The organism is uncultured Limimaricola sp., assembly GCF_964022235.1.
Classification (GTDB): Bacteria; Pseudomonadota; Alphaproteobacteria; order Rhodobacterales; family Rhodobacteraceae; genus Limimaricola.
The window spans coordinates 329,364-442,496 of the sequence record NZ_CAXHZL010000001.1; the positions used below are offsets into that span (position 1 = coordinate 329,364).

The window sequence follows — 113,133 nt, forward strand, 5'->3', positions numbered from 1 at the left end:
GAGATGGCGGGCCACCCGCAGGCGGTGCGCGAGTTGCTGCACGCGGTCTGGACGCCGGCGCGTGCCGCGGCCCTTGCCGACGCTGCGATCTACGAGGGCTTGCTGAACGCCGACGGGTTCGAGGGGCCGCTGGAGCCTTGGGACTGGCGCTACTACGCCGAGGCCCGCCGTCGCGCCGAGCATGAGATCGACGACGGGACGCTCAAGCCCTACCTGCAACTCGACCGGATGATCGAGGCGGCCTTTTCGGTGGCGAACCGCCTGTTCGGCATCGAGGCGCGCGAGATCGAGGCACCGGGCTACCATCCCGACGCGCGAACATTCGAGATCACGCGGGGCGGCGCGCATCTCGCCGTTTTCGTTGGTGACTGGTTTGCCCGGCCCTCCAAGCGGTCGGGCGCGTGGTGCACCACGATGCGCGATCAGCACCGCATGGGCGGGCAGGATGTGCGCCCGCTGGTGCTCAACGTGTGCAACTTTGCCAAGCCCGATGCGGGAGAGGCGGCACTCTTGTCCTTCGACGACGCGCGCACGCTGTTTCACGAGTTCGGCCATGCGCTGCACCAGATGCTGTCGGACGTGACATATGAGAGCATTTCGGGCACCTCGGTGGCGCGCGACTTCGTGGAACTGCCGAGCCAGCTTTTCGAGCATTGGCTCGAAGTGCCGGAGGTGCTGCGCGAGTTCGCCACCCACGCCGAGACGGGCGAGCCGATGCCGGAGGCGCTGATGGAGAAGATGCTGGCCGCCGCGAACTTCGATCAGGGCTTTGCCACGGTCGAGCAGACCGCCTCGGCCATCGTCGATCTCGAGTTTCACTGTGGTATGGCTCCTGGCGACCCGATGCAGCAACAGACCGAGGTGCTGGAGGCAATCGGCATGCCGCGCGCTATCGCCATGCGGCATGCGACGCCGCATTTCGCGCATGTCTTTTCCGGCGACGGCTATGCGGCGGGCTACTACAGCTACCTGTGGTCCGAGATGATGGACGCCGACGCCTTCGAGGCGTTTCGCGAGACGGGCGATGCCTTCGATCCCGAGACCGCGCGTCGGTTCGAGGCCCACGTGCTTTCGCGCGGCGGCTCGGAGGAGGCGGGGGTACTCTACGAGCGGTTTCGCGGCTCGACGCCCGATGTCGCGGCGCTGCTCAGAGGGCGAGGTCTCGCCGCCTGAGCAGTCCTGACGGCATGAGGCGTGCTCAGGTCGCTTTGCGATGCGCCTCGGCGGCCTCGGAAATATGGTGCATCTCGTCGGCAAGCGCGCCTTCGATGGAGAGACCCTCGCCCGGAACGGCGCCGGGGTCCTCCTCGTCGCCGCTCATGTGGCTGCGGTCGCGAATATACTCGCGCAGCGCGTCGCCGGCCGGTCCATCGAGCGCGGAGACGAGATGGGCCAGCACCTTGCGCTGGGCCAGAAGACGCCCTTCGAGGGTTTCGACTGTAACGGACATGGGGGGCCTCCTGATCGGGTTCGGTTACAGAGCCAACGTCGCGGACGACCCGCGCGTTCCGGTGTCGCGTTTCAGACCGGGTCCTTGTGGATGATCACGTCGGCGCGCGGGTAGCGATTAAGGATCGCGCGCTTGAGCGCGGCACCGATGTCATGGGCCTGTGTCAGGCTCTGCGCCCCGTCGAGTTCAATGTGCAGGTTCACGAAGACCCGGCCCCCCGAGCGGCGGGTCCGCAGGTCGTGGTGGCCATGCACGCCGGGAAAATCGCGCGCGATTGCCTCGATCCCGGCTACGGTTTCGGCGTCGACCGCACGGTCCATCAGCGCGTCCCAGGCATCGCGCCCGATCCGCAGAGCGCCGCGCGCCATCAAGAGCGCGGCCCCGATGGCGACCACCGGGTCGATCCAGCCCAGTCCGAAGCGCTGAGAGGCCCAGAGCGCGCCGATGGCCCCGATGGCTGGGATCAGGTCGCCCAGATAATGCAGCGAATCGGCGGCCACCACGCGGTTGCCGGTGGCGCGCGCGACGTGGCGCTGCCAGGCGACCAGCGCGAGGGTGAGCACGATCGACAGCCCCATCACCGCGATGCCCGCACCTTCGGACATCGGCGCCGCCGGGGCGGGGTGGGCGAGCCGCTGTGCGCCCGCTCCACCGATCAGCGCCGCTGACGCGAGGATGAACAGGCATTGCCCGAGAGCCGCGAGATCCTCGGCGGCGCTGTGGCCAAAGGCGTGGTCGTCATCGGCGGGCCGCGCGGCATAGGTGATAGCCGCGAGCGCGCCCAGCGACATCGCAAGATCGAGTGCCGAATCCGCCAAGGTGGCGGCCACCGACAGCGCGCCGGTCTGGAATAGAGCCCAGAGCTTGGCCGCGATCAGGATCAGCGCCACGGAAACGGACGCGACCCCGGCCGAAAGGTTCAGCCGGTCGTCGATGTCGCGCGATGTCATGGGGTTAGTCCCGCGTCTCGTCGGGGGCCACGCCCCAAAGCAGCGACTTCGGCGCCCAGCCCTTGTAGCCCCCGGCGCTCAGCTCGCACCAGTCGGGTTCGCAATCGCCCAAGCGCGCCACCACACCGGCCTCGACCTGGGCCACGACCGTGGCACTCTCCTGTGGCTTGGCACGCAGCGGCAGCACTTCGGCGTCGACGATCACCGTGCGCACGCCAGACAGCATCGCGTAATGCATCCAGCCACCCACGCCTTCGCGGTCGGTGACGCGGCGCCAATGGCCGTATTCGGCGGTGACTTGAAGCGGCATGTCGCGGCGCAAAAACACCCAGTCGATGCGGTGCGACAGTGACGGCCCGCGCCGCACGTTGCCCCGGTCGGTCGACAGCGACACGAAGCGCGGCAACGGCAGGTTGGTCTCGGGGCCACGGGTGGGGCCCTCGGGCGGGGCGATCTTCTGCCGGGGGGCGTCTGGGGCGGTGGCCTCTGGAGGGGCAAGGGCAGGGGCGACCGCGTCCGGCGCGGCGGCCACGGCGCCGAGGTTCTCAGGGCGGGGTTTAGGGCGCCCGTCGCGGTCCTGCGCTTGCGCAGGCAGCGCCATGACAGCCACCAGAAGCGCCGCGATTGGTCCGAAATTCATCATTCGAGCTGTGTCCGTCCGGTCTCGATGCCATGCCCACGATGTGCGCAAGAGGCGCGTTCTTGCGTCGCGCGCCCGGTCCCGGCACTCTGTCACGATGCCGAGGCGGGGAAAAGCGCAAGGGAGATCGGAATGGCGGAGAAACGCCTTCGTGTGATCGCGACGCGACGCCTGCCCGCGCCCGTGGAGGCGCGGCTGGCGGCACTGTTCGACTTCACCCCCGGCCCGGCCGAAGCGCCGCTTTCGGGCGAGGCGCTCGATGCCGCTCTAGAAACGGCGGAGGTGCTCATCACCACCCTGTCGGACCGGATCGATGCGGATCGACTGGGCCAAGCCGGGGCCGGGTTGCGGCTGCTGGCTAATTTCGGCGCGGGCGTCGATCATCTGGATGTCGCGATGGCCGCGCGGCGCGGCATCGCGGTGACCAACACGCCCGACGTGGCAACCGAGGATACGGCGGATGTGACCATGGTGCTGATCCTGTCGGTCACGCGCCGCCTGCCCGAGGCCTTTGCGCTTTTGCAGTCGGGGGAATGGGGCGGTTGGTCGCCGGACCTGCTGCTCGGCGGGCGCATCGCCGGGCGCAAGCTGGGGATTCTCGGAATGGGCCGGATTGGTCAGGCGGTGGCGCGGCGCGCGGCGGCGTTCGGCATGGAGATCGGCTATAACAACCGCAACCGGCTTTCCAAGGAAGTCGAGGCGAGCTTGAGCGCGCGGTGGTGGCCCAGCCTCGACCAGATGGTCGCGCAATGCGACGTGCTGTCGATCAATTGCCCGCACACGCCCGCGACCTATCACCTGATCAACGCCCGTCGCATCGCGCTGATGAAGCCCGGTGCCGTCGTGGTGAACACCTCGCGCGGTGAGGTGATCGACGAGAACGCGCTGACACGGGCGTTGCGCGCGGGCGAGATCGGCGGCGCGGGGCTCGATGTGTTCGAAAAGCGGCGCGAGATCAATCCGCGGCTGAGGGCGTTGCCCAACGTCGTACTGCTGCCGCACATGGGCTCGGCCACGGTCGAGGGGCGGGTGGCGATGGGCGAGCGGGTGATCGCCAACATCGAGGCTCTGGCCAATGGCACCGAGCCTCCCGATCTCGTGACTCCACGGAACGCCTGAAGTCGCGGGTTCGCTGGAACCTGTACGACAGGAGCCGCGTTGCGAGCGCAACTGGGACAAGTCGGATACGTGTTCACATGCGCAACTGGGCCATCGCATTCTTCGCGCTCGCACTGCTGTCGGGCTTCGCCTGCCTCGGCGCCAATACGCATGAGGATCTGAGCGGCGCCCGCTTTCTGATGGTGCTCTTCGGTGTGCTCGGCGCCTATGCCGCGACGACCCACCAGCTGCGGTCTCGCGGCGCGTCTAATGGACGTCGGCGGCCCGTCGACAACGGGCCGCTCAACATCTGATCAGTTCGAGATGCGCCGGGCGAGGCGCTGGCCCGGCAGATCGGCACCAAGAACCTGCACGCGTGCATCTCGCGCAAATCCTGCGATCAACTCGCGGTAATAGCCACCGGCCGAATTGGCGACAGCGCCCACAAGCGTGCCGGTACGGCTCTCCGCGGCCTCACCTGCGAGAACCTGGATCGTGTAGCTGGCCCGCAATGTGCCCGCCGGATCGACAACCCGCACCGCACCCGAAAGCCTCGATTGATCACGGCCCAGCGCCGTGGACGTGCCGCCCGCAAGGTTGAGCCGCGACACCTCGACCATCATCTTCCACTTGCCGCCACGGCCCAACCGGTCGGCGAATTCGCGGCTGAGTGCGGCGTCGAGGTCGGGCGCGATGCGGCTGGTGTAGTCGCGCGCGGCCCCGCTCTCGAAGCCCGCCCCTTCCGCGGTCACCACGATGTCGGCAAGCTGCATCTCACCGCGCGCGGCGCGCGACAGTGGGTTCGGATCGGGCGTGCCGCAGGCGGCAAGCAGCCCCGCGAGGCCGAAGGCGATCAGGTGGCGGCGGTTGAACATGTCTGCTCCCTCAAGACGTTGCCTCAGCGGTATATCTCGTCCTCGGTCGGAAAGGCGCGTGACTTCACGTCCTCGGCATAGCGTTTCACCGAATCTTCGATCATCGGGCCGAGCTGGCCGTAGACCTTCACGAATTTCGGGGTCCAGGGGTTCAGGCCCAGCATGTCCTCGAGCACGAGGATCTGGCCGTCACATTCGGCGCTGGCACCGATGCCGATGGTGGGGATGTCCACCGCCTTGGTGATCTTCGCGGCCAACGGTTCGACCATGCCCTCGAGCACCACGGCGAAGGCGCCCGCTTTGGCCACGGCGCGGGCATCCTCGAGATGCGCCTCCCAAGTGTCCTCATCGCGGCCTTGGGTCTTGAAGCCGCCCATGACGTGGCTCGATTGCGGGGTCAGACCGATATGCGCCATCACCGGGATGCCGCGTTCGACCAGAAAGCGGATCGTCTCGGCCATGCGCGCGCCGCCCTCCAGCTTGACCGCGCCGCACTGGGTCTCCTTCATCACCTTGGCGGCGTTGCGAAAGGCCATGGCGGGGCTTTCCTCATAGCTGCCAAAGGGCATGTCGACGACGACCAGCGCCCGCTTGGTGCCGCGCACCACGGCGCGGCCGTGCATGATCATCAATTCGAGCGACACGCCGACCGTGCTCTCCATGCCGTGCATCACCATGCCGAGGCTGTCGCCCACGAGGATGAAATCGGCGTAGCGGTCGACGATGGCGGCGGTGTGCGCGTGATACGAGGTCAGCGACACGATCGGCTCGCCGCCCTTGCGGCGCGCGATCTGCGGAACGGTGACGCGGCGGACCGTCTCGGTTTGGCTGCTCATGGGGTGATCTCCCTTTGATCGATCAACAGGACCTCGCCGAACTGGGCCGAGATCATGATGGCTATGGGCTCCGACAGCGGCGCGTCGGGCGTTTGGCGCAACGGTGCGAGGCTTTGGGGTGCGACGATGTCGAGCCCGGTAAGCCGCGCACGCGGCTCGTCGGCGATGGTTGCGCGGATCGCGTCCTCGATCGCCGAGGCGCTGCCGCCTTCCGTCGCGACCCGCTCGGCACGGTCGAGCGCGCGGTTGAGACAGAGCGCGGCGATGCGGTCCTCGGGCGTCAGCCGCACATTGCGCGACGACATGGCAAGCCCGTCAGCCTCGCGCAGCGTCGGCACACCTTGAATGTCGATGTTCATGTGCAGATCGCGCGCCATGCGGCGGATCACCTGAAGCTGCTGGTAATCCTTTTCGCCGAAATAGGCAGCGTCGGGGCGGGTGATGTTGAACAGCTTGGTGACCACGGTGGCGACGCCCCGGAAGTGCCCGGGCCTGAGCGCGCCGTGCAGCCGGACCGCGAGATCTCGCGTCTCGACAATGGTTTCGTCGCCTTCGGGGTAGATTTCGTCGGCGCGCGGGATCAGCACCGCATCGCAACCCGCCGCCTCCAGCATCGCGAGATCGGCCTCTTCGGTGCGCGGGTAGGTCTCGAGGTCTTTGGGGTCGCCGAACTGGGTCGGGTTCACGAAAATGGTCGCCACGACGCGGCCATGGTCGCGCCTCGCGGCGGCGATCAGGCTCATGTGGCCCGCGTGCAGCGCGCCCATCGTGGTCACCAGCCCGACACTGTGGCCTGTCGCGCGAAAGCCTGCGACCGCGTCGCGGATGGCAGCGATGGAGCGGCAGACGTACATGGTTGTCCTCCCAGACCTTGGCCGTCTTTTACGGGGGCGGAGAGGGCCTTACAACAGGCCGCGCTCAGCCGGTGGGTGGCCAGGATTTGGGGAAGGTCGCGGGCAGGGTGCCTTCGAGAAGTTCGGCGTAGCTTCCGATGGAATGGCCTTCCTCCACGTCGCCCACCGGCGGGCTGAGCCAGTGGACGCTGCCGATATGGCGAAAGCCGAAGAAACGCGGCGGCAGGTGGCACAGCGTGTCGTCGGTCCGGCAGATGTTGAGTACGAAGCCCTCGCGACCGAAATGCGCGCGGCCCAGATAGGGGCGCGGGCTACCGAAAGAGAGGCTCGGGACACCGAGCGAAGCGCCGACGATCTGCGCCGAGGCCGCCCCCAGCGAATGACCGATGATGAAGGCGGGCTTTTGCGGCTTGGCAAAGGCGTAGACGATCTGTGCGTGTTCGAGAAAACCCGCATGCCATAGCGCGCCGCTGTCGCCCGGTGCCATGCGAAACCCATGCGCGTCGGGGGCGCGGTCGTGGATCAGATCGAAGTTGAACTCGAACCAGTCCGAGAATTCGTTGGTGCCCGCGATATAGAGGATGCCGCGTTTCAGCATCGCGGCCTGTACGCCGCGCAGATCGATGGTCTCGACAACGTCCGGCCCGTCGAGGCCGCCACCCATACGTTCGATAATCCGCGCCGCCTCGGCGACATCCAGCGTCTTCATGGCGTGCCCTCCCGACGAAAGCGCAGAAGATACGCCCATTGGAGGCCAAGCCACGTCGTCCTGTCCAGAGATTCCGGGGCTGCGCCGCACCGCTTGTCGCATTCGGCGCGCGAGAGGTCGCCGGGCTTCGCACCCTTGCGCGGATTCGCGCGATGGTGCGCAAAGGCCAGCCCGGAGACCGCGCGATGAAGACCCATGTGAAAGCCCTTGTCGTCGGCGGTGGCGCCGTTGGCACCTCGATTGCCTATCACTTGGCCAAGGCCGGGTGGGACGATGTCATGCTGCTCGAACGCGACGAGCTGACCTCGGGTTCGACATGGCATGCCGCCGGGTTGCTGCCCTATTTCAACATGTCCTACGCCACCACATGGATCCACGATCACTCGATCAAGCTCTACAAGACGTTGGAGCAGGAGACCGGGCTCGATGCGGGCTTTTTCGTCGTCGGCAACCTGCGCATGGCGCAGTCCAAGGCGCGCATGGACGAATACATGCTCTATGCCGCGACCGCCGAGACGGTGGGTGTGCCGTTTGAGTGGATGACGCCGGCGCAGATCAAGGAGCGCTGGCCGTTGGTGCGAACCGAGGATCTCGAAGGCGCGATCTTCCATCCGACCGATGGCTACATAAACCCCGCCGATGTCACCATGGCGATGGCCAAGGGCGCGCGGCAGAGGGGCGTCACGATCGAGCGGCGCTGGCAGGTCGACGGTTATGAATGGACCGGGTCGGAGTGGCGCGTCACTGTCACCAAGATGGTCGAAAAGGGCGGCAACCTCGTGGCCTCGGACGAGAGCCAAGTCATCACCGCCGAGCATGTCGTCACCGCCACCGGCAACCACGCGCAGCGCACGGCGCGGCTTCTGGGCATCAAGATCCCCGCGATCCCAGTTGAACACCAGTTCATTGTCACCGAGCCCGACCCGGCGCTGGTCGAATGGCGCAAGAGCAACGAGCAGCACCCCGTTCTGCGCGATGCTGACGCCAAGTGGTACGTGCGCGAGGAGCGCGGCGGCTGGATCCTCGGACCTTACGAACGCGGGGCCCCCGCGCGCTTCCCCTACGGCGTGCCCGACAGTTTCCGTGCCGACCTGTTCCCGCTCGATCTCGACCGGATCGAAGAGGAATACATGTCGATGATCCACCGCATTCCCTCCTCGGAGGAGGTGGGGCTGAAGGACGATTTCAACGGCCCGATCTGCTACACCCCCGACGGCAACCCGCTGATCGGTCCGGCGCCGGGCCTGCGCAACATGTGGCTTGCCGAAGGCTTCTCCTTCGGCATCACCGCCGCCGGCGGGGCGGGGCATTACCTCGCGCAGTTGATGGTCGAGGGCGAGGCCGAGATCGACATGGCGAGCCTTGACCCCAAGCGGTTCGGCCCTTGGATGACCACCGATTATGCCGTGGCCAAGAACGAGGAGGCCTACGAACACGTCTATATCCTGCACCACCCCGACGAGGAGCGTCCGGCGGCACGGCCCCTGCGCACCTCGCCCGCCTATGACCGGCAAAAGGAAAAGGGCGCGCAGTTCGGCGTGGTGAACGGTTGGGAGCGTCCGAATTATTACGGCCCCGTCGGCGCGCCCGAGAGCTTCGATCATGACAGCCGCTCGTTCCGGCGCGGCGGCTGGTGGGAATACGCCGCCGCCGAGGCCAAGGCGATCCGCGAGGGCGTGGGCCTTATCGATGCCACCGCGTTTACCAAGCACATGGTCAGCGGGCCGGGTGCGGCCGCCTTCCTCGATTGGTTCACCACCAACAAGCTGCCCAAGGTGGGCCGCATCAATCTCACCTACGCGCTGACCGATGCCGGCACCACGCGCACCGAATACACCATCGTGCGGTTGGCCGAGGACCGGTTCTACCTCGTCTCGGCGGGCGTTTGGAGCGCCTATGACGGTGACTTCCTGAGAAAGGCCGTCGAGGACAAGGAGCCCGAGTTCGGTCGGATCGATGTGCAGGACGTCACCACCCAATGGGGCGTCTTCGCCATCGCGGGGCCGCGATCGCGCGAGGTGCTGAACCGGCAAGTGCGCGATGCCGAGCCGGAGACAGTGCTGTCGAACAAGCGCTTCCCGTGGCTGTCGTGCCGCGAGATCGAGCTGGGCATGGTGCCGGTGCGGGCGCTGCGCGTGGCATATACCGGCGAGCTGGGCTGGGAGCTGCATCACCCGATCGAAATGCAGAACCACCTTTGGGACAAGCTCATGGAGGCGGGGGCGCCTTCCGGGATGACGCTCGTTGGCGCGCGCGCCCAGAACTGGCTTAGGCAGGAAAAATCCTACCGCGCCTTCGGCACCGAGCTGGGTCGCGACGCGACACCATTGGAGGCCGGACTGGACCGCTTCGTGGATCTGTCGAAGGACTTCCACGGCAAGGTGGCGATGGAAGGGATCGGCCTCCGCTCCAAGTGCGTCACGCTTCTCATCGACGGGCCGGCGGACGCCGATCCCTGGGGCCGTGAGGCGCTCTATGCGGGCGGGGAAAAGGTCGGGCGGTTGACGTCGGGCGGCTGGTCGGCCGCCTTCGGCAAATCCATCGGCATGGGCTATGTGCGCCCCGATTTCGCTGCGCCGGGCACCAAGCTCAAGGTCCGGATGTTCCGCGAGCTTTGGGATGCCGAGGTGACCGAGGACAGTCCTTATGATCCCACGAACGCGACGATCAGAGCGGATGGCTGAAAGAGGGCGATCCCTCGGGGAGAGCGAAGGGAAAGCAGCAGAATATCTCGGATTGGATGCCGTAAAAGGCTGGCGCTCACGCGCATGTGATACTACCTATGATATGCTTGCATCCTGAGAACTCTTCTCATGAGTGAATTCGGAAATGCATAATGCCTCGTATTATCACGCCTCATAATGTTTCACGGAACTTGCCATGACCGATATTAACCCGACCACTGCGGCTACCCCCCAGAAAGACGCCTATTTTGAAACCAAGATCGTCTATGGTCTGTTTCTCGGCGGACTCGTTTTCGGGCCGCTGGCCCTCGGCGCGCTGATCTACGCCTATGTCGCTCGCAAGGAGGGCCAGCCGGGCGCGACGCATTTGAGTTTCGTCATCCGGAGCTGCTGGTTCGGGATTGCTGGGATGGTGCTGGGGATGTTCACGGCGCTTTTCCTGATCGGCTTCGCAATTGTCGGCGTGACTTGGATCTGGCTCGTCGTGCGCGGTATTTCCGGCATTCGTACTGCGTTCGAAGGTCGCGAGCTGTCCGACTCAAAGTCGCTCGGTTTCATCGCGAAGTAACCCCGATCGCCTAGGTCTCCTGAATAAGATGGGGCTGGCCGCATGACGGCCAGCCCCATTGTCTTTTGATGGTGACCAAGAGGCCCCCGACCGCGTCTACTGCGGGATGTCGCCCTTGAGGCCTTCGACATAGAAGTTCATGCCAGCGAGCGTGCCGTCGTCGGCCACTTCGCCTTCGGCGAGCCAGTCCGAGCCGTCCTGCTTCTTGAGCGGGCCGGTGAAGGGGTGCGTTTCGCCTGCGGCAATCGCGTCCTTGAGCGCCAGCGCGGCCTCCTTCACCTCGGCGGGCACCGCATCGGTGATTTCGCCGATCTCGACCATGCCGCTGTCAATGCCGTCCCAGGTGTCCGTCGACTCCCAAGTGCCGTCGATCACCGCGCCGACGCGGTCGACGTAATATTGGTTCCAGTTGTCGATGATCGAGCTGACGCGGGGTTTCGGCGCGTAGTCGAGCATGTCCGAGGCCTGGCCGAAGGTGATGACATCGCCCGCCTCTTGTGCGGCGGCCTGCGGCGCGGTGGAATCGGTGTGCTGCAGGATCACGTCGGCGCCCGCGTCGATCAGCGCCTTGGCGGCCTCGGCTTCCTTGGCCGGGTCGAACCAAGTGTAGGCCCAGACCACACGGAATTCGACCTCGGGGTTCACCTTCTTGGCCTGAATATAGGCGGCGTTGATGCCGCGGATCACCTCGGGGATCGGGTAGGAGCCGATGTAGCCGATGATGTTGCTCTCGGTCATTTCGCCGGCGATCAGGCCCTGCACCGCGCGGCCCTCATAGAAGCGGGCGGAGTAGGTCGAGACGTTGTCGGCGCGCTGGTAGCCGGTGGCGTGCTCGAACTTCACATCCGGGAACTTCGCGGCGACGTTCATCGTCGCTTCCATGAAGCCGAAGGACGTCGTGAAGATCATGTCCGCGCCCTGCAGCGCCATCTGGGTCAGCACGCGCTCGGCGTCGGGGCCTTCGGGAACGCTCTCGACATAGACCGTCTCGACCTTGTCGCCGTATTCCTCCTCGACGGCGAGGCGGCCCTGGTCGTGCTGGTAGGTCCAGCCGAGATCGCCCACCGGCCCGACATAGATGAAGCCCACCTTGGTCTTGTCATCTTGCGCCATCGCCCCGGTGGCGATGACTGCAGCGGCGGTGGCACCGAGAAGCACTGTCTTGAAGGTCATGTCGTTGTTCCCTGTTGGTGGAATCTTCCGCCTCAGCTCGAGGCGTGGAAGGGGCGGCCGAGCGAGCCGGGCGCACGGCCCGCTCGCAGGATGACGAGAACGAGGATGGTTGCCAGATAGGGCGCCATCTGCAAATATTCGATCGGGATCTGCACGCCGCCCGAGGCCTGCAACGCCAGCTGCAGGGCCGTGGCGCCGCCGAAGAGCCACGCGCCGAGCACCAGTCGTCCCGGTCGCCAGCTTGCGAAGACCACGATCGCGAGCGCGATCCAGCCCGCGCCCGCCGTCATGCCTTCGGTCCACTGCGGCACGCGCACAAGGCTGAGATAGGCGCCGCCCAGACCGGCGCAGGCACCGCCGAAGGCGATCGCCGCGAGGCGTACGCGCACGACCTTGTAGCCCAAAGCATGCGCGGCTTCGTGGTTTTCGCCCACGGCGCGCAGCACCCGGCCCATGCGGGTACGATTGAGAAACAGCCAGACGCCCAGCACGACGGCCAGCGCGATGTAGACCATCGCGTCGTGGCGAAACAGCACTGGGCCGAGGAACGGGATGTCACGCAGCAGCGGGATATAGAGGTCCGGCACCGCCGGGCCCTTCACGCCGATGTAACCCTGACCCAGCACCGCCGAGAGGCCGAGGCCGAACAGCGTCAGCGCGAGGCCCGTGGCCACTTGGTTCGACAGGAAAAGCTGTGTGAGGACGCCGAAGACCATCGACAGGAGCGCGCCGCCCAAGGCCGCGCCGGCAAAGCCGAGCCATGGCGAGCCAGTCATGGTGGCCACGACGAAGCCGCAGACGGCGCCCGTGATCATCATCCCCTCTACCCCGAGGTTCAGCACGCCGGCGCGTTCGACCACCAGCTCGCCGATGGCGGCGAGAAGGATCGGGGTGGAGACGATGATGATCGCCGAGAGCAGCAGGATCGGATCGATGTTGCTCATGCCAGCGCCCTCCGGCCGAAACGGACGCTGAAGTTGGTCAGCACATCGACCGCGAGCAGGAAGAACAGCAGCATGCCCTGAAACATCTGGATCGCGGCAAGTGGCAGGTTCATCTGCAGCTGCGCCAGCTCTCCGCCGATGTAGGTCAGCGCCATCAACAGCCCCGCGAGCAGGATGCCGATCGGGTTCAGCCGCCCGAGGAAGGCCACGATGATCGCGGTGAAGCCGTAGCCCACGTTGAAGTCGATGCCGAGTCGGCCCGCGGGTCCTGCGACCTCGAACATGCCCGCAAGCCCCGCGAGCGCGCCAGAGATGCCCATGCAGACCACCACGAGCCAGCCTGGATTTACGCCGCCGAAGACGGCAGCACGCGGGCTTTGCCCGGCGAGGCGCACCCGGAACCCGAGCTGGTGGCGGGTCATCACCACCTGTCCGACGATCACGGCAATGAGCGCCAGCGCCACGCCCCAGTGCAGGCCGGTGCCGGGCACGAGGTCGAGGTTGGCCGCCGACGGGTATTGTGACAGGTTGCGCGATCCCGGAAAGCCCCGGCCCTCGGGGTTGCGCAACAGGCCCAGAGCCATGGAGGCAAGCAGTGCCTCGGCGACATAGACCAGCATGAGGGAGACCAGCACCTCGTTGGTGCCGAAGCGTACGCGCAGGAGGGCCGGGATCATCGCCCAGAGCATGCCGCCCAGCGCGCCCGCGAGGATCATCGCGGGAAAGACGAGCCATGTCTCGGCGGGATAAAAGGCAAGGCCGGTGGCAGCGGCGCAGATCGCGCCGAGGATGTATTGCCCCTCGGCCCCGATGTTCCAGATCCCGGCGCGAAAGCCCAAGGAGAGGCCTATGGCGATGAGGATCAGCGGCCCGGCCTTCACAAGAAGCTGCGGACGCGAGTAGGAGGCGAAATCACCGAAGAGCGGATCCCAGAAAATCGTGCGGATCGCCTCGAAGGGGTCCTTTCCCATGAGAGCGAACATCAGCCCGCCCGCGATCATGGTCAGCGCCACGGCGACGAAGGGTGTGGCCAGTGTCCAGGCACGCGACGGCTCGGGGCGGCGCTCAAGCCGGATCATGCGGCCTGCTTCCGGGCGCGCGGGCCCTGCGACTTTACTCCAGAAATACTCAAGATCCCTCAGCCTTCCCCATGCGCAGGCGCGAGGTCATGCGCGCCCCCCAGCATCATTCCGATCTCGTCGATCCCCAGCCCTTCGGCGGGACGCGGTGCGCTCAAAGCGCCGCCGTTGAGCGCCGCGAAGCGGTCCGAGATCTCCATCAGCTCGTCGAGGTCCTGGCTGATAACGATCAGCGCGGCCCCGGCTTCGGCCAGATCCAGCAATGCCTGCCGGATCGTCGCGGCGGCGGCGGCATCGACGCCCCATGTCGGTTGGTTCACGACCAGCACCTCGGGGCGCTGCAGGATTTCGCGTCCGATGACGAATTTCTGCAGGTTGCCGCCCGACAGCGCGCGGGCTGCGGTGCCGGGACCGGGCGTGCGCACGTCGAACCGCTCGATTACCCTTTCGGCAAAGCCGCGCGCACGGCCCCAGCGCAGGAAACCGTGACGCACGAGGCCTTCGCGCGGGCCCGCGGTCAGCAGCGCGTTTTCGGTCAGGCTCATATCCGGGGCCGCGGCATGGCCCATACGCTCTTCGGGGGCGCAAAGAAGACCCATGTGGCGGCGCGCGTTGACGCCTTCGCGCCCGATCTCACGGCCCTTGAAGCGGATCATGCCGGGCGCGGTCGCCATCTCGCCTGACAGCGCCATGGCCAATTCGTCCTGACCGTTGCCCGCGACACCGCCGATGCCCAGCACCTCGCCCGCGCGCAACTCCAAGTCGATGTGCTTGAGGGCCGTGCCGAAGGCGCGGGGAGCGGGAGCCGAAAGGCCAGAGAGTTGAAGCACCACCTCACCGGTCCGCCCCCCCGCGCGCGACGGCGTAGCGAGCGTCGCGCCGACCATCTGCTCTGCCATGTCGCGCGCAGCCGTGGTCTTGGGATCGCATGTGCCGACGACGCGTCCATGGCGCAGGATCGTGGCGCTGTCGCAGATCGTGCGGATTTCTTCGAGCTTGTGGCTGATATAGAGGATCGACACCCCTTCGGCGCGCAGCTTGCGCAGGGTCTCGAACAGGATGTTCACCTCCTGGGGGGTGAGCACCGAGGTCGGCTCGTCCATGATCAGCAGGCGCGGTTCCTGCAGCAGGCAGCGCACGATCTCGACGCGCTGGCGCTCGCCTGCCGAGAGGTCGCCGACGATGCGGTCGGGGTCGAGCGGCAAGCCGTAGGACTGGCTGACTTCGCGGATCTGCTCGGCGAGACGCCCTAGCGCGGGTGGTGTCTCCATGCCGAGCGCCACGTTCTCGGCCACGCTCATCGCGTCGAAGAGCGAGAAATGCTGGAACACCATGGCGACGCCTGCGGAACGCGCGGCGCGCGGTTCGGCAGGGGCGAAGAGCTGACCCTTGAAACGCATGTGTCCTGCGTCGGGCTGCACGAGGCCGTAGATCGTCTTGACCAGCGTCGACTTGCCGGCACCGTTTTCGCCCAAGAGCGCGTGCACCTCGCCGCGAGCGATGTCGAAGGAGACCTCCGAATTGGCCACAACGCCGGGATAGGCCTTGGTCAGGCCGGACAGCTCCAGAAGCGGCGTGGTCATACGGCCCGGTCCCTCGTCATCTTCTCGTTCCCGCCTTTCAGTAGCGCGGCGGCGACGCCGACGGCAATGGCCTGCGGGTCGCGGCCCAAGGAGGTGTCGCCTATCGGACAGGCGATGCGCGAAATCAAGGCGTTGGAATGACCCAGCGCCGAGAGCCGCGACCGGAAACGGGCCCATTTCGTGGCCGAACCGATGAGGCCGCAACTGGCAAAGCCATGGCTGAGGGCGGCATGACAGAGGGCGAGGTCGAGGTCGTGGTCGCGCGTCAGGATCAGGTGATCGGCCTCTTGCGGCGCGCGCGGCATCAGGGCAGCGGGGGCTGCGGCCGGGATCACGATGACGCCTTCGGGAATATCGGTCGGAAAGCAGTCGGGCGCGAGGTCGATCCAAGTGATGGCGCGCCCCGGCATCGGGGCCATGACCGAGACGATCGCCCGGCCGACATGTCCGGCACCCCAGACCCAGAGCGGGCGGCGTTCGGGCGGGGCCGCCTCGATGAGCCAGCCGTCGATCAGGGTCGGGGCCGCACCGGGGCGCATTGCGCCCAGCTTGCGCGCGACCGATACCGGCATGTCACCGGCGGGGCCGAGCGGGCGAGCGCGGGGCAGGGTGTCCGGCAGGGAGGCGTCATCGAAGCGCTCCCACACCAGCGTCACCGCCCCGCCGCAGCATTGGCGCAGCGTGGGGCCGAGCGGCAGGCGGCGCTGGGCCGTGGGTCGTCCTGCTGCCAACATGTCGCGCGCCGAGAGCACGGCCTCGTGTTCGAGCGCGCCGCCGCCGATGGTGCCGGATTGGCCGCTGCTCCAGACCAGCATCGCGGTGCCGGGATCGCGCGGTGCCGACCCGGCGGTCGCCGCGACCAGCACCCGCACCACCGGGCCATGCGCAGCGATGGTGGCGGCGAGTGCCGGGCGATCGAAGCTCATCCGCGCGCCCTCCGGCAGGCGGCGAGCACGCGTTCGGCCGTCGCGGGGGCGTCGAGGTTCGGATAGACGGGGCCGCAGGCCGAGGCCGCATGGCTCAGCGCGAGGAAGGCCGAAATCCCGAGCATGAAGGGTGGCTCGCCCACCGCCTTGGAGCGGTAGACGGTCTGGGCGGGGTTCGGCACGTCCCACAGGTCCACATGAAACAGGTCGGGCCGGTCCGAGCAGGCGGGGATCTTGTAGGTCGAGGGCGCATGTGTCCTGAGCGCGCCCTTGTCGTCCCATACAAGCTCCTCGGTGGTGAGCCAGCCCGCGCCCTGCACATAGCCGCCCTCGATCTGCCCCTTGTCGAGCGCGGGGTTCAGCGACTGGCCCGCATCGTGCAAGATGTCGGTGCGCAGGATGCGGTTTTCACCTGTGAGCGTGTCGATCACCACCTCGGTCACGGCGGCGCCGTGGGCAAAGTAGAAGAACGGACGCCCCTGTCCCTTGATACGGTCCCATTTCAGATCCGGCGTCTTGTAAAAGCCGGTGGCCGAGAGGCTGACCCGCGCCTCGTAGGCAAGCTTCACAGCCTGCTCGAAGCGGAGCACTTCACCACCGACATGCACCTCGTCGTTCTCGAAGCGGACCTCGGAAGCAGCGCATTGGTGCAGCCCGGCGAGGAAGTCGGCGATGCGGTCGCGGATCGTGTCGCAGGCGTTCTGCGCGGCCATGCCGTTCAGGTCCGAGCCCGAGGAGGCGGCGGTGGCCGAGGTGTTGGGCACCTTGTGGGTGTCGGTCGCGGTGATCCGTACCCTCTCGATCCCGACGCCAAAACGCGAAGCCGCGACCTGTGCCACCTTGCGAAACAGGCCCTGTCCCATCTCGGTGCCGCCGTGGTTCAGGTGGATCGAGCCATCCTGATAGACATGCACCAGCGCGCCTGCCTGATTGAGATGGGTCAGCGTGAAGGAGATGCCGAACTTGACCGGCGAGAAGCCGATGCCGCGCTTGAGGATCGGGTTTTCGGCGTTCCACGCGGCGATGGCCTCGCGGCGTGCGCGATAGTCCGAGGTCTCCAGCAGCCGTTCGGTCATCTCGTGCAGGATGAAGTCGGTGACCTCCATGCCATAGGGCGTGGTGTTGCTGCCGCTTTCCGGTTCGGCGTTGCCAGTGGGCAGCTGCGCCTGCGCACCGCGCGAGGCAAGGTCGGTGTCGTTCTCGGCGGGCAGCGAGGGGGTGGGGTCGTCGTGGTGCTGCGCCTGTTTGTTCAACTCGGACGCGGCGCGGTAGTAGTTGCGGCGGCGCAACTCAATCGGGTCGAGGCCCAGGCAATGCGCCACCTCGTCCATCACCCGCTCGATCCCGAGCACGCCCTGCGGCCCGCCGAACCCGCGATAGGCGGTGGCGGACTGGTGGTTGGTCTTGAGCCGGTGCGAGGTGATGCGCACGGCCTCCAGCAGATAGGCATTGTCGGCGTGCAGCATCGCCCGGTCGGCCACCGGCAGCGACAGATCGAGCGACCAGCCGCAGCGGGTGTAGTGAGTGAAGTCGAGACCCAGCACCCGGCCCCGGTCGTCAAAACCAACCTCGTAATCGACGCGGAAGTCATGCCGCTTGCCGGTGATGGTCATGTCGTCGTCGCGATCGTAGCGCATCCGGCAGGCGCGGCCGGTCTTTTGCGCGACAATGGCGCAGGCCACGGCGAGCGCGTTGCCCTGACTTTCCTTGCCGCCGAAGCCGCCGCCCATGCGGCGGCACTCGACCTTGACCGCCGACATCGGCAGGCCGAGCGCATCGGCCACCTTGTGCTGGATCTCGGTCGGGTGCTGGGTCGAGGAGTGGATCGTGACCCCGTCCTCCTGCGGCTGGGCCATCGCGGCCATGCCTTCGAGGTAGAAGTGCTCCTGGCCGCCCATCTCGATCCGGCCCCTGAGCTTGCGCGGGGCCTTGGCGATGGCGGCCTCGGCGTCGCCCTTGGACCAGACGCGCGGCCCATCCTCGAAGCGCGCATTCGCGGCAAGCGCCTGCTCGACGGTGAGGATCGGTGTTTCTTCGTCGTATTCGACCTCTGCCAGCCTTGCGGCCTTGCGTGCAGCAAGGTGGCTGTCGGCGGCGACGAGGAACAGCTGCTGGCCGATGTAATGCACCGTGCCGTCCGACAGCAGCGGCTCGTCATGCGCGCTTGGCGAGCAATCGGCGGGACGGTCGAGGTCGTCCGCCGTCAGCACCAGGGCGACGCGGGGGGCGGCGCGGACCTTGTCGAGGTTCATCGACACGACGCGCCCACGCGCGATGCGCGACAGGCCGAAGGCGAGGTGCAGCGCATGGGCCGGGGCCGGAATGTCGTCGATGTAGCGGGCTTGGCCCGTCACATGCAGGACGGCGCTGTCATGGGGGAGGGGAAGGCCGACGCTCATGCCCGCACCTCCAACACGCTGGTTTTCTGGCCTGATACTTCTGCAAAGTAGCGCCGCGCGAGGCCCTGTGCGGCCTCAAGCCGATACTGCGCCGAAGCGCGCATGTCCGACAGCGGGGTGAAGTCCTCGGCCAGCGTGGGCAGCGCCGCCTCGACGCTCTCCATGTTCCATGGCTTGCCGGTGAGCGCAGCCTCGAAGGCGGAAGCGCGCTTGGGCGTCGCGGCCATGCCGCCGAAGCCGGTGCGCGCACTCGTGACGGTGCCGTCCTTTACGGTCACGTCGAAAGCGGCGCAGACGGCGGAGATGTCCTGATCGAAGCGCTTGGAGATCTTGTAGACGCGGAAGGTTTCGCGCCCCTCGGGCAGGCTCACCGCCTCGACGAACTCGCTCGCCTGCCGGTCCTGCTTGCCATAGTCGATGAAGAAATCCTCAAGCGGCAGCTCGCGGCGCGCGTCGCCCCGTCGCAGGTGGATCGTGGCGCCCAGCGCGATCAGCGCCGGCGCGTTGTCGCCGATGGGCGAGCCATTGGCGAGACTGCCGCCGATGGTTGCGGCATTGCGCACCTGTACCGAACCATAGCGGCGCACCATCTCGGCATAGGAGGGGTAGGGCGCATCAAGTGTCTCAAGAACCCGCGTCATGGTAACGCCCGCACCAAAGCGGATGCGGCCATCTTCGCGCTCGATGGTCTGCAGATCGGCGCAGCGGTTGAGAAAGGCTGTCTCGGGCAAGGCGCGCAGGCCCTTGGTGACCCAGAGCGCGACATCCGTGGCCCCGGCGATCAGCGTGGCGTCGGGATGGTCGAGATACCACGCGGCCAGCTCGTCCGCGTTCTCGGGAATGAAGCCCGGTGCCTCAGTCAGAGTCTTGCCCGTGCCACGGCCCGCCTCCGGCTCGTAGGGCGCACGACCGCCTGCGGGTGCTGCGGCGGCATCGGCGCGCGCGGTCGCATCACCGGCCGATCCGGTCGCGATGAGGGCTTCGAGCTTGGCGCGGTCGTTCTCGATCCATGCGGGCAGGGGAGTGCCCTCGGCGGCACGGGCGGCGCGGATGATCGGCGCGTAGCCAGTGCAACGGCACAGGTTGCCCGCAAGCTGGTCGTCGTGATCGGTGCGGCCTTGTGCATGGGCGGCGGCCATCGACATCACGAAGCCCGGTGTGCAGAAACCGCACTGGCTGCCGTGATGATCCACCATGGCCTGTTGCACGGGGTGCAGCGCACCGGCCTCTGCCAGCCCCTCGACCGTGCGCACGGCGCGCCCCGCGAGTTGCGGCAGGAACAGGATGCAGGCGTTGAGCGCGCGCAGGCCGCCTTCGGGATCGGTGACGATCACCGTGCAGGCCCCGCAGTCGCCTTCGTTGCAGCCTTCCTTGGTGCCGGTCAGGCCCCGTTGTTCACGCAGGTAATCGAGCAGGCTGCGCGTCGGCGCTCCGCCTGAACGTACCGTCTCTCCGTTGAGAAGAAACGCGATATCGGTCATCGCAAGATCCGCCGCCTTACCGGATAGGTCATGAGCCGATGCGCCCGGTCGATGCGGCGTAGACCGGGCGGCCCTTGTGTCAAACCTCATGAAAGCCGATGCCATGCGCGTTTGGCAAGCCTCACGTGCCTGTCGTTGCGGCACAACCTCGGCCGCGCGGGCGAATTTGCAGCAACTTGCCCGCAAAACGAGAGGAGACACCTTGGGTTGCCCGTTCCGGCGGCGCGGTGGGGATTGGCTGGCAAGCCCATGCGTGGGCCGGGCATCACAATCGCGGGCCTTGACGGAGCGGCAGTTCGTCGCCCGCTTTCCGTGCCCGTCCAGCGCGCGTAGAACCAGCCTATGGCCAATCCTAGATTCATCCATCTGCGCGTCCATACCGAGCATTCGCTGCTCGAAGGGGCGATTCCCGTGAAGAAGCTGCCCGGTCTCGCCGCTAAGGCCGAGATGCCGGCAGTGGCGATCACCGACACCAACAACATGTTCGCCGCGCTCGAATTTTCCGAAACGGCGGCGAAGTCGGGAATCCAGCCGATCGTCGGCTGTCAGGTCGATCTGTGCTATCTGCCGCCAGAGCCGGGCAAGCGGCCCGAGCTGCCCGCGCCCATCGTGCTGTTGGCGCAGACCGAAGCTGGCTACATGAATCTTATGAAGCTGAACTCGTGTCTCTATCTCAAGAGCGATGGGCAGCTTCCGCAGGTCTCGATCGAGGAGATCGAGGCACTGTCAGGCGGGCTGATCTGCCTGACCGGCGGCCCCGACGGCCCCGTCGGGCGGTTGTTGCGGCAGGGCCAGCGGCCAAAAGCCGAGGTGCTGATGGAGCGGCTGAAGGCGGCCTTCCCGGATCGGCTCTATGTGGAACTGCAGCGCCATCCAGGCGAGGACGGTCTTCCCGAGGCCGAGAAGCTGAGCGAGCGCGGCCATGTCGAGATGGCCTATGCGATGGAGCTGCCGCTGGTCGCGACCAATGACGTCTATTTCCCCAAGCCCGAGATTTACGAGGCGCATGACGCGCTGATCTGCATCGCGCAGGGTGCCTATGTCGACCAGCAGGAGCCGCGCCGTCGCCTGACCGCGCAGCACTACTTCAAGAGCCCACAGGAAATGGCGACGCTGTTCGCCGACCTGCCCGAGGCGCTGGAGAACACGGTCGAGATCGCCCGCCGCTGCGCCTTCAAGACCTACAAGCGCGCGCCGATCCTGCCCAAGTTCGCCGATGACGAGGTGGTGGAACTCCGCCGGCAGGCGCAACAAGGGCTGAAGGACCGCCTCGCCGTCATTCCGCATGCGGTGAGTGTCGAGGAGTACGAGGCGCGGCTCGAATTCGAGCTCGGCATCATCGAGGGCATGGGCTTTCCCGGTTATTTCCTGATCGTCGCCGACTTCATCAAATGGGCCAAGGACCATGACATTCCCGTCGGTCCGGGTCGGGGCTCGGGCGCGGGCTCTCTGGTGGCCTACGCGCTCACCATCACCGATCTCGATCCTTTGCGCTACAGCCTGCTGTTCGAGCGATTTCTCAACCCCGAGCGGGTTTCGATGCCCGACTTCGACATCGACTTCTGCATGGATCGCCGCGAGGAGGTGATCCGTTATGTGCAGGAGAAGTATGGCCGTGAGAAGGTGGGCCAGATCATCACCTTCGGCGCGCTCTTGTCCAAGGCCGCGGTGCGCGACGTGGGCCGGGTGCTGCAGATGCCCTACGGTCAGGTCGACCGGCTGTCGAAGATGATCCCCGTGGAGGGGGTAAAGCCGGTCTCGATCGAAAAGGCGCTGGCCGACGAGCCGCGGCTGCGCGAGGAGGCGAGGAACGAGGAGGTGGTGAACCGCCTGCTGACCTATGCGCAGCAGGTCGAGGGGCTGTATCGCAACGCCTCGACCCACGCCGCCGGCGTGGTGATCGGCGACCGGCCGCTCGACGCGCTGGTGCCGCTCTACCGCGATCCGCGCTCCGACATGCCCGCAACCCAGTTCAACATGAAGTGGGTCGAGCAGGCGGGTCTGGTGAAGTTCGACTTTCTCGGTCTCAAGACGCTCACGGTCATCCAGAACGCGATGGACCTGATCCTGAAATCGGGCCGGCCGTTGCACGTGGCCGAGGACGGGACCGAACTGTACCAGCCGCCCGAGGGCGCCGAGAACCAGATCAACCTGATCCCGCTCGACGACGAGAAGACCTACAAGCTCTATGCCCGCGCCAAGACGGTCGCGGTGTTTCAGGTGGAATCCTCGGGCATGATGGATGCGCTCAAGCGCATGAAGCCCACCTGCATCGAGGACATCGTGGCGCTGGTGGCGTTGTATCGTCCGGGCCCGATGGAGAACATTCCCACCTATTGCGAGGTGAAGAACGGCACGCGCGAGCTGGAGTCGGTGCATCCCAGCATTGACCACATCCTCGCCGAGACCCAAGGCATCATCGTCTATCAGGAACAGGTGATGCAGATCGCGCAGGTCATGGCGGGCTATTCGCTCGGCGGCGCCGACCTGCTGCGCCGCGCCATGGGCAAGAAGATCGCCGAGGAGATGGCCAAGGAGCGGCCCAAGTTCGTGACCGGTGCCACCGGCAATGGCGTCGACAAGAAGAAGGCGATGGAGGTCTTCGACCTTCTCGAGAAGTTCGCCAACTACGGCTTCAACAAGTCGCACGCCGCCGCCTATGCCGTGGTGAGCTACCAGACCGCGTGGCTCAAGGCGAACCACCCGGTCGAGTTCATGGCGGGCGTCATGAACTGCGATATCCACCTCACCGACAAGCTCGCGATCTATTTTCAGGAGGTCCGAAAGGGGCTGTCGCTGGAATGGACGCCGCCCTGCGTCAACCGCTCACAGGCCACATTCGACGTGAAGGACGGCAAGCTCGTCTACGCGCTTGGCGCGCTCAAGAACGTCGGTGTCGAAGCGATGAGGCTGATCGTCGAAGGGCGCGGCGAAAAGCAATTTGCCACGCTCTACGATCTCGCACGGCGCGTGGATCTCAAAAGAGTGGGCAAACGCCCATTGGAGATGCTGGCCCGAGCCGGGGCCTTCGACGCGCTCGATCGCAACCGCCGTCGGGTGTTCTCGGGCCTCGATGCGCTGGTGGCCTATTCGGCCGCGATCCACGAGCAGAAGGCCTCCGCGCAAGTGTCGCTCTTTGGCGAGGCGGGCGAGGATCTGCCCGAGCCGCGCCTGCCGCAGGTGACCGACTGGCTTCCGGCCGAGCGTCTGGCCGAAGAGTTCAAGGCGGTCGGCTTCTACCTTTCGGGCCACCCGCTCGACGACTACCTCGCGCCATTGAAGCGCAAGGGCGTGATGACGCTCGACGAGGTATTGGAGCAGGCGGGCGCGCGCGGTGCCTTTGTCGGCAAGATGGCGGGCACCGTCGCGGGGCGGCAGGAGCGCAAGTCGGCGCGCGGCAACCGTTTTGCCTTCGTGCAGCTCTCGGACCCGACGGGGCAGTTCGAGGTGACGATGTTCTCGGACACGCTGGAGGTCGCGCGCGAGCATCTGGAGACAGGTAGCCAGGTCGTGGTGCAGGTCGAGGCGACGATGGAGAGCGATCAGCTCAAGCTCTTGGGGCGTTCGGTCGTGCCGATCGAAGGGGTGGTCGCGGATGCGGGCGGCTCCGGCTTGCGCGTGTTCCTCGATGCGCCCGACGCGATCACGCTTCTGGCCAACGTGCTCGAACGGGCAGGGCGCGAGGTGCCGAAAGGCCAGCGGATCGCTCGCGGGCCGATCAGCATCTGCCTGATGGGCGACGGGCTGCCCGGCGAGGTCGAGATCGACTGCGGTGCCGACTGGCCGGTGACGCCGCAGATCAAGGGAGCGCTGCGCTCGCTGCCCGGCGTGATCGAGGTCGAAGAGGTCTGAGCGCCGCACCGCTCGGCGCGATGGACGAAGAGGGATCGCGTGCTAGAACCGGGCAAGGCCCCAACAGGAGACCGCCCATGCGCCCCGTCCTCGCCCTTTGCGCTCTGATTGCCCTCGCGGCCTGCGAGGCCGGTCCCGGCGGTGGTGGCAGCGCCAGCGTGTCGGGCCCCGCGCCCGACAGCCGCGAGATCGCGCTGGGGGCCTCGCTGCCCTTCGGCGAGGTCGCCACGGTCTGTGGCCTGTCTAAAAAGGCGCTGGGCACGCCGGTCGCCACCGAGTCGGGCTTTACCCTCTACGACACCGCCGCCACTTCGACCGGTCAGCGCACGCAGTATGTCACCGGCTTCGATGATGGTTGCGCGCGACAGTTCACCGCAGCGCTGGCGCTGTTCGGCGACATTGGTACGCATGAGACGCTGGCTTACGGCTCGGGTGTTTTGCACGACACGGTGGGGGCCGCCTATGAGGAGGTGAAGGGCCAGATCTGTGGCGTGCCCAACGGCCAGCCCTGCGGCAGTGCCGCGCCGAAACTGGCGCGCAATACGACCTTTCTCACTGCCTATGCCGCCTTCGGCGCAAGCGGGCGGCATGCCGACATGCTGCTGCATGACGGGCGGGCTCTGGCGATGGGGGTCGAGGGCTGAGCCGTCAGTAATGCGGCGGGCGCTGGTCGGTCAGGGTGACGCTGCCTTCGGCGTCGGCCTCGGCCCGCTCGGTCAGCCGCATCACCTGACGTGTCAGCACCGCGATCTCGCGTTCCTGCCGCGTCACCACGTCCGACAGGTCGTCGACGGCGCGGATCAGGTGGCTCAGCTTCTCTTCGATGTCGATCTGGTCGGTCATGCCCCCTGAAAACGCCGATCCGGCGCGCGGTGCAAGCCCCAATCGCCATGCGTACGGATGCGTCGGAGCGCGCCCGGAGGTTGCCCCCGTGAGCCGCCCGCGCTAAGCCCGCGCGCGACTCCGCTCCTCGAAAGGACGACCATCCATGGCCAAGGACAAGATCCGCCGCCCCCGCGCCGAAACGCCGAAGGGGTTCCGCGACTATTTCGGCGCCGAGGTCACCGCGCGCGCCGCGATGCTGCGCCGGATCGCCGAGGTCTATCATGCCTATGGCTTCGATGCGCTTGAGACCAGCGGCGTCGAGACGGTCGAGGCGCTGGGCAAGTTCCTGCCCGACGTGGACCGCCCCAACGAGGGTGTCTTTGCGTGGCAGGAAGACACCGAGACCGACAAGCCCGGCGATTGGTTGGCGCTGCGCTATGACCTGACCGCGCCCTTGGCGCGGGTCTATGCGCAGCACCGCAACGATCTCCCCACGCCATACCGCCGCTATGCGATGGGCCCGGTCTGGCGCAACGAGAAGCCCGGCCCCGGCCGGTTCCGGCAGTTCTACCAGTGCGACGCCGACACCGTGGGCGCGCCCTCCGTCGCCGCCGACGCCGAAATCTGCGCCATGCTCGCGGACACACTGGAAGCGGTCGGCATTTTGCGCGGCGATTACATCGTGCGTGTCAACAACCGCAAGGTTCTGAACGGCGTGATGGAAGTGGCGGGCGTGCTCGACCCCTCCGACCCCGAGAAGTTCACGACCGAGCGTGGCATCGTGCTGCGCGCCATCGACAAGCTCGACCGGCTGGGCACCGACGGCGTGCGTATGCTGCTGGGCGAGGGCCGCAAGGACGACAGCGGCGACTATACCCAAGGTGCGGGCCTCGGTGCCGACCAGGCCGAGGTGGTCATGGGCTTCATGGAGGCGCGCCGCGACACCGCCGAAGCAACGTTGGCACGGCTGCGAGAGCTGGTCGGCACATCGCAGATCGGTGCCGAGGGCGTGGACGAGCTGGAGACCATCGCGGGGCTTTTGGCCGCGCAGAGCATGGGGCCCGACCGCGTGGTCATCGACCCCTCGGTGGTACGAGGCCTTGGCTACTACACCGGACCGGTGTTCGAGGCGGAACTCACATTCGAGATCCTCGACGAGAAGGGTCGTCCGCGTCAGTTCGGCTCGGTCGCGGGCGGCGGGCGCTACGACGATCTGGTCAAGCGCTTTACCGGGCAGGCCGTGCCCGCCACCGGCGTGTCGATCGGCGTCGACCGTTTGCTCGCCGCGCTGGCCGCCAAAGGGCGCGGGGCCGAAGAGGCGCAAGGCCCGGTGGTTGTCACCGTCATGGACCGCGACCGCATGGCCGACTATCAGGAGATGGCTTCCGAGCTGCGTGCCGCTGGGATCCGCGCCGAGGTTTATCTCGGCAACCCCAAGAACTTTGGCAACCAGATGAAATACGCCGACCGGCGCGGTAGCCCGGTCGCGGTGATCGAGGGTGGCGACGAGAAGGAGCGCGGCGTCGTGCAGATCAAGGACCTGATCCTCGGCGCGCAGATCGCGCAAAACGCGACGCTTGAGGAGTGGAAGGATCGCCCCTCCCAGATCGAAGTGCCACGTGCCGAGCTGGCCACGCGGGTGAAGGCGATGATCGAAGGCCAATCGTCATGATGCCCGGTCCCATGGGCGCCCCCGCTCGCGCCGAGGCCGCGCGGCTCTCGGCGATCTTCGAGGCCACCGGTGCGCAGCCGGTCGACACCTCGATCCTGCAGCCCGCCGACGTGCTGCTCGACCTTTACGGCGAGGACATCCGCGCGCGCGCCTATGTCACTGCCGACCCGCTGCGCGGCGAGATGATGCTGCGCCCGGACTTCACCGTGCCGGTCGTGCGCGCGCATATGGACGAGGGCGGCGATCCCGCCCGCTACTGCTACGCAGGCGAGGTGTTCCGGCGGCAGGAGACCGATCCGGCGCGGCCGATCGAGTTCCTGCAGGCGGGGTTCGAGATCTTTGGCGGCGATCCGGCGCAGGCCGATGCCGAAGTCTTTGCCACCATCGCGGAGGCGCTGACCGGCTTGGAACTGCGGCCCTCGACCGGCGACATCGGCATCCTGATGGCCGCCGTGCGGGGGCTGAAGACCTCCGACGCGCGCAAGGGCGCGCTTTTGCGTCATGTCTGGCGGCCCCGCCGCTTCCGCGCGCTGCTTGACCGCTACGGCGCACGTACGCCGCTGCCTGCGCATCGCAAGGCGCTTCTGGCTGCCGCGGATCCGTTCGAGAGTGCGGGTCCGGTATTGGGCCGCCGCACGCGTGAGGAGGTCGAGGCGCGCATCGTCACGCTGCGCGAGGAGGCCGAGACGCGACCCATCTCCGAAGAGGAGATGGAGCTGATCGACATGATCCTCGACCTGCGCGAGACCGCGCCCAACGTGCTGTCGAGCCTGCGCGACATCGCCGTCGACATGCCAGCCATCGGCGACGCGGTGACCGGCCTGACCCGTCGGCTCGACGCGATGTCGGCGCGCGGCGTCGACGTGGACGCGCTGCCCTTCGAGGGCAGCTTCGGTCGCACCACGCTCGAGTATTATGACGGCTTCGTCTTCGGCTTCCAATCGCCCACGCGCGCAGACCTGCCGCCCGTGGCGACCGGTGGGCGTTATGATGCGCTGACCCGGCAGCTTGGACAGGGGCGCGCCGTGCCCGCCGTCGGCGGGGTGATCCGCCCCGAGCTCGTGGTGCAGATCAGGGAGGGCCGGGCATGACGATCCGTCTCGGCGTGCCGTCCAAGGGACGGCTCATGGAAAAGACCTTCGACTGGTTCGGCGCGCGTGGCCTCACGCTGCGCAAGAACGGCAACGACCGCGAATACGCGGGCGTGGTCGAGGGCATCGAGGGTGTCGAGCTGGCGCTGCTCTCCGCCGGAGAGATCCCGCGCGAGCTGGCCGCTGGCCGGCTGCATCTGGGCGTCACCGGATCGGACCTCGTGCGCGAAAAGGTCGCGGGCTGGGACCTGCGCCTGCGCGAGTTGGCGCATATGGGTTTCGGCGGTGCCGATCTGGTGATCGCGGTGCCGCAATCCTGGGTCGATGTCGACACGCTCGACGATCTCGACGCCGTGGCCGCCGCGTTTCGGCGCCAGCACGGCTTTCGGCTGCGCATCGCCACCAAGTACCACCGCTTGACGCGTGAGTTCCTGCGCGAGCAGGGCGTGGCCGACTATCAGCTCGTCGACAGTCAGGGCGCGACCGAGGGCGTGGTGCGCAACGAGACCGCCGAGGCGATTGCGGACATCACCTCGACCGGCGAGACACTGCGCGCCAACGGGCTCAAGATCCTGTCGGACGGGATGATCCATTCGAGCCAGGCGACGCTGTTCCGGTCGAGCACGGCCGACTGGTCGGATCGTCACCGCGCCACGCTCGACGCGCTCGAGGACAAACTCGGTCTCTAAAGAACGCCGATCTCGGCCAATGCGGCCTGCAGCGCGGGTGGCAGCGGCTCTTCGGCCTCGCGCCCCGGCGCGAGGTCGCGCGGCGCATCCTCGGGCTTGAGATAGCGCCAGCCTTGGAATGCCCGCTTGGGCGTCGCCGCGACGCGCTTGAGATCGGGGTCGCAGACGATGGCGCAGCGGCGGATGCCGTCGCCTCGATCCACCTCGTCAAAGCGGATCACACGCTGACGGCACAGGATCACCCCCTTGATCACCCAGTAGATCGATCCCTCGTCTAGCACCTCCTCGGTACGCTTGGGCCACATGCGGGTGACGTGGCGCGGCAACCCGTCCGAGGTCTGGCCCCGTCGGTCGGCCTGCCAAGCCGCGAGATCGGAGACATCTTCGGTTCCGACCGAAAGTTTGATGAGGTGCAAGGGCATGAACGGGACTTAGGAGGCGAAGCAGGGGGCCGCAAGTCGCGATTTCGTGTTGTGACAAAACCGCAATTTCTTGTGGATAAGGCTGTGTCAAACACAATCTGTAGCTTGAGACGTGCTATAATCCCCTATATCCACGGTGACCGTCGGGACCTGAGTCCCTCAAGAATTTCCAATACGTTTCAAGCCGAAGGACCGCCCTCATGACCCGTTTTTCCGCGCCCATCGCCGAGCAGATCTGGGACATGAAGTATCGCTTCAAGGAAAGCGACGGCACGCCGATCGACGGCTCGGTCGAAGACAGCTGGCGCCGCATCGCCCGTGCGCTGGCGGCCCCCGAGAAGGACCCCGCGCTCTGGGAGGGCAAGTTCTACGGCGCGCTCGAGGATTTCCGCTACCTGCCCGCGGGCCGGATCACCGCCGGTGCCGGCACCGCGCGCTCGGTGACGCTGTTCAACTGCTTCGTCATGGGCACCGTGCCCGATTCGATGTCGGGCATCTTCGACATGCTGAAGGAAGCGGCCCTGACCATGCAGCAGGGCGGCGGCATCGGCTATGACTTCTCGACCATCCGGCCGCGCGGCGCCGAGGTGAAGGGTGTGGCCGCCGATGCTTCGGGTCCGCTGTCGTTCATGGATGTGTGGGACGCGATGTGCCGCACCATTATGTCGGCAGGCTCGCGCCGCGGCGCGATGATGGCGACGATGCGCTGCGACCACCCGGACGTCGAGGCCTTCATCACCGCCAAGTCCGACCCGGCCCGCCTGCGCATGTTCAACATGTCGGTGCTGGTCACCGACCCGTTCATGGAAGCGGTGAAGTCCGACGGCGCGTGGGATCTCGTCTTCAAGGACCGCGTCTACAAGACCGTGCAGGCGCGCGACCTGTGGAACGCGATCATGAAGTCGACCTATGAGCAGGCCGAGCCCGGCGTGATCTTCATCGACCGCATCAACCAGATGAACAACCTTGGCTATTGCGAGAGCATTTCCGCCACCAATCCCTGCGGAGAGCAGCCGCTGCCGCCCTATGGCGCCTGCCTGCTCGGCTCGATCAACATGGCAAAGCTGGTCCGGAACGCGTTCGAGGACGGCGCGAAGCTCGACGAGGCCGAGCTGGACGATCTCGTCGCCATGGCCGTGCGGATGATGGACAACGTCGTCGACGCCTCCAACTTCCCGCTGCCCGCGCAGGCCGAAGAGGCCCGCAACAAGCGCCGCATCGGCCTTGGCGTCACCGGTCTTGCCGATGCGCTCCTTATGGTCGGGCTGCGCTATGGCTCGGACGAGGCGGCGGCGCAGACCGAGGCCTGGATGAAGCGCATCGCGCGCGCCGCCTACCTCGCGAGCGTGGAGCTGGCGAAGGAGAAGGGCGCCTTCCCGCTGTTCGATGCCAAGAAGTACCTTGCCACCGGCAACATGATGCAGATGGACAAGGACGTGCGTGACGCGATCGCCAAGCACGGCATCCGCAACGCGCTTTTGACCTCGATCGCGCCCACCGGCACCATCTCGCTCTATGCGGGCAACGTGTCCTCGGGGATCGAGCCGGTGTTTGCCTATGCCTACACCCGCAAGGTGCTTCAGAAAGATGGCTCGCGCACCGAGGAAGAGGTCGTGGATTACGCCGTGCAGGCTTGGCGCGAGAAGTTCGGCGACCGCGAGTTGCCCGACTACTTCGTGAACGCCCAGACTCTGGCCCCGATGGACCACGTGAAGATGCAGGCCGCGGCGCAGAAGTGGATCGACAGCTCGATCTCCAAGACGATCAACTGCCCCGAGGACATCTCCTTCGAGGCGTTCAAGGACGTCTACATGGAAGCCTATGAGACAGGCTGCAAGGGCTGTACCACCTACCGCCCCAATGACATCACCGGCTCGGTGCTGTCGGTCTCCGAGCCTGCCAAGGCACCCGAGGCGAAATCCGCGCCGGCCGAACCCACCGGCGGCGAGGTGATCTACATGTCCGAGCCGCTCGACCGGCCCGCCGAGCTGGAGGGGGCCACCTACAAGCTGAAGTGGCCGGACTCGGAGCACGCGATCTACATCACCGTCAACGATCTCGTCGTCGGCGGCCATCGTCGGCCCTTCGAGGTGTTCATCAACTCCAAGAACATGGAGCATTTCGCCTGGACCGTGGCGCTGACCCGGATGGTTTCGGCGGTGTTCCGGCGCGGCGGCGACGTGTCCTTCGTGGTGGAAGAACTCAAGGCCGTGTTCGACCCGCGCGGCGGCGCCTGGATCAAGGGCAAGTATGTGCCTTCGATCCTCGCGGCGATCGGCGGCGTGATCGAAAAGCACATGATCTCCACGGGCTTCCTTGCCGGTGAGGGTCAGGGCCTCAAGGAGGATCCACAGCAGCAGGTCGTCAACCTCGACGGCCCCCGCGGCAAGTCCTGCCCCTCTTGCGGCGGCTATGAGCTGCGCATGGTCGAAGGCTGCATGACCTGCGGAAGCTGCGGTCACTCTAAGTGTGGGTGATGTAGGTGGGCTCATTGCCAGAAAGGCATATGAGTGCGAATTGAAGGCATAAGCCTGCGAGTTGCACGTTAAGCGCTTTCTTCGATGACCCCGGCAGACAAGCCGGGGTCATTCTCGTTTGGGCCACTGGCACAGAAAGTGACGTTCGAGGGTCGGCCATAGGAAGAGGTTCTCGTGCTCAGTGTCTCCGTCGGAGAACCTCAGCTGCTGTAGGCCGAAGGTCGGCGACAGCAGTTCCTGCCATGACCATCCCGCTTCCAAGGATAGGCAGCGCAGTGGAGCGAACGTTTTCTGGAAGGACGATCTCGCCGCGACCACCATCCAATCGGATCGAGAACTTCAACGCCCGCTTCCGCAACGAGCTGCTTGATGGAGAAGTTTTCTACTCAATGTGCGAGGCGCAGATCCTGATCGAGCGGTGGCAAAGGCGCTACAACACGGTCCGGCCTCACAGCTCAATGAGCCAACGCCCACCAGCGCCGGAAAGCATCGTGCCAGTCGCCCGGAGGCCGACCATACACTAGCAATTAACTGGGAGCGCTCAGTTGGGGCAGCTTATTAGCCATCATAAGTTTGGTCATCGGGCACATCCCTCGCTTCAGGTCGGCTTCTACAATCCGACCCTACCGAGAAACCAGATGGCCGCCCCCGCTACACCACGCCTTGGGACACGGCCTCGGGGGCGGTGTCCAAACCATCTCGGGATCAAGCCAGATTGTCAGAGAGCCGCGCTTCTGCAGCGTGGCATGACAGGCGGGCCAGTTTGTCGTGCGATAGCGGGAGGATGCAGGCTTCATATGCCGCACATCCAAGTGGCTGATCCTCCATGAGAACCGTCAGACGCAGAGCTTTGAAACAACGCTTACTCGGCCGCAAAACTCTCCTTGCCAACGAAGACGTCTTGCGCGGCGGCTCGGGTGTCGGCCAGCAGGCGGCTCGCCTTTTCGCCGTTGACCGGCCGACCAAGGTGGAAGCCCTGCGCGACGTCGCAGCCAAGTTGCATCAACCGCGTGATCTGCTCGGAGGTCTCGACCCCTTCGCCCACCGCGCCGACCGACAGCTCGCGCGCCATGTTTGTCACCGCCTGCGCCACGGCCCAAGCCTTGTGGTCGGTCTGCGACACGTTGATGAAGCTGCGGTCGATCTTGATCTGGTCGAGCTCGAAGTCGCGCAGGTGCGTGAAGGAAGAATAGCCGGTTCCGAAATCGTCCATCGCGATCTTCACACCCATCGCGCGCAGCGCGATCAGGTTGCGCGCCAGATGCGCACCGTCGCGCACCAGCGCCGTCTCGGTCAGCTCGAGCGTCAGTCGGGTGGCGGCCAGCCCGTGCCGTTCCAGCGCAGAGCGCACCACATCGACGATCGAGGGAAGACGCATTTGTACCGGCGAGACGTTGATCGCGATATGGATGTCTTCGGACCATTCCGAGAGCTGGCGACAGGCTTCCTCGATCACCCATTCGCCGATCTGGACGATCATGCCGTTCTCTTCGCACAGCGGGATGAAATCGGCGGGGGAGACGAGGCCGCGCACCGGGTGGCGCCAGCGGATCAGCGCTTCGAAGCCCAGAATGGAGCGGTCCGACAGGCGGAAGATCGGCTGGTAGTCGAGCTCGAACTCGTCGCACTTGAGCGCCTGCGCCAGATCGCTCTCGGTCTGACGGCGTTCAAGGGCCTGCTCCATCATGCCTTCCTCGTAGAACTGCACGCGATTGCGGCCGAGATTCTTGGCTCGGTAGAGGCCCAGATCGGCACGCTGCAGCGCCTCGGAGGCGCCGATGCCGTCGCCGGTCAGGCTGGCACCGATGCTGCAGCCAATGGTGATGGTATGGCCGTCCACGTCATAGGGCGCACCGATGCTCTCGATGATGCGACGCCCGGTCTCCAGTGCTTCGACCTCGCCCGCGCCGTTGAGCACGGCCACAAGCTCGTCGCCGCCCAGACGAAACACCGTGGCCGAGGAACCGGCCGCGTCGAGAAGGCGGCGCGCGACCTGCACCAGCAGGCCGTCGCCCACAGGATGGCCCAGCGTGTCATTGACGACCTTGAAGTGGTCGAGATCGATCATCAGCAGCGCCCGCTGGTGCCGATCGGGGCTGAGCGTGGCCATGTGGTCGCGAAAGCTGCGGCGGTTGGGCAGGCCAGTCAGCGCGTCGTGAAAGGCCATATGCGCGATCTTGGCCTGCGCGGCCCGGTGTTCGGTAAAGTCGTCGAAGGTGATCACCACCTCGCCGCTGGGCACCTTGCGGCTCGAGATGCACAGCACCTTGCCGTTGGCGAACTCCTCTTCGTCGCGCAACATGTCGCTCTTGCACAGGCGTTTGAGGTGGGTTTCGATCGTGGCGGCGAGACGCTCGCTTTCCCAGCTGCGCTGGCGTCCGATGACCGACATCAGTTGATCGAGCGTGTCGCCCGCGCCGATCTCGGCCTCGTCGATGTCGAACAGCTCATAGCTGCGCTGGTTGATCGCGGTGATCACGTGGTCGGTGTCGATCATGACCAGCGCGTTGGACATGTTCTGCAGCGCTGCGAGGAAGGAGGCTTCCTTGCGCTCGATCGCCTGCTGCGCCGTCATCAGGCGGCGTCGGTTCACCATCGCCGTCATCGCCGCATAGCACAGCGCCAAGGCGGTGAGGCCGGTAAAGATCGACAGGAGCTGACGATCCATTCCGAAAGCGCCTTGGCCGATGACGTTGACCGAGAGGCCCGACATGGCGGTGAAGTGCAGCAGGCAAACGCCGAGTACCAGGCCCGTGCCACGCAGCAGACGGGCGCGTTGGCTCACACCCTTGACCGCCATCGCCGGCGCGAAGAACGCAACGCCCAGCAGGATCGCCAGAAGCGTCGTGCCGGATTGGTGATGCATGGGGCTTTGCATGGCCATCATGCCGGTGAAATGCATGGCACCCACACCGGCCCCGGCCAGAGCGCCCATCGCGGCGCGCGACCAACGCTGCTGAAGCAGGCAGGCCGCCGACAGGGGCAGGCCCACGAACAGGATGCTGACCGCCGCTGAAAGCGCGGTGATGCCGGGCTCATAGCTCACCGACGCGCCGGGGCGGTAGCCGACCATCGCAATGAAATGCGTGGTCCAGACGCCCAGACCCGCCACGACGGCGACCCAGGTCAGCGGCACGAACCGGGCCCGGCCTTCGAGCAGGGCGGCATTGCGCATCAGTATGACCAGCGTCACCGCCATCGCCGAGCAGACGATGGCCGCCATCAATACGAATTCGGCCTGAGTGTGCAAAAGCCCCTGCACGAGCGACATGAACATTTTCTTAACCCCCGTCTATTTCGTCTTTGATTGACGGGGGAGTTCGACCGAATGATGGCGTAATTGGTGCTTTCGTCGCAGTCCAACAGGCAATCGGAATATGTGAAATCGCCGCTCCGGTCAGGGTGACCGGAGCGGCGATTTTGACTGGCATGGAGACGGGGGCTGGCCTCGAGAGCCAGTACTCAGGTCATTTCGCGAAAGCCATGGTTGCCTTGGGAGCCGAAGCTCCCCGGCCCGGAGGACAGGACGCCCCGGATGTCGTTGACCTCCTGCGGGCTGAGCGGCATCGAGAACCGCACGCCGGTGTAGCGATCGTTCGACCAGATGACCTGAGCGGAGATGCGTCGAAACGCGTGACACAGGATGATCCGGGTGTCGCTCTGCGCCGCCGGCAGGCCCTTGATCCGGGCCCCGGAGGGGCTGATGTCGACGAGGCGCACGCGGCTGACCGCTCCGTTCTGCTCGACGCGGCATTCGCTGTCCGCGGGATAACGCATGTTGCGGTAACGCATGGCGGGGTACTCGTTGTGATTCCAATTTTGCGGGGATCCGCACCCGGCATATTCGGCTGCATCCGCTTCGTGGAACACAGGCCTGCGGAAAATTCCCTAGACTGTTGCACAAATTCGTAAATTTTCAGGTGGAAAACATGGCAATGCGATCAAGATTTTGGCAATTGATCGGCGTCGAACGGACCCCGCGACATCGGTCGGCTTTGGGGGGCCTAGGGGTCTGACTGTCCTGAAGCACGCCGCCGCCGAACGGCGTCCCGGACGCATTTGGGGGCAATCGGCGACGCTACCGATGCGACCGAACGGATCAGGCTTCGCATCGAATGGTCAGGGGCCGGCCATTGCAAGACAGTTTCGAAATGTGGTGCCTCTAGAAAAAGATCCATGCGGAACATGGGGTTGGCGCGCTACCCAAGGCTCGGTGCGAGGCGGCTTTTGCCAATGTATCCTCATACACCCCGCACCCTAACGTCGAGTAAATCCCGAACGAGTTTTCTTGCCGCATGGGAGTCCTGCCCGTTTACTCGCCCCCATTGGGAGGGCCGCGCATGGTCCGAGAATGTCAACGGAGAACCGAGGCATGAGCGAACAGACCCTGCTGGCGTGGTGGAGCTTCAACAATAGCGACAACGACGGCGACCTGCTGAACCTGACCAATGATGATGAAAACGCGCGGTCACAGTTCGGTTTCATGCTGGACAACAACCGCTTCGATGACGGGTTCTACGATCCCGCCGGGCCGATGTCCGGCATCACCCCGCAGCTTCCGGGCATCGAGGCGCTGTTTCCGGTGGCGAGCGCGGGCGCAGGGGCGCTGATCGGCGCACCCGATCCCGGTGACCACGACGTGCCCGATGCGAGCACCTATGGTGCCCATCTCGATCTGACCGGCCTTGCGGGCGACAACTTCGCCACCTCCAGTTCGAACAACTGGGGCTCGTTCGGCGGCACCGATTTGAACCGGCCCGATGGCACTTTTGGCGGCGGGTCCCTGACCGTCACGGGCAGCGGCAACAACGACGCCTATTTCGACATCCGGGCCGATCTCACCGACTGGAGCAATGTCGACATCACTTGGGCCAATCGCGGCACGAGCACGGGCTTTGACAGCCGGATCGTCTCGGTTTCGACCGACGGCGGCGTAACCTTCACCGAAATCTTCACCGACAGCGGCGATCTGACAAGCACTTGGACCACTGAGACAGCGGATGCGGGTACCCTGCTCGACGGGGCGTCGGATGCGATCATCCGCTTTACACTCGACGGGGCGACCTCGACCTCGGGCAACAACCGCTTCGACAACATCCAGCTTACCGGCACGACCATCGGCACGCCGCCACCGACCGAACCCGAGCCCGAGGCGGCAGAACTGGTGCTGATCTCGACCATTCAGGGCACCCCCGACACCCAAGTCGTCAACCGCTTCGGCGACGCGGGCTCCTCACCGCTCGATGGCGAAGAGGTTCGGATCGAAGGCATCGTCACCGCGACCTTCCCCGATCTTCACGGCTTCTTTGTGCAGGAGGAGGCCGCCGACAGCGACGGCGATCTACGCTCCTCCGAAGGCATTTTCGTCTATGCGCCCGGCGGCTTTACCGTGGCCGAGGGTTATACGGTCTCCGTCACGGGCACTGTCGGCGAGAACTATGGCATGACCCAGATCAGCGCCGAGGGCCGCGGGGCCACCATCGAGATCATCGACGCAGGCAACGGCTTGGGCCTCATCGACGTGCCGGTCCTCAACCGCGCGGACTATGGCGGCAACGAGGATCTGACCGCGCTCGAGCAGTTCGAAGGCATGAAGATCAGCTTCGAGCAGGATATGGTCGTCTCGGAGTATTTCGAGCTGGCGCGCTATGGGCAGGTCACGCTCTACGAAGGCGCGCGGCCCTACCAGTACACCCAGCTCAACGCACCCGATGCGGCGGGCTACGAGGCCTACCTCGAGGATCTGGCAACCCGGCGCATCATCCTCGACGACGGCAACAACACCCAGAACGCCGCGACGCCGGATGGAAAGATCTTCTACCCGCAGCCCGACGGGTTCTCGACCGGCACCCAAGGCGAGGATTTCTTTCGCGGCGGCGATGTGATCACCGACCTCACTGGAGTGCTGCATTGGTCCTATGCAGGTCAATCCGGCACCGACGCCTGGCGCCTTCGCCCGACCGACGCCGATCCGGCGGAATTCACACTCGTCAACGAGCGGACCGACGCGCCCGAGGATGTGGGCGGATCGCTCAAGGCCGCGTCGTTCAACGTGCTGAACTACTTCACCACGCTCGACGATGGATCGAGCACGACGGCCACCGGCCTGAGCCCGCGCGGAGCCAACAGCACGGCCGAGCTGGAGCGACAGACCGACAAGATCGTCGATGCCTTGGCCAAGCTCGACGCACAGGTGGTGGGTCTGCTCGAGATCGAGAACGACGATGGCGCGGCTACCGCGGTTTTGGTGGAGGCGCTCAACGCCCGGGTCGGAGCCGATACCTATGCCTATGTCGACACCGGCCTGATCGGCACCGATGCGATCAAGGTGGCGTTGATCTACGATCAGACCAAGGTCCGACCTGTGGGCGATTACGCGATCCTCGACGAATCCGTCGACGCGCGGTTCCGCGACGGGGCGAACCGGCCCGCACTGGCGCAGACCTTCGAGGAGATCGAGACCACCGGCACCTTTACCGCCGCCGTCAACCATCTGAAGTCCAAGGGATCGATTTTCGAAGGCGATGCTTCCAACGGGGATGGCTCTGGCAACAATGACCAGATCCGCACCGATGCGGCCGCCGCCCTCGTCGATTGGCTCGCCAGCGATCCGACCGCATCGGGCGATGCCGACCAGCTGATCCTAGGCGATCTGAACTCCTATGCCATGGAGGACCCGATCACGGCGATCCGGCAGGGCGCCGACGACACCGCCGGCACCGCCGACGACTTCGTGGATCTGCTGGCGGCCCATGCGGGCGACGCGGCCTACAGCTATCTCTTCGACGGGCAGCTCGGTACGCTCGATTATGCGCTGGCCAACACCGGCCTCGCCTTGCAGGTCACCGGAGCGACGGCCTGGCACATCAACGCCGACGAGGTGCCGCTGTTCGACTACAACGACGATGTGCGCGATCCGGGCGAGCGCAGCTTCGAGGAGGAGCCATCGGGCAACGATCTCTACGAGCCCAACGCCTACCGCGCCTCGGACCACGACCCGATTCTGGTCGGGCTCGACCTCGCACCGACCTTCAACATCGTGGCGGGTGGCAGCGACAAGAACGACAGGCTGTCGGGCGGGGATGGGCGCGATCTGATCGCCAGCGGGGCAGGGCGGCTCGACAAGGTGACGGGGGGCGCGGGCGCGGACCGCTTCGTCTTCGGGGCCGAGACCTCGAACGGCGTGCGCGAGCGCGAGATGATCATGGATTACGAGGTCGGTCTCGACGTAATCGACCTTGGCGGCGCACGGATCGCCGGTGCGCGAGAGGCGGGCAACCATCTCAAGATCGTGCTGGCAGGCGACGAGGACGAGATCTTCGTAAAGTTCGTGGATGACCTTGCCGACATCACCTTCATCAACGAAGGAGACATGGCTTTCGTGTGATCAATTGCATTTGGGGTGGTCGCCGAATGGGCGCCGCCCCGAATGTTTTAGGATGCCCCAGGCGGCGCGGCGTCCATGTCGGTAGAACGCATAGGCCTGTGGGCCAGTGGGATTGCATTGAACAACGCCACAAGCAGCGCCGCCGACATGGCATCCACGCCATCAACAGAGCTGCAGATATGATTATCTATTGGGGGTGCTTGGTAGCGGAGGAGGGACTTGAACCCCCGACACGCGGATTATGATTCCGCTGCTCTAACCAACTGAGCTACTCCGCCTGAAGCGAGGCCGGAAGTATGACAGCGGCGCGGGGGCGTCAAGTCGAAAACCACGGAAAATATCACGGTCACGAACCGAGGCGCGTGGCGGTGAGTTGTCCGGGTAGTGCGGCCATGCTTCAGTGCCGTGTCCCGCTTCCGCCAAAGGCCCGTCCACCCCATGTCCGACCCCCTGACCGAAACAGACCCGATCGCGCGACCGCTTCCTGTGGTCTGGCTCTTGGGCAAGACAGGGGCTGGAAAATCTTCGCTGGTGCGGGCGCTGACCGGGCTCGATGAGATCGAACTGGGGTCGGGCTTTGCGCCAAGCACCCGCAACGCGGACGTGTTCGATTTCCCTCAGGACCAACCCTTGATGCGGTTTCTCGACACGCGGGGCTTGGGCGAGGCCGGCTATGACGCCGCCGAGGATCTGGCGCAGTGCGAGGCGCGCAGTCACGCGATCCTCGCGCTCGCGCGGCTCGATGATCCGGCGCAGTCGGATCTCGAGGCCGCGCTGCGCGAGGTGCGGCGCCGCAAGCCGGGCATCCGGGTCATCGTGCTGCACACGGCGGCGGGCGAGGTGCCCGATGAGCAGGCCCGGTTCCGTGCTCGTGCCGCCACGCAGGCCCGGCTGGAGACCGCAGCAGGTGGTGAACTGCCGGGGCTGGTGCTGTCGCTTGGGCCAGACGAGACCGAGGGCCTCGAAGCTCTGTGTGACCTGTTGGGCGAAACCATGCCCGAGGTGGCACTGCTTTTGGGTCGGGTCTCAGCCGGGGAGCAGAGCGACGGCTTTGCGGCGGTGCGCGGCGAGGTGCTGCGCTTTGCCGGGGCGGCGGCGGCGACCGATCTCGCGCCGCTCTTGGGCGTGGTCACAGTACCGGGGCTGCAGGCGGCGATGCTGCACTCGCTGGCGCGCCACCACGGCGTCGATTGGAGCGGTGCGCGCGCGGCCGAGTTCGCCGCCGCACTCGGGCTTGGCGCGGCGCTGCGATTTGGCGCGAGCTACGCGCTGCGTCAGGCGTTCAAGCTGGTGCCGGTTGCGGGTCAGACGCTGGGGGCTGCCGCTGCCGGCGCGGCGAGCTTTGCCGCGACCTATGCGCTGGGCCGGGCCGCGCATCGCTGGCTCGCAGCGGAAGCGTCGGGCGATCCGGTACCGGAAGCGGAGTTGCGTGCGATCTACCGCGAGGCGCTGAGCCGGGCGGGGCGGCGACGGTGAAGCGCCGCCCACTCGCCCGGATGCGCGGTGCGCTGCTGCGTTGGGATCGGTTGCTGATCGCGGTGTCGCTGGCGCTGCCGTTTCTCGTGCCATTCCTGCTTGGGTTCCTTTGGCTGACCGAGCACGATTGGTTGCTGCCGTATCTTGGCGTCTCCATCGCCATTGCGGCGCTGGCCTTCGGCATGCGCTGGTTTGCACGAAGGCGTCCCGGCGGAGGCGAGGCACCGTCAATGCTGATGGGCGAGATGAAGGTCGAATCCGACCCGGTCTGGTCCGACACGGAGCGCACCGCCTTCCGCGCCGCCCGTGACCGGATCGAGCGCGAGACCACCGAGCCGGTAGCCTGGGCCGAACTGCCGGACCTTGCGCTGTCGGTGATCGACGACATCGCCAAGGGCATGGGGCAGGAGGACCGCAAGGCGCTCGATTTCACGTTGCCCGAGGCGCTCTTGCTGACCGAGCGGGCCGCCTCGCGCTACCGCGACCACCTGCGCCGCCATGTGCCATTCTCGGACCGGATCTCGCTGCACACGATCCACTGGATTTGGAAACATCGCGGCCGGGCCCAGCTGGCGATGGACGCGGCCTTTGCCGGGCACCGGGTGCTGCGCTTCGCGCTCAACCCTGCCAAAGGCGTGCTGCGCGAGGTGGAGTGGCTGATGGCGGGCGGCAACTCGTCCTACCTCGGCACGCAGATGATGGGGGTGCTGCAAGCGGTGCTGCTCGAGGAGGTGGCCCATGCCGCCGTGGAGCTTTACTCGGGACGGCTCAGGTTCTCGGATGCAGAGCTGTTGCAGTTTCAGCTCGACGAAACTCGCGCCGACAAGGCCCGGCTGGCACAGCCCGACGCGCCGCTGCGCGTGCTGGTGCTGGGGCAGGTCAGCGCGGGCAAGTCGACCCTGATCAACGCGCTTCTGGGAGAGGATCGTACCGAGACCGACATGGCGGCCACCACCGAAGGCGTCATGGCCTATGAGGCGGCGATAGACGGCACCGATTGCTTGCTGCTCGACACGCAGGGCATCGACGGTGCGGCGGCCCGGCAGCGGATGCTGCTCGACGAGATGACGCAAAGCGACATGGTATTGTGGGTTCTGCGCGCCAACCGTCCCGGCCGCGCGGCGGATGTCGCGCTCCATGAGGCGTTCGAGGCATGGTTCACCGAGCACCCCGACAGGCGACGGCCTCCCGTGTTGCCGGTGGCGACGGCTGTGGACCGGCTGGCCCCCGACTGGCCATACCCCGAGCACCAGATGCCCCGCGAGGTGCGTGACCGTATCGGTGAGGCGATGGATGCCATCGCGCAGGACATGGGGGGGCTGCGCCCGCGCCCGGTGAGCGCGCTCGAGCCTGACTGGAACCTCGACGCGGTGCGCAGCGCCCTGTCGGGTGCGGTGAGTGAAGGGCTACTGGTGCAGCGCAACCGTCTGCGTCTGGCGGCGGCGCGTCACGCGCGCTCCGGCGACGCGCAGATCGTGCGGTCGGGTCGCGGGCTATGGCAGGGGGCAAAGCTGATCGGCGGCAAGCTTCTGGGTCGCTGGGGCGGAAACGAGAACGCCCGGCCAGAGGCCGGGCGTGGAGAAGAGGCGAAACCGGTGCCTCCGAAGGCGTCGGGCGATCACTCGCCGTAGGGTACCCAGATATTCTTGATCTGCGTGGCGCGGTGCAGGAAGCCGCGGCCCTGGCCCTCCTTGGCCAGCCAGTCGCGCGCAGCCCCGTCCTCGACCCAGGATTGCTTGAGGTTGCCCGCCGAGGCCTCCTCGATCATCCGGCCGCCGTCCTTGGTGCCGAAGTACCAGATGCCTGCCACGTCGTCGTGCTCGGCCAGCGTCTTGGCCATCGCGTCACGCTCGCCCGCGATGATGTTGACGACCCCGCCCGGCAGGTCCGAGGTGTCGAACACCTGATAGAGATCGGTCGCGGCCAGCGGATGGGTCTGGCTGGGGATCGCCACGACCGCGTTGCCCATCGCAATCGCGGGCAGCACGAGGCTGACGAAGCCCAAGAGCGGCTGCGCGGTCGGACAGGCGATGCCCAAGACGCCCAAGGGCTCGTGCATGGCGAGCGTGACATGCGCGCTCTTGGTCTGGTGCACCGCCCCGTCGAACTTGTCGGCCTGCGCCGCATACCAAAAGCAGCGGCGGATCGCGGTGTCGACCTCGGCCTGTGCCGCCGATTTGCCCGCGCCAAAGGAGACGAGGCGCTCGGCGAACTCAGCCCCCCGCGCCGAGAGGTTTTCGGCCACGTAGTAGAGCACCTGCGCGCGGTTGTGGCCCGTGGCCTTGCCCCAGCCCTTGGCCTTGTGCGCCGCCTCGACCGCGTTTCGGATGTCCTTGCGGTTGCCCAGACCGGCAAGGCCCACCGGGCCGTTCGCGCCTGAGACCGTGTAGGAGTAGCCCGAGTCGGGCCGTGCCTGCTTGCCGCCGATGTAGAACTTGGCGGTGCGGTCGATGCGCGCGGCGCTGCCAGGGGCGGCTTCGCCCGGCTGGCCCACGAGGGCCGTCGGGGCGGCTTCGGGTTTGCGGGCCTTGGGCTTGGGATGGGTGAGATAGGCCATCATGCCCTCGCGCCCGCCCTCGCGGCCAAAGCCGCTTTCGCGGTAGCCGCCGAAGCCTGCACCTGCGTCGAAGACGTTGGTGCAGTTGATCCAGACCACGCCCGCCTGCACCTGCGCCGCGATGTCGAGGCAGAGGTTGACGTTCTCGGACCAGATCGAGGCGGCAAGGCCGTAGCGGGTGTTGTTGGCCAGCGCCACCGCGTCCTCGGGCGTGCGGAAGGTGGTCACGGTCGCGACGGGCCCGAAGATCTCCTCGGTCGCCAGCGTCGAGGCGGGCTCGACCTTCATCGCGATGGTCGGCGGAAAGAAGCAGCCCTCGGGCGCGGTGCCCTGCACCAGCTCGGCTCCCTCGGCCACGCCCTTCTCGACGAGGCCGCGAATGCGCTCGAGCTGCACCGGATGCACGATCGCGCCCATGTCGGTGTTCTTGTCGAGCGGGTCGCCGACACGCAGTTGGCGCATCCGCTTCTCGAGCAGTTCTTCGAAGCGCTTGGCGACACTTTCGGCCACCAGAACCCGTGCGCCGGCGCAGCAGACCTGACCGGCATTGAACCAGATGGCGTCCGCGACGCCTTCGACGGCGGCATCGAGATCGGCATCGGCGAAGACCACGAAGGGCGACTTGCCGCCCAGTTCCAGCGTCAGCGACTTGCCCGTGCCTGCGGTCTCGCGGCGGATGCGACGGCCCACTTCGGTCGAGCCGGTGAAGGCAATTTTATCCAAGCCGTCATGCGCGACGATGGCCGCGCCGGTGCGACCGTCGCCGGTGACGATGTTGAGCACGCCCTTGGGCAGCCCGACCTCGGCCGCGATCTCGGCGAAGGCCAGCGCCGTGAGCGGCGTGTATTCGGCGGGTTTGAGCACCACGGTGTTGCCGGCGGCCAGCGCGGGCGCGACCTTCCATGCCAGCATCAGGAGCGGGAAGTTCCACGGGATGATCTGGCCGCAGACGCCGTGCGGCGCGGTGCCGGGAAGCTCGTCGTCGAGCAGCTCGGCCCAACCGGCGTGGTGGTAGAAGTGGCGCGCGACGAGCGGCACGTCGGCGTCGCGGCTCTCGCGGATCGGCTTGCCGTTGTCGAGGCTTTCGAGCACGGCGAGAAAGCGCGCGTGCTGCTGCACGTGGCGCGCGATGGCGTAGAGATACTTGGCCCGCTCATGGCCTGAGAGCTGTGCCCAGCCGGGCTGGGCCGCACGGGCGGCGCGCACGGCCGCATCGACGTCCGCTTCGCTGCCTTGGGTGACCGAGCCCAGCAGCTCGCCCGAGGCGGGGGAGCGGACCTCGAACATGTCACCGGGTGCCGTGAAGGCGCCGTCGATGAAATGGCCGAAACCGGTCTCGTTCTTCTGGAGCCAATCGCGCACGATGGCGCTGTCTTCGGGGGCGGTACCGTAATCCATGGTCGCGAGAATGTCCGTGATCGTGTTCATGACGCGCTCTCCCTCAGGCCAGCGAATGACGGTGGGCGGCGGCGTAGCGCCCGGTGACGTGGTGCTCGAGCTGGCGTTCGATGTCGCCCAGCATGGATGAGGCCCCGAGACGGAACAGGTCGGGCTGCAGCCAGTCGTTGCCCAGCTCTTCCTTCATCAGATACTGCCACGCCAGCGCATCCTTGGCGGATTTCATGCCGCCTGCAGGCTTGAAGCCGACGCGGTGCCCGGTGACGTCGCCATAGTCGCGCAAAGCGCGCACCATGGTGAGCGACACGGGCAGGGTGGCGTTGACGCCCTCCTTGCCGGTCGAGGTCTTGATGAAGTCGGCCCCCGCCTGCATCGCCACCATCGAGGCGGAATAGACGTTGCGCAGCGTGGCGATGTCGCCGGTGGCGAGGATCGCCTTGAGATGCGCCTGCCCGCAGGCCTCGCGCATCGCCGCGACCTCGTCGTAAAGCGCGGCCCAGTCGGCCTTCAGCACATGCTCGCGGGTGATGACGATGTCGATCTCGTCGGCGCCCTGATCGACGGTCCAGCGGATCTCTTCGAGACGCAGGTGCAGCGGCATCAGCCCTGCCGGAAAGCCGGTGGCGACCGAGGCCACGGGAATGTTCGTGCCGCGCAGCGCCTTGACGGCATGGGGCACCATGGTGGGATAGACGCAGACCGCGCCGGTGGTCAGCGCCATATCCGACAGGCCAAGCCCGTCGAGGATGCGCGGCGCGATCGGCTGGCGCGCCTTGGCGCAGAGGCGATTCACGCGGCCCTCGGTGTCGTCGCCCGCAAGCGTCGTGAGGTCGATGCAGCGGATCGCGTTGACGAGCCACGCGGCCTGGTGGGTCTTCTTGACCGACCGGCGGGTGGTCAGGGACGCGGCGCGCCGCTCGGCCGCCGAGCGGTTGACGGCGTGGCCCTCGAACATCGACGCATCAAGCGCCGTGCCGAGGTTGCGGGCGTGGTTGGGAAGGCTCTCGGGCTGGTCTGGCAGCGCGGCTGTGGTCATCGGTCGGGCTCCGGCCATGAAGGTGGACCCGGAATGTCTAACAGATAACGGTGATCTGCCTAGGGCGTCGCGACGGCAGCTGTCGAAAGGTCAGGCAGCCTTCGGCCGTTCAGGCATCTCGACGCCCTTCTTGGCGCAGCGCTTGGCGTAGGCTTCGTCCCAATGCCGATAACGGCCCATCACCGCCTGCTGCGCCATCACCAGCGTCACCAAAGCGCGGCGCGCCTTCGGCTTTTTCGCCAGCTTCGACAGGGACTTCTGGTCGCGTGTCATGGAGCAGCCGATGCAATGATCATCGCGCCTGAACTTGCAGACGCCGATGCAGGGGGAGGGCAGCTTGGCCATCTACTTGGTCAGGATCAACTTGCCCGCGCGGGTGATGCGCAGCGTGTAGCTTTGCCCGTCGAGTTCGATTCGGGCCCGGATTCCATCTCCGGTCAGGGCACGGGCGTCGTGCACCGGAAGCTCGGCCTCTTCGGCGCGGATCGGATGGGGCAGGGCGGTCATGGGCGTCATGGCGATGTCCTCGGTCGCATGTGGCGCGGCTTGCCCTCGAAGGGCTGGCATGCAGTCGAGACATAGTTGATAAAAATTATCGGGTTTGTCAATCGGATGTGCCGATGCCCCGCGGGGGCATCAGCGTTTCACTATGCAAAGCCTATGTCAGTCGGCGGCAAATCGCCATTCGGTGACCTGCCGGAACGGCTTGCCCGGCGCGAGGCGGAAGGTTGGAAAGGCCGGGTGATGCGGTGCATCGGGCCAGCGCTGAGCCTCGACGGCAAAGCCCGCATAGGGGGCGAGACCGGCATTGTCGGTGTCGCGCCCATCATAGACCTGCAGTCCCGGTGCCGTGGTGGCGATGCGCAACGCGACGCCCCCGCCGGTCAGCTCCAGCACCTCGCGCAACTCCGCATCGTCCTGCGACAGGCAGAAGTTGTGATCGAGCGGCGGATCGCCGGGGACCAGCGGGCGGGGAGCACGGAAGTCGTGGCCGCTCCCGGCGCTGGGCGCGATCTCGCCCGTGGGCAGCGATTCGTCGTCCGTGGGTAGCCAATGCTCGGCGGACACGCGTAGCAGATGGCCTTCGGTCGTGGGCGCGCCTGTCAGGTTCCAATAGCTGTGGTTGACCGGGTTCATCAGCGTCGGCTCGTCGGTGGTGGCGGTCAGCTCCAGCCGCAGCGTCGCAGGCGCGTGCAGCGACCAGCGCGCGTTGATCCGCCGGTTGCCCGGAAAACCGTCGGCCCCGTCGGGCAGGTCGACTGCCAAAGTCGCGGCGTCAGCGCTCTCCTCTACCACCTCCCAGACCTTGAACTGCGTGCCATGCCGCCCCGAATGCAGCAAGGCGCGGTGGTGGTTGGCGGTAAAGCGGTACTCGGCGCCGTCGATGGTGGCGCGCGCGCCTGCGATGCGGTTGGCGACCGGGCCGACCAGAGCGCCGAAATACCTCATCGCGCCGTCGTAGTCGGCGAGATCGTCCGAGCCGAGCGTCAGGTTGCGATCGACCCCGTCGAGCCGCACCGAGCGCAGGATCGAGCCACGCGTCAGCAGGTCGACCGACAGCCCGGCCTTCGAGAGCGACAGGCGATGCACGGCACGCCCCTGCGCGTCGGTGGCGAAGGGGGTCACAGGATCACCTTGTGCTCGGTCTGACCGGGCGCCTCGGCGCGGGTCGTGAAGGTTCGGCCCGAATCAGGGCCATTCGCGATCTCGGCCTCCGACAGGCCGGCAGTGGCCGAGGTAAGGAACATCGTCTTCATGTCGTCTCCGCCAAAGGCCGGGCAGGTGACCTGCGGTGCGGTGGGGCAGGGGTACTGCGCCACCTCGTTTCCTTCACGGTCATAGCCCGCGACGCGACCCGACCCCCATTGCGCATTCCACAACGTTCCCATGGCATCGATCACCGCGCCGTCGGGGTTGTGACCCGACCGCTTGCAATCGACAAAGACCTCCGCCTCGCCGGTGGGCCAGCCGTCCTTGTCGGTGCGCTGGCGCATGATCATGCCGGTGGGCGTGTCGGAGTAGTGAAAGAACCCGCCTTCCGGCGGAAAGCAGATCGCGTTTGGGATCGTCATGCCGTGGCGGATCTGGCGCAGCTCGCCCCGGTAGTACCGATAGAGCGCGCCCGCCCCCGCTTCGCCGTCGATGCCCATGGTGGAGATATAAAAGCCCCCATGCGGGTCGGCGCGGCCGTCGTTGGAGCGGGTGACCGGGTTGTCGCTGTCGAAATCGCAGACCTGTTCGTGTCGGCCGGTTTCGAGGTTGAAGGTTACCAGCGCCTTGTTGGTGGCGACCAGAAGCGTGTCGCGATCGACCCAGCCCGCACAGGAGGGCATATCCTCGAACACCCAGTGCTGGCCCGGCGTGTGCAGGCGGCGGCCCAGTATGTCGAACCAGTAGAGTTGCCGACGCTCGGGGTGCCACAGCGCACCTTCGCCCAGCACGCAGGAGGTGTCGTCGAAGACCTCGAAGGTGGAGCGCTCGCTCATGCGACGGCCTCGTCATAGGCCGCGACGATTTCGCGGGCACGGGCGGAAACTTCCTCGATCGAAAGGCCAGGCGTGTAGAGCGCAGTGCCGAGGCCGAAGCCGTCCGCCCCCGCCTTGATCCACTCGCCGAAGTTCGACGCGCCCGCGCCGCCCACGGCATAGATCGGCACGTCCTTGGGGTAGACCGCGCGCATCGCCTTGAGGCCGTCCGGACCGATCAGGCTCGCCGGAAACAGCTTGAGCCCCGTGGCCCCGGCGGCGATGGCGGCGAAGCCCTCGGTCGGGGTCATCACACCGGGCCAGCTCTCCATGCCCGCATCCACCGTGGCGCGGATCACCTCCACATCGGCGTTGGGGGACACGACCAGCGTGCCTCCCGCCGCCTTCAGCTCGTCCACCTGTGCCGTGGTCAGAACCGTGCCTGCGCCGATCTTGGCTCTGCCCGCCCTGGCCTCGGCCATGGCGCGGATGCTCTCGAAGGGCCGCGGCGAATTAAGCGGCACCTCGATCACGGTGATGCCTGCGGAGATCAACGCCTCGGCCACGGCGACGGCGTCCTCGGGGGGGATGCCGCGCAGGATGGCGATGAGCGGTCGGGTCATACGGTGGTCCTTTGTTTCCATGCGGCGGTGAGGCCCGCCAGCGTCACGGCGGTGCCGTTGGCCTGCGTGGCGGGTGCGCCTTGCGTCGCCAACGCGCGCACATAGAGCGAGCCAAGTCCGCCCGCACCGATCACGCCGATCTGCTGGCCGAGCCAGTAGGGTTTGGCGGCGGCAAGCTCGGCCCCGATGAGAAGGCCCGAGAGCCGCGACCGGGTGCTGGCCCCCGGTGCACCGTGCAGGATATCGGCCGCGCGGATCGTGAACAGCGCCGAGGCCAGACGTTCGGGCCGCGACAGCGTCTCGGCGACGCCATCGTCAAAGGCCGTCTCGTCCCAGCCTTCGGCTGGAATGGAATGACGCAGCACGGTGTGCGAGGACAGCGCGGCGAACAGCTCGCCTGTCATGAAGCTGCGGAAGCTGACCACCTCACCGGCGCTGATATGTGCCCATTTCGAATGGCTGCCCGGCAGGCACAGCACCCCGTCCCAGCCGGGGTTGAGCGCAAGGAAGCCCGCGATCTGCGTCTCCTCGCCGCGCATCACGTCCGCGGGGTCGGATTGCGACAGGCCGGGAATGATCGACACGTCGAACGCACCTGGCGCGCGCGTCAGCGCGGAGGAGAGCGGCGGGCAGGGGACGCTTGCATAGGCGGCCTCGGCCCAGCCCTGTTTCGCGCCGAGCATGCCGCAGGCGATCATCGGCACCGGGCCATGGTCGAGCCAGTCGTCACATAGCTCGCGCAGCGCGGGCTCGAAGGCGTCGGGGCCGAGCGCGCCCATGCCCTTGTCGGAGCCACGCGCCTCGATCACGCTGCCGTCGGCGGCCATGGCCCAGCCGCGCAGATGCGTCGTACCCCAATCGAGGGCGATCCAGGCGGGGGCGCTCATCCGGTCACGCTCACGCCCGCGTCGATCACCAGCATCTGGCTGGTCATCATCCGCGCGGAGTTCGAGGCGAGAAACAGCACGCCACCGACGAGATCCTCGGGCTGCATCAGTTCGGACAGGCACTGGGTCTGGCGATGCTTCTCGACCGCCTCGGGCGTGGCCCAAAGCTCTTTTTGCCGCTCGGTCATCACCCAGCCGGGTGCCACGGCGTTGATGCGGATGCCGCGTCCGCCCCATTCGCGCGCGAGGCTGCGGGTCATCCCCATGATCGCGGCGTTGGAGGCGACATAGGCCGAGAGGCGCGGCACTCCCATCAGGTAGCTGCCGGATGACATGTTGACGATCGCGCCGCCGCCGGCGGCCTCCATTATCGGCGCCACCTTCTGGGCGGCAAAGAAATAGGGCTTGAGATTGACCGCGAGGCAGGCGTCCCACTCGGCCTCGGTGAGGTCCTGCGCGTCGTGGCGGGTGTCGTTGGCGGCGTTGGAAACCAGCACCGTCACCGGGCCATGCGTCGTCGCGGCGGTGTCGATCGCGGCCATGAGCGCGGGCGTATCGGTTACGTCGCCCTGCACGAAGAGCGGGCGGTTGCCGGTGCGGGCCTCCATCTCCTCGACCGTCTCTTGCGCGTCGGCGCGGTCAAAGAAGGCCACCCGCGCGCCTTGGCGCAAAAACCCCTCGACCAGCGCGGCCCCGATGCCGCTGGCACCGCCCGTGATGAAGACCGACGCCTCTTTCAGGTCGGGATGGATCGCCTCTGCGCCCGTCATCTGGCTCACTCACTGCTGTTTCGAGGTGCTGGCAGACTGTCACCCGATCCACGTCTTTTACAAGGGGCGGGACCACATCTTGGACAGCAGTCTCACATATTGGGATCAGTAGCAGAGCACCGTGTCGGCGGCATGGGCGAGATCGACCAGCGCGTCAGGCATGGCAAATTCGGCCGGGTGGCCCTCCAGAAGCGCCTCGTCATAGCCGCGCGCCTTGGCCGAAAGACCGGATACGCGAAACCGTGCGCCCGCCTCCGACAATCCGGTGAGGTGGTCCGAGAGGCGTCCCGTGCCCTGACCTTCGATCCCGGCATGGGCGGGGGCCAGAAGGTGCACCCCATCGCCCGCGAAAAACACGGTCACGTCGTGACCCTTGCGCGCTGCGGTCAGGGCGATGAGGCACCCCAGCGTCGCCTTGTTGGCGTCGCTGGGGCCGGTGTGGATGTGCACGAGAAAGCGGGGCATGGCGGGTCTCCCGGTTGGCCCGCCAATCAGGGAGGCGGGGTTTCAGGAAACCGCCCCGAGCCCCCGTCGGTCAAGCGTCCCTTACCCCGCGACCCGCCCCAACGCGCCGTCGACCGCGCCGAGGATCTCGTCGATCTCGGCCTTTCCGGCGATCAGCGCGGGCGCGAACAGCAGCACGTTGTTGAACCCCGGCACCGAGCGGTTGGTGGCGCCGATGATGACGCCCTGCGCGAGACAGTCCGCCACCACGGCCTGCACCAAACTTTCGGAAACCGGCTCGCGGGTGTCGCGGTCGGTCACAAGCTCGGCCCCGGCAAACAGCCCCATGCCGCGCACGTCGCCGATCAGCGCGTGCTTGTCCATCAGCGCCGCCAGCCCGTCGTGCAGGTAGGCCCCCATGCGGGCGGAATTCTCGAGCAGGTTCTCGTCTTCGAGGATGCGCAGGTTTTCCAGCGCTGCCACCGGGCCGGAGGTGCAGCCGCCGAAGGTCGAGATATCGCGGAAGTGCGCCATCGGATCGGAGGCGTCCTTGAACTTCTCGAACACGGCCTCGGTGGTCACGCAGCACGAGATGGCCGCGTAGCCCGAGGCCACGCCCTTGGCCATGGTCACGATGTCGGGCTTCACCCCGAACTGCTGGTAGCCGAACCATGTGCCGGTGCGCCCCATGCCGCAGACCACCTCGTCGATGTGCAGCAGGATGTCGTACTTGGTGCAAATCTCCTGCACCTTCTCCCAATAGCCCTTGGGCGGCACGATGATGCCGCCGCCCGCGGTGATCGGCTCGAGGCAGAGCGCGCCCACGGTGTCGGGGCCCTCGCGCAGAATCACCTCCTCGATCGCTTGCGCCGCGCGCAGCCCGTAGTCCTCGCCCGCCAGCCCGTCCTGCGCTCGGTATTCGAGGCAATGCGGCACCATGACGAAGTCGGGCACGAAGGGGCCGTATTGCGCGTTGCGCTCGAACTGCCCGCCCGCCGAGAGGCAGGCGATCGTGGTGCCGTGGTAGTCGCGCTCGCGGTAGAGGATCTTCGACTTGCGGCCGCCGTGATGCTTGTGGCTGATCTGGCGGACCATCTTGAAGGCCTTCTCGTTGGCCTCCGAGCCCGAGTTGGCGAAATAGACCCGGTCGAGACCCGGCATTTTCGCGATCAGCGCCTCGGCAAATCGTGCCCCGGGAATCGAGCCCTGAGCGCCTGCGAAGTAGCACATCTTCACAAGCTGATCGCGCACGGCATCGGCAATGCTCTCGCGTCCGTAGCCGACATTGACGGTCCATACGCCGCCCGAGACCGCGTCGAGATGCTCGCGGCCGGTGATGTCCCACACCCGCATGCCGCGCCCTTCGACGATGATGCGCGGATCCGTCGTCTCCAGCGCGCGATGCTGGATCATGTGGTGCCACACATGGGCCCGGTCGGCCTCGATGACGCGGGCGGGGTCGTTGTGCATCAGGTCTTCCATGGCGGGCCTCGCTGGCTGGTGTCGCGCCACTCTCTGACCGCGAGGCGGCCCCGGTCAAGGGAAACACGATTCTCGCACCGCCCAAAATTTACCGTTTGATAAAAAATGAAACCGTGGCAGGCTCGGGAAAACGGAATGCCGCCACGGGGGACCGATGATGCCAGCCCAGCCACACACCGGACCGATTGCCGGTCGCTTGCCCGCCGATGCGCTGGCGGGGAACTTCGCCGATCTGCATCCGCCGTTGAGCGCGCATGAGGCGCGGGTCGCCGCGGACCGTTGCTACTTCTGTCACGACGCGCCCTGCATCACCGCCTGTCCCACAGACATCGACATCCCGCTGTTCATTCGCGAGATTCAGGCAGGCCGCCCAGAGACGGCGGCCCGCGAAATCTTCGAGGCCAACATTCTGGGCGGCATGTGCGCCCGGGTCTGCCCGACCGAAGTGCTCTGTGAGGGGGCCTGCGTGCGCGAGGCCGCCGAAGGCAAACCGGTCGAGATCGGCCTTCTGCAGCGCCATGCCACCGACAGCCTCATGGCCCGGCAGGGGCATCCCTTCACCCGCGCCGCGCCCACCGGCAAGCGCGTGGCGGTGGTCGGCGCAGGCCCCGCGGGTCTGTCCTGCGCGCACCGGTTGGCGCGGCACGGGCATGACGTGGTGATCTTCGAAGGCGCGCCCAAGCCCGGCGGTCTCAACGAATACGGCATCGCCGCCTACAAGTCGGTCGATGATTTCGCGGCGCGCGAGGCGGCGTGGATCATGGGGATCGGGGGCATCGAGGTGCGGCATGGGCAATGGCTCGGGCGCGAGATCACGCTGGAGCAACTCCGCGCAGAGTACGACGCGGTGTTCCTCGGCGTCGGTCTGGCGGGGGTCAATGCGCTGGACCTCGACGGCCCGGAGGTCGAGGGCCTGCACGATGCCGTCACCTTCATCTCGGCGCTGCGCCAGAGCGAGGATCTGACGACGTTGCCGATCGGCCGCGACGTGGTGGTGATCGGCGGTGGCATGACGGCGATCGACTGCGCGGTGCAGGCCAAGGCGCTGGGCGCCGAGACCGTCACCCTTGTCTACCGCCGATCGCGCGACCGCATGGGCGCGAGCCGCTTTGAGCAGGATCTCGCGGCCCAGCGCGGCGTCCGGCTGATGTTCGAGGCCGCACCCGTGGCGGTTGAAGGCAAAGAGCGGCTGAGCGGTGTCGTGTTCGAGCGGATGGGCGAGGGGCCCAAGGGACTCACCCCGACCGGAGAGCGCTTCACGCTGCCTGCCGACCAGATGTTCCGCGCTGTCGGTCAGCGCCTCGATGGTGCGCATGGCCTCGGAGTCGCACATGGAAAGGTTGTGACGCAGGGTTGTGGACGCACCGATATGGACAAGGTCTGGGCCGGGGGAGACTGTGCAGCGGGTGGCGACGACCTGACCGTCACGGCTGTGGCGCAGGGTCGGGACGCTGCCGAAGACATCCACGGTACACTGACAGGTTAGTCTCATGGCATTCACGGGCATCTTCATTCTGCCGCTCCCGGTCGACGACCAAGACCGCGCGCTGGCCTTCTACCGCGACAGGATCGGCATGGAGGTCGCGCTCGACGCCGATCTCGACGACGACTGGCGCATGATCATGATGAAGCTGCCCGAGACGGAGACCAAGATCCAGTTCGCCCGGCGCCAAGAGGTGCGATACTCTGAAGAGGTTCCCGCGCTCTATCTCGAGTGCGCGGACCTCGATGCCGAGACCGCGCGGTTGAAGGGCGAGGGGGTTCGCTTTTTGATGAACCCCACCGAGCTGCCCTGGAGCGACACCGAGCGCTTCGCGATGTTCTTCGACAGCGAGGGCAATACCATCGTGATGCACGCCACCCCACCGAGAGGATGACAAGATGGCCGACCTGACCACCCGGTTCCTGGGCATCGAAAGCCCCAACCCGTTCTGGCTTGCCTCCGCGCCGCCGACGGACAAGGAATACAACGTCCGCCGCGCCTTCGAGGCGGGGTGGGGCGGGGTGGTCTGGAAAACCCTCGGTGCCGAAGGACCGCCTGTCGTCAACGTCAACGGTCCGCGCTACGGCGCGATCTATGGCGCTGACCGGCGTCTTTTGGGCCTCAACAACATCGAATTGATCACCGACCGCGATCTCGAGACCAATCTCGAGGAAATGGCCCGCGTGAAGGCCGACTACCCCGACCGCGCGCTGATCGCCTCGATCATGGTGCCTTGCGAAGAGGAAGCCTGGAAGGCGATCCTGCCACGGGTCGAGGAGACCAATGCCGACGGGATCGAGCTGAACTTCGGCTGCCCGCACGGCATGAGCGAGCGCGGCATGGGCGCGGCGGTGGGGCAGGTGCCCGAATACATCGAAATGGTCGCCCGCTGGTGCAAGAAGTATTACGACCGCCCCGTGATCGTGAAGCTGACGCCCAACATCACCGATGTGCGCAAGCCCGCCGAGGCGGCGCGGCGCGGCGGGGCCGACGCGGTGAGCCTGATCAACACGATCAACTCGATCACCTCGATCAACCTCGACAGCTTCAGCCCCGAGCCCTCGATTGACGGCAAGGGCAGCCACGGCGGCTATTGCGGCCCTGCGGTCAAGCCGATCGCGCTGTCGATGGTCTCTGAGATTGCGCGGCACGAAGCGACGCGCGGCCTGCCGATCTCGGGCATCGGCGGCGTCACCACCTGGCGCGACGCGGCCGAGTTCATGGTGCTTGGCGCGGGCAACGTCCAAGTCTGCACCGCTGTCATGACCTACGGCTTTCGCATCGTCGAAGAGATGTGCGCGGGCCTGTCGGACTGGATGGACGAGAAGGGCTACCGTTCCACCTCGGACTTCGTGGGCAAGGCGGTGCCGAACGTCACCGACTGGAAGAATCTCAACCTGAACTACGTCGCCAAGGCCAAGATCGACCAGGATCTGTGCATCAAATGTGGCCGTTGCTATGCCGCCTGCGAGGACACCTCGCATCAGGCGATCGCGATGACACCGGACCGGATCTTCGAGGTGATCGACGCCGAATGCGTGGCCTGCAACCTGTGCGTCGACGTCTGCCCGGTCGAGAACTGCATCGACATGGTGCCGATGGCGGCGGGCAGCCTCGATCCACGCACCGGCCGCGTGGTGTCGGACACCCATGCCGACTGGACCACCCATCCCAACAACCCGATGGCGCAGGCGGCGGAGTGAGGCGTTACAGGCTGATCTGCTGACCCAATTCGATCACCCGGTCGGAGGGCAGGTGATAATGGTCGTGCGCCGCCGAGGCGGTGCGCGTCAGGCCGATGAACACCTTCTTGCGCCAGCGCGCCATGCCGGGACGATCCGACAGCAGCACGCTGCGGCGGTTGAGAAAGAACGAGGTCGCGTGGATGTCGAAGCGCAGCCTGCGGCGAAGCGCGCGGGCGATGTTGGGCGGGTCCATGTAGCCGAAGGTGACGCGGACCCGTGTGACGCCGTCAGACAGCGGCTCGACCACCAGGGTGGCTTCGGCGTCGAGATGGGGCTGGTCGGCAATCGCGACGGTGACCACATAGGTGCGCTCGTGCAGCACGCCGTTGTGCTTGATGTTGTGCAATAGCGCGGGCGGCGCCATGACCGGCTCTGCCGTCAGGAACACCGCCGAGCCGGGCACGTGGCGCAGCCGCGTCGAGTGTGACAGCGACTTGACCAGCGCCTCCATCGTCACGCCCCGCGCCCGCGATCGATCCTGCACGAGGATCGAGCCGCGCCGCCACGCGGCCATGACCGCGCAGAGCACCGCCGCCACCGTAAGCGGCACGTAGCCGCCATCCAAGAGCTTGGTCATGTTGGCACCGAACAGCGCGGCCTCGATCACAAGGATCAGCGCCGTCAGCGGCGCCGCCACGGCGCGTGACCAGGTCCAGACCCGGCGCATCACCACATAGGCCAGCAGCGTCGTGATCAGCATCTCGCCGGTCACCGCGATGCCATAGGCACCCGCCAGCTGCGAGGAACTGCCAAAGCTCAGCACGAGGATGATGACGCAGACCAGCAGCATCACGTTGATTCGGGGCAGGTAGATCTGGCCGCGCTGCGTCTCGGAGGTGTGACGCACCGCCATGCGCGGCAGCAGCCCCAGCTGCATGGCCTGATAGGCGACCGAGAAGGCGCCGGTGATCACCGCCTGGCTCGCGATTACCGTGGCGATGGTGGCCAGACCGATGAGGCCTGGAAGCGCCCAAGACGGAGCCAGAAGAAAGAATGGATCGCGCGCGGCTTCGGGGTCCGTAAGCACCAGCGCGCCCTGGCCCGCATAGCTCAGAAGCAGGCAGGGTAGGGCGATGGTGGTCCAGGCGAGGCGGATCGGGCGGCGGCCGAAATGCCCCATGTCGGCATAGAGTGCCTCCGCGCCGGTCACCGCGAGGAAGGCCGCGCCCAAGATCGGCACGACGGCACCGCCGCCATGCCACAACAGCATCAGGCCCGGAGCCGGGCTCAGCGCCGCGAGGATTTCGGGGTGCCGTGCCACCGACAGCGCGCCCAAGCCTCCAAGCACCATGAACCACACGAGCATCACCGGACCGAACAGCCGCGAAATGCCGCCCGTGCCGCCGCGCTGCGCCCAGAACAGCACGCACAGGATCGCGATCACCGCCGGAATCACCCAAGGCTCGAAGCCCGGTGCCAGCAATGTTACCCCCTCGACCGCGGAAAGGACCGAGATCGCGGGCGTGATCATCGCGTCGCCGAAGAACAAGGCCGTGCCGAGGATGCCGATCGCCATGAGGACCTGCGTGCGCCGTCCCACCGCGCGCGTGGCCAGCGCCAGAAGCGACAGCGTGCCGCCCTCGCCGTTGTTGTCGGCGCGCAGCATCAACACCACGTATTTCAACGTAGCGATGCCAATAAGCAGCCAGACCAGCAGCGAGACGGTGCCGATCACCGCCTCGTCGGCGGGGATGCCCTTTTCGCCGCGCGCGGCGGCGAGCCCTTCGCGCAGGGCATAGATCGGGCTGGTGCCGATGTCGCCCACCACAACGCCGAGCGCGCCAAGTGTGAGGGCCGAATGTGTCGAAGGGGCGTGGCCGCGCTGGGCGGCCGGAGAGGGGGCATGCATGAGGCGGCCGCTGTGACGATGCGCCTAGATGCGCTTGGTCGGGGCCCGCTTCAAGTGGCGTCGCGCGAAATCTCCAACACCGCACCGAAGACCCTGTCGAGCCAGGCTTCGGCGGCGGGGTAGGGGTCGGTGCCCCCCATGATGGCGCGCACCTGCACTTCGAAATCCGCGTAGTGCTGCGTCAGTGCCCAGATCGAAAAGATAAGGTGATGCGGATCGACCGGACCGATCCGTCCCGCCGCCGACCAAGCCGCGATCACCGCCGCCTTGTCATCGACCAGCGTCTTTAACTCGCCCTCGATCACCGACCGCGCGCGCGGTGCGCCTTGCAGGATCTCGTTGGCGAACAGACGGCTTTCGCGCGGGTGATTTCGGCTCATGTCGAGCTTGCGCCGAACATAGCGCAAGATCTCCTCGCGCGGCTCGCCTTCGGGGTCCATCTCGCGCAGCGGTGCCAGCCAAAGATCCATCAGATCCTCGAGGATCGCGATATGCAGCGCCTCCTTGGAACGGAAGTAATACAGCAGGTTAGGCTTGGAGAGCCCCGCCGATTGCGCGATCTGATCAAGAGTTGCCCCACGAAACCCGCGCGAGGCGAAAACCTCGAGCGCCGCTTCGAGAATGGTGGCTCGGTTGCGGGTCTGGATGCGGGTACGCGGAGGCGTGTCGGTCATGTCCGGTCCTGTCGAGCGGGCGCAGTGGCCCGGCGGTGCCTCGTCTCGCATCGTTTCGCGGCTCATTGCGAGAAGCGGTCACGCGATCCTTGACTGGTTACGGGACTTTGATAGCGTGATTTTTACCGGGTGGTCAAATTGAAGTCAGTCCAGCCCCGACCCGCAGCACAGCGAGGAGATCCATATGTCCGCACCCGGTGAGAATCTCAAGATCGACGGCGCGCGGCTTTGGGACAGCCTGATGGACATGGCCAAGATCGGCCCCGGCGTGGCGGGGGGCAACAACCGTCAGGCCCTAACCGACGCCGATGCCGAAGGGCGCAGGCTCTTTGCAGACTGGTGCGCGGCGTCGGGGATGTCGATGGGTGTCGACGCCATGGGTTCGATGTTCGCGCGGCGCGAGGGGACCGACCCCGACGCGCTGCCGGTCTATGTCGGCTCCCACCTCGACACGCAGCCCACGGGCGGCAAATACGACGGCGTGCTGGGCGTGCTCGGCGGGCTGGAGATCATCCGCACCCTCGATGACATGGGGATCAAGACCCGTCGCCCCATCGTCGTGGTGAACTGGACCAACGAGGAGGGCACCCGCTTTGCCCCCGCGATGCTGGCCTCCGGCGTTCATGCCGGGCAGCACGATCTCGACTGGGCCTATGCGCGCGAGGACGCAGAGGGAAAGCGCTTTGGCGATGAGCTGGAGCGGGTCGGATGGAAAGGCGAGGAGGAGGTCGGTGCACGCAAGATGCATGCCCTCTTCGAGTTGCATATCGAGCAGGGACCGATCCTCGAGGCCGAGGAAAAGGAGATCGGTGTCGTCACGCATGGGCAGGGGCTTTGGTGGCTGGAAATCCGGCTCACCGGAAAAGAGAGCCATACAGGCTCCACGCCGATGAACATGCGCGTCAACGCCGGTCTCGGCATGGCGCGGATCACCGAAGCGGTGCACCGCATCGCCATGGATCACCAACCCGACGCGGTGGGTGCCGTGGGGCAGGCCAATGTCTGGCCCAATTCGCGCAACGTGATCCCCGGCCGCGCGGTGTTCACCGTCGACATCCGCTCGCCCGAGCAGGCCAAGCTCGACGCGATGCGCGCCGAGGTCGAGGCCGAGGCCGAACGGATCGCAGCGGAGCTGGGCCTCGGGCTCGAGATCGAGCCGGTGGGCCATTTCGATCCGGTGACCTTCGATCCCGATTGCGTCGGCATGGTCCGCGCCGCCGCCGAGCGGTTGGGCTATGCGCATCGCGACATCGTCTCGGGCGCGGGTCACGACGCCTGCTGGGTCGCGGGCGTCGCGCCCACGGCGATGGTGATGTGCCCCTGCAAGGATGGGCTGAGCCACAACGAGGCCGAGGACATCACCCAAGACTGGGCCACGAAGGGCGCGGATGTGCTTTTGCATGCGGTGATCGAGGCGGCGGAAGTGGTATCGTGAAGTCACCTGTTGCCACAGGGGGCTTGACCTGCCCCCCTTCCAGCCTCTCTGGATCGGGAAGCCGAATTTTCCAGGAGAGATCGATGCCGAGAATGTCCAGACTGATGCCCGTGCTGGCCCTGTTGCCCCTGCTCGCCGCCTGCGAAGAGGTGGGCACCGTGGCGATGGAGCAGCCCGCGCCGGTCTTCCCTGCGCCCGCGCCTGCACCGGCCCCCGCGCCGCAGCCCTCCGCCCGCCTGTCGACGCCGGCCCCGGTCGCGACGGCCCCGATTTCCAACACCGCGCCGCGCGCCGCCGAAGTTTCTTCCGCGCCGGCACCGGCCTCGGGTGCGGTCATCGCTTCATCGCCGCAAGAGAGCGTCTCGGCGCCGCCGGTGGTGCTTGGCGCCTTGCTGCCCGGAACGCCCCCATCGGCCGTGTTCCAGAACGGCGATGGCTGCTATCTTTTCTCGATCGAACGCACCGAGCCGCTGAGCGGCTACCCGGTGCGCGATTCCAGCGGCACACCGCTGTGTGAAAACGACGACGGCACGGTAGGACCGCGCCCGTCGAGCTGATCCGGGCAGCGGGGGCGACGTCGGCCGGTTTCGCGCCGCCGCCCCCATCTCCGCCCGCCGACCCTTTCGAGCCGAGGCGCGCCGCACCGCGCGCCTCGGGACGCGTCACGGCCCCCGCACGAGGGGCCGGGCCATGACAGAGAGGGAAACGGCATGGGCTCCACGGTCATCAGAAATGGCACCATCGTCACGGCGGATCTGACCTATGAGGCGGATGTGCTGATCGAGGGCGGCCGCATCGCCGCGATCGGCCACGGGCTTGAGGGCGACGAGGCGCTCGATGCGACGGGCTGCTACGTGATGCCCGGCGGGATCGATCCGCACACGCATCTGGAGATGCCCTTCATGGGCACTCATTCCACCGATGATTTCGGCTCCGGCACCCGCGCCGCGCTGGCGGGCGGCACCACGATGGTGGTCGACTTCGCCCTGCCCAGCCCGGGCCAAAGCCTGCTCGACGCGCTCAAGGTCTGGCACAACAAGTCCGGGCAGGCGGCCTGCGACTACTCCTACCACATGGCTGTGACCTGGTGGGACCGCCAGGTTTTCGACGAGATGGAGGCCGTGGTGCGCGATCATGGCATCACCACCTTCAAGCACTTCATGGCCTACAAGGGGGCCTTGATGGTCAATGATGACGAGCTCTTTGCGAGCTTCCGTCGCTGTGCCGAACTAGGCGCGATCCCGATGGTGCATGCCGAGAACGGCGATGTCGTGGCCGAGCTTCAGGCCAAGCTCTTGGCCGAAGGCAACACCGGCCCCGAGGCGCACGCCTATTCGCGCCCCTCCTCGGTCGAGGGCGAGGCCACCAACCGCGCCATCATGATCGCCGACATGGCGGGCGTGCCGCTCTATGTCGTGCACGTCTCCTGCGAGGAGGCACACGAGGCGATCCGCCGGGCCAAGATGAACGGCAAGCGGGTCTGGGGCGAGCCGCTGATCCAGCATCTGACGCTCGACGAGAGCGAATACGCCAATCCTGACTGGGATCACGCGGCGCGCCGGGTGATGAGCCCGCCGTTCCGGGACAAGAAGCATCAAGACAGCCTTTGGGCCGGTCTGGCCTCGGGGACGTTGTCGGTTGTGGCCACGGATCACTGCGCCTTCACCACGGAGCAGAAGCGCTATGGCGTGGGCGATTTCACCAAGATCCCCAATGGCACCGGCGGACTTGAGGATCGGATGCCGATGCTCTGGACGCATGGGGTGGCGACGGGTCGCCTGACGATGAACGAATTCGTCGCCGTCACTTCGACCAACATCGCCAAGATCCTGGGCTGTTATCCCCGCAAAGGCGCGATCCTCGTCGGTGCGGATGCCGATATCGTGGTGTGGGACCCCGAGAAGGAAAAGACCATCACGGCGGGCGCGCAGGTTTCGGCCATCGATTACAACGTCTTCGAGGGCCAGCAGGTGAAGGGCCTGCCGCGCTACGTATTGAGCCGCGGCCATGTCTCGCTGCGCGACGGCACGTTGGACACGCATGAGGGGCACGGCGAATTCGTCGCGCGCGAGCCGCAGGGCCCGGTGAACCGGGCACTATCCTCGTGGAAGGCGCTGACCGCACCGCGCCCGGTGGAGCGGTCGGGCATCCCCGCGAGCGGGGTGTGAGGGCGATGGGGCAGGGGGCGTGGCCATGATGAACGCGCCGATCCCTCAGACCGTCATCTCGGCGCGCGGCGTCGATCTCACGTTCGAGACCGCCGATGGGCCGGTCCACGCGCTGAAGGGCGTGGACCTCGACATTGCCAAGGGCGAGTTCGTCTCCTTCATCGGCCCCTCGGGCTGCGGCAAGACCACTTTCCTGCGGGTGGTTGCGGCGCTGGAGACGCCGACTGACGGCGAGGTCTCGGTCAACGGGCTGTCGCCGGACGAGGCACGGCGCGCGCGCGCCTATGGCTACGTGTTTCAGGCGGCGGGGCTCTATCCGTGGCGCACCATCGGCGGCAATATCGCTCTGCCGCTTGAAATCATGGGGTTCGAGCGTGCCGAACGGGCACGGCGGGTGCGCGAGGTGCTGGAACTGGTCGAGCTGGGCGGCTTCGAGAAGAAGTATCCTTGGCAGCTGTCGGGCGGCATGCAGCAACGCGCGAGCATCGCCCGGGCGCTGGCCTTCGACGCCGAAATCCTGCTGATGGACGAGCCTTTCGGCGCGCTCGATGAGATCGTGCGCGACCGGCTCAACGAAGAGCTGCTCAGGCTCTGGGCCGCGACCGGCAAGACCACGCTCTTCGTCACGCATTCGATCCCCGAGGCGGTGTATCTCTCGACCAAGATCGTGGTGATGAGCCCGCGTCCGGGTCGGATCACCGATGTGATCGACAGCCCGCTGCCGCGCGAGCGCCCTTTGGAAATTCGCGACAGCCCCGAGTTCATCGAGATCGCGCACCGGGTGCGCGAGGGGCTGAGAGCCGGTCATGACGATCACTAGCAAAAGCCCCCCGACCACCTGGGCCGGGAGGCCCATGGCGGGGCGACTTCACTCACGGTCATCGGCTCTCCAGCCTGTACCGTGCGCGCAGGAGAACAGCTGATGGTTACTTTACTCCTAAAATACTCATGTCGAACCGGCTCCGGATGCTCAGCGGCGCTTCGGCGTGAATGGGTGGGATCAGAGTATTTGAAGAGTAAAGTGGCACAGGTGGGCGCATGAGCCGGTATGGGCCGATCTTCGTCCTTGTCGCGGGGCTCTTCGCGTTGTGGTACGCCGCCGCCGTGCCGATGAACATTCGTGAGGCGCTGAGCACCGCCGAGCGCGACGGTGTGGCGGTGCAGCCCGGCACCGCGATCGAACGGCGGGATGCGAATGCACTGGGGCTGGTGCTGGCCAACCCAGCGCAGATCCCCGACGTCTGGGCGCAGGAGCGGCCCCGGCTGCCCGCGCCGCATCAGGTCGCGGGCGAGTTGTGGCAAAGCGTGGTTATGGAAGAAATCGAAGGGCGGCGCGGCCTCGTGAAGTCCGGCAGCCTGTCGAACCGTGGCCTGCTGCTGCATGCGTGGATCACGCTGTCGGCCACTGCCTTGGGCTTTGCGATCGGCACCGTGGCGGGGGTCCTGCTCGCCGTCGGCATCGTGCATTCGCGCACCATGGAGCGGTCGGTCATGCCTTGGGCCATCGTCAGCCAGACCGTGCCGATCGTGGCACTGGCGCCAATGATCGTGGTGGTGCTCTACTCTGTCGGGCTGCAGGGGCTGCTGCCCAAGGCGATCATCTCGGCCTACCTGTCCTTCTTTCCGGTAGTCGTCGGCATGGTGAAGGGGCTGCGCGCGCCCGACGCGATGCAGACCGACCAGATGCGCACTTGGGACGCCAGCGGTTGGCAGGTGCTGACGCGGCTGCGTCTGCCTGCCTCGATGCCCTATCTTTTCGCCTCGCTGAAGATCGCCGTGGCCGCCGCTCTCGTTGGGGCCATCGTGGGTGAGCTGCCGGTTCAGGGCGGGGGGCTTGGCGCGCGGATGCTGGCGGGAAGCTACTATGGCCAGACCGCGCAGATCTGGGCGGCGCTCCTTTTGGCGGCGGCGCTGGCGGCAATCCTCGTGGCCGCGATCGGTGGCGCGCAACGGCTGGCGCTGCGGCGCATGGGAGGGGCGGCATGAGTGCGGCGATTCTGGCACTGGCCCTGTGGATCGGACTTTGGGCGCTCAACGTCTGGCTCGCCACTGGACCGCTGTCGAACCGGATCTGGGCACGCATGGCGGTGCCGCTGCTGTTCGGGATCACCATCCTGATCCTGTGGGAGATCGCGGTGCGCGCCTTGCAGGTGCCGCTGGTGATCCTGCCGCCGCCCAGCCAGATCGGCGCGCGCTTTGCCGCCAGCCTGCCAGTGCTCTGGGGTGACTTCGTGCAGACGATCCTGCGCGGCGCGCTCTCGGGCTATGCCATCGGCTGCGGGGCCGCATTCCTTACCGCCATCGCGGTGGACCGCTTCGTGTTTCTGCAGCGCGGGCTCTTGCCGCTGGCGAGCTTCATGGCGGCGCTACCGATCGTTGGCACCGCGCCGATCCTCGTGATGTGGTTCGGCTTCGACTGGCAGTCCAAGGCCGCCGTGGTGGTGGTCATGGTGTTCTTCCCGATGCTGGTGAACACCGTGGCGGGCCTCGCCGAGACCTCGGCCATGCAGCGCGATCTGATGAAGAGCTGGGGCGCGAGCTATTGGTCGGGGCTGGTCAAGCTGCGCCTGCCCGCCGCCATGCCATTCATCTTCAACGGTCTGAAGATCTGCACCACGCTGGCGCTGATCGGCGCTATCGTGGCCGAGTTCTTCGGCTCCCCGACGCTGGGCTTGGGCTTTCGGATCACTACCTCGGTGGGCCAGCTCGCGCTGGACATGGTCTGGGCCGCGATCCTCGTCGCGGCGCTGGCGGGCACCGGCTTTTACGGGCTGGTGGCGCTGATCGAGCGGGGGGTGACCTTCTGGCACCCGTCGCAACGCAACTAACCAAGAAGCCCGGCAATCGGGCCGTCACACCAACGGAGGTCGACCAAGAATGAAACGGATGACGATGGCCGCATCGGCGGCAGGGGCGCTGATGGCGGGAGCGATGCCCGCCATGGCGCAGGATCTCGACGAGGTCCGCCTACAGCTGCAATGGGTCACCCAGGCGCAGTTCGCAGGATATTACGTGGCGCTCGAAGAGGGCTTCTACGAGGAAGAGGGCCTGGACGTCGAAATCCTCGCAGGTGGACCGGACATCGCGCCGCCGCAGGTGCTGGCGGGGGGCGGCGCCGACGTGATGCTCAACTGGATGCCTTCGGCGCTGGCCGCGCGCGAAAAGGGGCTGCCGGTGGTCAACATCGCTCAGCCCTTCGCAAGCTCGGGCCTGATGCTGACCTGCTGGAAAGACACCGGGATCGAGGGCCCACAGGACTTCAAGGGCAAGACCATCGGCGTCTGGTTCTTCGGCAACGAATACCCCTTCCTGAGCTGGATGAGTCAGGAGGGCATCCCGACCGAAGGCGGCGAGGACGGGGTGACGGTCCTCAAGCAGGGCTTCAACGTCGACCCGCTGATCCAGCGTCAGGCCGATTGCATCTCGACCATGACCTACAATGAGTATGGCCAAGTGCTCGACGCGGGCATTTCCGAGGACGAGCTCGTCACTTTCAAATACGAGGACATGGGGGTGGCCACGCTCGAGGACGGGATGTGGGTGCTCGAAGAGAACCTCGAGGATCCGGATTTCGTCGACAAGATGACCCGCTTCGTGCGCGCCTCGATGAAGGGTTGGAAATGGGCCGAGGAGAACCCCGAGGACGCGGCAATGATCGTGCTCGACAATGACGAGACCGGCGCCCAGACCGAGGCGCATCAGGTGCGGATGATGGGCGAGATCGCCAAGCTCACGGCGGGCTCCGACGGCAGCCTCGATGAGGCCGCCTACCAGCGCACGGTCGACACGTTGCTCGCGGGCGGGTCCGACCCGGTGATCTCCGAGATGCCCGAGGACGCTTGGACCTCCAAGATCACGGATGAGGCGCTGAAGTAACGCGCAAGGCGGGGCCCACGGGCCCCGCCAATTCCCCAGTTCTGGTCTGGGTCGGAACTCTCCGCTAGACCTTGATCGACAGGATCGGAGAGTTGGTATGCGTGTTCTCGTCACAGGTGGGGCAGGCTACATCGGCAGCCATACGCTGGTGGAGCTTTTGATGCAGGGAGACGAGGTCGCCTGCGTCGACAATTATTCAAACGGTGCGCCAGAGGCGCTGCGCCGGGTGGGCGAACTTGTGCCCGAAGGCGCGCTCGAGGCGCATGAGGCCGACATTCGCAACACCGAAGCGCTCGACCGTATCTTCGGGGCCTTCCGTCCGGATGCGGTGATCCATTTCGCCGGGCTCAAGGCAGTGGGCGAAAGCGTCGAGAAGCCGCTCGAATATTACGACGTCAACGTCACCGGCACGCTGTCGCTCCTGCGGGCGATGGATCGGGCAGGGTGCGAACGCATCATCTTTTCATCGTCGGCCACGGTTTACGGCGAGCCGGTGTTCCTGCCCTACACGGAGGATCATCCGCTCGCGCCTACGAGCGTCTATGGTCACACCAAGCGCATGGCCGAGCAAATCCTGACAGACTGGACGGTGGCGCGATCTAAGGCCGCGGTGATGTTGCTACGCTACTTCAACCCGGTGGGCGCGCATGCCTCGGGCCGGATCGGCGAAGATCCCGCGGGCATCCCCAACAATCTCATGCCGTTTCTGGCGCAGGTGGCGACCGGGCGGCAGGCCAAGCTGCGGATCTTCGGGGACGACTACCCCACCCCCGATGGCACTGGTGTGCGCGATTACATCCACGTCGTTGACCTCGCGAGGGCCCATGTCGCAGCGCTCGAGCGGGCCTGTCGGGTCGAAGGCACCGAGACCTACAACATCGGCACGGGGCAGGGCTATTCGGTACGCGAGATGCGGGATGCCCTCTCCAGGGCGGTCGGGCGCGAACTGCCCTTCGAGGTGCTGCCGCGCCGGGCGGGGGACATCGCCGAAATGCAGTCCGACTGCGCCCGCGCCGCGCAGCATCTAGGCTGGCGCGCCGAGCTTGGCGTCGAGGAGATGGCGCGCGATCTATGGCACTGGCAGTCGGCAAACCCTAAGGGCTATGCTACGTAGCCGGCCAATGCAGAGAGCGATCAGGTGGCGGGGATCTGATCCCGACTGTCGAGCCGGGTGACGGGGCGGTTGATCAGCGTCGTGCCCCCCTCGACCCAGCGCGCCACCACTACCCGTAGCGCGTCGTCGTCGCTTTCAGCCACGGCGGCGCGCAGTGCCTTCATCCCGGCGGCCACTTCGATCTCGCTCAGATGCTCTTCGCGTGCGAGCATGATCTTGGGGTGCGGCGTGCCGATCTGGTTCTTGCCGATCAGCAGCTCCTCGTGCAGCTTCTCGCCCGCGCGCAAGCCGGTGAGACGGATTTCGATGTCCCCCTCGGGGTTGGCGTCGTCACGCACCGAGTAGCCTGCCGCTTCGATCATCTGGTGCGCGAGGTCGTAGATTTGCACCGGCGCCCCCATGTCGAGCACGAAGACATCCCCGCCAGTGGCGAAGGTGCCCGCGACGAGCACAAGGCGCGCGGCCTCGGGGATCGTCATGAAGTAGCGCGTCACCTCGCGATGGGTGAGGGTGACCGGACCGCCCTTGCAGATCTGGTCATGGAACAGCGGGATCACCGATCCCGAAGAGCCGAGCACGTTGCCGAAGCGGACCATCGAGTAGATCGTGCCCTCGGAGCGATTGGCGAGGTCCTGAACGACAAGCTCGGCCATGCGTTTGGACGCGCCCATCATGTTCTTAGGGCGCACCGCCTTGTCGGTCGAGATCAGGATGAAGCGCGCCACCCCCGCCTCACCGGCCGCGTGGGCCAGGGTGTGGGTGCCCAGCACATTGTTGGCAAAGCCCGCGACCGGGTTCTGCTCGACCAGCGGCACGTGCTTGTAGGCGGCCGCGTGCAGCACGATCTCGACGCCGTGGTCGGACAGCACGCGACGCACCAAAGACGCGTCGCAGACCGAGCCCAACACCGGCACGATCTCCACTTGCACATCGAGGGCGAGGGCGGAAAGCTCCTGGTCGAGCTTGTAGAGCGCAAGTTCGGACAGCTCGAACAGCACCAGACGTCGTGGTCGGCAAGCAAGGATCTGGCGGCACAACTCCGAGCCGATCGAGCCACCGGCACCGGAGATCAGCACCGAACAGCCGCGATAGGTCTCGGAACCGCCGGGCAATTCCGCATCGAGCGGCGCGCGGCCCAGAAACTGACAGGGCACCACGGGACGCAGCTGTTCGACCAAGGGCACGCCGTTGCCGGCAAGCTGGGCAAAGGAGGGCAAGGTCTGCACGTTGAGACCCTTTTCCTCAAGCTGGCGCGACAGCTGCGCAAGCCGCGCCCGCGGCACCGAGGGCATGGCCAGCAGCACCCGATCCACGCGCTTGGTGCGCACGAGGCGGGCGATTGCGGCGGGAGCGTGCACGTGCAGGCCTTGCATGATCGCGCCCTGCAGCATCTTATTGTCGTCGATATAGGCGACCGGTCGCACCGTCTCGTCGGTCCTGAGGGCCGCCACGAGCTGCTGGCCGGTGCGCCCGGCGCCGTAGACCAGCACCCGGAGCTTGGAGCGCTGGCGGTAGGCATTGAGCACCAGCTTGAGCATCACCGCCCGGCTGCTGACCACGAGCAGCAGGTAGACCATGGAAAAGGTAACGAAAGTGGCGCCCGGCGTGGCGCCGCTGCCAGCACGTTCGATCAGCCCAGCCGAAAGACCCAAGAGCGCCGCGTGAATAGCCGACAGCGCGATGGCCCGGCTTTCATAAGCCTTGAGCTGCACGCGATGAATGTTCATGCTGATCTCGATCAGCGCGCAGAGCGCCATCAGGATCGGGATGAGCATCCAGTTGCGCATCATGTGGGTGCTGTCGGGGAGCGCGTTGAGCTGCAGCGCCATTGCCAACAGCATCGCCACGGGCACCAGCAGCACATCGATGGTCAGGATCATCCATTGCTTCGTGGCACGCGACAGGCGTGTAATGACGCCAAGCATTTCCATCGCTTTGCCCATTTTCTCGATAAAGCCGTCCCAGGCGCCTTCTTCCCGTGCGACCGCTTTCGACATGCCCGCTCGCATCACAGCAATTCTGCCCATATGTTAATCCGACGTGACGTCATAGATCAATCGCCGTTGGCGGGAACCCGCCGAGCGTGTCGTGTCAAGGGGTTACGCGCTCCACGCCGCCGCAGCACCGCCTGCGCGGTCTGTACCAGTACCCACATGTCGAGACAGGGGCTTGCGTGCCTCTGATACAGCATGTCGAGCGTGGCTTTGCGCGGCACGCACCGGCGCCGATAGACCGCGTCGGTTTCCCCAGGCGAACGGCAGGCCGCAAGCAGACGTTCTTCGGTGGCATGGTAGCGCAAGCTTGCCAGCCCGGTGATTCCCGGCCGCGATCGCAGCACCTGCTCATAGAGCGCGGGAAAAGCGTCGACATAGACGCGCAGCGGCGGTCGCGGCCCCACGAGGCTGATGTCGCCACGGATCACGTTCCAAAGCTGCGGCAGCTCGTCGGCACGGCTGCGACGCAGCAACCGGTGCAGCCGCGACATGCGCGCCGACTTGTCGCCGCCGGTCACGCCGGTGGCGCGGGTGCCATAGGCGGCGGGGCGCATGGTGCGCAGCTTGATCAGGCCGAATGCCTCATCCGGTGTGCGCATCCGTTCGGCGACATAGAAGATCGGCCGCCCCTCGACCAGCAGCAGCACCAGCATCAGCACCGCCAGCAGCGGCCAAAGCAGCGCCAGCAGCAGGATCGAGACCACGAGGTCGAAGGCGCGTTTGCTCGGTGTCATGCGAGACTCCATCCCGCGAGTCGGGCCTCGGCCACCAGCCCCGGTGCGCGCGCCGCGGCCACGGGCCCCGTGATCGCGGCCAGCCGGGCCGTGTCGAGCCGGGTTCGGGGCAGCGCGCTTTCGGGGGCGGGGCGCCATTGCCAGCTCACGCCGGCGGTGGCAAGGATCTCCTCCATGCCGACGTCGCCCGGTTGGGCGAGATTGAGGATCGCGGGCAGGTTCGGGGCATTGATCAGCGCCGACAGCAGCTTGGCCAGCGTCAGCGGGCCGATATAGGCGCGCCGGGGCGCGCCGCCGTCGGCGAAGCGGTCGAGCGTCACCGGACCCGCACCCATCGCGCCGAACAGCTGGTCGCAGCCCGCCACATTGGCAAGACGCAAGCAGCAGGCGACCGGCGCCTCCGGCCCAAGCCGCGCGATCTCCTGTGAGACGACTTGCTCCATCTCCAGCTTGGCTGCGCCGTAAGGGGCGGCGGGGCTGGCGTTCTCCTCCCGGCAGGTGTCGCTCGCCCGGCCGTAAACCGCGGCGGACGACATCAGCAGAACCGGTCCGAGCCCGTCGCGCGCCGCCAGACGCAGCGCGGCACGGGCGAGGTCCGTGTTCCCGGCCAGCGCCTCGGGCGACCCTTCGGTGACGCCTGCGAGCACGATGACCCCATGCACCGGGCGCGGCAGCAGCGGCGCCTCCTCGTTCATGTCCCATGCATAAGCGCCCCGGCGGCCATGCCAAAGCGCAGCGCGGCCTTCGGGCCAGTGCCCGCCGTCGGCAAGACAACGCAGGGCCCGGCCAAGCCTGCCGGTGCCGCCGAGAATCAGGGGGCCTGTATGCTGCGGAGCTGTGTCCATGGTTTCGGCTAGCCGATTGGCGCTAACAAAACCAGATGTCGCTAGTTCGGGAAGGCCCTGCGGGCGCCGATCAGCCGCAAGGTGCCGCTCAGATAGCACAGCGTCCCGAAGATCCAGGCCAGCGGCGCGAACCAGACGGGCAGCAAGCACAGCGCCACGAAGAAGCCGATCGTCTCGGTCCCCTCCAGCAACCCGTTCGAAAAATAGAGCGATTTCACCCCTTGGGCCGAAGTCTCCATCCCCCGCTTTTCGGCGAGGATCGCGTAGCCTAGAAAAGTCGTGCCATTGAAATAGAAGGCAGCAAGCAGGAAGCCGCCGGCCGCTCCGTTGCCGGCCGGATCCGCCAGCACGAAGCCCAAGGGGATCGCGCCGTAAAACGCGAAGTCGGCGGCGATGTCGAGATAACCGCCCCAATCGGTGCGCCGCGTTGCCCGCGCCACCGCCCCGTCGAGACCGTCGGCAAGGCGCGAGGCCAAAAGCGGCAGCAGCGCCCAGAGCGGTGCACCCAGAGCGATCATCGCCGCCGCCGCGAGGCCCAGTACCAGCCCCGCCAGCGTTACCCCGTCGGCGGTGGCGCCTGCGCGCGCCAAGACCCGGCCAAGGGCGTTGAGCGGCGGGTCGATCAGGCGGCGGGCTGCGGCGTCGAGCATCTGGGCTATTCTCTCAAGGGGCGGTCCATCATCGCGCCGCGCTGCTCGCGCGTCCATGATGCCCGCCGGCGATGACGCGATGGTGAGACCGCGTCATGATCATGGGGCGGCATCACATCGTGTCGTCGATGATCGGCTGCATCGAGACATAGGTGGAGGTGCCCGCGACGCCGGGCAGGGCCGAGATCTTGGTGCCGAGCACCTCGCGGTAGCTGCGAATGTCGCGGGTCCGCACCTTCAGCAGGTAATCGAAGCTGCCTGCGATCAGGTGGCACTGCTCGACCTCGGTGATCAGACGAACGGCGGCGTTGAAGGCGTTGAGCGATTTTTCGGTGGTGTCTGCCAGCCGCACCTCGACGAAGGCGACGTGGTCGAGGCCGAGCTTGGCGGGGTCGATCACGGTACGAAACCCGCGAATCACGCCCTTTTTCTGAAGCCGCTTCAGCCGTACCTGGCAGGGGCTTTTCGACAGCCCGACCCGGATGGCGAGTTCGGTCACCGGAAGCCGAGCATTTGCTGCCAGTTCGGCGAGAATGCGGTAGTCGGTGCGGTCAAGATGGCTGCCAGTGTCGGAATTGCTCATCTTTCGTCCCGCAATTGGCGATGAAATCAACGCAAAAAGCGCGTTTTCCTTCGATCTTCGGGAAACGCGCCTTAGCTGTTCAGGGATAGGATGAACCGGAATTTTACTCAAGGGGGTCCGCCAATGAGCGAGCTTGTCGATCTGCGTCACCGCATCCGTGCCGATCATCGACGCGACGAGACCGCGGTTCTTGCTGATCTGATGGCCGCCAACCCGATCTCCGACGATCTGCGCGCCGCCGCGACCCGTCGCGGTGCCGCCTTGGTGCGCGCGATCCGCAACGACACGCGCCCCGGCATCATGGAGGCTTTCCTTGCCGAATACGGTCTCTCGACCCGCGAGGGCATCGCGCTCATGTGCCTCGCCGAGGCACTGTTGCGCGTGCCCGACGCCCAGACCATCGACGCGCTGATCGACGACAAGATCACGCCATCGGACTGGAGCGCGCACTTGGGCAAGGCGGCCTCGCCGATGGTCAACGCTTCGACATGGGCGCTCATGCTCACCGGCAAGGTGCTCGATGAAAAAGGCGAGGGGCTGGGCCTCGTGCTGCGCCGCGCCATCAAGCGTCTGGGAGAGCCGGTGATCCGCACCGCCACCTATGCCGCGATGCGCGAGATGGGCCGCACCTTCGTGCTGGGCCGCGACATCGACGAGGCGATCAAGCGCTCGCGTGGCAATGCCAAGAAGGGCATGACCTACAGCTACGACATGCTGGGCGAGGCGGCGCTGACCGCCAAGGACGCCGCGGGCTTCATGAAGAGCTACGAGGGCGCCATCGCGCGGATCTCCAAGGAAGCCACCGCACGCGACATCCGCGACAACCCCGGCATCTCGGTCAAGCTTTCGGCGCTGCATCCGCGCTACGAGGAGGCCCAGCGCGAGCGGGTCATGGCCGAGCTGGTGCCGCGCCTCACCAAGCTCGCCCGCGCCGCCAAGAAGGGCAACATGGGTCTCAACGTCGATGCGGAGGAGGCCGACCGGCTCGACCTGTCGCTCGACATCATCGAGGCGGTGCTCTCGGACCCCGAGCTTGCCGGCTGGGACGGCTTTGGCGTCGTGGTGCAGGCCTTTGGCCGCCGCGTCGGCCCGGTGATCGACTGGCTCTACGCGCTGGCCGAAAAGCACGACCGCAAGATCATGGTCCGCCTCGTCAAGGGCGCCTACTGGGATACCGAGATCAAGCGCGCGCAGGTCGAGGGCCTCGAGGATTTCCCGGTCTTCACCGAAAAGGCCGCCACCGACGTGGCGTGGCTGTCCTGCGCCAAGCGTCTGCTGGGCATGACCGACCGGATCTATCCGCAGTTCGCCACGCACAACGCGCACTCCGTCGCCGCCGTCATGGAGATGGCGGGAGAGCGGCGCGATTTCGAGTTCCAGCGCCTGCATGGCATGGGCGAGGCGTTGCACGACAAGCAGGTCGAAAGCGACGGCACCCGACTGCGCATCTACGCCCCCGTCGGTGCGCACCGCGACCTGCTGGCCTATCTGGTGCGTCGCTTGCTTGAGAACGGTGCCAACTCCAGCTTTGTGAACCAGATCGTCGACGAGAAGGTGCCCGCAGAAGTGGTCGCCGCCGATCCGTTCGAAAAGCTGGGCGGCGCGCGCCCCAAGGTGCTGCGCGATCCGCGCGCGCTGTTCCAGCCCGAGCGCGAGAACTCGCGCGGCTGGGATCTGACTGCCGTCGACGCGCTGGCCGAGTTCGACGCGGGGCGCGACGCGTTCCGTCACACCCAATGGCGCTCCGAGCCGATCCTCGCCACCGAGGAGCCCGCCGAGGGTGCCGAGGTGCTGCCCGTCACCAACCCCGCCGATCCCTCCGATGTGGTGGGCGAGGTGATGATGTCGTCGGAGGCCGATGTCGAGAACGCCATCGCCCATGCGCGTCGTTGGCAGGCCCCGGCTTCGACCCGCAGCGCCGCACTGCGCCGCGCCGCAGACGTGTTTGAGGAACACGCCCACGAGTTCTTCGCCCTTACCGCGCGCGAGGCGGGCAAGACGCCGAAAGACGCCGTGGCCGAGCTGCGTGAGGCGGTCGACTTCCTGCGCTATTACGCGGCGCGGGGCGAAGAGCTGAAGGACCCGGCCCGGGGCACCTTCGCCTGCATCAGCCCGTGGAACTTCCCGCTGGCGATCTTCACCGGGCAGGTCGCCGCCGCTCTCGCCGCCGGGAACGCCGTGCTGGCCAAGCCCGCGGAATCCACGCCGCTGACCGCCGCACTGGGCGTGCGGCTGCTGCACGAGGCCGGTGTGCCGCGCGACGCGCTGCAGCTTTTGCCTGGTGCGGGCAAGGTTGTGGGCGCGGCGATCACCTCCGATCCGCGCATCGCGGGCGTGTGCTTCACCGGTTCGACCGAGACCGCGATCGGCATCGACCGTGCGATGGCCGCCAACATGGACCCGACCGCGCCGCTCATCGCCGAGACGGGTGGTCTCAACGCGATGATCGTCGATTCCACCGCGTTGCCGGAGCAGGCGGTGCGCGACATCGTCAACTCCGCCTTCCAATCGGCGGGCCAGCGCTGTTCGGCGCTGCGGATGCTGTATCTGCAAGAGGACATCGCCGGGCACTTCCTCGAGATGCTCAAAGGCGCTGCCGAAGAGATGGGCATCGGCGATCCGTGGAACCATGCTACCGACGTGGGCCCGGTCATCGACGCACGCGCCGAGAAGGGGATTGTCGAGCATCTCGAAAAGGCCAAGCGCGATGGTCGCCTTGTGTGGCAGCTCGATACGCCCGCGAAAGGCCACTTCATCGGTCCGACGCTGATCAAGCTCAATGGCATCGAGGAACTGGAACGCGAGATCTTTGGCCCGGTGCTGCACGTCGCCACCTTCAAGGCGGGCGAGATCGACGCGGTGATCGACGCGGTAAACGCCACCGGCTACGGCCTCACCTTTGGCCTGCACACCCGCATCGACGAGCGGGTCGAGCAGGTGACGCAGCGCGTGAAGGTCGGCAACCTTTATGTGAACCGCAACCAGATCGGCGCCATCGTCGGCTCCCAGCCCTTCGGTGGCGAGGGGCTTTCGGGCACCGGGCCCAAGGCGGGCGGGCCGCGCTACGTCGCGCGCTTTACCGAGCCGATGCGCATCGCGTCGCTTCCTGCCAACGGCCGCGAGGTGCCGAGCGAAAAGGTGCAGGCGCTGCTCGATGCCGTCACCCCCGATCTCGACCGGCGAGACACCGTCACCCTTCCGGGGCCGACGGGCGAGTCGAATCGTCTTTCGGTCGTGCCACGCGGCAAGGTGCTCTGCCTCGGCCCGTCGGTCGATGAGGCACTTGCGCAGATCGAGGCGGCGCATGCCGCGGGCTGTGCCGCTGTCGGCATTGCGCCGGGTCTGTCGGGCGAGGGCAACCTCGATGGCACGCTCGACCCGGCGGCGCTCGAGGCGCTTTCGGGCTTTGACGCCGTGGTATTGCGCGGCGGCGCGGAAACCCTGCGTCCGCTGCGTCAGGCTCTCGCCAACCGGGAAGGCAAGCGCATCCCGCTGCTCTCAGAAGAGGACTTCGCGCTGCGGCTTCAGCTTGAGCGTCACGTCTGCGTCGACACCACAGCGGCGGGTGGCAACGCCAGCCTGCTCGCCAGCGTCGGCTAAGGGCAACGGGGCCCTTTGCAAGGCTCCGACCGCCGCGCTGCCCGATTGGTCAAAGCGGGGCGTATGCGGATGAACTGAAGAAACGGCGTCGCTCTAAAGGGTGACGCCGTTTCTCTTTTGGCGCTCACAGGCTTCCAGTGTCACGGCGAAGTGTCGCCGAGCCCCGAAAAACAGGGACCGCGTTTCGCTGGATCGGGTCTAAGCTTTGTACGTCATTAGCCAGGGGAGGGGCGCATGACGATGCAGATGTCGCTCGACGACAAGTATGCGGCCGAAACCGGCCACGTGTTTCTGACCGGTGTGCAGGCGCTTGTGCGCCTGCCGATGACCCAGATGCGGCGTGACCGCGCGGCGGGGCTCAACACCGGCACATTCATCTCAGGCTATCGCGGCTCGCCGCTGGGCGGATACGACCAGCAGCTCATGGCCGCGAAAAAGCATCTCGACCCGCTCGACATCGTGTTCCAGCCGGGGGTGAACGAGGACCTCGCCGCCACCGCCGTTTGGGGCAGCCAGCAGCTCGGCCTGTCGGAAGGCGCGCGCAAGGACGGTCTTCTGGGCCTGTGGTACGGCAAGGGGCCGGGCGTCGACCGCTCGGGCGACGTGCTGAAACACGCCAACGCGGCGGGCACCTCGGCCAACGGCGGCGTGCTGGCCTTTGCGGGCGACGACCACACCTGCAAGTCTTCCTCGATCCCGCACCAGTCGGACCATGCCTTCATCTCGGCCTTGATGCCGATGCTGTATCCCAGCTCCGTGCACGAGTTCCTCGAACTGGGCCTCTTGGGCATCGCCATGTCGCGCTACTCGGGCTGTTGGGTTGGCTACAAAGTGATCTCCGAGACGGTCGAGACCTCGACCGTGGTCGATCTGGGCCAAGAGCGGCGGCAGTTCCTGCGGCCCACCGACTTCGAGATGCCCCACGGCGGGCTGAACCTGCGCTGGCCCGACGCGCCGCTTGATCAGGATGAGCGTTTGCAGGAGCACAAGGGCTTTGCTGCGCTGGCCTTCGCCCGCGCCAACCGAGTGGATCAGGTGACCATCGACACGCCCAAGGCCCGGTTTGGCATTGTTGCCTCGGGCAAGGCTTACGAGGATGTGCGTCAGGCGCTGGCCGAGATGGGCCTTGGGCCCGATGAATGGGCGGCGATCGGCCTGCGTCTCTACAAGGTGCGCATGCCGTGGCCGCTTGAGCCCGAGGGCATCAGGCATTTCTCCGAAGGGCTCGACGAGGTACTGATCGTCGAGGAACGCCGCGAGATCATCGAGAACCAGATCAAGCAGCAGCTCTTCAATTGGCGCGCCGACGTGCGGCCCCGCATCATCGGCAAACACGATGAGAAGGACCGCCCCTTCCTGTCGCTGAGCCAGGGCCTGACCGTCGGCTCCGTCGGGCGCGCCATCGCCGACCGATTGCTGCACATCGACCTGCCGGAAGGCTTGCACGACCGGATCGAGGCCGAGCTGCGCCGTCTTGAAGCGGGTCATGCCCGGGGACAGGCGCATGAGGCGCCGATCACCCGGCTGCCGCATTACTGCCCCGGCTGCCCGCACAACACCTCGACCAAAGTGCCCGAGGGCTCCAAGGCGATGGCGGGCATCGGCTGCCACTACATGGTGCAGTGGATGGACCGGAACACCGAGACCTTCACCCACATGGGCGCCGAAGGCGTGCCTTGGACCTCGATCGGCCGCTTCACCGAGGAAAAGCACCGCTTCGTCAACTTGGGCGATGGCACCTTCTTCCACTCAGGCCACCTCGCGATCCGCCAGTCGGTCGCGGCGAAGGCCAACATCACCTATAAGATCCTCTACAACGACGCCGTCGCGATGACCGGGGGCCAGAAGGTCGACGGGCCGCTCTCGCCCGAGCAGGTGACGCATCAGGTCCACCACGAGAACGTGGCCAAGATCGTGCTGCTCTCGGATCATCCCGAGAATTACGACCGCGTCGATCTCGCCCCCGGCACCGAGATCCGTCATCGCGACGATGTCGACGCGGTGATGAAGGAGCTGCGCGAGATCGAGGGCGTCACCGTTATGGTCTATGTCCAGACCTGCGCCGCCGAGCTGCGCCGCCGCCGCAAGCGTGGCAAGGCCGAGGACCCTGACATGCGGGTGCATATCGACCCGGCGGTCTGCGAAGGCTGCGGCGACTGCTCAGTGCAGTCGAACTGCATCGCGGTCGAGCCGCTGGAGACCGAACTGGGCCGCAAGCGCCAGATCAACCAGTCCGCCTGCAACAAGGACTTTTCCTGTCTCAAGGGCTTCTGCCCCAGCTTCGTCACCGTGCGTGGGGCCAAGCTGCACAAGCGCCCGGCGGCGCAAGGCCCGGATGTCTCGGGCCTGCCCGAACCGACGCTGCCCGAGATCACCCGACCGTGGAACATCGCCGTCACCGGGGTGGGGGGCACCGGCGTGCTGACCATCGGCGCACTCTTGGGCGTCGCGGCGCATATGGAGGGTCTGTCGCCGATGATCCTCGACATGGCCGGTCTCGCGCAGAAGGGCGGCGCGGTGCTGAGCCATATCCGTATCTCGACGCATGAGCGGCCCGCGACGGCGCCGCGCATCGCCACCGGGACCGCCGACCTGCTGCTTGCCGCCGATAGCGTCGTCGCGGCATCGAAGGATGGCGTGACACTGTGCGACACGAACCGCACCCACGCGGTGATGAGCACCAAGCTCTCGCCCACCTCCGACTTCGTGCGTCAACGCGACTTCGACTTCCGCTCGGCGGGCGTCATGCGCGCGGTGGAAAAGTCGGTGCGGTCGGGCGAGCATTTCCATGATTTCGCCCATGTCGCGCGGGAGCTCTGCGGCGACGAGATCGCGGTGAACATCATGATGCTGGGCTATGCTTGGCAGCAGGGCTTCATCCCGGTGGGCCGCGAAGCGATCGCCGAGGCGGTGCGCCTTAACGGTGTGGCGGTGCAGTCCAACCTCGATGCTTTCGACTGGGGCCGCGTCATGGCCGCGGAGCCCGCGCGGGTCATCGCCGAGATGGGCGAGGCCGACGCGCCGCCGCATTTGCCGCAGGCGAGCATGTCGCTCGATCAGCTCGTGGCGCATCGCACCGGCCACCTGACCGACTATCAGGATGCCAAGCTCGCCCGCCGCTATACCGACCGTTTGGCCCGGATGCGTGCGGTGGTGAACGGTAGCGCGCAGGGCGACAGGATCATTCGCGCGGTCGCGCAGAACTACGCCAAGCTGCTGTCTTACAAGGACGAATACGAGGTAGCGCGGCTGTTCACCCGGCCCGAGTTCGCAGACAACCTGAAAAAACAGTTCGACGGCGATTACCGCATCGCCTTCAACCTCGCGCCGCCGGGCCTGCCGGGTACGGACGGCGAAGGCCGCCCGAAAAAGCGTGAGTTCGGGCCGTGGATGCTCAAGGCGTTCAAGCTACTGGCGCAGGGCAAGCGCCTGCGCGGTACGGCGTTTGACGTCTTCGGCCGCACCGAGGAGCGCCGCGCCGAGCGGGCGTTGATCGACGCTTTTGAGGCGGACATGGACCTCGCGCTGGAGCGGCTGGGGCGGGGGCACGACGCCGAAATCCTCAAGCTTCTGGAACTGCCCGACCAGATCCGCGGCTTCGGGCCGGTGAAGCTGGCGGCGATGGAGCAGGCGGCGCCGATCCGCGACGCGCTCCGCGCCGCGATCGAGAACGACACGCCGCACCAAGTGGCGGCGGAATAGGGAGAGTGCGATGTTCGATCACGCGATGAGGTTCGATCTGGGCGAGGATGGCGACAGCTTGCGCGAGACGGTGCACCGCTGGGCGCAGGAGCGCGTGAAGCCGCGCGCCGCCGAGATCGACAAATCCAACCTTTTCCCCGCCGATCTGTGGCGCGAGATGGGCGACCTTGGGCTCTTGGGCATCACCGTGCCCGAAGAGTATGGCGGCGCGGGCATGGGCTATCTCGCCCATGTCGTCGCGGTCGAGGAGATCGCGCGGGCCTCTGCCTCCGTGGCGCTGAGCTACGGCGCGCACTCCAACCTCTGCGTCAATCAGATCCGGCTCAACGGCAACGATGCGCAGAAGGCGAAATATCTGCCCAAGCTGGTCTCGGGCGAGCATGTCGGCGCGCTCGCCATGTCCGAGGCGGGGGCGGGCTCCGACGTGGTGTCGATGAGCCTGCGCGCCGACAAGGTCGACGGCGGCTGGAAGCTCAATGGCACCAAGTACTGGATCACTAACGGCCCCGACGCCGAAACATTGGTGGTCTATGCCAAGACCGACCCGGAAGCCGGCTCCAAGGGCATCACGGCCTTCATCATCGAGCGCGACATGGCGGGCTTCTCGACCTCGGAGCACTTCGACAAGCTTGGCATGCGCGGCTCGAACACCGCCGAGCTGGTGTTCGAGAATGTCGAGGTGCCGGACGAGAACGTGTTGGGCGAGGTCGGCGGCGGTGTGCGCGTGTTGATGTCGGGGCTCGATTACGAGCGCGTGGTGCTTTCGGGCATTGGCACCGGCATCATGGCGGCCTGCCTCGATGAGATCATGCCCTACCTCGCCGAGCGCAAGCAGTTCGGCAAGCCGATCGGGGACTTCCAACTGATGCAGGGCAAGGTGGCCGACATCTACACCAAGCTCGGCTCGGCGCGCGCTTATGTCTATGCCGTGGCCCGCGCCTGCGACGAGGGCCGGGTGACCCGCGCCGACGCCGCGGCCTGCGTGCTCTACGCCTCAGAGGAGGCGATGGTGGTCGCGCATCAGGCAGTGCAGGCGATGGGAGGCACCGGCTTCATGAACGAAAGCGCGGTGGCCCGGATCTTCCGCGACGCCAAGCTGATGGAGATCGGCGCGGGCACCTCCGAGATCCGCCGCATGCTGATCGGGCGCGAGCTGATGGCGAAGGTGCGCTGATGGCGGTGCTGCGCTCCGCCGTCCCGGCGTCATCCGAAGCCTTCCGCGAGAACCGCGCTGCACAGCTCGCCTCGATGGAGATCGTGCGCGAGGCCGTCGAGACCGCACGCGCAGGCGGCGGCGCGAAGGCCAGTGATCGGCACGTTTCGCGTGGCAAGCTCTTGCCGCGTGACCGCGTCACCCGGCTTCTCGATCCGGGCAGCCCGTTTCTGGAGGTCGGCGCTACGGCGGCGCATGGCCTCTATGACGGCGCGGCCCCCGGTGCCGGGTTGGTTGCGGGCATCGGCCGCGTCGAGGGCCAGGAGGTCATGGTGCTGTGCAACGACGCCACCGTGAAGGGCGGCACCTACTACCCGATGACCGTGAAGAAGCACCTGCGCGCGCAGGAGATCGCCGAGGCGAACCACCTGCCTTGCGTCTATCTGGTCGACTCCGGTGGCGCGAACCTGCCCAACCAGGACGAGGTCTTTCCAGACCGAGACCATTTCGGGCGGATCTTCTACAATCAGGCCCGCATGAGCGCGAAGGGCATCGCGCAGATCGCCGTGGTGATGGGCTCCTGCACGGCGGGCGGTGCCTATGTACCGGCCATGTCGGACGTGACCATCATCGTGAAGGAGCAAGGCACGATCTTTCTCGCCGGACCGCCGCTGGTGAAGGCCGCGACGGGCGAGGTCGTCTCGGCCGAGGATCTCGGCGGCGGCGACGTGCACACGCGACTGTCGGGCGTGGCCGACTACCTCGCCGACAACGACGCCCATGCGCTGGCGCTGGCACGGCAGGCGGTGGCGGGGCTGAACCGACGCAAGCCCGAGAGCGTGGTGATGCAGGCGGTCGAGGAGCCGCTCTTTGATCCCGAAGAAATTCTCGGCGTCGTCCCCGCCGATCCGCGCAAGCCCTACGACATCCGCGAGCTGCTGGCCCGCGTGCTCGACGGCTCGCGCCTCGACGAGTTCAAGCCGCGCTATGGCGAGACGCTGGTCACGGGGTTCGGCCACATCATGGGCATGCCGGTGGGCATCATCGCCAACAACGGCGTGCTGTTCTCCGAGGCCGCGCTCAAGGGCGCGCATTTCGTCGAGCTGTGTTCACAGCGCAAGATCCCGCTGGTGTTCCTGCAGAACATCACCGGCTTCATGGTGGGCCGCAAATACGAGGCGGGCGGCATCGCCAAGGACGGGGCGAAACTCGTGACGGCGGTGGCCAGCACGGAAGTGCCTAAGGTCACGATGATCGTCGGAGGCTCTTATGGCGCGGGCAATTACGGCATGTGCGGTCGCGCTTATTCACCGCGGTTCCTGTGGACCTGGCCCGCCAGTCGGATCGGCGTGATGGGCGGCGAGCAGGCAGCCGGCGTCATGGCGCAGGTGCGCGGCGAGGCGCTGGCGCGGCAAGGCACCCCGTGGAACGAGGAAGAGGAATGGGCCTTCAAGCAGCCATTGCGCGAGAAGTTCGAGGAGCAGGCGCATCCCCTCTACGCCTCGGCTCGGCTCTGGGACGACGGCATCGTCGATCCGCGCCGCACCCGAGAGGTGCTGGCGCTGTCGCTTTCGGCGGCACTCAACGCGCCCATTCCAGACACGCGCTTCGGCGTGTTCAGGATGTGAGACGCGCATGGTGACGATGGAGGAGTTGAAAGTCCGGCACCCGGATCTCGTGAGCTTCCGCTTCGGCGACGGGCCAGAGCTTTGCGCCGAGCTGATCGCGCTGGTGCGCTCGGGGGCGAAAACGGCGACCTGCGGCGCGCTGCGCGATTTCGAGGCGGGCGAGCCGATGCCTATCATCGGTCGCCGCGACGTGGCGCTGAACTGGGATGGCAGCCCGGCGCTGATGATCGAGACAGTGGAGGTGACGCAGCGCCGCTTTTGCGACATGGACGCTGATTTCGCGCTGGCCGAAGGCGAGAACGAAACGCTGGACGGCTGGCGCGCGGACCACCGTCGCTACTTCGAGCGCAACGGAGGCTGGGAGCCGGAGATGATGCTGGTCTGCGAGAGATTCCGGCTGGTGGAGGATTTCGCCTGATGTTCGACAAGATACTGATCGCGAACCGCGGCGAGATCGCCGCACGGGTCATCGCCACCGCCCGCCGCATGGGGCTCAAGACCGTTGCCGTGCATTCCGACGCGGATGCGGATGCGGTGCATGTAAAGCTTGCCGACGAGGCGGTGCGCATCGGCCCGGCGCCGGTGGGCGAGAGCTATCTCAGGGCAGAGGCCATCATCGACGCTGCGAAGCGGACCGGTGCGGGGGCGATCCATCCGGGCTACGGTTTCCTGTCCGAGAACCCCGACTTCGTCGAGGCGGTCGAGGCGGCTGGCCTGGTCTTCGTCGGCCCGCCTGCCAGCGCGATCCGCGCCATGGGCCTCAAAGACGCCGCGAAGGCGCGGATGGAAGAGGCTGGCGTGCCGGTGGTGCCCGGCTATCACGGCGAGGGGCAGGACGCGTCGATGTTGGCCATGGAGGCCGGGCGCATCGGGTACCCGGTTTTGATCAAGGCCCGCGCTGGCGGCGGCGGCAAGGGCATGCGGCTTGTGGAGCGAGCCGAGGACTTCGCCGATGCGCTGGAGGGTGCGCAGGCCGAGGGCAAGGCGAGCTTCGGCGATGCCGCCGTGCTGGTCGAGAAATACGTGACTGCGCCGCGCCACGTCGAGATCCAGGTCTTCGCTGACAGCCATGGCAATGTCGTGCATCTGTTCGAGCGCGACTGTTCGCTGCAACGCCGCCATCAGAAAGTGATCGAGGAAGCCCCCGCACCGGGCATGCCCGAGCATGTGCGCGCCGCGATGGGCGCGGCGGCGGTCGAGGCGGCGCGCGCCATCGGCTATGTCGGTGCGGGCACGATCGAATTCATCGCCGATGGCTCCGAGGGGCTGCGCGAGGACGGGTTCTGGTTCATGGAGATGAACACGCGGCTGCAGGTCGAGCATCCGGTGACCGAGGCGATCACCGGGCTCGATCTGGTCGAATGGCAAATCCGGGTCGCGCGCGGCGAGACCCTGCCGCTGAGGCAGGAAGAACTGCGGATCGACGGCCATGCGGTCGAGGCGCGGCTCTATGCCGAGGACGCCGAGCGTGGGTTTCTGCCTGCCACCGGGCGGCTGGAGCGGCTGCGCTTTCCCGAGGCCGCGCGGTTCGAGCGTGGCGCGTTGCGCGTCGACGCGGGGGTTGTTGAGGGCGACGCCATCACCCCGCATTACGACCCGATGATCGCCAAGGTCATCGCGCATGGTGCAACGCGGGCCGAGGCGCTGTCGCGGCTTGTGACGGCGCTCGAGGCGACGCAGGTCGGCGGTACGGTCACGAACTTGGGCTTTCTCTCCCGACTGTTGCGCCATGAGGGGTTTGCGGCGGGTGAGGTCGACACTGGCCTCATCGGCCGCAATCTTGAAGCGCTGACCGCCAGAACCGAGATGCCCGAGCATGTGCCGGTGCTCGCCGCGCTGACCGCCGCCGGGCTGGACCACGCGCCCGAAGGCGACGGGCCTTGGGACACACTGCGCGGCTTTCGGCACTGGGGACCGTCAGAAGTGCATGTCGTGTTGGAGCATGAGGGCGAGGCATTGGAGGTGGCGCTTTTGCGCGAAGGGCCGGGGAGCTGGCACCGCGAGGGGACCGAGATAACCGTTTCACGTGACACGCGCGGGCTCGCCGTCACCGTGGCGGGTCGACGATTTCGTGCCGAGGCGGCAAGGCACGGACAGCATGTCACCGTTTGGGACGCGGGCCGGGCCTATTCCTTCTCCATTCCCGACCCGCTTGCGGCGGCGGATGCTGCAGGGGCAGGGGGCGACGCCATTGCAGCACCGATGCCGGGCCTCGTGAAGCGGATGCGCGCCGAGTCCGGACAAAGGGTGGTTAAGGGCCAGCCGCTCGCCATTCTCGAAGCGATGAAGATGGAGCACACCCTCACCGCGCCACGCGACGGCGTGGTGGCCGAGGTGCTCGCATCCGAGGGATCGCAGGTCTCCGACGGCGATCTGCTTCTGACGTTGGAGCCGACGGATGACTGAGCGCGTCGAGATCGTCGAGGTCGGGCCGCGCGACGGGCTTCAGAACGAGGCTCTGATCATACCCGCCGCCGACAAGATCGCGCTGGTCGACCGGCTTTCGGCTTGTGGCTTTCGACGCATCGAGGTGACGAGCTTCGTGAACCCCAAGCGTGTGCCACAGATGGCCGACGCCGCCGAAGTGTTGGCGGGCATCCACCGCGATTCAAGGGTCCGATACGCAGCGCTGGCCCCGAACCTGCGTGGCTTCGAGGCGGCTCGCGACGCCAAGGCGCAAGAGGTCGCGGTCTTCGCCTCGGCCTCCGAAGGCTTCAGTCAGGCCAACATCGGCTGCTCCATTGCCGAAAGCATGGAGCGTTTCGCGCCAGTCATGCAGGCGGCGAAGGCCGCTGGTCTGCCGGTGCGGGGCTATGTGTCCTGCGTCACCCATTGCCCCTATGACGGCAGGATCGCGCCGGAGGCCGTGGCCGATGTCGCGCTGCGGCTGCTCGAGATGGGCTGCTACGAGATCTCCTTGGGCGAGACGCTGGGTCGGGCGCTGCCCGAGGACACCGACGCGATGCTCGGCGCGGTGCTGGCGCGCCTGCCTGTCGAAAAGCTTGCGGGGCATTTTCATGACACCTCTGGCCGCGCGCTCGACAATGTAGGCCTCTGTCTCGATCGAGGTCTTCGGGTGTTCGACGCCAGCATCGGCGGATTGGGCGGTTGCCCCTTCGCGCCGGGTGCTGCGGGCAACGTCGCGACCGAGGCGCTGGCGCTGATGCTGGCGGACCGAGGCATCGAGACCGGCCTCGACCGCAAGAGGCTCGCCGAGGCGGCGGCCTATGCAAAGGGGCTGAGAACATGAGCTACGAGACGCTGAAGCTCGCTACCGATGATCGCGGCGTCCTCACGGTCACGCTCAACGCGCCCGAGCGGCGCAACGCGCTCTCTGCGCGGATGATGGATGAGCTGACGGCCCTGTCGCGGGCCGAAGGGGCCGAGGCTCGCGCCGTGGTGCTGCGCGGCGCGGGCGAGGTGTTCTGCGCGGGCGGCGATCTCACATGGATGCAGGCGCAGATCCGGGCCGACCGCGAAGGGCGGCGGGTGGAGGCGCGGCGTCTGGCCGGAATGCTGGACGCGCTCAACACCATGCCCAGCCCGCTGATCGGGCGGGTGCATGGCGGCGCGTATGGCGGCGGCGTCGGCATGGCCTGCATCTGCGACGTAGTGGTGGCCGCCGACACGACCCGTTTCGGCTTTACCGAGACGAGGCTCGGTATCATCCCGGCGACGATCTCGCCTTACGTGCTCGCCCGCATGGGCGAGGGGCGGGCGCGGCAGGTCTTCATGTCGGCGCGCATCTTCGGTGCGGACGAGGCGGTGCGGCTCGGGATCGCGACCCAAGCGGTGCCCGAAGCCGATCTCGACGCCGCCGTTGAGGCCGAGATCGCGCCCTACCTCAAGATCGCGCGCGGTGCCGCGGCGCGGGCCAAGGCGTTGGCTCGCAGCCTCGGCCCGCGCATCGACGAAGCGGTGATCGAGGCCACGATCGACCGGTTGGTCGAGGCGTGGGAAAGCCCGGAGGCCGAGGAGGGGATCGCGGCCTTTCTGGAGAAGCGTCCGGCACGCTGGGCATGAAGGGCGCGCCCATTGACGCCACCCCCGCCGGGCGAGAGGATCGCGGCCGGGGATGGGGCGCGATGGACGAGACGATCACACTAGACGAGACCGACCGTCGGCTGCTTCGGCTGTTGCAGGCCGAGCCGGATCTGACACTGCGCGAGGTCGGCGAGCGGCTCGGTCTGTCGCACACCCCTTGCTGGCGCAGGCTCACGCGGATGCGTGAAGCGGGGGTGATCGAGGAGCGGCGCCATATCGTCGACCCGGTCGCGGCGGGCTTCGACATCACCGTGTTCTGTGCCGTGCGCATGAACGGCCACAGCCGCGCGCATCTCGAAGAGTTCGAGGCGGCGGTGGCGGGCATCGCCGAGGTGGTGCAGTGCTACTCGGTCTCGGGCGATCATGACTACCTTCTACGGGTGCTGGCCCGCTCGATCCGGCATTACGAGAGCACGGTAAAGAACGCGTTGGTGCAGCTGCCGCACGTGTTGTCGATCTCCACCAGCGTCACGCTGCGCGAGATCAAGAACACCACCGACGTGCCGCTCTAGGCGTTCCGGCCCCAAGACAAGGCACCGGGACCCCGACGCGCAGGAACCCCGTCCGTGCGGTTGCGGTTGAGCGGCGAAGGAGAGCCGCATGATCGAGACCCGTCCCCGCCCCGAAGATGAAACCGGGGCCGTGGCCTCCAACACCGTGCCGATCCGCGACCTCGGCGTGATCGGCGATCGCCGCTCGGCCGCCGTGCTCGACCGGATGGGCCGCATCCTGTGGTATTGTCCCTGCCGCTTTGACGGGCCGAGCCTGTTTGCGGGACTGCTCGACCCCGAGGGCGGTGAATGGCGCGTCGAGATGGCCGGGGCCAAACCGGGGCCACGGGGATATATCGACGGCAGCAGCATTCTGGAAACGACGCTCGCCTCGTCCGACGGCGATCTGGTACTGCGCGACTGGATGACCTCCGGCCCTCAGGCCCCGACGGGTGTGCTGGTACGCGAGATCGACGCCGCCCCTGCGCCCGTGCGCCTCGTGCTCGATCCGCGTCCCGACTATGGCCGCCGCAGCCCGACCTTGGCCGTCGAGGCCGAAACCGTGATGATCGAAGGCATGGCGCTGCACGGCTCGCACCAGCTGTCATTCGATGGCGACACGGTGGTCATGGAGATCCCCGAGGGCGAGGCGGGCTGGATGGTGCTGTCGGACGGGCCGTTGGCACGCCCGGATCGGGCCACGCTCGACAACTGGCGCGGCCACACTCTGGGGCATTGGGAGGGGCTGGATGCGGCGTTGGACTACACCGGCGTCTTCGCCGACGAGATCGCCCAGTCGCTCCGGGCGATCCGCCTGTGTACTCATGAGGAAAGCGGTGCCACCGTCGCCGCCATCACCACCTCGCTGCCGGAAGTGCCGGGAGGCACTCGCAACTGGGACTACCGCTATGTCTGGCTGCGCGACGCGGGCATGATCGTCTCGGCCCTGCTGAGGCTCTATGGAAGGGACCGCGAGGGCGAGGCCTATCTACGCTTCATCTGCCGCTGCACGGGCACGTCCGAGCATTACCCGATGGCGGTTTTCACCGATCTCGATTGCGAGACCGCCCCGCGCGAGACCGAACTGCCGTTCGAAGGCTGGCGCGGCGCACGGCCCGTGCGCATTGGCAATGGAGCGGCGGACCAGCTCCAACTCGATGCCTATGCCAACGTGGTTCTGGCGGCGAAGCTGCTATACCGCGAGGGCAGCTCTGACAGCCGGGCGCATTGGGACGTGGTGCAGGACATCTGCGGTTTTCTCTGTGCGAACTGGCAGGAGCCCGATCATGGTATCTGGGAGGAGACGCCGCCCAGACATTATATTTCGGGCAAGGTCGTCGCCGCCTGCGCGCTGGAGTCGGCGGCCGACTATGGCGATGAGGCCGAGGCCGCGCGCTGGCGCGACGCGGCGGCCGAGATCCGCGACTGGATCGCCAGCAACGGGCTGACCTCCGGTGGCGCCTATGCCGTCTATCGCGGTTCCGAAGAGGTAGACGTTACCGCGGCCCTGTTCCCGGTCTGGAACTACTGCGCCGCCGATACGCCCGAGATGCTCGCCACCATGGGGGCGCTGGAGCGCGACTGGAGCCCCGACGGGCTGCTCTATCACCGCCGTCTCGAATGCGTCGATGGCCACGATGAGGGGGTCTTCCTCGCCGCCGGGTTCTGGGTCGCGCAATACTGGGTGATGCGCGGTGATCTGGAGCGCGCGCGGGCGATCATCGAGGCCGGGATCGCGCAGGGTAACGACTTGGGGTTGCTCTCGGAGGAGGCCAACCCGCGCTCCGGCGCGATGCTGGGCAACATCCCACAGGCCTTTGCCCACGCTGGTCTGATCGGTGCGGTCTTCGATCTCAATACCGCGTTGGAGGAGCGCGATGACACCGCATCAGAAGCGTATGACGAGGTCGGATCGAACGGCTGAGGCTTTCGCGTGTTGTGTCCCCGACAGATGCCACCTTTACGCGGAGACCAGCGATGACTTCGACCAGCGACTATGTCTACGACCATGTTCACGCCAGCACCTTGCACAAGGATATGGGCTTTCGTCCCGGTACGCCGGGGCCGGGCGATCGGTTGCCCGTGTTCGACCTGCCCGCCGCCACTGGTGGGCATATCCGCAGCCATGCGATCACCGGCAACAAGCCGCTGCTGCTCGTCACCGGCTCCTACACTTGTCCGATGACGGCGGCCTCGAACCCGGCCTTGAAGCGGTTGCATCGCCGCTACGGCGGACAGATCGTTTTCGTGATGCTGCATGTACGCGAGGCGCATCCCGGCGAGCGGTTCGATCAGCCGCATGACATGGAGACCAAGATCCGCAACGCCGGCATCCTCAAGAAGCGCGACAACCTGCCATGGGCCGTGGCGGTGGACGACACCCATGGCACGCTGCACCGCCACCTTGACGAGAAGCCCAACGCCGTCTGGCTTACCGACCGCGAAGGCACCATCGTCTATCGCGGCCTCTGGGCAGGTGATAACGAAGCGTTGGGCAACGCGCTGGAGGCGGTCTCCAAGGGGCGTCTGCCAAAAAAGCGTGAAAGCACGTCGCGCCTCAAGCCGATGGCGGCGGGCATCGGCATGATGCGTGAGGTCACGCAGCGTTCAGGAAAGCGCGCCGAAGCGGACCTGTGGAAAGCCGCGCCGCCGGTAGCCGCGCTGGCCCGCATCGCCGACCTCTACAAGCCGCTGCCGCCGCATTGGCGCACGGCCGCCGCCGCCGCGACCATCGGGCTGGGGGCCACGGCGCTGATCGGTGCGCTGTCGTCGATGCGAAAGCCCGCACGCAAGAGGTGAAATACTTGTCACTTCCGAGGCTTGGCCGCCACCGCGCCTGATCGGTGGCGGCGGGCCTGCCAACCTCCCTCTCACCTCACGAGCCACTGCTGCGAGCCTTGGTCTGAAGGGGGAGGAAGACCTGGAACGACACGCGGTCTCGCGGCCATGGACATCCTATTGAGCTCTACAGTGCCCGCATATGCCGGTGTTGGCCCCGCCTATGTATATGGCGAGACCTGCTTGCTCAAAACCTATGCGAGTCGATCGTACGAGGCGTTGATGCTCGGCCTCGAATACGCGACGGTCGGTCGCATGGAAATCGACGGCGAAACGAACATTGCGATCGAGAAGGACACTCAGTTCACACCCGACGTCGCGATCGAGACCTAAAGCCCACTCGCCGTCGCGGTGGACCTTGTGCCTTTTGTCACGATGCGGCGGGTGCTCAGGCGCATGCGCATCTGCCTGATCGTGACCGGGTCGGGCTCCGCGGCGCTGGCAGGAAGCCTGTGGGCGATCTGGCGGCGCCATGTCGGACCCGGTAAGATGCAAAGCTTCGAGATCCTGCTCGACATGCTGCTCGACATGCTGCCAGGGGTGGTGATCTGCGGCATGGGCGCGATCTCAGGTGCGGCCTTCGGCGTGGTCCTGAAGCTGCTGGCGCAGTCCGACCTGCAAAGCCTCATGAATCAGGCGGGGGGACTGAGCCGCTGCCGATCCTGTTGCGGCTGCTCGATGTCGACCACTGGCTATTGAGGCTTGGTGTATTTTTCATCCCCATGGTCTGCTTCTTTTCAACCGGTATCGTCGGGTGGCTGAGGGCGCGCCGTACTCTGAGGCGGAAGCTTGCCGAGGCGGGGTGGCGCTTTATCTCGCGCCATGCATGATGCCGCCCCGGAGGGGCAGGGCGTCGCTGTCCTGTAACATGGGCCTGTCAGGGTCCGGGGCATGAACCAAAGGGGCACCACATGAAGATCGCGATCCTCGGCGGCGACGGTTTCGTCGGCTGGCCGACCTGCCTACACCTGTCCGAACAGGGCCACGAGATCCACATCGTCGACAACCTCAGCCGCCGCTGGATCGACACCGAGCTGGGCGTGCAGTCGCTCACGCCGATGGATTCGATTCAGGAGCGCTGCCGTATCTGGCACGAGGTGACCGGCCGCCGCCTGCGGTTTCACCTGATCGACCTCGCCAAGGAGTACGAGCGGCTGAAAACTTGGCTCGCCGAGGAAAAGCCCGACGCCGTGATCCATTTCGCCGAGCAGCGCGCCGCGCCCTATTCCATGAAGTCCGACCGGCACAAGGTCTACACCGTCAACAACAACACCAACGCCACGCACAACCTGCTGGCCGCGCTGGTGGAGACGGGCATCGACGCGCATCTCGTGCATCTCGGGACCATGGGCGTCTACGGATACTCCTCCGTCGGAGCAGCGATCCCCGAGGGCTATCTCGACGTCGAGATCGAGACGTTGTCGGGCGAGAAGGCGCATCAGGAGATCCTGTACCCGACCAAGCCCGGCTCGGTCTATCACATGACCAAGAGCCTCGATCAGATCCTGTTTCAGTTCTATGCCCAGAACGACGGGCTTCGGATCACCGATCTGCATCAGGGCATCGTCTGGGGCACCCACACCGACCAGACCCGTCGCCACGAGCAGCTCATCAACCGCTTCGACTATGACGGCGATTATGGTACCGTGCTGAACCGGTTTCTGATCCAAGCGGCGATCGGCCACCCGCTCACGGTGCATGGCACCGGTGGGCAGACACGGGCCTTCATCCACATTCAGGACTCGGTGCGCTGCATCGAACTGGCGCTGGGCGACGCGCCAAAATCGGGCGAGCGGGTGCGCATCTTCAACCAGATGACCGAGACGCATCGGGTGCGCGATCTGGCCGAGATGGTGGCCCGAAAGACCGGGGCAGAGGTTTCCTACCTGCCCAACCCGCGCAAGGAAGCCGAAGAGAACGACCTCGTGGTCAGAAACGACAAGTTCCTGGAACTGGGCCTGAACCCGACGACGCTTCAGGGGGGTCTCTTGGACGAGGTGGTCGAGGTGGCGAAGAAATACGCGCACCGCATCGACCGTAGCCGTGTCCCCGCTGTCTCTGCTTGGACCCGCGATCTGGGCTCGCGCGTGGAGTGCGACCCTGAGGGCCGGGCGCTGCGCTCCGCCTCGTGAGCGAAGGTCTGAGACCCGAAGGCTCGGCAGGCAGCCGCCGGGCCTTTGTCACGCTGGTCACCAACGCCGATTTCGCGTTGGGGGCCCGCGCTTTGGTCCGCTCTTTACGGCTGAGTGGCACGCGTGCCGATCTGGTGGTGCTACATACCGGAGGGGTGAATGAGGCCGATCTCGCGCCGCTGCGCACACTTGGCGCGCGTCTGGTGGAGACCGACCTGCTGCCGACAAGCGCGAGCTTCAACACGGCCCATGCCCGCGCGGCGCTGCACGGGGCCGCACCCTTCACCAAGGGAGAAAAACCCGCCTTCCACACGCCGCTCGACAACTTTGCCAAGCTGCGGCTGTGGCAACTCACCGAATATGATCGCGTCGTGTTCCTCGATGCCGACACGTTGGTGCTGCGCTCGATCGACAGGCTGTTCGACTACCCCGAGTTCTGCGCCGCACCGAATGTCTACGAGGGGTTGGGCGATTTTCACCGCATGAACTCCGGCGTGTTCACCGCGCGGCCCGATGCGGCGACATTCGACGCGATGCTGGCGCGGCTCGATGCGCCGGGAGCGTTCTGGCGGCGCACGGACCAGACCTTCCTGCAAGAGTGGTTTCCCGACTGGCACGGGCTGCCGGTGACCTACAACACGCTGCAATACGTCTGGCTGAACCTGCCGGAGCTGTGGAGTTGGGAGCAGGTGAAGGTGCTGCACTTCCAATATGAGAAGCCGTGGCAGGAACATGCGAAGACCCGATCCTTGCGAGTGCTGATCGATCTGTGGCGCGCCTATGCGGGTGACGGCCCCGTGCCCGATCTCGCGGATCTGCCGGGGCCGGTTTGAGGGTCGCGCTTTCCGGGGCCTCGGGGCTGGTGGGGCGATTTTTGCTGGGCGGGCTGCGGGCAGGCGGGCATGAGGTCGTGGCACTGGGGCGGCGCGAGGTGCCGGGTGCGGAGTGGCGGAGCTGGCGACTGGGCGAGGCCGCGCCGCTCGCGGGATGCGATGCCTTGGTTCACGCCGCGTTTTCCCATGCGCCGGGGCGCTATCGCGGCGGCGAAGGGGACGACCCGGCAGGGTTCTTGAGGTTGAACCGCGACGGCTCATTGCGGCTGTTCGAAGAGGCGCGCGCGGCGGGGCTGTCGCGCGCGGTGTTCCTGTCCTCGCGCGCGGTCTATGGCGATTACCCCACCGGGATGGAGCTGGCCGAGGATCTCGCCCCGCGCCCCGACACGCTCTATGGCGAGATGAAATGGGCGGTAGAGCAGGGGCTGGCAGCGCTGGCCGGTTCGGGCTTTGCCACCGCGAGCCTGCGCGCGACAGGGGTCTATGGGCCGGGGCCGGATCACAAATGGCGCGAGCTGTTCGAGGCCTTCGCGGCGGGCGAGGAGATCGCGCCGCGCGTGGCGACGGAGTTGCACGGCGACGATCTCGCGGCAGCGGCGGCGCTGTTGCTGGAGGCGCCCGAGGCGGTGCTGGCCGCGCGCAGTTTCAATGCGTCGGACATCACCCTCGACCGGCGCGACCTGCTGGAGCGGGTGGCCCGGATCACCGGGCAGGGCGGCGCACTGCCCGACCGGGCCGATGCCGCCCATGTCAGCGCCATGCGCTGCGACAGGCTGGCGGCAATTGGCTGGCGGCCACGCGGCATCGAAGGGCTCGATGCCGCGCTGCGTGCGATGCTCTAGCTTGCGGCGGGGCCGGTCAGGCGGTTGACGTGGCCCATCTTGCGGCCCGGGCGCGCCTCGGCCTTGCCGTAGAGGTGGATCGCCGACTGGGTGCCTGCGATCTGCGGAAGACGGTCGATGTCGTCTCCGATCAGGTTCTCCATCACCACGTCCGAATGCCGCGCGCCGTCTCCCAGCGGCCAGCCTGCCACGGCGCGGATATGCTGTTCGAACTGGTCGATCAGGCAGCCGTCCTGCGTCCAGTGGCCTGAGTTGTGCACGCGCGGCGCGATCTCGTTGACGACGAGGCCGGAGGCGGTGACGAACAACTCCACCCCCATGACGCCGACATAGTCGAGCGCGGTCAGGATGCGCGCCGCCAGCAGCACCGCATCGGTGCGCTGCGAGGCCGAAAGCCGCGCGGGCACGGCGGTCTCGCGCAGGATGCCATCCTCATGGCGGTTTTCACCCGGATCAAAGCAGGCGACCGCACCGTCGATCCCGCGCGCGCCGATGACGCTGACCTCGTGCGTAAAGTCGACAAAGCCTTCGAGGATCGCAGGCGCGCCGTTCATGTCGGCGAGGGCTGCGGCGGCCTCATCGGGGGCCATGATCCGCGCCTGACCCTTACCATCATAGCCAAAGCGACGGGTCTTGAGGATCGCCGGGGTACCGATCAGCTCCAGCGCCGCTTCCAAGCTGGCCGCGTTGTCCACGGCCGCGAAAGGCGCGGTGGTGAGGCCAAGGCCCTGCAGGAAGGACTTCTCGTCGATCCGGTCCTGACTCACGGCGAGAGCGCGGCGGCTGGGACGGATCGGCACTATGGATTCGATCAGGTCGAGCGAGGCGGCGGGCACGTTCTCAAACTCATAGGTGACGACATCGACGGCTCCGGCGAAGGCTCGGAGCGCCGCCTCGTCGTCCCACGCGGCGGTGGTCGACGCCGCGCAGACCTCGGCCGCAGGGCCGTCGGGCGCGGGGTCGTAGACGTGACATTTCAGCCCGAGACGCGAGGCCGCGATGGCGAGCATCCGGCCAAGCTGGCCGCCGCCAAGGATGCCGATGGTCTGGCCGGGGGCAAGCGCGTCAGTCATCGGAAGGCTCCTCGGGGATCGAGGCCGAGAGGGCGGCGCGCCAGTTGTCGAGACGCTGCGCGAGCGCGTCGTCCTGCAGCGCGAGGATGCCTGCGGCCATCAGGCCCGCGTTGGCGGCCCCCGCCGATCCGATCGCCATGGTGGCGACGGGAAAGCCGCGCGGCATCTGCAGTATGGAATAAAGCGAATCGACGCCCGAGAGTGCACGGGTCTGTACCGGTACGCCAATCACCGGCACGCGGGTCTTCGAGGCCATCATGCCCGGAAGATGCGCGGCACCGCCGGCCCCTGCGATGATCACCTGAAGACCGCGGTCCACGGCCCCCTTGCCATAGTCCCAAAGCCGGTCCGGCGTGCGGTGCGCCGAGACAATCTTGGTCTCATAGGCCACGCCCAGCTCGTCGAGCATGGCTGCGGCCTCGCGCATCGTCGCCCAGTCCGACTGGCTGCCCATGATGATGCCGACCTTCACGCCCATGGCCCTCGTCCTTTGTTTGGATGCGGGCGGGACTACACCGGCGGCGGGGGTGGCGCAACGGCAAGCGCGGTCGGGACAGGGCCGGGCGCGTGTCTCAGGCGATGATGTCGGGCAGGATCCGGTCTTCGATGCGGGCGATCTTGTCCTTCAGCTGCAGCTTTTGTTTCTTGAGCCTGCGCAGCCGCAGCATGTCCGCGCCGCCGCGCTCCTCAAGCGCGTGGATCGCTTCATCGAGGTCGCGGTGCTCGCTCTTGAGCACCTCGAGCTCCACCCGGAGCACCTCGATCTCTTCCATCTTCGCCGACTTGTTCATGCAGCTGCCCCAAGTATTTGGCTCATCATAGAAGCTGCGCCACGCGACGCCTAGCCCCGCCACTTGCAAGGCGGAATTCCGCCTCCCATATTGAGGGTCAGGCGGCTGCCGATTGCCGGGGCCGCTGACGGACGGTCGCTTGGCTTGAGGACATGTCGCATGACGAAGCTCACATTGGGGACACATCCCTTCCTTCTTGGGTTCGAACAGCTCGAACGGCTGGTCGAACGCACCGCGAAGGCGTCGGGAGACGGCTATCCGCCTTACAATATCGAGCAGACCTCGGACCGCTCCTATCGGATCACGCTTGCCGTGGCCGGGTTTGCCGAAGCCGACCTGTCGATCACCGTGGAAGACAGCCAGCTCGTGGTGCGCGGACGCCAGTCCGACGCAGGCTCCGAGCGGGTCTTCTTGCACCGCGGCATTGCCGCGCGCCAGTTCCAGCGCAGCTTCGTGCTCGCGGATGGCGTCGAGGTGGGTGGCGCGGTCATGGAGAACGGCCTTTTGCACATCGACCTGTCCCGTCAGCCCGCCGACAGCGTTGTGCAGACGATACGCATCAAGAGGAGTGGAAAATGAACACCCAATTCCGCCATCACAAACTTTCAGCCGATGACGAAAGCAAGCTCGTCTACGTCAAGCAGGTCTGCGTTGCCGACCTTCCCGAAGAAGTGCGTGAGCAGGCCGACGGCCTTGATACGCTGTTTGCCGTGCACGACAGCGACGGCCAGCAGCTCGCCCTCGTGGCCGACCGCAAGCTCGCCTTCACCTTGGCATTGCAGCATGACATGCAGCCGGTGACGCTTCACTGATCCGCCGCATCTTGCGGCACTCGTAAAAAAAGGCGCGCCCGAGGGCGCGCCTTTCTCTTTGGCATGAGAGCCACGATCAGCCGGCGATCAGGCCCATCTGCTCGAGCTTCAGGATCACCTGATGCGCGCAGTTGTCGACGTCAGTGCCTTCGGTCTCGACCCGCAGTTCGGGCGTCTCGGGCACGTCATAGGGGTCGGAGATGCCGGTGAACTCCTTGATCTTGCCTTCGCGCGCAAGCTTGTAGAGACCCTTGCGATCGCGCCTCTCGCATTCTTCGATCGAGGTGGCGACGTGCACTTCGACGAAGGCGCCGAAGTTCTCGACATCCTCACGCACGGCGCGGCGCGTCGTGGCATAGGGGGCGATCGGTGCGCAGATCGCGATGCCGCCGTTCTTGGTGATCTCGCTCGCCACATAGCCGATGCGGCGGATGTTGAGATCGCGGTGCTCTTTCGAGAAACCGAGCTCGGAGCTGAGGTTCTTGCGCACGATGTCACCATCGAGCAGCGTGACGGGGCGGCCGCCCATTTCCATCAGCTTGACCATCAGCGCATTGGCAATGGTCGACTTGCCCGAGCCCGAAAAGCCGGTGAAGAACACGGTGAAGCCCTGCTTGGCGCGCGGCGGCTTGGTGCGGCGCAGCTCCTTGACCACCTCGGGGAAGGAGAACCACTCGGGGATCTCGAGCCCTTCGGCGAGGCGGCGGCGCAGCTCGGTGCCGGAAATGTTCAGCACGGTGGAGTTCTCGGGCACCTCGTCGATCGGGTAGTACTGTGCCTTCTCCTGCACATAGACCATGTGCTTGAAGTCGACCATCTCGATGCCGACCTCTTCCTGGTGCTGGCGCACCAGCTCCTGCGCGTCGTAGGGGCCGTAGAAATCCTCGCCCTGGCTGTTGTTGCCCGGGCCGGCGTGATCACGACCGACGATGAAGTGGGTCAGGCCGTGGTTCTTGCGGATGATCGCGTGCCACAGCGCCTCGCGCGGGCCGGCCATGCGCATGGCGAGGTTCAGCAGCGACAGGTGGGTGGTCGAGGACGGGTACTTGTCGAGCACCGCCTCGTAGCAGCGCACGCGCGTGAAGTGGTCGACGTCGCCCGGCTTGGTCATGCCGACGACGGGGTGGATCAGCAGGTTGGCCTGGGCTTCCTTGGCGGCGCGGAAGGTCAGCTCCTGATGGGCGCGGTGCAGCGGGTTGCGCGTCTGGAACGCGACGATCTTGCGCCAGCCCATCTTGCGGAAATAGGCGCGCAGCTCGTTGGGCGTGTCGCGGCGGGCACGGAAGTCGTAATGCACCGGCTGCTGGATGCCGGTGATCGGGCCGCCGAGATAGACGGCACCGGCGTGGTTGTGCAGGTAGTTCACCGCCGGATGCGCGGAATCATCCGCACCAAAAACCTTCTCGGCCTCGCGCGCCTTGTTCGGCACCCATTTGTCGGTGACGGTCATGGTGGCGAGGATCACGCCTTCCTGATCGCGCAGGGCGATGTCCTGACCCGGCTCGACGGTTTCGGCGAACTTCTCGGTGACGTCGAGGGTGATCGGCATCGGCCACAGCGCGCCATCCTTGGTGCGCATGGTCTCGATGACGCTGTCGTAGTCCTCCTCGGTGAGAAAGCCCTTGAGTGGGTTGAAGCCGCCGTTCATCAAGAGTTCAAGATCGCAGATCTGGCGTGGGGTCAGGTCATGCGACACGAGGTTGCCGGCCTCGACCTTGAGCTTCTGAGCGGACTCGTAGGAAACATACAGTTCGGGGATCGGGGCGAGGTTCGAGGCCATCAAAACAATTCTCCAGGGTGGGCCGGGGGGACTTGTGCCGCTCCTAGACCCAGCGTTGGCCAATGTTCAAGTGGTTGGGGTCGCAAAACGGACCGTGTTCCGCCGATGGCGGACCTTCCGGAACAGACGGGCGTGCCAGATCCTTTGGCGCGAACAGCCCGCCTAGCAATCGAGCACGGGCAGCCTCCAAGGCTTTGGTGGCCCGGCCAGGCGCAGCCCCGTCGCCGTGAACAGCGTCGCATGACCATGCTCGGGCGACTTGCGCGAGGGGTAGAGAAAGCCGTCAAATCCCAGCGCGCGCAGCCGGTCCGAAGCCCGCCAGCTGCGCACCGGTCGACCTGCTGTCTGCGCCTTGGTCCATTGCGACACGAGATCCTCCGGATCGATGCCGAGCACCGCGCAGGCCGATGGGTCGCGCAAATCAGCCAGAGCCTGCCGGGACAGATGCAGCGGCCAGATCAGTCGCGCGGGATCGCCGGGGGTCACGTAGCTGGCAAGCGCCACGCCTGCGCCCTCCGGGCTGAGGGAGGCATATAGTGCAGGCTGCCCGTTATGGTGAAAGCGGCCCATGGGAGAGGCGACAAAAGCGAGCGGATCGGCCCCTTCGGTGCAGATGCGCCAGAGAGGGGCCGAGAAGGGGCGGAGGACATCCGCCCCCGTGGTCACTTGGCGTCTGCAGTCTCGGGCGCGCCGTAGCCCAGAGGCAGGGTCTCGTCCTTGGAATGGCCCGCGACCTCGGCGGCGCCGCCGTGCTCGGCGAGGAACTTCTCGGCGTCGAGCGCCGCCATGCAGCCCATGCCCGCGCTCGTCACCGCCTGACGGTATACGTGATCGGTCAGGTCACCTGCGGCAAATACGCCCGGGATAGAGGTGCGGGTGGAGCCGGCCTCGACCTTCACATAGCCGCCGTGCTGGGTTTCAAGCTGATCCTTGACCAGTTCCGAAGCGGGCGCGTGTCCGATGGCGATGAAGACGCCCTTGGCCGGGATCTCGGTGATCTCGCCGGTTTTCACATTCTTGGCACGCACGCCGGTGACACCCTTGGGGCTGTCCTCGCCTACGACCTCCTCAATCTGGTGGAACCAGAGCGTCTCGATCTTCGGATGCTCGAACAGGCGCTTTTGCAGCACCATCTCGGCGCGCAGCTCGTCGCGGCGGTGGATCAGCGTGACCTTGGAGGCAAAGTTGGTCAAAAACAGCGCCTCCTCGACGGCGGTGTTGCCGCCCCCGACCACGACGATCTCCTGCCCGCGATAGAAGAAGCCGTCGCAGGTGGCGCAGGCCGAGACGCCGAAACCCTTGAAGGCTTCCTCGGAGGGCAGGCCGAGCCACTTGGCGCGTGCGCCGGTCGCGAGGATCACCGCCTCGGCGACGTATTCAGTGCCGCTGTCGCCGCGGGCCACGAAGGGCCGCTTGGAGAGGTCCAGATCGGTGATGATGTCGGTGATGATCTCGGCGCCCATCTCGCGCGCGTGGCCCTCCATTCGGACCATCAGGTCGGGGCCCTGCACGGTGGCATCGCCGGGCCAGTTCTCGACCTCGGTGGTGGTGGTGAGCTGGCCGCCGGGCTCGAGGCCCTGCACGAGGATCGGGTTGAGCATCGCCCGGCTCGCATAGACGGCGGCGGTATAGCCCGCAGGGCCCGAGCCGATGATGAGAACCTTGGTATCGCGGCGCGTGGTCATGGGACATCCCCTTGCAAGCCTGAAGTCGGCTGCATATAGCCACTGTCCCTGCCGGTGCAAACCCCGCTCCGTTTGAGGGCTGGATCCACTGCGACCGCTGCGTCACGCCGAGGGTCACGATGTTGCGCGCAACCGCAATATTCTTGCGCTAGCTGCCGCTGTGGCATAGGGCAGACGCAACATTCATGGAGATGACGATGCCCGGGGCGAAACTCGATGAGATCGACAGGATGATCCTGGCCGAGCTGCAGGCTGATGGTCGGATGACCAACGTGGAGCTGGCGCGACGCGTCGGCATTTCGGCTCCGCCCTGCCTGCGCCGGGTGCGCACGCTTGAGGAGCAGGGCTACATCCGGGGCTATCATGCCGACGTCGACCCGCGCGAGCTTGGCTTCGATGTCTCGGTTTTCGTCATGGTGCGGCTGGTGAGTCAGTCCGAAGCAGAGCTGTCGGCCTTCGAGGCGCGCTGTGGCGGTTGGCCGCTCGTGCGCGAGTGTCACATGCTCAACGGAGAGGTGGATTTCATCCTCAAATGCGTGGCACCTGATCTGCGCAGCTTCCAATCGTTCCTGACCGGCGAATTGACCTCCGCGCCCAACGTCGCCTCGGTCAAGACCAGCCTCGTGATCCGCAACGCCAAGGCCGAGCCGGGGGTGCCCTTCGACGTGCTGGAGGCCCGCCTGGCCCGAAAGGCCTGAGGTCAGGGGCCCTTAGGCCACCATGTCAAGCTCGGTCATGCGCAGCCGGGGCAGGGCGGGCGGGCCGAAATCCTCGATCTGCTGCAGATGCGGGAAGCATGACAGGAACAGTTCGCGCTGCTCGGGCAGCAGCCGAGCCAGCCGGGATGGGTCGGGGTGATAGCTCGCCACCTCGACGCCGTTGGCCAACAGACGCTCGTGCCGCTCGAATCCAAGATGGAACACGGCGACCGCCGAGGGCGGGGTCAGCTCCACCACACCCATGCCGTCGATGAGATCGCGCGCGGGGATCGCGGCGGCGCGGTGGCCGGTGATCCGCTCGATCGCGTCGCCATGGCGCACCAGCTGCGCCATCGGCCCGAGCACGAGGTCGTGCATGGGGCGCGCGATGCCCAGCGCATCCGCCGAGATCCGCGTCAACCGCCCCATCTCGGCTGACTGCCCGGGCACGCCCGTCACAAGCGTCGTGGCTCCGCGCCACAGCAGCGTGCGAAAACCCCGGCCAACCGTCTTGACCCTGTCGCCGGGCAGCAGGTCTTCGACGGCGACGAGCCCGCGCTCCGTGGGGACCTGTGCGCCACGGGCAAAGGCGGCCACGGCCTCCTCGAAGATCGGCACGGCGGGAACGACGCGTGTGGTCTCCACGATGTCGCCGGGGCGATGCGGGCAGAGTGTGAGGATCTCGATCCGGCGCATCAGCCCGGTCGCACGGGGGGAGGCCGCTGGGGCGACAGGGGCGGTGACCGTCAAGGAAAGCGCCGCGCCGGCGCGGGCCGGAACGGTCTGAGAGGGCAAGGGAATGGCCATGCGATCACCTTTCGGTTGTCACATCGGCTGTCGGCCCCCACCGACAACACCCGAAGATGATAGGGTTCGACCCCAAACATGGGCCAGCCGGGCCATTGTGTCAAAGGATGCGATTGAAACGAACTGTTTCACCCAAAGGTGGCGTTGGGCCGCCGCCGCGCTCTCAGAGCCGGATGGCCGCGATCAGCCGTCCGTAATCGGCCTCGCGGGCATGAGTCGCGCGACGATAGCTGAAGAACCGCGACGGATCGGCATAGGTGCAGTGATGCGTCCATTCCGCCGAGGCGATACCCGCCGCGCGCAGCCGTCGCAGGCCAAAGCCCGGCAGGTCGAACAGCAGCCTGTCCCCTTCACCTTGGGCGAAATGCCGCGCTGCCTCGTCGTCCTCGGACAAGAAGGCGTCGAGCAGTTCCGGCCCGACCTCGTAATTGCGCTGGCTGATCGAGGGGCCGATCACTGCATGGATGCGCTCGCGCCTCGCACCGATGCCGATCATTGCCTCGATCGTCGCTTCGAGCACGCCGCCCAGCGCGCCCTTCCACCCGGCATGAGCGGCGCCAATGACGCCGGCCTCGGCGTCGGCAAAGAGCACCGGCTGGCAATCGGCGGTGAGGATGGTAAGCGCGAGGCCGGGCGTCGCGGTGACCAGCGCATCGGCACGGGCCGGTTCGCCCCCCGCCGCGGTCACGGTCACCACGTCGGCGGAATGCACCTGATGCAGGCCGATCAGGGCGTCGGGCATAACGCTCATCGCGCTTGCGACCTTGCCGCGGTTGATTCGCACCGCCTCGTATTGGTCCGAGCTGCCCGGCCCGCAGTTGAGCCCGGCGAAAACCCCCGAAGAAGCCCCACCCGCGCGACCGAAAAAGCCATGGCGGAGCGGCGCCAAGCTTTCGGTAGTGATGATGTCGAGCGGTGTGGCGGCGTTCACGTCTCGGTTCCGGGTGGCGGCGGGGCATTGCACGGATGAAGTGCGGCTACCCTGAACAGGTCGCCCATTTCTTCGGGGTGGGTCAAGCGGCGATGCGCGGCGACATGCGCATCGAGTGCCGCACCTTCGAGCCGCGAGGCCAGCGCGCGGGCCCGTTCGGTGATGCCGAGCCGCTCCAGAAACACGCCTTGCGGCACCGGCCCGGCGCAGGCGGCGGGGGCGCTCGCATGCGCCAACGCCTCGAAATCGACATGGGCCGTGAGATCGGCCTCGCCCGGTTCGGCCAGAGGGTCGACTTTCACGTGGCCGCGCACCGCCTGAAAGCTGTCGCCGGTGCGGCCCCGGCCGCCGTAGTCAATGATCAGCGCCGCGCCGCCCTTGGCGGCGATCCGCCCGCCGATCTCGCCCGCAAGGGCGGGCAGGGCGGGCGACACCTCGACCATGTCGCCGTCCTGCGTATCGTCGAGCCGGTGTTCGAGATCGGCCAATGGCATGGGCGAGGTCAGTCCGAACACGAGGGCATCGCCGTCGCGTCCCACCACCCGCTCGCGCCAGCCACCGCCGTCGCGAACGAACTGGCGGATGGGGAGCGCGTCGAAGAATTCGTTTGCCACGAGGAACAGCGGCAGGTCGTCCGGGAGCTGGTCGAGCCGGTCGTGCCAGATTGCATGGGGCAGCGCCTGCGCCTGCACGGCGCGCAGCGCGGGCGAGGCTTCGACGAGGTGCAGCCGTGCGGCGCCGTGAAACCCCGGCACGCGGGCCGTAGCGCGCAGCATGTCGGCCATCAGCGTGCCACGGCCGGGGCCGGGCTCCGCCAGCACGAAGGCCGAAGGTGCGCCCTGATCGACCCAAGCTTGCGCCAGCGACAGGCCGATGAGCTCACCGAACATCTGGCTGATCTCGGGGGCGGTGGTGAAATCACCGCCCGCCCCCAGCGGATCGCGCGTCGTGTAATAGCCGTGCGCGGGATGCAGCAGGCATTCGGTCATGTAGTCGGCAAGGCTCATCGGGCCGGTCGTCGAAATGCGCCGCAGCAGGATCTCGCGCAGCGCCGTCATGCGGGCACGGTCCTGCGACGGGCGACGGCGATCACCGCCAATCCCGCGAGGATCATCGGTAGCGACAGAAGCTGGCCCATGGTCAGCCCCCAGCCGTCGAGGTGCAGCGCGAGGCCCAGCGGGTTGCCCACCGAGACGAATTGCGCGTCGGGCTGGCGCACGAACTCGACCAGAAAGCGCCCGGTGCCATAGACGAGGAAGAAGGTGCCCGACAGCAGCCAGGGCCGCTTCAGCGCGCCCCAGCGGAACGCCATGAGCGCAAACAGCACCAGCAGGAACAGCCCCTCGATCCCCGCCTCGTAAAGCTGCGAGGGATGGCGTGCGCAGGCCCCCGCGACGCCTGCGCAGTCCTGCGCGGCAGCACCCGGAAAGATCACGCCCCAAGGCAGGTCGGTCGGGCGGCCCCAGAGCTCGGCGTTGATGAAGTTGGAGATACGGCCCAGCAGCAGCGCCGGCGGCGTGGCCAGCGCGATGGTGTCGGCGACGCCGCCCAGCGGCAGCTTGTGACGGCGCGCGAAGATCAGAATCGCGAGGATCACGCCGATGAAGCCGCCGTGGAAAGACATGCCGCCCTGCCACAGGAAGGGGATCTCCCACGGATGCGCCAGATAGTAGCCCGGCTGATAGATCAGCGCGTAGCCCAAACGGCCCCCGGCAATGATGCCAAGGATGATCCAGCTCAGCAGATTCTCGAGCTCGGGCGGGGTCATGGCGGGGTTGCCCCCCGCCCAGAGCCGGGGGCGTCTGAGTGCCGCGACGGCGAGCCGCCAGCCGAGCAGGATGCCGACGATATAAGCCAGCGCGTACCAGCGCAGCGCGAACTCGAACCCGCCGAGCGAGATCGAGAAGATCTCGGGCGAGATCTCGGGGAAGGGGATGCCATTCATGGCGCGATACCTGCGGCGGCGCGCCGGGGCTTGTCAATCCGGGGTCCCGCGCGGGAGGGGGTGTCGCTCGCCCGGACGTGAGCGGGCAGGACACGGGCAGGGACGCCGCCTTGTCGTGGCGCTCGCCTCCGCCCATATAGGGATCAGCCCGAAACAGCGGAGACCCGCCATGCAATCGAAAAACAAGATCTTCGACGATCTGTCGCAGCTGATGACCAACGCGATGGGCGTGGCGCAGGGTGCGAAGGACGAGGCCAACAACGCCATGAAGTCGATGCTCGACCGCTGGCTCGCCGACCGCGACCTCGTGACGCGCGAAGAGTTCGACGCGGTGCGGGCCATGGCCCAGAAGGCCCGCGAAGAGAACGAGGCGCTGAAGGCCCGGATCGTCGCGCTGGAGACCAAGACCTCGAACTGATCGGTACCGATCCGGCAATGTGAAAGGGGCGGCCCCATGGGCCGCCCCTTCGCGTCTCAGGCGTCGAAACCTTCGAGATAGGCGCTCAGGATGTCGCGCGCCGCCTCGAGGTCGGTGCGGTCGATCATCTCGGTCACGGTGTGAATGTAGCGAGTGCCGACCACCACGCCCACGGCGCGCGCGCCCGCAGCCGCCTGCTGCGCCGCGGCACCATCCTGGCCACCGGCAGCCAGCATGGTGCGCTGACACGGGATGCCGCGCTCTTTCGCAAGCTTTTCGATATCGGACACGAGGCCGCGATCGGAAATGAAGCTGGTGTCGCGCACATGCAGGCCAAAGCCATTGCCGAGCACGGTGGTGCGGTCCTTCTCCGGCACGCCGGGCGTGTCGCAGGCCAGGGTCGTGTCGACGCCGATGCCGATGTCGGGGCGCACCTTGTAGGCCGCGGTGCGCGCACCGCGCAGACCGACCTCTTCTTGTGTAGTGAACACAACGTGGATTTCGGCACCGCGCCCCTTGTCGCCGAGCTGGCGGATCGCTTCGATGCCGAGCCAGCAGGCGACGCGGTTGTCGAGCGCCTTGGAGACGAACCTTTCGCCCATCTCGAGGAAGGGCTCGTCCATCACCACCATGTCGCCGATCTTGACCTTTTCTGCGGTGGCCTTGCCCAGCCCGGTGTCGACGAAGAACTCGCCCACCGCAGGCACCTTCTTGCGCTCTTCGGGCGACGAGATGTGGATCGGCTTGCCGCCGGGGTTCATCACGCCCTTGAGGTCGCCCTCATCGGTGCAGATCAGCACCCGGCGCGAGAACAGGTTGCGCGGATCAAAGCCACCGACCGGCTGCAGCCAGAGAAAACCCTTGTCGTCGATGTGGCTCACCAGAAAGCCGATCTCGTCCATGTGGCACAGCAGCATGATTTTCGGAGCGCCCTCGACGGTCGCGTCGCGGCGGCAGATCAGGCTGCCCATCGGGTCGGTCTCGACGTGGTCGAACAGGCCGTCGATCTCGGCGGTGATGAGGTCACGCACCCGGTGTTCGTGGCCCGGCACACCGGGGGTTTCGCACAGTCGCTTCAGAAGGTCGGTGTTCATTGGATGTCTCCGCTTTTGCCGCGAAGGCTGGCCCGGCGGAGCGGCGGACGCAACGGCCCCGCGACGGAAACCGGGCCGGGCTTTGCCGCTACGGAACCGCATCACGGCGATTCGGTTATCCACAAGAAATGTCGGGGGTGATTCTCGAATCGGTCGAATCGGGGCAATTATCCCCAAGAAACGGCTTTACAGCGACTCGGCCAAGACTCACCATATACACCCGAGGCCAGTGCTACGGAAGAACCCCCGTCGTGCCTGTCCAAAGGCTGGTGCTCCGCACCCGTCACCGCAAGGAAAAGAGGCCATCCATGGCATTGTCAGAGCCCTATCTCGACGACGAGATCCACCCGATCGACCTCGTGGAGCAGGTTGCCGACCTGCACGAATGGGCGGTCGAGCGGGTGGCCGAGGACCAGATCGCCATGACGCTCACGGGCCAATGGCGCGACTATGCGGTGACGCTGGCTTGGCAGCCCGCCGACGAGACGCTGCGGCTGGCCTGCATGTTCGAAATGGAGCCGCCGGAGCCCCGGCTGCCGCAGATGCTCGACCTGATCAATCGCATCAACGACCGCTGCTGGGCGGGCGGGTTCACATGGTGGGGCGAGCAGGGAATGATGGCTTACCGCTATGGGCTGGTACTCTCGGGCGGCCAGATCGCAGGCTCCGAGCAGGTCGACACAATGATCCACACTGCCTTCAACGCCTGCGAGCGGTTCTACCCCGCGTTCCAGCTGGTCTCTTGGGCGCATCGCGATCCCGCAGCGGCGATGCAGATCGCCATCGCCGAAGCCTACGGACGGGCCTAGATCAGAACCACTGACCCGGCTCCATCAGCCCGAGGTCGAGAAGCTGGCGGGCCCGCCATTCGAAACGCTCGGATCCGGCCCAGTCAAAGCTGTCGATCACGTCGCGTGAGGCGGGGTTGCGGCGCAGCGCCTTGGCGGTGCGGAACGAACAGATCGCCGCTGTGGGCGAGCGATGCCACGCGCATTGCAGGGTGTTGTACTCGGGCGTGTCAAAGCGGTGATCCGTGCCCAAGGTCAGACCCGGCACCGTGCGAAACAGGGGCACTCGCAGGATCTGGCAACGGTCTTTTGGCACATGTTCCTCGAACCGCCAGCGCAGCCCGCCGAAGATCTCCACCTGCCGGTCGAGCGTGTGGTCCTGCGCATCGCGTCGCCCGTGTGAAAAATATCCCAACCGGTCAAGCCGCGCCTGTGCCCGCGACATCTCATTGGGATGGGTGGCGAGATCGGGGGCGTAGAGATCGACCGTGACGCTGGGCACCGTGTCGCGCCGCTCCTCGGTGAGAAAGGCGCAAAGCTCGGCCACGCTGCGATCCTCGCTGAAGGGAAAATAGAGATACTCGGCGTTGTAGCAGTAAAACAGCCACTGCCCCGGTGCCGCGCCGGCGATCACCGCGTTGACGATGTCGATCCCGGCGGCCTCGGTGCGGGTGTCGGCCTGAACCCAATCGAGCCGGGGGTCCGGCAGTGCAGGGCGAGGCAGATCCGAGGGGGCGAAGGCCACGACCCGCGCGAAGCCCAGCGCCAGATGATGGCGCAACGTGCTCTCGATCTCGACCGCATCCTCGATCAGCACCAGCGCAATCGGCCCCGTCAACGCATCGCGCCGTGTCTTGCGCAGCGCGGTCAGGAAGCGATCAAGGCTGTCGTAGGTCATCGCGCATCCTGCTGCCTCGGGCCTTTGGGTGGTCGAGACAGGGATTGCCCAGCGGGCCCCTCATTGCAAGAGGCAGGCCTTTGCCCTAGACCACGCCCCTGATCACGCAAAGGGATGGCGGTGATGACCCAGGCGCCCAAGAAGCTATTCATCAAGACCTATGGCTGTCAGATGAACGTCTACGACAGCGAGCGCATGGCCGAGGCGCTGGGCGCGTCGGGTTACGTCACCACCGAGACGGCGGACGACGCCGACATGGTGTTGCTCAACACCTGCCACATCCGCGAGAAGGCCGCCGAAAAGGTCTATTCCGATCTGGGCCGCCTACGTCCCCTGAAAGAGGCCAAGCCGGACCTCAAGATCGGCGTCGCAGGCTGCGTGGCGCAGGCCGAGGGCGAGGAAATCCTGAACCGGATGCCGCTCGTCGATCTCGTGGTCGGCCCGCAGAGCTACCACCGCCTGCCCGAGATGGAGCGCGCGGTGGGGCAGGGCAACCGCGCCGTCGACACGGATTTCCCCGAGGATGACAAGTTCGAGGCGCTGAAAGCGCGGCCCAAAGCCAAGCGCGGCCCGACGGCGTTTCTTACTGTGCAAGAGGGTTGCGACAAGTTCTGCGCCTTTTGCGTCGTTCCCTACACGCGCGGCGCGGAGGTCAGCCGTCCCGCCGAGCGGATCGTCACCGAGGCGCGTGGGCTGGTTGAGGCCGGGGTGCGCGAGATCACATTGCTGGGTCAGAACGTCAACGCGTGGCACGGAGATCTGGATGGGGCCGAAGGCGGCCTCGCGGCGCTGGTGGGTCAATTGGCCGCGATCGATGGGCTCGAGCGGATCCGCTACACCACCTCGCATCCAAATGACATGGACGAGGCGCTGATCGCCGCGCATGGCCACGAGGCCAAGCTGATGCCCTATCTGCACCTGCCGGTGCAGTCGGGCTCGGACCGCATCCTCAAGGCGATGAACCGCAAGCATACGGCAGAGCAGTATCTGCGGCTGATCGAGCGGATCCGCGCCGCACGACCCGACATCCTGCTGACCTCGGACTTCATCGTGGGCTTTCCCGGCGAGACGGACGAGGATTTCGAGGCGACGATGGATCTGGTGCGGGCGGTGGGTTACGGCTCGGCCTATTCGTTCAAGTATTCGCCGCGCCCCGGCACGCCTGCCGCCGAACGCAAGGTGCAAGTCGAGGCGTCGGTGATGGACGCGCGGTTGCAGCGGTTGCAGGGACTTCTGGGCGATCAGCAGCGCGCCGCGCAGGAGGCCATGGTGGGTCGCGAGACCACGGTATTGTTCGAAAAGCCTGGACGGCTTCCGGGGCAGATGGTCGGTAAATCCGAGCATCTTTTCGCGGTGCATGTGCAGGCCCCCGAAACTCTTCGGGGTAAGATCGCAAGGGTGCGGATCACCGCCTCCGGGCCGAACTCGCTCGCCGGTACTCTCATCGACTGATGCGGCCTTCGGCCTTGCGCTTTACGAGAACCCACTTGCTCGCGCCATCGTGGCGAAATTCGGGCGCCCGCGCCGCGAAGGCAGGGCCCGTTTCGACATTTGATGGCGGTCTGGGCGACAATGCTCTCGATCTTGGCGTCACTGTTGCGGTTGGCGCCGGCAAAATCTTGCCGAGGCCTTCCCAAAGCCATGTTCCGCATTAACACTACGGACAATCAAACTTGCGAACAGACAGCGCCCCGTCCGGCTGCCGGAGGCGGGCACACCGCCGATGGTATCAGGAAGGATCAAGAGTAGTGGCCTCATTCATCACAGCAAAGTTGCGCGCCGCGGCCGGGGGGATCGTGGCGGTCGGGCTGACGCTCGGGGCGCTCAGCGCGCCGGCGCTGGCGCAGGACCCCCGCGTCGTGCCCGCCGAGCGTTACGTGCCGGGCATCTGGATCGACCCCGACGGCTGCGAGCATTGGGCGATGGATGATGGGGCCGAGGGCTTCATGGGGCCGCGCCGGTTGCGGGACGGCCGACCGGTGTGCCATCGCTCCGAGATCTGCGGCATCGTGCCGACCGACACGCTCTTTGCGACCGACCGCTACGACATCTCGGCCGCGGGCCGCGAGCGGCTGCGCCAGTTCTTCGGTCAGGCCAACGCCTTCGGCTTCTTGATCTACGGGCACACCGACAGCCGCGCCAGCGACGAGTACAACATCACCCTGTCCAACAATCGTGCCCGTTCGGTGGCGCAGGTGGCGCAGGGGCTCGGGGCACGCGTCGTTGACGTCCGCGGCTTTGGCGAGCGTCAACCCAAGGCGTCCAACTCGACCGCCGCGGGCATGCAGACCAATCGCCGCGTCGAAATCTACTGCCTGCGCTGAGGAGCGAGATCATGACAGTCCTGAAGAGCTTCGCGATCCTTGGCCTGCTCGGCTCGGCCGCTGCCTGCGCCCCGATCGGCCCCGACAAATCGGTCGACCGCGGCATCAACGCGCATGACCTCTCGACCATGGTCGCGGGCATCTGGGTCGATCCCGACGGCTGCGATCACTGGATCATCGATGACGGTGTGGAAGGCTACATGTCCGAGCGTCTGACGCCGGACGGCCTGCCGGTCTGCTCGGGCGTTGCCCAGCCGAACGTGGTGGTCGGGCCGTTCAAGTCTGGCTCGCCGATCCCCGACCTGCTCTGAGCTTGCGAGACAGGCGATCTGAAAGGGCCGTGCCGAAAGGCGCGGCCCTTTTGTGTGCGCAGGTGGGCAACCGACACCCGTCTTGCGCGTTTTCGCCTGCGTCATGGCGGCATCCGCTTGCACGCGCGCCTGCGAATTGCGACCATCGCCTTGTCACATAGGCGCCATCCGGCATGAGGAGTCCCGCTTGTCCATCGCCACCCCGACCGAGACTGTCCTCGAGTTTCCCAACAATTTCCTGTTGATAGATCTATGCGGCGAACATGATCGCCATCTTGCGGCCATCGAGGAGCGCCTCGGCGTACAGATTCTGCGACGCGGCAACCGCCTTTCAGTGATCGGCGAGGATGAGGCCGGGGCGGATGCGGGCCGGGTGCTGCAAGCACTTTATGCGCGGCTGGAGGCCGGTCGCGCGGTCGAGCCGGGCGACGTGGACCGCGAGTTGCGGATGGGTGTCGCCGAAACGGCACTTTCCACCGATGCCGACCAGACCGATCTGTTCAAGGCCGACCCCGCCGGTGAGCGCATCGAAATCAAGACCCGCCGCAAGCTGGTCGAGCCGCGCACCGAGGCGCAAAAGGCTTATGTGCGCTCGCTTTTTGACAAGGAGCTTTGCTTTGGCATCGGCCCCGCCGGCACCGGCAAGACCTATCTCGCGGTTGCGGTGGGCGTGTCGATGTTCCTGCAAGGCCATGTCGACAAGATCATCCTGTCGCGCCCCGCGGTCGAGGCGGGCGAAAAGCTTGGCTACCTGCCTGGCGACATGAAGGAGAAGGTCGATCCCTACATGCAGCCGCTCTACGACGCGCTGAACGATTTTCTGCCCGGCAAGCAGGCCTCCAAGATGATGGAGGAGAAGGTGATCGAGATCGCGCCGCTCGCCTTCATGCGGGGCCGCACGCTTTCTCGGGCCTTCGTGGTGCTCGACGAGGCGCAGAACGCCACAACGATGCAGATGAAGATGTTCCTCACCCGTCTGGGCGAAGGCAGCCGCATGGTGATCACCGGCGACCGCAGCCAGGTCGACCTGCCGCGCGGTGTCACCTCGGGGCTTCACGATGCCGAGCGGCTGCTCACGGGTATTCCCAAGATCAGCTTCAACTACTTCACCTCGAAGGATGTGGTGCGTCACCCGCTGGTCGCCGCGATCATCGACGCCTACGAAGCCGATGGCGCAGCGTAGGGCGGCGCGACCGCCGCTGGTCGATTGCCTGATCGAAGATCACCGCTGGGAAGAAGTGGGGCTGGAGGCCTTGGCCGAAATCGCCTGCGCGGCGGCGCTCACGGGGCTGGGGCAGGACCCGGCGCGGTTCGAGATCAGCCTGCTGGGCTGTTCGGACCTGCGGATCGCCGAGCTCAACGCCGATTTTCGGGGCAAACCCAAGCCCACCAACGTGCTGAGTTGGCCCTCCGAGGATCGTCGTCCCGACCGGCCCGGCACCCGGCCCGCGCCGCCACAGCGCGACCCGATGGGCCCGACCGAGCTTGGCGATATCGCCATCGCATGGGAGACCTGCCTGCGCGAAGCCGAAGCCGGCGGGCGGACAACCGCCGATCACGTCACGCATCTTTTGGTGCATGGCACCCTTCATCTCATGGGCTACGACCATGAAACCGACGCGGATGCGGCGCTGATGGAAGGTCTCGAGACAGAGGTACTTGGCAAGATGGGGGTATCGGACCCATATGCCGCAACAGCCGAGGCAGCACCGGAAGGAGACGATGGGCGACGCGTTTGACACGGCCGACACGGGCAACACCCGTGACGGCGACGGAGATGGTCCCGAGGGGCCAAGTAGCGTCACCGCCGAGAATGGCGGGGGGCGCGGTTTCTTCAGCCGCATCATCGGGGTGCTGACACCCGCCGAGTCCGAGCTTCCGCCGGTCGAGGCGCCGCGCGGTTTCGCGCCGGTGCTTCCGGTGCCGGGAATGCTCAACCTGCGCCGGATGCGGGTTGAGGATGTGATGGTGCCCAAGGCCGACATCATCTCGGTGCCCGTTACCATTCCGATGGAAGAACTGGTCGAGGTATTCCGCGACAGCGGCCTTACCCGGATCCCGGTCTTCGACGGCACGCTCGACACGCCGATCGGATTGGTGAACCTCAAGGACTTCGCGCTGAAGTTCTGCTTCGTGCCCGAGCGGCCCGACTTCTCGCTGCGCGACATGTTGCGCTCGCTTCTCTTCGTGCCCCCGTCGATGCCGCTGGGTGTGCTGTTGCAGAAGATGCAGACCGAGCGGATTCATATGGCGCTCGTCATCGACGAATACGGGGGCACCGACGGGCTCGTCACCATCGAGGACCTGATCGAAACCGTGGTGGGCGAGATCGAGGACGAGCACGACGTCGACGAGGCACAAAGCTTTCTGCGCGAGAAGCCCGGCGTCTGGCTGGCCCTCGCGCGCACCCCGCTCGAAACCTTCGAGCGCGCGATCGGGCAGGACCTGACCGCGCATGAGGAGATCGACGAGGAGGAAATCGACAGCCTCGGCGGTCTTGTCTCGATGCTGGCGGGGCATGTGCCAGCGCGTGGCGAGGTGATCGAGCACCCGGCGGGGATCGAGTTCGAGGTGATCGACGCCGATCCGCGCCGCATCAAGCGGTTGCGTATCCGCATGCCCGAGAGCCGGGACAGCTGAGACCATGAACGCGAGCGCGCTGCGGGCCATGGCTCGCCCCGCCGCGTGGCGACTCGCCGCGCGGCCTTGGCCACGTGCGGCTCTGGCGGGGCTTTCGGGCGTCGTCGCGGCACTGGGGCTGGCCCCTTGGGGCATCTGGGGGCTGACGCTCTTGTCGGTGCTGCTGGTACTGGTGCTGCGCCGCCATGCCACGACGCGTCGCGGGGCCTTCCTGACCGGCTGGGGTTTTGGCGCAGGCTGGTTCGGGCTGGGCCTGTCGTGGATCGTCGAGCCGTTCTTCGTCGATGCTGCGCGCGACGGATGGATGGCCCCCTTTGCGGTGGTGCTGCTGTGCGGGGGGCTGGCGTTGTTCTGGGGCGCGGTCTTCGCGGTGGCGCACCGCCGAAGCACCGCTCTTTTCGTGGCGCTGTGGGTCGCGGTCGAGATGCTGCGCGGCGTGGTGTTCACCGGCTTTCCCTGGGCAATGCCGGGGCATGTCTTCATCGACACGCCCGTGGCGCAGCTCGCGGCCTTGGGCGGTGCGCCGCTCCTGACGCTGATCGCGCTCGGGCTGCCCGCGGCCGCGTTGGCGATCGGGGTGCGGGCCACGCTGGCTGTTCCGGTACTGGCCAGCATCGGGGCATGGATCGCGCTCGACCCCGGCCCCGCGCCAATGCCTTCACCGGAGGCCCCGGTGGTTCGACTGGTCCAGCCCAATGCCATACAGTCGTTGAAGTGGGACCCCGACTGGCTCCCGGTGTTTCACGAGCGGCTCATGGAACTGACGCGGCAGGGCGATGTCCCCGATCTGGTGGTCTGGCCCGAAACGGCGCTGCCGTGGCTGCTCGACCAGTCAGACGACGCCCTGACCCAGGGTGTTGAGGCGGCGCGCGGGGCCGTGCTGGCGCTCGGCATCCAGAGACGCGAGGCGGCGCGCTATTACAACTCGGCTATCGTTGTAGACGCGTCGGGCAAAATCGCCTCGCTCTATGACAAGACGCATCTCGTGCCCTTCGGCGAATACATTCCCTTCGGCGAAGTGGCTGCGCGCTTTGGCATCCACGGTCTGGCGGCAAGCGAGGGCGGTGGTTACACGCCGGGGCCGGGTCTGCATCCGGTATCGGTGCCCGGCATAGGGCTGGCGCTGCCGCTGATCTGCTACGAAGGGATTTTCGCGGGTGAAATCAACGCCGCTGCCGCGACGGGGGCGCTGCGGCCTCGGTTGATGCTGCTGATGACCAACGACGCGTGGTTCGGCACCGTATCAGGCCCTTACCAGCACTTTGCGCAGGCGCGTCTGCGCGCGATCGAGCAGCGCATGCCAATGGCACGGGTGGCCAACACCGGGGTGTCGGGGATGATCGACGCCATGGGCCGGGTCACGGCGCGGATCGGGCTTGGCGAGACGGGGGCGGTGGACGCGGCGCTGCCGCCACGCGGTATGGTGCCGGGCTATGCGCGCTGGGGCGATTGGCCGATGCTTGCGGTCCTGCTGCTTTTGGCCGCGCTCGGCTGGCGGCACAAACGGCTTGACCGGGGCCGAGGCGGGGCGTAGCGGGGTCGGATTCTCGACACAACGGCTTCCTGGCGTGTCGGGTGAATTTCAATGGAGCGCCTCCCCATGTCCCGCCAGAACTACATCTTTACCTCCGAATCGGTGTCCGAAGGGCATCCCGACAAGGTCTGCGATCGCATCTCCGACGCCGTGCTCGATGCGCTGCTGACCGAAGAGCCGGAGGCCCGCGTCGCCTGCGAGACCTTTGCCACGACCAACCGCGTCGTGGTCGGCGGCGAGATCGGTCTTCGGAATCAGGGGCGCCTGTCCGAAATCCTCGGCGGGGTCGAGGGGATCGTGCGCGAATGCATCCGCGACATCGGCTACGAGCAGGAGGCCTTCCATCACCGCGACGTCGAGGTGACGAACCTGCTGCACCCGCAGTCGGC

At 66.6% G+C, this 113,133-nt stretch carries 102 protein-coding genes, 1 tRNA gene, 2 pseudogenes and 1 riboswitch (2 of these 106 running past the window's edge); of the genes and pseudogenes, 55 read left to right on the forward strand and 50 right to left on the reverse strand.

Annotated elements, in window-relative coordinates; genetic code table 11:
- Positions 1-1,173, forward strand: partial view of a M3 family metallopeptidase gene (locus tag AADJ02_RS01720; RefSeq protein WP_341211263.1) — the 3' portion only. It extends 843 nt beyond the left edge of the window; the window shows 1,173 of its 2,016 coding nt (coding positions 844-2,016); its start codon lies off the left edge, out of view; its stop codon occupies positions 1,171-1,173.
- A 25-nt stretch (positions 1,174-1,198) separates the two neighbouring features.
- Here the strand turns inward: AADJ02_RS01720 and AADJ02_RS01725 are convergent, their stop codons facing one another.
- From AADJ02_RS01725 to AADJ02_RS01735, 3 genes are all read right to left on the reverse strand, one after another.
- Entirely contained in the window at positions 1,199-1,450 is a 252-nt protein-coding gene (locus AADJ02_RS01725) for a hypothetical protein (RefSeq protein WP_341211264.1), read from the reverse strand.
- Between the two features lie 71 nt (positions 1,451-1,521).
- Positions 1,522-2,400: a cation diffusion facilitator family transporter gene (locus tag AADJ02_RS01730; protein ID WP_341211265.1), complete on the reverse strand. Its 879-nt coding sequence runs from the start codon at positions 2,398-2,400 to the stop codon at positions 1,522-1,524.
- A gap of 4 nt (positions 2,401-2,404) precedes the next feature.
- On the reverse strand, positions 2,405-3,043 hold the full coding sequence (locus AADJ02_RS01735; protein ID WP_341211266.1) for an SH3 domain-containing protein: 639 nt from the start codon (positions 3,041-3,043) through the stop codon (positions 2,405-2,407).
- Between the two features lie 129 nt (positions 3,044-3,172).
- Here AADJ02_RS01735 and AADJ02_RS01740 point away from each other — a divergent pair, with 129 nt between their 5' ends.
- Both AADJ02_RS01740 and AADJ02_RS01745 read left to right on the forward strand, forming a co-directional pair.
- Positions 3,173-4,159 (forward strand): D-glycerate dehydrogenase, encoded by a 987-nt coding sequence (locus AADJ02_RS01740; RefSeq protein ID WP_341211267.1) that lies wholly within the window; start codon positions 3,173-3,175, stop codon positions 4,157-4,159.
- A 77-nt stretch (positions 4,160-4,236) separates the two neighbouring features.
- On the forward strand, positions 4,237-4,452 hold the full coding sequence (locus tag AADJ02_RS01745) for a hypothetical protein (protein ID WP_341211268.1): 216 nt from the start codon (positions 4,237-4,239) through the stop codon (positions 4,450-4,452).
- Here the strand turns inward: AADJ02_RS01745 and AADJ02_RS01750 are convergent, their stop codons facing one another.
- From AADJ02_RS01750 to AADJ02_RS01765, 4 genes are all read right to left on the reverse strand, one after another.
- Positions 4,453-5,013 carry a hypothetical protein gene (locus tag AADJ02_RS01750; protein WP_341211269.1) on the reverse strand — a complete coding sequence of 187 codons (561 nt, stop codon included), beginning with the start codon at positions 5,011-5,013 and terminating at the stop codon, positions 4,453-4,455.
- A gap of 23 nt (positions 5,014-5,036) precedes the next feature.
- Positions 5,037-5,849 (reverse strand): 3-methyl-2-oxobutanoate hydroxymethyltransferase, encoded by an 813-nt coding sequence (gene panB / locus AADJ02_RS01755; RefSeq protein ID WP_341211270.1) that lies wholly within the window; start codon positions 5,847-5,849, stop codon positions 5,037-5,039.
- Positions 5,846-6,703, reverse strand: coding sequence for a pantoate--beta-alanine ligase (gene panC / locus AADJ02_RS01760; RefSeq protein ID WP_341211271.1), 858 nt, complete (start codon positions 6,701-6,703; stop codon positions 5,846-5,848). The genes panB and panC overlap by 4 nt, the downstream gene beginning before the upstream one ends.
- A gap of 64 nt (positions 6,704-6,767) precedes the next feature.
- Positions 6,768-7,412, reverse strand: coding sequence for a hypothetical protein (locus AADJ02_RS01765; protein ID WP_341211272.1), 645 nt, complete (start codon positions 7,410-7,412; stop codon positions 6,768-6,770).
- A 185-nt stretch (positions 7,413-7,597) separates the two neighbouring features.
- Between AADJ02_RS01765 and AADJ02_RS01770 the strand changes: the two genes are divergently transcribed.
- Both AADJ02_RS01770 and AADJ02_RS01775 read left to right on the forward strand, forming a co-directional pair.
- Positions 7,598-10,096 carry an FAD-dependent oxidoreductase gene (locus AADJ02_RS01770; RefSeq protein WP_341211273.1) on the forward strand — a complete coding sequence of 833 codons (2,499 nt, stop codon included), beginning with the start codon at positions 7,598-7,600 and terminating at the stop codon, positions 10,094-10,096.
- A 196-nt stretch (positions 10,097-10,292) separates the two neighbouring features.
- A complete protein-coding gene (locus AADJ02_RS01775; protein WP_341211274.1) occupies positions 10,293-10,664 on the forward strand; it encodes a hypothetical protein in 372 nt (123 codons plus the stop codon).
- Positions 10,665-10,760: 96 nt separating this feature from the next.
- Here AADJ02_RS01775 and AADJ02_RS01780 read toward each other — a convergent pair whose 3' ends face one another.
- The 7 genes from AADJ02_RS01780 to xdhA are packed head-to-tail and all read right to left on the reverse strand — an operon-like array spanning position 10,761 to position 20,249.
- A complete protein-coding gene (locus AADJ02_RS01780) occupies positions 10,761-11,837 on the reverse strand; it encodes a BMP family ABC transporter substrate-binding protein (protein ID WP_341211275.1) in 1,077 nt (358 codons plus the stop codon).
- Between the two features lie 32 nt (positions 11,838-11,869).
- A complete protein-coding gene (locus AADJ02_RS01785) occupies positions 11,870-12,781 on the reverse strand; it encodes an ABC transporter permease (protein WP_341211276.1) in 912 nt (303 codons plus the stop codon).
- Positions 12,778-13,860 carry an ABC transporter permease gene (locus AADJ02_RS01790; protein ID WP_341211277.1) on the reverse strand — a complete coding sequence of 361 codons (1,083 nt, stop codon included), beginning with the start codon at positions 13,858-13,860 and terminating at the stop codon, positions 12,778-12,780. The genes AADJ02_RS01785 and AADJ02_RS01790 overlap by 4 nt, the downstream gene beginning before the upstream one ends.
- Positions 13,861-13,919: 59 nt before the next feature.
- A complete protein-coding gene (locus AADJ02_RS01795) occupies positions 13,920-15,443 on the reverse strand; it encodes an ABC transporter ATP-binding protein (protein WP_341211278.1) in 1,524 nt (507 codons plus the stop codon).
- A complete protein-coding gene (gene xdhC / locus AADJ02_RS01800) occupies positions 15,440-16,369 on the reverse strand; it encodes a xanthine dehydrogenase accessory protein XdhC (RefSeq protein ID WP_341211279.1) in 930 nt (309 codons plus the stop codon). Before xdhC ends, AADJ02_RS01795 begins: the two co-directional genes overlap by 4 nt.
- Positions 16,366-18,768 carry a xanthine dehydrogenase molybdopterin binding subunit gene (gene xdhB, locus AADJ02_RS01805; protein WP_341211280.1) on the reverse strand — a complete coding sequence of 801 codons (2,403 nt, stop codon included), beginning with the start codon at positions 18,766-18,768 and terminating at the stop codon, positions 16,366-16,368. Before xdhB ends, xdhC begins: the two co-directional genes overlap by 4 nt.
- The gene (gene xdhA, locus AADJ02_RS01810) at positions 18,765-20,249 is read right to left on the reverse strand and encodes a xanthine dehydrogenase small subunit (protein WP_341211281.1); all 1,485 of its coding nucleotides are present in this window, start codon (positions 20,247-20,249) and stop codon (positions 18,765-18,767) included. The genes xdhB and xdhA overlap by 4 nt, the downstream gene beginning before the upstream one ends.
- Before the next feature lie 342 nt (positions 20,250-20,591).
- On the opposite strand from xdhA, the gene dnaE reads away from it, so the two are divergent.
- Positions 20,592-24,101 (forward strand): DNA polymerase III subunit alpha, encoded by a 3,510-nt coding sequence (gene dnaE, locus AADJ02_RS01815; protein WP_341211282.1) that lies wholly within the window; start codon positions 20,592-20,594, stop codon positions 24,099-24,101.
- 77 nt (positions 24,102-24,178) lie between these two features.
- Complete coding sequence (locus AADJ02_RS01820; protein WP_341211283.1) at positions 24,179-24,745, forward strand: hypothetical protein; 567 nt, start codon at positions 24,179-24,181, stop codon at positions 24,743-24,745.
- Positions 24,746-24,749: 4 nt separating this feature from the next.
- Here the strand turns inward: AADJ02_RS01820 and AADJ02_RS01825 are convergent, their stop codons facing one another.
- On the reverse strand, positions 24,750-24,944 hold the full coding sequence (locus AADJ02_RS01825) for a SlyX family protein (protein WP_341211284.1): 195 nt from the start codon (positions 24,942-24,944) through the stop codon (positions 24,750-24,752).
- Positions 24,945-25,089: 145 nt separating this feature from the next.
- Here AADJ02_RS01825 and hisS point away from each other — a divergent pair, with 145 nt between their 5' ends.
- The 3 genes from hisS to hisG are packed head-to-tail and all read left to right on the forward strand — an operon-like array spanning position 25,090 to position 28,378.
- On the forward strand, positions 25,090-26,598 hold the full coding sequence (gene hisS / locus AADJ02_RS01830) for a histidine--tRNA ligase (protein WP_341211285.1): 1,509 nt from the start codon (positions 25,090-25,092) through the stop codon (positions 26,596-26,598).
- 11 nt (positions 26,599-26,609) lie between these two features.
- Positions 26,610-27,689 carry an ATP phosphoribosyltransferase regulatory subunit gene (locus tag AADJ02_RS01835; protein WP_341211286.1) on the forward strand — a complete coding sequence of 360 codons (1,080 nt, stop codon included), beginning with the start codon at positions 26,610-26,612 and terminating at the stop codon, positions 27,687-27,689.
- Complete coding sequence (gene hisG / locus AADJ02_RS01840; protein WP_341211287.1) at positions 27,686-28,378, forward strand: ATP phosphoribosyltransferase; 693 nt, start codon at positions 27,686-27,688, stop codon at positions 28,376-28,378. The genes AADJ02_RS01835 and hisG overlap by 4 nt, the downstream gene beginning before the upstream one ends.
- Here the strand turns inward: hisG and AADJ02_RS01845 are convergent.
- On the reverse strand, positions 28,375-28,800 hold the full coding sequence (locus AADJ02_RS01845; protein ID WP_341211288.1) for a DUF1489 domain-containing protein: 426 nt from the start codon (positions 28,798-28,800) through the stop codon (positions 28,375-28,377). The two genes, hisG and AADJ02_RS01845, sit on opposite strands and share 4 nt — an antisense overlap.
- A 200-nt stretch (positions 28,801-29,000) precedes the next feature.
- Here AADJ02_RS01845 and AADJ02_RS01850 point away from each other — a divergent pair, with 200 nt between their 5' ends.
- Together AADJ02_RS01850 and AADJ02_RS01855 are read left to right on the forward strand one after the other, a co-directional pair.
- Positions 29,001-31,277, forward strand: coding sequence for an adenosylcobalamin-dependent ribonucleoside-diphosphate reductase (locus AADJ02_RS01850; protein ID WP_341211289.1), 2,277 nt, complete (start codon positions 29,001-29,003; stop codon positions 31,275-31,277).
- A 332-nt stretch (positions 31,278-31,609) separates the two neighbouring features.
- A pseudogene (locus tag AADJ02_RS01855) lies at positions 31,610-31,801 on the forward strand (integrase core domain-containing protein); the annotation flags it as partial.
- Positions 31,802-31,966: 165 nt separating this feature from the next.
- Here the strand turns inward: AADJ02_RS01855 and AADJ02_RS01860 are convergent.
- The 3 genes and pseudogenes from AADJ02_RS01860 to AADJ02_RS01870 form a co-directional block, all read right to left on the reverse strand.
- A pseudogene (locus AADJ02_RS01860) lies at positions 31,967-32,074 on the reverse strand (IS5/IS1182 family transposase); the annotation flags it as partial.
- 65 nt (positions 32,075-32,139) lie between these two features.
- Complete coding sequence (locus tag AADJ02_RS01865) at positions 32,140-34,554, reverse strand: EAL domain-containing protein (RefSeq protein WP_341211290.1); 2,415 nt, start codon at positions 34,552-34,554, stop codon at positions 32,140-32,142.
- Between the two features lie 185 nt (positions 34,555-34,739).
- A complete protein-coding gene (locus tag AADJ02_RS01870) occupies positions 34,740-35,054 on the reverse strand; it encodes a PilZ domain-containing protein (RefSeq protein WP_341211291.1) in 315 nt (104 codons plus the stop codon).
- A 595-nt stretch (positions 35,055-35,649) separates the two neighbouring features.
- Between AADJ02_RS01870 and AADJ02_RS01875 the strand changes: the two genes are divergently transcribed.
- On the forward strand, positions 35,650-38,664 hold the full coding sequence (locus AADJ02_RS01875) for an ExeM/NucH family extracellular endonuclease (protein ID WP_341211292.1): 3,015 nt from the start codon (positions 35,650-35,652) through the stop codon (positions 38,662-38,664).
- 201 nt (positions 38,665-38,865) lie between these two features.
- Here AADJ02_RS01875 and AADJ02_RS01880 read toward each other — a convergent pair.
- A tRNA-Met gene (locus AADJ02_RS01880) sits at positions 38,866-38,942 on the reverse strand.
- Between the two features lie 160 nt (positions 38,943-39,102).
- Here AADJ02_RS01880 and AADJ02_RS01885 point away from each other — a divergent pair.
- A complete protein-coding gene (locus AADJ02_RS01885; RefSeq protein ID WP_341211293.1) occupies positions 39,103-40,140 on the forward strand; it encodes a GTPase domain-containing protein in 1,038 nt (345 codons plus the stop codon).
- Positions 40,137-41,771: a GTPase gene (locus tag AADJ02_RS01890; protein WP_341211294.1), complete on the forward strand. Its 1,635-nt coding sequence runs from the start codon at positions 40,137-40,139 to the stop codon at positions 41,769-41,771. Before AADJ02_RS01885 ends, AADJ02_RS01890 begins: the two co-directional genes overlap by 4 nt.
- Here AADJ02_RS01890 and AADJ02_RS01895 read toward each other — a convergent pair.
- The 11 genes from AADJ02_RS01895 to AADJ02_RS01945 form a co-directional block, all read right to left on the reverse strand.
- Positions 41,759-44,125, reverse strand: coding sequence for an aldehyde dehydrogenase family protein (locus tag AADJ02_RS01895; protein ID WP_341211295.1), 2,367 nt, complete (start codon positions 44,123-44,125; stop codon positions 41,759-41,761). The two genes, AADJ02_RS01890 and AADJ02_RS01895, sit on opposite strands and share 13 nt — an antisense overlap.
- A 13-nt stretch (positions 44,126-44,138) precedes the next feature.
- A complete protein-coding gene (deoC, locus tag AADJ02_RS01900) occupies positions 44,139-45,050 on the reverse strand; it encodes a deoxyribose-phosphate aldolase (RefSeq protein ID WP_341211404.1) in 912 nt (303 codons plus the stop codon).
- Positions 45,051-45,221: 171 nt separating this feature from the next.
- Positions 45,222-45,476 carry a DUF1289 domain-containing protein gene (locus AADJ02_RS01905; protein WP_341211296.1) on the reverse strand — a complete coding sequence of 85 codons (255 nt, stop codon included), beginning with the start codon at positions 45,474-45,476 and terminating at the stop codon, positions 45,222-45,224.
- Positions 45,477-45,638, reverse strand: coding sequence for a hemin uptake protein HemP (locus AADJ02_RS01910; RefSeq protein WP_341211405.1), 162 nt, complete (start codon positions 45,636-45,638; stop codon positions 45,477-45,479). It abuts the gene before it with no gap.
- 156 nt (positions 45,639-45,794) lie between these two features.
- Entirely contained in the window at positions 45,795-46,757 is a 963-nt protein-coding gene (locus tag AADJ02_RS01915) for an aldose epimerase family protein (RefSeq protein WP_341211297.1), read from the reverse strand.
- The gene (locus AADJ02_RS01920; RefSeq protein WP_341211298.1) at positions 46,754-47,617 is read right to left on the reverse strand and encodes an SMP-30/gluconolactonase/LRE family protein; all 864 of its coding nucleotides are present in this window, start codon (positions 47,615-47,617) and stop codon (positions 46,754-46,756) included. Before AADJ02_RS01920 ends, AADJ02_RS01915 begins: the two co-directional genes overlap by 4 nt.
- Entirely contained in the window at positions 47,614-48,219 is a 606-nt protein-coding gene (locus AADJ02_RS01925; protein ID WP_341211299.1) for a 2-dehydro-3-deoxy-6-phosphogalactonate aldolase, read from the reverse strand. Before AADJ02_RS01925 ends, AADJ02_RS01920 begins: the two co-directional genes overlap by 4 nt.
- Positions 48,216-49,106, reverse strand: coding sequence for a 2-dehydro-3-deoxygalactonokinase (locus AADJ02_RS01930; protein WP_341211300.1), 891 nt, complete (start codon positions 49,104-49,106; stop codon positions 48,216-48,218). The genes AADJ02_RS01925 and AADJ02_RS01930 overlap by 4 nt, the downstream gene beginning before the upstream one ends.
- The gene (locus AADJ02_RS01935) at positions 49,103-49,876 is read right to left on the reverse strand and encodes an SDR family oxidoreductase (RefSeq protein ID WP_341211406.1); all 774 of its coding nucleotides are present in this window, start codon (positions 49,874-49,876) and stop codon (positions 49,103-49,105) included. The genes AADJ02_RS01930 and AADJ02_RS01935 overlap by 4 nt, the downstream gene beginning before the upstream one ends.
- Before the next feature lie 105 nt (positions 49,877-49,981).
- A complete protein-coding gene (locus AADJ02_RS01940; protein WP_341211301.1) occupies positions 49,982-50,341 on the reverse strand; it encodes a DsrE family protein in 360 nt (119 codons plus the stop codon).
- An 81-nt stretch (positions 50,342-50,422) separates the two neighbouring features.
- The gene (locus tag AADJ02_RS01945; RefSeq protein WP_341211302.1) at positions 50,423-51,802 is read right to left on the reverse strand and encodes an aminotransferase class III-fold pyridoxal phosphate-dependent enzyme; all 1,380 of its coding nucleotides are present in this window, start codon (positions 51,800-51,802) and stop codon (positions 50,423-50,425) included.
- A 157-nt stretch (positions 51,803-51,959) separates the two neighbouring features.
- Here AADJ02_RS01945 and AADJ02_RS01950 point away from each other — a divergent pair, with 157 nt between their 5' ends.
- From AADJ02_RS01950 to preA, 3 genes are read left to right on the forward strand one after another with little or no spacing between them, the layout of a single operon-like run.
- Positions 51,960-53,288, forward strand: coding sequence for an NAD(P)-dependent oxidoreductase (locus tag AADJ02_RS01950; RefSeq protein WP_341211303.1), 1,329 nt, complete (start codon positions 51,960-51,962; stop codon positions 53,286-53,288).
- Positions 53,289-53,292: 4 nt separating this feature from the next.
- Positions 53,293-53,679, forward strand: a complete 387-nt coding sequence (locus AADJ02_RS01955; RefSeq protein WP_341211304.1) for a VOC family protein — start codon at positions 53,293-53,295, stop codon at positions 53,677-53,679.
- Between the two features lie 4 nt (positions 53,680-53,683).
- Entirely contained in the window at positions 53,684-54,988 is a 1,305-nt protein-coding gene (gene preA, locus AADJ02_RS01960) for an NAD-dependent dihydropyrimidine dehydrogenase subunit PreA (RefSeq protein WP_341211305.1), read from the forward strand.
- A 4-nt stretch (positions 54,989-54,992) separates the two neighbouring features.
- On the opposite strand, the gene AADJ02_RS01965 is transcribed toward preA, so the two are convergent.
- Together AADJ02_RS01965 and AADJ02_RS01970 are read right to left on the reverse strand one after the other, a co-directional pair.
- A complete protein-coding gene (locus tag AADJ02_RS01965; RefSeq protein WP_341211306.1) occupies positions 54,993-56,879 on the reverse strand; it encodes a potassium transporter Kup in 1,887 nt (628 codons plus the stop codon).
- Positions 56,880-56,929: 50 nt separating this feature from the next.
- Entirely contained in the window at positions 56,930-57,553 is a 624-nt protein-coding gene (locus AADJ02_RS01970; protein ID WP_341211307.1) for a TetR family transcriptional regulator C-terminal domain-containing protein, read from the reverse strand.
- 184 nt (positions 57,554-57,737) lie between these two features.
- Here AADJ02_RS01970 and AADJ02_RS01975 point away from each other — a divergent pair, with 184 nt between their 5' ends.
- From AADJ02_RS01975 to galE, 8 genes are all read left to right on the forward strand, one after another.
- Entirely contained in the window at positions 57,738-58,988 is a 1,251-nt protein-coding gene (locus AADJ02_RS01975; RefSeq protein ID WP_341211308.1) for a Zn-dependent hydrolase, read from the forward strand.
- A gap of 92 nt (positions 58,989-59,080) precedes the next feature.
- Positions 59,081-59,545, forward strand: coding sequence for a hypothetical protein (locus tag AADJ02_RS01980; RefSeq protein ID WP_341211309.1), 465 nt, complete (start codon positions 59,081-59,083; stop codon positions 59,543-59,545).
- A gap of 153 nt (positions 59,546-59,698) precedes the next feature.
- Positions 59,699-61,156, forward strand: coding sequence for a dihydropyrimidinase (hydA, locus tag AADJ02_RS01985; RefSeq protein WP_341211310.1), 1,458 nt, complete (start codon positions 59,699-59,701; stop codon positions 61,154-61,156).
- 25 nt (positions 61,157-61,181) lie between these two features.
- Positions 61,182-61,976, forward strand: a complete 795-nt coding sequence (locus tag AADJ02_RS01990; protein ID WP_341211311.1) for an ABC transporter ATP-binding protein — start codon at positions 61,182-61,184, stop codon at positions 61,974-61,976.
- A 218-nt stretch (positions 61,977-62,194) separates the two neighbouring features.
- On the forward strand, positions 62,195-63,142 hold the full coding sequence (locus AADJ02_RS01995; protein WP_341211312.1) for an ABC transporter permease: 948 nt from the start codon (positions 62,195-62,197) through the stop codon (positions 63,140-63,142).
- Complete coding sequence (locus AADJ02_RS02000) at positions 63,139-63,984, forward strand: ABC transporter permease (protein ID WP_341211313.1); 846 nt, start codon at positions 63,139-63,141, stop codon at positions 63,982-63,984. Before AADJ02_RS01995 ends, AADJ02_RS02000 begins: the two co-directional genes overlap by 4 nt.
- Before the next feature lie 49 nt (positions 63,985-64,033).
- On the forward strand, positions 64,034-65,032 hold the full coding sequence (locus AADJ02_RS02005) for an ABC transporter substrate-binding protein (protein WP_341211314.1): 999 nt from the start codon (positions 64,034-64,036) through the stop codon (positions 65,030-65,032).
- A gap of 97 nt (positions 65,033-65,129) precedes the next feature.
- On the forward strand, positions 65,130-66,146 hold the full coding sequence (gene galE / locus AADJ02_RS02010) for a UDP-glucose 4-epimerase GalE (RefSeq protein WP_341211315.1): 1,017 nt from the start codon (positions 65,130-65,132) through the stop codon (positions 66,144-66,146).
- Positions 66,147-66,166: 20 nt separating this feature from the next.
- Here the strand turns inward: galE and AADJ02_RS02015 are convergent, their stop codons facing one another.
- From AADJ02_RS02015 to AADJ02_RS02035, 5 genes are all read right to left on the reverse strand, one after another.
- Positions 66,167-68,089 (reverse strand): nucleoside-diphosphate sugar epimerase/dehydratase, encoded by a 1,923-nt coding sequence (locus AADJ02_RS02015; protein ID WP_341211407.1) that lies wholly within the window; start codon positions 68,087-68,089, stop codon positions 66,167-66,169.
- Positions 68,090-68,199: 110 nt separating this feature from the next.
- The gene (locus AADJ02_RS02020) at positions 68,200-68,874 is read right to left on the reverse strand and encodes a sugar transferase (protein ID WP_341211316.1); all 675 of its coding nucleotides are present in this window, start codon (positions 68,872-68,874) and stop codon (positions 68,200-68,202) included.
- Positions 68,871-69,719 carry an NAD-dependent epimerase/dehydratase family protein gene (locus AADJ02_RS02025; RefSeq protein WP_341211317.1) on the reverse strand — a complete coding sequence of 283 codons (849 nt, stop codon included), beginning with the start codon at positions 69,717-69,719 and terminating at the stop codon, positions 68,871-68,873. The genes AADJ02_RS02020 and AADJ02_RS02025 overlap by 4 nt, the downstream gene beginning before the upstream one ends.
- 41 nt (positions 69,720-69,760) lie before the next feature.
- A complete protein-coding gene (locus AADJ02_RS02030; protein WP_341211318.1) occupies positions 69,761-70,369 on the reverse strand; it encodes a CDP-alcohol phosphatidyltransferase family protein in 609 nt (202 codons plus the stop codon).
- A gap of 112 nt (positions 70,370-70,481) precedes the next feature.
- Positions 70,482-70,952, reverse strand: coding sequence for an Lrp/AsnC family transcriptional regulator (locus AADJ02_RS02035; RefSeq protein ID WP_341211319.1), 471 nt, complete (start codon positions 70,950-70,952; stop codon positions 70,482-70,484).
- Between the two features lie 123 nt (positions 70,953-71,075).
- Here AADJ02_RS02035 and putA point away from each other — a divergent pair, with 123 nt between their 5' ends.
- The 16 genes from putA (at position 71,076) to AADJ02_RS02115 (ending at position 92,215) form a co-directional block, all read left to right on the forward strand.
- Positions 71,076-74,552 carry a bifunctional proline dehydrogenase/L-glutamate gamma-semialdehyde dehydrogenase PutA gene (gene putA, locus AADJ02_RS02040; RefSeq protein ID WP_341211320.1) on the forward strand — a complete coding sequence of 1,159 codons (3,477 nt, stop codon included), beginning with the start codon at positions 71,076-71,078 and terminating at the stop codon, positions 74,550-74,552.
- A 234-nt stretch (positions 74,553-74,786) separates the two neighbouring features.
- Positions 74,787-78,254 carry an indolepyruvate ferredoxin oxidoreductase family protein gene (locus tag AADJ02_RS02045; protein WP_341211321.1) on the forward strand — a complete coding sequence of 1,156 codons (3,468 nt, stop codon included), beginning with the start codon at positions 74,787-74,789 and terminating at the stop codon, positions 78,252-78,254.
- Between the two features lie 10 nt (positions 78,255-78,264).
- Positions 78,265-79,428 (forward strand): isovaleryl-CoA dehydrogenase, encoded by a 1,164-nt coding sequence (locus AADJ02_RS02050; RefSeq protein ID WP_341211322.1) that lies wholly within the window; start codon positions 78,265-78,267, stop codon positions 79,426-79,428.
- Positions 79,428-81,035, forward strand: coding sequence for a carboxyl transferase domain-containing protein (locus AADJ02_RS02055; RefSeq protein WP_341211323.1), 1,608 nt, complete (start codon positions 79,428-79,430; stop codon positions 81,033-81,035). The genes AADJ02_RS02050 and AADJ02_RS02055 overlap by 1 nt, the downstream gene beginning before the upstream one ends.
- 7 nt (positions 81,036-81,042) lie before the next feature.
- Entirely contained in the window at positions 81,043-81,453 is a 411-nt protein-coding gene (locus AADJ02_RS02060) for an ASCH domain-containing protein (protein ID WP_341211324.1), read from the forward strand.
- Entirely contained in the window at positions 81,453-83,441 is a 1,989-nt protein-coding gene (locus AADJ02_RS02065; RefSeq protein WP_341211325.1) for an acetyl/propionyl/methylcrotonyl-CoA carboxylase subunit alpha, read from the forward strand. The genes AADJ02_RS02060 and AADJ02_RS02065 overlap by 1 nt, the downstream gene beginning before the upstream one ends.
- Positions 83,434-84,285: a hydroxymethylglutaryl-CoA lyase gene (locus AADJ02_RS02070; protein ID WP_341211326.1), complete on the forward strand. Its 852-nt coding sequence runs from the start codon at positions 83,434-83,436 to the stop codon at positions 84,283-84,285. The genes AADJ02_RS02065 and AADJ02_RS02070 overlap by 8 nt, the downstream gene beginning before the upstream one ends.
- Positions 84,282-85,058, forward strand: coding sequence for a crotonase/enoyl-CoA hydratase family protein (locus AADJ02_RS02075; protein ID WP_341211327.1), 777 nt, complete (start codon positions 84,282-84,284; stop codon positions 85,056-85,058). Before AADJ02_RS02070 ends, AADJ02_RS02075 begins: the two co-directional genes overlap by 4 nt.
- Before the next feature lie 62 nt (positions 85,059-85,120).
- The gene (locus AADJ02_RS02080) at positions 85,121-85,591 is read left to right on the forward strand and encodes an Lrp/AsnC family transcriptional regulator (RefSeq protein WP_341211328.1); all 471 of its coding nucleotides are present in this window, start codon (positions 85,121-85,123) and stop codon (positions 85,589-85,591) included.
- 88 nt (positions 85,592-85,679) lie between these two features.
- The gene (locus AADJ02_RS02085; RefSeq protein WP_341211329.1) at positions 85,680-87,494 is read left to right on the forward strand and encodes a glycoside hydrolase family 15 protein; all 1,815 of its coding nucleotides are present in this window, start codon (positions 85,680-85,682) and stop codon (positions 87,492-87,494) included.
- 53 nt (positions 87,495-87,547) lie between these two features.
- The gene (locus AADJ02_RS02090) at positions 87,548-88,369 is read left to right on the forward strand and encodes a deiodinase-like protein (RefSeq protein WP_341211330.1); all 822 of its coding nucleotides are present in this window, start codon (positions 87,548-87,550) and stop codon (positions 88,367-88,369) included.
- A 147-nt stretch (positions 88,370-88,516) separates the two neighbouring features.
- Positions 88,517-88,741 carry a hypothetical protein gene (locus tag AADJ02_RS02095; protein WP_341211331.1) on the forward strand — a complete coding sequence of 75 codons (225 nt, stop codon included), beginning with the start codon at positions 88,517-88,519 and terminating at the stop codon, positions 88,739-88,741.
- Positions 88,742-88,804: 63 nt separating this feature from the next.
- On the forward strand, positions 88,805-89,107 hold the full coding sequence (locus AADJ02_RS02100; protein ID WP_341211332.1) for a hypothetical protein: 303 nt from the start codon (positions 88,805-88,807) through the stop codon (positions 89,105-89,107).
- A gap of 212 nt (positions 89,108-89,319) precedes the next feature.
- The gene (locus AADJ02_RS02105; RefSeq protein WP_341211333.1) at positions 89,320-90,540 is read left to right on the forward strand and encodes an NAD-dependent epimerase/dehydratase family protein; all 1,221 of its coding nucleotides are present in this window, start codon (positions 89,320-89,322) and stop codon (positions 90,538-90,540) included.
- Positions 90,537-91,373, forward strand: coding sequence for a glycosyltransferase (locus AADJ02_RS02110; protein WP_341211334.1), 837 nt, complete (start codon positions 90,537-90,539; stop codon positions 91,371-91,373). The genes AADJ02_RS02105 and AADJ02_RS02110 overlap by 4 nt, the downstream gene beginning before the upstream one ends.
- Entirely contained in the window at positions 91,370-92,215 is an 846-nt protein-coding gene (locus AADJ02_RS02115) for an NAD(P)-dependent oxidoreductase (protein ID WP_341211335.1), read from the forward strand. The genes AADJ02_RS02110 and AADJ02_RS02115 overlap by 4 nt, the downstream gene beginning before the upstream one ends.
- On the opposite strand, the gene AADJ02_RS02120 is transcribed toward AADJ02_RS02115, so the two are convergent.
- From AADJ02_RS02120 to AADJ02_RS02130, 3 genes are all read right to left on the reverse strand, one after another.
- The gene (locus AADJ02_RS02120) at positions 92,212-93,288 is read right to left on the reverse strand and encodes a 5-(carboxyamino)imidazole ribonucleotide synthase (protein ID WP_341211336.1); all 1,077 of its coding nucleotides are present in this window, start codon (positions 93,286-93,288) and stop codon (positions 92,212-92,214) included. The two genes, AADJ02_RS02115 and AADJ02_RS02120, sit on opposite strands and share 4 nt — an antisense overlap.
- The gene (gene purE / locus AADJ02_RS02125) at positions 93,281-93,766 is read right to left on the reverse strand and encodes a 5-(carboxyamino)imidazole ribonucleotide mutase (protein WP_341211337.1); all 486 of its coding nucleotides are present in this window, start codon (positions 93,764-93,766) and stop codon (positions 93,281-93,283) included. The genes AADJ02_RS02120 and purE overlap by 8 nt, the downstream gene beginning before the upstream one ends.
- A gap of 94 nt (positions 93,767-93,860) precedes the next feature.
- On the reverse strand, positions 93,861-94,079 hold the full coding sequence (locus AADJ02_RS02130) for a DUF465 domain-containing protein (protein ID WP_341211338.1): 219 nt from the start codon (positions 94,077-94,079) through the stop codon (positions 93,861-93,863).
- A 159-nt stretch (positions 94,080-94,238) separates the two neighbouring features.
- Between AADJ02_RS02130 and AADJ02_RS02135 the strand changes: the two genes are divergently transcribed.
- Positions 94,239-94,658 (forward strand): Hsp20 family protein, encoded by a 420-nt coding sequence (locus tag AADJ02_RS02135; RefSeq protein ID WP_021692616.1) that lies wholly within the window; start codon positions 94,239-94,241, stop codon positions 94,656-94,658.
- A complete protein-coding gene (locus tag AADJ02_RS02140) occupies positions 94,655-94,891 on the forward strand; it encodes a DUF1150 family protein (RefSeq protein WP_341211339.1) in 237 nt (78 codons plus the stop codon). Before AADJ02_RS02135 ends, AADJ02_RS02140 begins: the two co-directional genes overlap by 4 nt.
- A gap of 76 nt (positions 94,892-94,967) precedes the next feature.
- On the opposite strand, the gene AADJ02_RS02145 is transcribed toward AADJ02_RS02140, so the two are convergent.
- From AADJ02_RS02145 to trxB, 3 genes are all read right to left on the reverse strand, one after another.
- On the reverse strand, positions 94,968-96,671 hold the full coding sequence (locus AADJ02_RS02145) for a bifunctional sulfate adenylyltransferase/adenylylsulfate kinase (RefSeq protein ID WP_341211340.1): 1,704 nt from the start codon (positions 96,669-96,671) through the stop codon (positions 94,968-94,970).
- A gap of 162 nt (positions 96,672-96,833) precedes the next feature.
- The gene (locus tag AADJ02_RS02150) at positions 96,834-97,337 is read right to left on the reverse strand and encodes an RES family NAD+ phosphorylase (RefSeq protein ID WP_341211341.1); all 504 of its coding nucleotides are present in this window, start codon (positions 97,335-97,337) and stop codon (positions 96,834-96,836) included.
- Positions 97,334-98,356 (reverse strand): thioredoxin-disulfide reductase, encoded by a 1,023-nt coding sequence (gene trxB / locus AADJ02_RS02155; RefSeq protein ID WP_341211342.1) that lies wholly within the window; start codon positions 98,354-98,356, stop codon positions 97,334-97,336. Before trxB ends, AADJ02_RS02150 begins: the two co-directional genes overlap by 4 nt.
- A gap of 197 nt (positions 98,357-98,553) precedes the next feature.
- Here trxB and AADJ02_RS02160 point away from each other — a divergent pair, with 197 nt between their 5' ends.
- Positions 98,554-99,054 carry an Lrp/AsnC family transcriptional regulator gene (locus AADJ02_RS02160; RefSeq protein WP_341211343.1) on the forward strand — a complete coding sequence of 167 codons (501 nt, stop codon included), beginning with the start codon at positions 98,554-98,556 and terminating at the stop codon, positions 99,052-99,054.
- A gap of 12 nt (positions 99,055-99,066) precedes the next feature.
- Here AADJ02_RS02160 and AADJ02_RS02165 read toward each other — a convergent pair whose 3' ends face one another.
- The 4 genes from AADJ02_RS02165 to lgt all read right to left on the reverse strand — a co-directional run bounded on the left by AADJ02_RS02165 (position 99,067) and on the right by lgt (position 102,737).
- Positions 99,067-99,861 carry a Hint domain-containing protein gene (locus AADJ02_RS02165; protein ID WP_341211344.1) on the reverse strand — a complete coding sequence of 265 codons (795 nt, stop codon included), beginning with the start codon at positions 99,859-99,861 and terminating at the stop codon, positions 99,067-99,069.
- 163 nt (positions 99,862-100,024) lie between these two features.
- Positions 100,025-100,792, reverse strand: a complete 768-nt coding sequence (pgeF, locus tag AADJ02_RS02170) for a peptidoglycan editing factor PgeF (RefSeq protein ID WP_341211345.1) — start codon at positions 100,790-100,792, stop codon at positions 100,025-100,027.
- On the reverse strand, positions 100,789-101,850 hold the full coding sequence (locus AADJ02_RS02175) for an SAM-dependent methyltransferase (RefSeq protein WP_341211346.1): 1,062 nt from the start codon (positions 101,848-101,850) through the stop codon (positions 100,789-100,791). The genes pgeF and AADJ02_RS02175 overlap by 4 nt, the downstream gene beginning before the upstream one ends.
- Positions 101,847-102,737: a prolipoprotein diacylglyceryl transferase gene (gene lgt, locus AADJ02_RS02180; RefSeq protein WP_341211347.1), complete on the reverse strand. Its 891-nt coding sequence runs from the start codon at positions 102,735-102,737 to the stop codon at positions 101,847-101,849. The genes AADJ02_RS02175 and lgt overlap by 4 nt, the downstream gene beginning before the upstream one ends.
- Before the next feature lie 169 nt (positions 102,738-102,906).
- Here lgt and AADJ02_RS02185 point away from each other — a divergent pair, with 169 nt between their 5' ends.
- Positions 102,907-103,155, forward strand: a complete 249-nt coding sequence (locus AADJ02_RS02185; RefSeq protein WP_021692605.1) for an accessory factor UbiK family protein — start codon at positions 102,907-102,909, stop codon at positions 103,153-103,155.
- Positions 103,156-103,211: 56 nt separating this feature from the next.
- Here the strand turns inward: AADJ02_RS02185 and AADJ02_RS02190 are convergent, their stop codons facing one another.
- Positions 103,212-104,249: a M20/M25/M40 family metallo-hydrolase gene (locus AADJ02_RS02190; protein ID WP_341211348.1), complete on the reverse strand. Its 1,038-nt coding sequence runs from the start codon at positions 104,247-104,249 to the stop codon at positions 103,212-103,214.
- Positions 104,250-104,557: 308 nt separating this feature from the next.
- Here AADJ02_RS02190 and AADJ02_RS02195 point away from each other — a divergent pair, with 308 nt between their 5' ends.
- Positions 104,558-105,058 (forward strand): YbjN domain-containing protein, encoded by a 501-nt coding sequence (locus AADJ02_RS02195; RefSeq protein WP_341211349.1) that lies wholly within the window; start codon positions 104,558-104,560, stop codon positions 105,056-105,058.
- Position 105,059: 1 nt separating this feature from the next.
- On the opposite strand, the gene AADJ02_RS02200 is transcribed toward AADJ02_RS02195, so the two are convergent.
- Positions 105,060-105,935, reverse strand: a complete 876-nt coding sequence (locus AADJ02_RS02200) for a glycosyltransferase family 2 protein (RefSeq protein WP_341211350.1) — start codon at positions 105,933-105,935, stop codon at positions 105,060-105,062.
- A 123-nt stretch (positions 105,936-106,058) separates the two neighbouring features.
- Here AADJ02_RS02200 and miaB point away from each other — a divergent pair, with 123 nt between their 5' ends.
- From miaB to metK, 8 genes are all read left to right on the forward strand, one after another.
- A complete protein-coding gene (gene miaB / locus AADJ02_RS02205; protein WP_341211351.1) occupies positions 106,059-107,387 on the forward strand; it encodes a tRNA (N6-isopentenyl adenosine(37)-C2)-methylthiotransferase MiaB in 1,329 nt (442 codons plus the stop codon).
- A 296-nt stretch (positions 107,388-107,683) separates the two neighbouring features.
- A complete protein-coding gene (locus tag AADJ02_RS02210; protein WP_341211352.1) occupies positions 107,684-108,259 on the forward strand; it encodes an OmpA family protein in 576 nt (191 codons plus the stop codon).
- Between the two features lie 11 nt (positions 108,260-108,270).
- The gene (locus AADJ02_RS02215; protein WP_341211353.1) at positions 108,271-108,570 is read left to right on the forward strand and encodes a hypothetical protein; all 300 of its coding nucleotides are present in this window, start codon (positions 108,271-108,273) and stop codon (positions 108,568-108,570) included.
- A gap of 193 nt (positions 108,571-108,763) precedes the next feature.
- Positions 108,764-109,753, forward strand: a complete 990-nt coding sequence (locus tag AADJ02_RS02220) for a PhoH family protein (protein ID WP_341211408.1) — start codon at positions 108,764-108,766, stop codon at positions 109,751-109,753.
- Positions 109,740-110,309, forward strand: a complete 570-nt coding sequence (ybeY, locus tag AADJ02_RS02225; RefSeq protein WP_341211354.1) for an rRNA maturation RNase YbeY — start codon at positions 109,740-109,742, stop codon at positions 110,307-110,309. The genes AADJ02_RS02220 and ybeY overlap by 14 nt, the downstream gene beginning before the upstream one ends.
- Positions 110,293-111,210 (forward strand): hemolysin family protein, encoded by a 918-nt coding sequence (locus tag AADJ02_RS02230; protein ID WP_341211355.1) that lies wholly within the window; start codon positions 110,293-110,295, stop codon positions 111,208-111,210. The genes ybeY and AADJ02_RS02230 overlap by 17 nt, the downstream gene beginning before the upstream one ends.
- Before the next feature lie 4 nt (positions 111,211-111,214).
- On the forward strand, positions 111,215-112,744 hold the full coding sequence (gene lnt / locus AADJ02_RS02235; RefSeq protein ID WP_341211356.1) for an apolipoprotein N-acyltransferase: 1,530 nt from the start codon (positions 111,215-111,217) through the stop codon (positions 112,742-112,744).
- A gap of 10 nt (positions 112,745-112,754) precedes the next feature.
- Positions 112,755-112,803, forward strand: a riboswitch (SAM-SAH riboswitch).
- A gap of 7 nt (positions 112,804-112,810) precedes the next feature.
- Positions 112,811-113,133 carry the beginning of a methionine adenosyltransferase gene (gene metK, locus AADJ02_RS02240; RefSeq protein WP_341211357.1) on the forward strand. The gene runs 859 nt beyond the window's last position, so only the first 323 of its 1,182 coding nucleotides appear in the window; its start codon is at positions 112,811-112,813; its stop codon lies off the right edge, out of view.

Excerpts from the sequence above, each read along its gene's own strand:
- AADJ02_RS01725 (WP_341211264.1), bottom strand. The coding sequence starts at position 1,450 with ATGTCCGTTACAGTCGAAACCCTCGAAGGGCGTCTTCTGGCCCAGCGC.
- AADJ02_RS01730 (WP_341211265.1), bottom strand. The coding sequence starts at position 2,400 with ATGACATCGCGCGACATCGACGACCGGCTGAACCTTTCGGCCGGGGTC.
- AADJ02_RS01735 (WP_341211266.1), bottom strand. The coding sequence starts at position 3,043 with ATGATGAATTTCGGACCAATCGCGGCGCTTCTGGTGGCTGTCATGGCG.
- AADJ02_RS01740 (WP_341211267.1), top strand. The coding sequence starts at position 3,173 with ATGGCGGAGAAACGCCTTCGTGTGATCGCGACGCGACGCCTGCCCGCG.
- AADJ02_RS01745 (WP_341211268.1), top strand. The coding sequence starts at position 4,237 with ATGCGCAACTGGGCCATCGCATTCTTCGCGCTCGCACTGCTGTCGGGC.
- AADJ02_RS01750 (WP_341211269.1), bottom strand. The coding sequence starts at position 5,013 with ATGTTCAACCGCCGCCACCTGATCGCCTTCGGCCTCGCGGGGCTGCTT.
- panB (WP_341211270.1), bottom strand. The coding sequence starts at position 5,849 with ATGAGCAGCCAAACCGAGACGGTCCGCCGCGTCACCGTTCCGCAGATC.
- panC (WP_341211271.1), bottom strand. The coding sequence starts at position 6,703 with ATGTACGTCTGCCGCTCCATCGCTGCCATCCGCGACGCGGTCGCAGGC.
- AADJ02_RS01765 (WP_341211272.1), bottom strand. The coding sequence starts at position 7,412 with ATGAAGACGCTGGATGTCGCCGAGGCGGCGCGGATTATCGAACGTATG.
- AADJ02_RS01770 (WP_341211273.1), top strand. The coding sequence starts at position 7,598 with ATGAAGACCCATGTGAAAGCCCTTGTCGTCGGCGGTGGCGCCGTTGGC.
- AADJ02_RS01775 (WP_341211274.1), top strand. The coding sequence starts at position 10,293 with ATGACCGATATTAACCCGACCACTGCGGCTACCCCCCAGAAAGACGCC.
- AADJ02_RS01780 (WP_341211275.1), bottom strand. The coding sequence starts at position 11,837 with ATGACCTTCAAGACAGTGCTTCTCGGTGCCACCGCCGCTGCAGTCATC.
- AADJ02_RS01785 (WP_341211276.1), bottom strand. The coding sequence starts at position 12,781 with ATGAGCAACATCGATCCGATCCTGCTGCTCTCGGCGATCATCATCGTC.
- AADJ02_RS01790 (WP_341211277.1), bottom strand. The coding sequence starts at position 13,860 with ATGATCCGGCTTGAGCGCCGCCCCGAGCCGTCGCGTGCCTGGACACTG.
- AADJ02_RS01795 (WP_341211278.1), bottom strand. The coding sequence starts at position 15,443 with ATGACCACGCCGCTTCTGGAGCTGTCCGGCCTGACCAAGGCCTATCCC.
- xdhC (WP_341211279.1), bottom strand. The coding sequence starts at position 16,369 with ATGAGCTTCGATCGCCCGGCACTCGCCGCCACCATCGCTGCGCATGGC.
- xdhB (WP_341211280.1), bottom strand. The coding sequence starts at position 18,768 with ATGAGCGTCGGCCTTCCCCTCCCCCATGACAGCGCCGTCCTGCATGTG.
- xdhA (WP_341211281.1), bottom strand. The coding sequence starts at position 20,249 with ATGACCGATATCGCGTTTCTTCTCAACGGAGAGACGGTACGTTCAGGC.
- dnaE (WP_341211282.1), top strand. The coding sequence starts at position 20,592 with ATGGCCAATCCTAGATTCATCCATCTGCGCGTCCATACCGAGCATTCG.
- AADJ02_RS01820 (WP_341211283.1), top strand. The coding sequence starts at position 24,179 with ATGCGCCCCGTCCTCGCCCTTTGCGCTCTGATTGCCCTCGCGGCCTGC.
- AADJ02_RS01825 (WP_341211284.1), bottom strand. The coding sequence starts at position 24,944 with ATGACCGACCAGATCGACATCGAAGAGAAGCTGAGCCACCTGATCCGC.
- hisS (WP_341211285.1), top strand. The coding sequence starts at position 25,090 with ATGGCCAAGGACAAGATCCGCCGCCCCCGCGCCGAAACGCCGAAGGGG.
- AADJ02_RS01835 (WP_341211286.1), top strand. The coding sequence starts at position 26,610 with ATGGGCGCCCCCGCTCGCGCCGAGGCCGCGCGGCTCTCGGCGATCTTC.
- hisG (WP_341211287.1), top strand. The coding sequence starts at position 27,686 with ATGACGATCCGTCTCGGCGTGCCGTCCAAGGGACGGCTCATGGAAAAG.
- AADJ02_RS01845 (WP_341211288.1), bottom strand. The coding sequence starts at position 28,800 with ATGCCCTTGCACCTCATCAAACTTTCGGTCGGAACCGAAGATGTCTCC.
- AADJ02_RS01850 (WP_341211289.1), top strand. The coding sequence starts at position 29,001 with ATGACCCGTTTTTCCGCGCCCATCGCCGAGCAGATCTGGGACATGAAG.
- AADJ02_RS01865 (WP_341211290.1), bottom strand. The coding sequence starts at position 34,554 with ATGTTCATGTCGCTCGTGCAGGGGCTTTTGCACACTCAGGCCGAATTC.
- AADJ02_RS01870 (WP_341211291.1), bottom strand. The coding sequence starts at position 35,054 with ATGCGTTATCCCGCGGACAGCGAATGCCGCGTCGAGCAGAACGGAGCG.
- AADJ02_RS01875 (WP_341211292.1), top strand. The coding sequence starts at position 35,650 with ATGAGCGAACAGACCCTGCTGGCGTGGTGGAGCTTCAACAATAGCGAC.
- AADJ02_RS01885 (WP_341211293.1), top strand. The coding sequence starts at position 39,103 with ATGTCCGACCCCCTGACCGAAACAGACCCGATCGCGCGACCGCTTCCT.
- AADJ02_RS01895 (WP_341211295.1), bottom strand. The coding sequence starts at position 44,125 with ATGAACACGATCACGGACATTCTCGCGACCATGGATTACGGTACCGCC.
- deoC (WP_341211404.1), bottom strand. The coding sequence starts at position 45,050 with ATGTTCGAGGGCCACGCCGTCAACCGCTCGGCGGCCGAGCGGCGCGCC.
- AADJ02_RS01905 (WP_341211296.1), bottom strand. The coding sequence starts at position 45,476 with ATGGCCAAGCTGCCCTCCCCCTGCATCGGCGTCTGCAAGTTCAGGCGC.
- AADJ02_RS01910 (WP_341211405.1), bottom strand. The coding sequence starts at position 45,638 with ATGACCGCCCTGCCCCATCCGATCCGCGCCGAAGAGGCCGAGCTTCCG.
- AADJ02_RS01920 (WP_341211298.1), bottom strand. The coding sequence starts at position 47,617 with ATGAGCGAGCGCTCCACCTTCGAGGTCTTCGACGACACCTCCTGCGTG.
- AADJ02_RS01925 (WP_341211299.1), bottom strand. The coding sequence starts at position 48,219 with ATGACCCGACCGCTCATCGCCATCCTGCGCGGCATCCCCCCCGAGGAC.
- AADJ02_RS01930 (WP_341211300.1), bottom strand. The coding sequence starts at position 49,106 with ATGAGCGCCCCCGCCTGGATCGCCCTCGATTGGGGTACGACGCATCTG.
- AADJ02_RS01935 (WP_341211406.1), bottom strand. The coding sequence starts at position 49,876 with ATGACGGGCGCAGAGGCGATCCATCCCGACCTGAAAGAGGCGTCGGTC.
- AADJ02_RS01940 (WP_341211301.1), bottom strand. The coding sequence starts at position 50,341 with ATGCCCCGCTTTCTCGTGCACATCCACACCGGCCCCAGCGACGCCAAC.
- AADJ02_RS01945 (WP_341211302.1), bottom strand. The coding sequence starts at position 51,802 with ATGGAAGACCTGATGCACAACGACCCCGCCCGCGTCATCGAGGCCGAC.
- AADJ02_RS01950 (WP_341211303.1), top strand. The coding sequence starts at position 51,960 with ATGCCAGCCCAGCCACACACCGGACCGATTGCCGGTCGCTTGCCCGCC.
- AADJ02_RS01955 (WP_341211304.1), top strand. The coding sequence starts at position 53,293 with ATGGCATTCACGGGCATCTTCATTCTGCCGCTCCCGGTCGACGACCAA.
- preA (WP_341211305.1), top strand. The coding sequence starts at position 53,684 with ATGGCCGACCTGACCACCCGGTTCCTGGGCATCGAAAGCCCCAACCCG.
- AADJ02_RS01965 (WP_341211306.1), bottom strand. The coding sequence starts at position 56,879 with ATGCATGCCCCCTCTCCGGCCGCCCAGCGCGGCCACGCCCCTTCGACA.
- AADJ02_RS01970 (WP_341211307.1), bottom strand. The coding sequence starts at position 57,553 with ATGACCGACACGCCTCCGCGTACCCGCATCCAGACCCGCAACCGAGCC.
- AADJ02_RS01975 (WP_341211308.1), top strand. The coding sequence starts at position 57,738 with ATGTCCGCACCCGGTGAGAATCTCAAGATCGACGGCGCGCGGCTTTGG.
- AADJ02_RS01980 (WP_341211309.1), top strand. The coding sequence starts at position 59,081 with ATGTCCAGACTGATGCCCGTGCTGGCCCTGTTGCCCCTGCTCGCCGCC.
- hydA (WP_341211310.1), top strand. The coding sequence starts at position 59,699 with ATGGGCTCCACGGTCATCAGAAATGGCACCATCGTCACGGCGGATCTG.
- AADJ02_RS01990 (WP_341211311.1), top strand. The coding sequence starts at position 61,182 with ATGATGAACGCGCCGATCCCTCAGACCGTCATCTCGGCGCGCGGCGTC.
- AADJ02_RS01995 (WP_341211312.1), top strand. The coding sequence starts at position 62,195 with ATGAGCCGGTATGGGCCGATCTTCGTCCTTGTCGCGGGGCTCTTCGCG.
- AADJ02_RS02000 (WP_341211313.1), top strand. The coding sequence starts at position 63,139 with ATGAGTGCGGCGATTCTGGCACTGGCCCTGTGGATCGGACTTTGGGCG.
- AADJ02_RS02005 (WP_341211314.1), top strand. The coding sequence starts at position 64,034 with ATGAAACGGATGACGATGGCCGCATCGGCGGCAGGGGCGCTGATGGCG.
- galE (WP_341211315.1), top strand. The coding sequence starts at position 65,130 with ATGCGTGTTCTCGTCACAGGTGGGGCAGGCTACATCGGCAGCCATACG.
- AADJ02_RS02015 (WP_341211407.1), bottom strand. The coding sequence starts at position 68,089 with ATGGGCAAAGCGATGGAAATGCTTGGCGTCATTACACGCCTGTCGCGT.
- AADJ02_RS02020 (WP_341211316.1), bottom strand. The coding sequence starts at position 68,874 with ATGACACCGAGCAAACGCGCCTTCGACCTCGTGGTCTCGATCCTGCTG.
- AADJ02_RS02025 (WP_341211317.1), bottom strand. The coding sequence starts at position 69,719 with ATGGACACAGCTCCGCAGCATACAGGCCCCCTGATTCTCGGCGGCACC.
- AADJ02_RS02030 (WP_341211318.1), bottom strand. The coding sequence starts at position 70,369 with ATGCTCGACGCCGCAGCCCGCCGCCTGATCGACCCGCCGCTCAACGCC.
- AADJ02_RS02035 (WP_341211319.1), bottom strand. The coding sequence starts at position 70,952 with ATGAGCAATTCCGACACTGGCAGCCATCTTGACCGCACCGACTACCGC.
- putA (WP_341211320.1), top strand. The coding sequence starts at position 71,076 with ATGAGCGAGCTTGTCGATCTGCGTCACCGCATCCGTGCCGATCATCGA.
- AADJ02_RS02045 (WP_341211321.1), top strand. The coding sequence starts at position 74,787 with ATGACGATGCAGATGTCGCTCGACGACAAGTATGCGGCCGAAACCGGC.
- AADJ02_RS02050 (WP_341211322.1), top strand. The coding sequence starts at position 78,265 with ATGTTCGATCACGCGATGAGGTTCGATCTGGGCGAGGATGGCGACAGC.
- AADJ02_RS02055 (WP_341211323.1), top strand. The coding sequence starts at position 79,428 with ATGGCGGTGCTGCGCTCCGCCGTCCCGGCGTCATCCGAAGCCTTCCGC.
- AADJ02_RS02060 (WP_341211324.1), top strand. The coding sequence starts at position 81,043 with ATGGTGACGATGGAGGAGTTGAAAGTCCGGCACCCGGATCTCGTGAGC.
- AADJ02_RS02065 (WP_341211325.1), top strand. The coding sequence starts at position 81,453 with ATGTTCGACAAGATACTGATCGCGAACCGCGGCGAGATCGCCGCACGG.
- AADJ02_RS02070 (WP_341211326.1), top strand. The coding sequence starts at position 83,434 with ATGACTGAGCGCGTCGAGATCGTCGAGGTCGGGCCGCGCGACGGGCTT.
- AADJ02_RS02075 (WP_341211327.1), top strand. The coding sequence starts at position 84,282 with ATGAGCTACGAGACGCTGAAGCTCGCTACCGATGATCGCGGCGTCCTC.
- AADJ02_RS02080 (WP_341211328.1), top strand. The coding sequence starts at position 85,121 with ATGGACGAGACGATCACACTAGACGAGACCGACCGTCGGCTGCTTCGG.
- AADJ02_RS02085 (WP_341211329.1), top strand. The coding sequence starts at position 85,680 with ATGATCGAGACCCGTCCCCGCCCCGAAGATGAAACCGGGGCCGTGGCC.
- AADJ02_RS02090 (WP_341211330.1), top strand. The coding sequence starts at position 87,548 with ATGACTTCGACCAGCGACTATGTCTACGACCATGTTCACGCCAGCACC.
- AADJ02_RS02095 (WP_341211331.1), top strand. The coding sequence starts at position 88,517 with ATGGACATCCTATTGAGCTCTACAGTGCCCGCATATGCCGGTGTTGGC.
- AADJ02_RS02100 (WP_341211332.1), top strand. The coding sequence starts at position 88,805 with ATGCGCATCTGCCTGATCGTGACCGGGTCGGGCTCCGCGGCGCTGGCA.
- AADJ02_RS02105 (WP_341211333.1), top strand. The coding sequence starts at position 89,320 with ATGAAGATCGCGATCCTCGGCGGCGACGGTTTCGTCGGCTGGCCGACC.
- AADJ02_RS02120 (WP_341211336.1), bottom strand. The coding sequence starts at position 93,288 with ATGACTGACGCGCTTGCCCCCGGCCAGACCATCGGCATCCTTGGCGGC.
- purE (WP_341211337.1), bottom strand. The coding sequence starts at position 93,766 with ATGGGCGTGAAGGTCGGCATCATCATGGGCAGCCAGTCGGACTGGGCG.
- AADJ02_RS02130 (WP_341211338.1), bottom strand. The coding sequence starts at position 94,079 with ATGAACAAGTCGGCGAAGATGGAAGAGATCGAGGTGCTCCGGGTGGAG.
- AADJ02_RS02135 (WP_021692616.1), top strand. The coding sequence starts at position 94,239 with ATGACGAAGCTCACATTGGGGACACATCCCTTCCTTCTTGGGTTCGAA.
- AADJ02_RS02140 (WP_341211339.1), top strand. The coding sequence starts at position 94,655 with ATGAACACCCAATTCCGCCATCACAAACTTTCAGCCGATGACGAAAGC.
- AADJ02_RS02145 (WP_341211340.1), bottom strand. The coding sequence starts at position 96,671 with ATGGCCTCGAACCTCGCCCCGATCCCCGAACTGTATGTTTCCTACGAG.
- trxB (WP_341211342.1), bottom strand. The coding sequence starts at position 98,356 with ATGACCACGCGCCGCGATACCAAGGTTCTCATCATCGGCTCGGGCCCT.
- AADJ02_RS02160 (WP_341211343.1), top strand. The coding sequence starts at position 98,554 with ATGCCCGGGGCGAAACTCGATGAGATCGACAGGATGATCCTGGCCGAG.
- AADJ02_RS02165 (WP_341211344.1), bottom strand. The coding sequence starts at position 99,861 with ATGGCCATTCCCTTGCCCTCTCAGACCGTTCCGGCCCGCGCCGGCGCG.
- AADJ02_RS02175 (WP_341211346.1), bottom strand. The coding sequence starts at position 101,850 with ATGACGGCGCTGCGCGAGATCCTGCTGCGGCGCATTTCGACGACCGGC.
- lgt (WP_341211347.1), bottom strand. The coding sequence starts at position 102,737 with ATGAATGGCATCCCCTTCCCCGAGATCTCGCCCGAGATCTTCTCGATC.
- AADJ02_RS02185 (WP_021692605.1), top strand. The coding sequence starts at position 102,907 with ATGCAATCGAAAAACAAGATCTTCGACGATCTGTCGCAGCTGATGACC.
- AADJ02_RS02190 (WP_341211348.1), bottom strand. The coding sequence starts at position 104,249 with ATGAACACCGACCTTCTGAAGCGACTGTGCGAAACCCCCGGTGTGCCG.
- AADJ02_RS02195 (WP_341211349.1), top strand. The coding sequence starts at position 104,558 with ATGGCATTGTCAGAGCCCTATCTCGACGACGAGATCCACCCGATCGAC.
- AADJ02_RS02200 (WP_341211350.1), bottom strand. The coding sequence starts at position 105,935 with ATGACCTACGACAGCCTTGATCGCTTCCTGACCGCGCTGCGCAAGACA.
- miaB (WP_341211351.1), top strand. The coding sequence starts at position 106,059 with ATGACCCAGGCGCCCAAGAAGCTATTCATCAAGACCTATGGCTGTCAG.
- AADJ02_RS02215 (WP_341211353.1), top strand. The coding sequence starts at position 108,271 with ATGACAGTCCTGAAGAGCTTCGCGATCCTTGGCCTGCTCGGCTCGGCC.
- ybeY (WP_341211354.1), top strand. The coding sequence starts at position 109,740 with ATGGCGCAGCGTAGGGCGGCGCGACCGCCGCTGGTCGATTGCCTGATC.
- AADJ02_RS02230 (WP_341211355.1), top strand. The coding sequence starts at position 110,293 with ATGGGCGACGCGTTTGACACGGCCGACACGGGCAACACCCGTGACGGC.
- lnt (WP_341211356.1), top strand. The coding sequence starts at position 111,215 with ATGAACGCGAGCGCGCTGCGGGCCATGGCTCGCCCCGCCGCGTGGCGA.